A 113,741-nucleotide genomic window follows, 5' to 3' on the forward strand; every position below is an offset into this window, starting at 1 on the left:
ACGACGTGGATCGGCACGTCCGGCAGGTACTTGAGCACGACGGAGCAGTCGTCCGTGGCCTGGAAGTTGGGGTCACCGGAGGCGACCTCGTAGGCGCGGCGGATCGTGGACAGCTTGAAGGCCTGCGGGGTCTGGCCGCGGCGCAGCCGGGAGCGGTCCGGGATCTCGGTGATGAACTCGCCGTCCTCGCCGTGCGTGCGCGTGACGATGATGGTGTCCGCGGACGGAATGGCCACGTCCACGGCCTGGAAGCGCTCCAGCGCGGTCACGCAGTCGTCGATGACGCGCTGCGAGAGCAGGGGGCGCACGGCGTCGTGGAAGAGGACGTTGACGTCCTCTCCCTCGGCCAGGCCCTCACCGAGGGCGGAAATCGCGCGCTCGGTGGTCTCGTTCCGGGTCGAACCGCCCTCGATGACCTTCTTGACCTTGGTGAAGCCGGCCTTGGCGACGATCTTCTCGATGTCCGGCACATAACCGGGCGCCATCAGCACGATGATGTCGTCGATCGAGTCGGCGTTCTCGAAAGTGGTCAGCGTGTGCTCGATGACTGCCTTGCCGGCGATCTTCAGCAGCTGCTTGGGGATCGAAAGACCCACCCGCTGACCGGTGCCACCGGCCAGGACGACTGCGGTGGTTCGGGGCTTGGCTATGTGCTGTGACACAGGCTGACCTACCTTGGGGCGACAGGGAACGTTCGAAATGGTCCCACTTCGGGTAACCGCTGTGCAAGGTGAGTGACGTCCCATGCATATGTGCGCGCTACCTGTCATTCACCTTGCGCCCCAGGTGATTGAGCGAGGGCCGTCGTGAACCTCCGTGGAATTGCTGTGAGTAAGTCCACAGGTCCGTCACAGGCCCCGGCGGGAGGGGTGTTCAGCGGCTCCGCAGCCGTTTCGGGCAGCGGTGACCGAGGACCCGGACGAGCTCCTTCGACGGCGCCTGGTGGGCACCGCGCGCGAGGGCGGTGCCCACACTCCCGGAGGCGGCCGCCGCGAGGGCAACGTACAGCGCCCGAGCCGCCGCTTCCGGGCTCATCCGGGGCTCCGGCGACGACGGTACCGGCTGCTCGGGCACCGCGGACAGCGGGCCCGGATCGCCGAGGACCCGGACGCCGAGGGCACCGAGGGCGCCGATCCGCTCCGCCGCCGGGGCGGCGGACGCGGCCGCCGCCTCGGCCGCCCACCGGGGGCCGGCGCTCCTCAGGTCGGCGGGCCGCGGACTGCACATGTTCTTCATATGCCACGCTGCGCCGTTGCGCACCAGCCGGGAATACGGCCCGGCGGGCAGCCCATTGCCGCGGAATTCGACATCAAGATTCCGCAGCATTTCGGTCTCGGCCAGGGTAAGGGATCGATTCGCGGTGTCCGGAACCCGTCGCGGAAGATTCTCCGGCGGTCCGAGCAGGCCCCGCTCACCCAGGTTTCCGGTGCGCCCCAAGTGGGCCGCGTCACACCGGCCGGACGCCGGGCTCGTCCGCCTCCACCCGCAGCCGCGCCAGGGTGCTCGCGGCGGACTTCCGTGTCAGGACCGTGTCGACGACCCGCACCTGGGCGTCGAGACCGTCGCGGCTGATGTCGAAGAGGTGGTAGCCGCGGTGGGCGTCGATCACCTTCCAGTGCGGGTTGTCCGCCTTCAGCGGGTCCCACTGGGCGTGGAAGGCGGCCTGGTCCTGGTCGCCGTTGCTGGAGATCGAGGTGCCGACGAACTCGGCGCCGACGACGGCGGACGCGGGGTCGGCGAAGTCCTTCCTGAGGTCGCTGATCATCGTCAGGTGCCGGTCACCGCTGAGCACGACCGGGTTGCGGACGCCTGCGAACTCCTCCAGCAGGGCGTTGCGTTCGGCCTGGTAGCCGTCCCAGGCGTCGTAGTACCAGAGCTTGCCGTCGCCGGGCAGCAGGTCGGTCTCGGCCATCATGATCTGCGAGGCGACGAGGTTCCAGTGGGCCGGTGAGCCGTGCAGCCCGTCCAGCAGCCACCGCTTCTGCGCGGCGCCGAGCATGGTGAGCGACGGGTCCTCGGCACCTGCCTGGCTCGTGGCCTGGTCGCCGCGGAACTGCCGGGTGTCCAGCACGTTGAGCCGGGCCAGGCGGCCGAAGTCCAGACGGCGGTACATCTGGATGTGCGGGCCGTCCGGGACGGCGGTGGCGCGGACCGGCATGTGCTCGTAGTAGGCCTGGTACGCGGCGGTCAGCCGGGCCGTGAACGCGTCGTGCGACTGCTTGCCGGGATCCTGCGGGACCTCGCCGGCGTAGTCGTTGTCGACCTCGTGGTCGTCGAAGGTGACCACCCAGGGCGCGTTCGCGTGCATCGCGGCGAGGTCGGGGTCGGTGCGGTACTGGGCGTAGCGGTTGCGGTACTCGACGAGGGTGTACGGCTCCCCGGTGCCCTCGTGCCGCCGCACTGCCGTCGCCGACGGCGTGGACTCGTAGATGTAGTCGCCGACGAAGAGGACGATGTCCGGGTCCTGGGCGAGCATGTCGGCGTATGGCGTGAAGTAGCCGTGCTGCCAGTTCTGGCAGGAGGCGAGCGCGACGCGCAGGGAGCAGCCCCGCTGGTGCGGGTGGGGCGCGGTGCGGGTCCGGCCGGTGGGCGAGAGCTGCCCGCCCGCCCGGAACCGGTACCAGTACCGGCGGTCCGGGCGCAGCCCCCGTACGTCCACGTGCACGCTGTGCCCGAACTCGGGGCGGGCCTGGGCGGTGCCCCGGCGGACCTTCCGGCGGAACCTCTCGTCCTCGGCGAGTTCCCACTCCACCGGGACGATCGTGTCCGGCATCCCGCCGCCGTTCAGCGGGTCGGGGGCGAGCCGGGTCCACAGCACGATGCCGTCGGGCAGCGGGTCGCCGGAGGCCACGCCGAGGGTGAACAGGCCGTCGGGGAGCGGGTTGCCGGCGGCGCGGGCGGTGCCCGGCAGCCAGAGCTGCGCGGAGGCCGCGGCGCCGAGGACGGCGGCACCCGCGGTCAGAAAACGGCGTCGGTCGGCCTGCGGTACTGCTCCGGTCATTCGGCTGACTCCCTTGCCACACGGGCCTCCTGGGCTTCACTCGCGGACCCTCGGAAGCTCCCACGGCCGGACGGCCCGGCCGCCGAACGGCAGCATTCGCGTGCATGACAAGTAGGCGGACAACAGAAGACCCGCCGCGGCACCGGGACCACATCTGGAACGTGAGGGCGCCGCAACGGGTTACGGAGTGTCAGAAACCGTCTGTGTCCACGGAGTCCGGTGTCCGTGAGGCCGGGAGGTCGTGAGGCCGTGACGGGTCAGCGTGGGAACGCCCCGCCGGGCCGGGAGCCGGGGGGAGCCGCGAGGAGCAGGGCGCCGGCAGCGGGAAGTGTGCGACCCGGAAGGGAACGTCGTTCCCTTCCGGGTCGCACACTTCGAATCACCCGGGAGCGGTGGGGTCGCCCCGCCGGACGCCGGGACCTCTCCCGGCGATCACCACTCCGCGTCCGTCCGTCCTACTCGAACGGGTCGAACTCGTCGTACTCGCGCAGCGCCTCGTCCCGCTCGGCCTGCTTGTCGCGCCGCCGCTGGGCGGCGGGCCGGGCCGCGTCGAAGCGGTGGTCCTCACCGCGCCGGCCCAGCATCTCGGCGCCGGCCATGGCGGTCGGCTCCCAGTCGAAGACGACCGCGTTCTCCTCGGGACCGATGGCCACGCCGTCGCCGGTGCGGGCGCCCGCCTTCATCAACTGGTCCTCGACACCGAGGCGGTTCAGGCGGTCGGCGAGGTAGCCGACGGCCTCGTCGTTGTTGAAGTCGGTCTGCCGCACCCAGCGCTCCGGCTTCTCGCCGCGCACCCGGAACAGCGGCTCGCCGCCGATCTCCTCGCGGGTGACCGTGAAGCCCGCGTCGTCCACGGCCTTCGGCCGGATGACGATCCGCGTCGCCTCCTCCTTCGGCTTCGCCGCCCGCGCGCCGGCGACCAGCTCACCGAGCCCGTACGTCAGCTCCTTCAGGCCGATGTGGGCCACCGCCGACACCTCGAAGACGCGGTAACCGCGCTCCTCCAGGTCGGGGCGCACCATCTCGGCCAGGTCCCTGCCGTCGGGCACGTCGACCTTGTTCAGGACGACGATGCGGGGACGGTTGTCGAGGCCGCCGTACTGCTTCAGCTCCTCCTCGATGATGTCGAGGTCGGAGACCGGGTCGCGGTCGGACTCGAGGGTCGCGGTGTCCAGCACGTGCACCAGCACGCTGCACCGCTCCACGTGCCGGAGGAACTCCAGGCCCAGGCCCTTGCCCTGGCTGGCGCCCGGGATCAGGCCCGGCACGTCGGCGATGGTGTAGACGGTCGACCCGGCCGTGACGACACCCAGGTTGGGCACCAGGGTGGTGAACGGATAGTCGGCGATCTTCGGCTTGGCCGCGCTGAGCACCGAGATCAGCGAAGACTTGCCCGCGCTCGGGTAACCCACCAGGGCCACGTCCGCGACCGTCTTCAGCTCCAGGACGATGTCCTGCAGGTCCCCCGGTTCGCCGAGCAGCGCGAAACCGGGCGCCTTGCGGCGGGCGGAGGCCAGTGCCGCGTTACCGAGGCCGCCCCGGCCGCCCTGGGCGGCGATGAACGAGGTGCCGTGGCCGATCAGGTCGGCGAGCACGTTGCCCGCCTGGTCCAGGACGACGGTGCCGTCCGGGACGGGCAGGACCAGGTCCTGGCCGTCCTTGCCGGAGCGGTTGCCGCCCTCGCCGGGCTTGCCGTTGGTGGCCTTGCGGTGCGGGGAGTGGTGGTAGTCGAGCAGCGTGGTGACCGACTGGTCGACAGTCAGGATCACGTCGCCGCCACGGCCGCCGTTGCCGCCGTCCGGGCCGCCGAGCGGCTTGAACTTCTCACGGTGGACGGAGGCACAGCCGTGGCCTCCGTTACCCGCGGCGACATGCAGCTCGACGCGGTCCACGAAGGTGGTCATGGTTCATGCCTCCAGAACTACGGTGATGTCTCTTGCGTAACACGCGAAAGGCGGACCCGCCTTCCCGACCGGGAAGTGAGGTCCGCCTCGCGAAAGGTTCGAACGGAACGCTCGGGTCAGGCGACCGGAACGACGTTCACGACCTTGCGGCCACGGTGGGTACCGAACTCCACCGCACCCGGCTGCAGCGCGAACAGCGTGTCGTCGCCGCCACGGCCGACGCCGGCGCCCGGGTGGAAGTGGGTGCCGCGCTGGCGGACCAGGATCTCACCAGCATTGACGACCTGACCGCCGAAGCGCTTCACGCCGAGCCGCTGGGCATTGGAGTCGCGACCGTTCCGGGTGGACGATGCGCCCTTCTTGTGTGCCATTTCTCCTCAGTCCCTTACTTCGCAGCCGCGGGGATCTCAGTGACCTTGATCGCCGTGTACTGCTGGCGGTGGCCCTGGCGACGGCGGTAGCCCGTCTTGTTCTTGTAGCGCAGAATGTCGATCTTCTGGCCCTTGTGGTGGTCCACGACCTCGGCCTGGACCTTGATGCCGGCCAGCACCCACGGGTCGCTGGTCACAGCGTCGCCGTCGACAACGAGCAGGGTCGAGAGCTCGACCGTGTCGCCAACCTTGGCGGTGGAAATCTTGTCAACCTCAACGATGTCGCCGACAGCAACCTTGTGCTGGCGACCACCGCTGCGCACGATGGCGTACACGCGGATCTCACTCTCTCGCTCGGGAACGGCACCCCCGCAGTCCAGCCGCCCGGGCATGAACACGGACAGCCTCTCCCGGCCGCCGAGGCACCCGGGAGGAAGAGGTTTACGGGGATGTGGCGCGCCATTCGACACGCCGACGGTCAAGGTTACGGGGCCACGGCCGAAGGGGTCAAACCGGGCCCGGTGGGTGTGGGGCCGGTCACGTGGACCGGCCCCACACCCCAGGGCGTCAGCCCTCGTCGCCGGCGGGGACCGTGGTGGTCTTCTTCGCCGTCGTCTTGGCGGCGGCCGTCTTGGCGGTCTTGGCCGCCTTCTTGGCCGTCGTCTTCTTGGCGGCCGTCTTCTTGGCCGCGGTCTTCTTGGTGGCCGCCTTCTTCGCCGTGGCCTTCTTGGCGGTCTTGCGGGCCGTCTTCTTGGCCGGAGCCGTCTCCTCGACGGTCTCCTCGGCCGCCGGCGCCTCGGTCACCGCGGCCTCGGTCACCGTCTCGGCGGCGGCCGGGGTCTCCTCCGGCGCGGCCGACGGGACGACCGTCACGGCCGCCTCCTCGGACGCGGTCGGCGCGGTGGCCTTGCGCACGGCACGGCGGCGCGGGCGGGCCGGGGCGGCGCTCTCGGCCTCCGCGGCCGGAGCCGGGGCCTCGACCGCGGGCTGCTCCACCGGAGCGGCGGGCGCGGTCTCGGACACCGTCACCACGGCCGCCTCGGCTCCCGCGGGGGAACCGGCGGGCGCCGACACCTTCCGGGTCGCCCGGCGGCGCGTACGGCCCTTGGGCGCGGCCTCCTCGGCGGCGGGCTCGGCCTTCGGCTCCGGGACCATCTGGTCCTCGGCCGCCGTCGGCTCGGCCAGCGCCTCGGCGGCGGGCTCGGGCCGCACCGGGCGCGCCGCCGCCTCCTCGGCGGTGACGTCCTGGGCGGTCGGCGCGGCGGCGGCCACGGCCGCCTCCGTGCTCGGAGCCTTCTCGGCCTCCGGAGCCTGCGCGGCCCTCTCCGCCTTCGGGGCCTTCTCCGCCTTCGGCGCACCCGCCGGTGCCGAGGCCCGGCGGCTCGCGCGGCGACGGGAACGGCCGCGGCCGGCGGCCGCCTCCGCCTCGGCGACGCTGCTGTACAGCTCCTCGTCCGGCTCGAAGTCCGGCCCGGGCAGCGCGACGGGCTCGGCGAGTTCGGCGGCCACCTCGACGGCGGTCTCCACCTCGGGCTCGACGGCCTCGCCGGTCTCCACCGCCACGGCGGCGGTCTCGTGCACGTGCTCCTGCGCGTCTCCGCCCCGGCCACGCTTCTTGCGCTTGCCGCCACCGCCGCCACCGGCCGTGACCGGCTGCTCCATGTGGACGATGACACCGCGGCCGTTGCAGTGGACGCAGGTCTCGGAGAAGGACTCCAGCAGGCCCTGGCCGACCCGCTTGCGGGTCATCTGCACCAGGCCGAGCGAGGTCACCTCGGCCACCTGGTGCTTGGTCCGGTCCCGGCCCAGGCACTCCAGCAGGCGCCGCAGCACCAGGTCCCGGTTGGACTCGAGCACCATGTCGATGAAGTCGATGACGATGATGCCACCGAGGTCGCGCAGCCGGAGCTGGCGCACGATCTCCTCGGCCGCCTCCAGGTTGTTCCTGGTGACCGTCTCCTCGAGGTTGCCGCCCTGACCGGTGAACTTGCCGGTGTTGACGTCGACGACGACCATCGCCTCGGTCCGGTCGATCACCAGCGAACCGCCGCTCGGCAGCCAGACCTTGCGGTCCAGCGCCTTGGCGAGCTGCTCGTCGATCCGGTAGGTGGCGAAGACGTCGACCTCACTGGTCCACTTCGACAGCCGCTCGGCGAGGTCGGGCGCCACGTGCGAGACGTAGCCGTGGATGGTCTGCCAGGCCTCGTCGCCGCTGACGACGACCTTGGAGAAGTCCTCGTTGAAGATGTCGCGGACGACCCGGACGGTCATGTCCGGCTCGCCGTAGAGCAGCGTCGGGGCGTTGCCGCTCTTGGCCTTCTTCTGGATCTCCTCCCACTGCGCCTGGAGCCGCTCGACGTCACGGCGCAGCTCGTCCTCGCTCGCGCCCTCGGCGGCGGTGCGCACGATGACGCCCGCGTCCTCGGGGACGATCTTCTTGAGGATGGTCTTCAGCCTGGCCCGCTCGGTGTCGGGCAGCTTGCGGCTGATGCCGGTCATCGAGCCCTCGGGCACGTACACGAGGTAGCGGCCCGGGAGGGAGACCTGGCTGGTCAGACGGGCGCCCTTGTGGCCGATGGGGTCCTTCGTCACCTGGACGAGCACCGACTGGCCGGACTTGAGGGCGGCTTCGATGCGGCGCGGCCCGTTGGCCATGCCGAGCGCCCCGAAGTTGACCTCACCGGCGTAGAGGACGGCGTTGCGGCCCTTGCCGATGTCGATGAAGGCGGCCTCCATCGACGGCAGCACGTTCTGGACCTTGCCCAGGTAGACGTTGCCGACGTACGAGGTCGACTGCTCCTTGTTGACGTAGTGCTCGACCAGCACGTCGTCCTCGAGCACGCCGATCTGGGTGCGCTCGCCGTGCTGGCGCACGACCATCACGCGCTCGACGGCCTCGCGGCGGGCCAGGAACTCGGCCTCGGTGATGATCGGGACGCGGCGGCGGCCCTGCTCGCGGCCTTCGCGGCGGCGCTGCTTCTTGGCCTCCAGACGGGTCGAGCCCTTGATGGACTGCACCTCGTCGGACGGTTCGGCGGGCTTGCGGGGTTCACGGACCTTGACGACCGTGCGCTCGGGGTCGTCGGTGGTCGGCTCGGCCTCGCCTCCGCTCTCACCGGCGCGGCGACGGCGACGGCGACGGCGACGGCTGGAGCTGGAGCCCCCGGACTCCTCGTCCCGGGCCTCCTCGGCGTCCTCGTCCTCCTGCTCGGCGGTGTCCTCGGCGTCCTGTGCGGCCTGCTCGGCGGCCAGTTCGTCGGACTCGGCGTCCGCGCCCTCACCGGCCTCGCCCTCGGCGGCGTCACCGCGGCGACGGCGACGGCCGCCCCGGCGGCGACGGCGGCGCGAACCGGACTCCTCGGAGCCCTCGGCCTCGTCGCCCTCGTCGCCCTCGTCACCCTCGGCGAGGTCCTCGGCGGCCTCCTCGGCCTCCTCCGGCTCCTCGGCCCGGGCGGGCCGCGTCTCCTCGGCGGCACCCCGGCGGCGACGGCGACGGCGCGCGCCGGCCTCGGCGCGCTCCTCCGGGTACGCCTCGGTCTCCTCCTCGGGCTCCTCAGCCCCGGCGGCCTCGGCCGCGGCCTGGGCGGCGGCCCGCTGCGGGGTCTGGAACTGCGGCTCGGCGAACACCGGCGCCTGGAACACGGCCACGGCGGGCCGGGCCGGGCGGCGCGGTGCCCCGGCCTCGTCGGCCTCGGTCTGCGCGGGCGCGGCGAATCCGGTCGCGGCCTGCCGGACGACCCGGCGACGGCGACGGGGAGCGCCCTCCTCGGCGGGGATCTCGGCGGCGGGGGCGGCGGCAGGGGCCTTCGGCGCCTCGGGGGCCTTGGTCTCCTCGGCGGGGACCTCGGCGGCACCGCGGGTGGCGCGGCGGCGGGTACGGCGCGGGGCGGCCTCGTCGGCGGCCGGTGCGGCGGTGGGCTCCTCCGCCGCGGCCTCCGCCTCGGGGGCGGGCGCGGCGGCGGCCGGTACGACGGCCTCGGTGGTCTCGGCGGCGGCCGGGGTCCCGGCGGGCGCGGACGCACGGCGGGTCGCGCGGCGGCGGGTACGGCCGGCGGACGCGGCCTCCTCCGTCGCGGCGGGAGCCTCGGCGGCGGCCTCGGGGGCGGGGGCGGCCTCGGCGGCGGCCTCGGGAGCCTTCGGCTCACCGGCGGGCGCGGAGACGCGCCGGGTGGCACGGCGACGCGGGCGAGCCGGGGCGGCGGCCTCGGTCACGGCCTCGGGCTCGGGTTCCACGACTGCCTCCGTCTTCGCCTCGGTCTCGGCGGACTCGGTGCCGGCGGACCCGGTGCCGGCGGCGGGCACCACGGCCTCCGCCTCAGCCGGGGCTCCGGCGGGCGCGGACGCACGGCGGGTCGCCCGCCGGCGGGTACGGGGCGGTGCGGGTTCCTCGGCGGCCCCAGCGGTCTCGGCAGCCTCGACCGGCTCGGCGGACCCGGCGGCCTCAGCGGCGGGTACGACCGTCTCGGCGGCCTCGGCGGTGGCCGGCGACCCGGCCGGCGCGGCGGCGCGGCGGGTGGCCCGGCGGCGGGTACGGGCGGGAGGCGCGGCCTCCTCGGCCGCGGCGGGTGCCGCCACGGCCTCCGTCCCGGCCTGTGCCTCTTCCTCAGCCTCGGCGATCTCATCCACTTCCGCGGCCGGTATGGCCGGCACGGTGACCTCGGCGGGGGCCTCGGCCGCGCCCGGCGGGCCCGCCGGGCGGGAAGCGGCACGGCGACGCCTGCGCGGGGGCAGGGTGTCGCTCGGCGTGTTCAGTTCGGAACCCTCGTTGGGTTCGGTCGGTTCGAGCATGCGGGCGTTTCTCCCGTCAGGCTCCCGGGCGCCGCGCCTGGTCCGGCGCCGGTCCCGAGGGACCGTTCACCGTTGACGTCCGCGGTCCGCGCGATACGCGGTGACCGCCGTCCGGGGCGCGGGCGCCGCACGGGAGCACTCTGTGTCCTGTCTCGCCGGTTCCGTACGCCTTGTCGGTACGGCCTGGCGAAAGTCTTCTGGTCGGTGCGCTGCCCGACCCAGGTGGCTCCCGAGTACGAGGGCGGCGCTACGACGTGCGTCCCTACGCGGAGCCTTCCGGCGTCGGCGCCGTCGCGGCGGCGGCCGGTACGGCCGTCAGGGCCTCGGCTGCCTCGCGGTCGGGCGCGAGCGGGTCGGTCACCGTGCCGGTCTCTTCATCGAACAGCCCCTGCGCCAGCCTGGTCACCGCTGCGGGGACCGGCGGCGCCAGGTCGGCCACGGCGCGGAGACCGGACAGGACGTCGTCGGGTCGTACGGCAGGCGTCACGTGCCGAACAACCAGCCGCAGTATCGCACAGGGCTGGTCGGTCGGCCCATCAGCCCGCGAACTGTGCGTTTCCAGGTTCGCGACCGCCGGGCGGGCGTCGAAGGTACGGACGCCGTTCTTGGTCATGCGCTGCACCTCGACGGTGTCGGCCTCGATGAAGGCCTCCACCGCGCGCCGGGCGTCGAGCGGGTCGACGCCGTCCAGCCGCAGCTCCCATACGGAGGCCGTGAGCCGGTCGGCGAGCCCCGAGGTCCGTGCCTCGACCGCGTCGACGATGTCCAGCCCGGTGGGCAGCGACTCGTCGAGGAGGACGCGCAGGGTCTCGGGGTCCCGCGCCGCGGTCAGCGCGATCTCCAGGTACTCCGCTTCACTGCCCGTGCCGGTGGGTGCGGCATTGGCGTACGACACCTTCGGATGCGGTGTGAACCCCGCCGAGTACGCCATGGGCACCTCGGCGCGGCGCAGCGCACGCTCGAAGGCGCGCTGGAAGTCACGGTGGCTGGTGAACCGGAGGCGGCCGCGCTTGGTGTAGCGCAGTCGGATGCGCTGCACCGCGGGTGCGGGCGGCGGGCCTTCGGGCTGTCGCTTGCCCAGTGTCCTAGTCCTTCGTGAGTGCGGTGGTACTCCTACCAAGAGTACGTGCCCCGTGGCCTTGGGGTTCCCGCCGGTCCACAGCGGCCGGCGGCCGGGGCTCGCCGAACAGCGTCCGCCCGAGGTCCGCGCGGGCCTGCCGCACGGTGCCGCGGGCGGCGGCCAGCGCCTGCCGTACGCTCCGCCCCACCACGCGCGCCACCTCGGCGGCGGGCCGCAGCACATGGTCCCGGAGGGCGTGCCCGACGGGGGTGAGGACCGTCCGGTACACCCAGCGCACCGGCTCCACGAAGATCCACCGCAGGAGGGTCCCGAGCACCCGTCCGACGGCCCGGGAGATCCGCCCGGCGATCCGCCAGGCGTGCCCGAGGGCCTCCCCGGTCTCCCGCGCGACGACGGCCAGGACCCGGCCCACTGGCACGAGCACCCAGCGCCACAGGGCGAGGGCGGGCAGGACGAGCAGGACGCGGGCCGTCCAGTACAGGACGGCGCCGATCCCCGTGGCGACGGCGCCCGCCAGCCACGCCAGCGCCCGTCCCACGGGTGCGAGCACCCACGCGTACAGCCATCGCGCCGGGACGACCAGCAGGTGCCGCGCGAGCCAGGACGCGACGGCGAACGCCCCCGCCCCGGCAGCCGCCAGCAGCAGGCCGGCGCCCTTCAGCAGCCAGGCGATCCCCCGCCCGACGGGGGCCAGCACGCGCGCGTACAGCCACTCGAGAGTGGCCCCGATCGACCGCGCGACCCGGGCGAGGCCATGCCCCAGGGGGGTCAGCACATACCGGTACAGCCATCGCGCCGGTACGACGACGAGCGCGTGCCCGAGCCACCCCAGCGCCTTTCCGGCGGGCACCACGACCCACCGCCACAGCGCGACGAACGGCCATACGAACAGGGCCCGGCCGAGCCACCGCAGCGCGCGACCGAGCGGACGCAGCACCGTGCGGGCCAGGAACCGCCCGGCGACGGTCAGCGCGTCCCACACCAGCCGAACGGGCACCACCAGCACGAGCACGACGATCCGCACCGGAACACGGATCGCCACGGCCAGGCACCCTTCCGGGTACTGCTCCTGGGCGGGCGGCTTGTCGAGGTCCATACCGGGGTAGACGCAGCGAACGCCCCCGCGGATGCAAGAGGGTCCTTCGTTCCGGACGGGAGGCCCTAGGTCACGCGTGCCTTGTACGACTCCGGATAGCGCTCGGTGAACTTGATGACCCCGACCAGCAGGACGATCGGGACGACCCAGTTGAACCAGTCGTCCATGGACGGGTTCCGGATGGCCAGCCAGGTGGAGAGCGCCATGAGGGCGAAGACCACGCCCCAGGCCGCCGTCAGCACCCGGTTGATGTGCGCGAAGACGGGCGAGTCCCAGTACTCGCGGGGTGTCTGCTGCCGGGCGTACTGCGCCGTGAAGGGATCGGCGAACAGCGACCCCAGCGCGACGACGGCCACGACGCCGTTGGAGATGACCTGGGCGTAGGTCTCCAGCCAGATGAGCTGCGAGCGGTCCAGGGCGAGCGCCAGGACCGTGATGACCGCGAAGAACACGATGCCGACCATGTCCAGGAGGTAGAACCTGCCCCGGAGCATGTCCTTCCCCGACAGCACGATCGCGGCGATCAGCGCGGCGAGTGCCGCGTACTCCCAGGTGCTGGGACTGGCGACCACTCCGAAGATGATCCAGGGGGCGAACGAGAAGAACACGCCGCCCGTGCCCGCGGGCTTCTGGGTCGGCGCCTTCGTCGCCGTCTGCTGCGCCATGGAGTCCTCCCGTCGGATGTCGGGACCGGCCCCCTCCCCCATCGTCGCGTGGCCTGCCGCATGCCGCCCGTCGTGCGCGGCGGGCACCCGGCCCCTACCGTGAAAGACGCGGTCCGGACGTGCGAGGGGGTGCCGTCACGGCCTGTCCGGGAGCCGCCATGACCTACCGATTCAGCGAGAACGTCCAGTTCGACTACGAGATCCGGCTCGCCCTGGGCTCGGCCTGGCGGCAGGGCGCGGATCCCGGCGAGGTGCTGGCCACCGCCTCGGCCGTCGCGGACGCCGACGGGCAGAGGTGGTTCGACGCCTGGGTGGGCCTGGGCAGCGCGGTCCGGGAGCAGGCCGACCGCGCCGCGGCCGGGGGGCACACGGTGAGCGCGCGGGACGGGTGGCTGCGTGCCGCCGGCTACTTCGGGACGGCCCTGGTGGGCGCCGACGCGGTCACCGATCCCGGGAAACGGCTGGCCGAGGTGTTCCCGGAACACCGCGCGTGCTTCGACCGCTTCCTGCGGGCCTGGGACCCGCCGGCCGAACCGGTGGCCGTCCCCTATGAGGACACGTCGCTGCCCGGGTACCTCGTCGGCCCGCCCGGCGTCTCCGGCCCGCTGCCGACGCTGATCGCCAACAACGGCAGTGACGGTCCGGTCAGTTCCGCCTGGACGCTGCTGGGCGCGCCGGCGGTGGCCCGCGGATACCGGGTCCTGCTCTTCGACGGGCCGGGCCAGCAGTCGACGCTCTTCGAACGCGGGATGACCTTCCGGCCCGACTGGGAGCACGTCGTCACCCCGGTCGTGGACTTCCTCCGCTCCCGCCCCGACGTCGACTCCCGGCGGATCGTCCTGGCCGGCATCAGCCAGGCCGGGTACTGGGTGCCGCGCGCCCTCGCCTTCGAGCACCGGATCGCCGCCGCGGTCGCCGACCCGGGCGTGGTCCGGGTGGTGGACAGCTGGTGGCACAACCTCGGCCCGGAGCTACGGCAGTTGTGGGAGTCCGGCGACCGCGAGGCCTTCGACGGCTTCCTCCGGGAGGGCCTGAACCAGGACCCGGCGCTCGCCGCGATGTGGCGCTGGCGGGCCAAGCCGTACGGCATCGACTCGCCGTCCGCTCTGCTGACGGAGGTCTCCCGGTACGACGTCACCCCCGTCGCCGGCCGGATCACCACGCCGCTGCTGATCACCGACCCGGACGGTGAGCACTTCTGGCCCGGTGCCTCCAGGGAGCTGTACGACCTGCTGCCCGGCCCGAAACACCTGGTGCGCTTCACCGAGGAGGAGGGTGCGCACATGCACTGCGAGCCGCTGGGCCGGGCCCTGTTCGAGCAGCGTGTCTTCGACTGGCTGGACGCCCGCGTCGCCGCCGCCGGGACCCCCCTGTCACCGAACGACCACAGCCGGGTAACACATTGACCCGACCACGCCAAAGACATGGTTTCCGGTCACCGTGACTGGTTCGATGGGAGGCCAACTGAACTTGTTCACCTGGGGGGACAACCATGCACTGGTACATCGACGTCCTGAAGAAGTACGCCGTGTTCAGCGGCCGCGCGCGGCGGCAGGAATACTGGATGTTCTTCCTGTTCAACATCATCATCAGCATCGTGCTGGCGATCGTGGACCAGGCCATCGGCTCGAGCGTCCTGGGCATCATCTACTCGCTCGCCACCCTGCTGCCCGGCCTCGGCGTCGCCGTCCGCCGGCTGCACGACACCGGCCGCTCGGGCTGGTGGCTCCTGATCGCCCTCATCCCGCTGGTCGGTACGATCATCCTGATCGTCTTCCTCGCCACCGAGGGCAAGCCGGAGACCAACCAGTACGGCCCGAACCCGAAGTACGCCCAGGCCGCCTGAGCGGACACCAGCCGCGAAAGGCCCGCCGGAATCCTCCGGCGGGCCTTTCGCATGCCTTCACCGGCTGAGCCCGACCCGGCGAGGTGAGCGGCATTGCCCCATCGGACCGTAGGCGTTAGTCCAATCTACGGATAAAGGGCCGCGTTTCGACGTGACGCACGGGTTGACCGGTGCCGGAGGGTCCACCCTCGTGTGCGGATTCGGGACTGCACCCGGACCTTAGGCACAAGGAGCACGTCGATGAGTCCTGACTACAGGACATCCCTTTTCGGACCGCTGGCACGGCACCGGCTCAAGAAGGCGGGAACGGTCACCTCGCTCACGCTGGTCCTGGCGGCCGGTGTCGTGAGCCCCGCCGCCGCCGCGGCACACACCGTGACCGCGCACAAGGCCGCGAGCCGCGGCCACGGTGGCGACGACCACTGCAAGGACGACGATCACCCGACCCGTTCTCTCCTGAAGTCCTACTTCCGGGCGTACGGAGTCGGCGGGGACGGCAAGGACGAGTGCAAGGGCGCGACCGGTGCCACCGGCGCCACCGGCGCCACCGGCGCCACGGGCGCGACCGGCGCGGCGGGGCCCTGCTCCGACATCGACGCCAACCAGGACAGCGGCAACTTCGAGGTGCGGGCCACGCTGACCGGCGGCAGGACGTACGCGGGCATCCGTGACCTCACGGGGACCACCCCCGGTCCCTTCCTGTGGACGGACCTCACCACCCACCCCAACTACCCGGCGAACCCCTGTGGCGTCTCGGTCGCCCAGCACTCCCTGGGCGGCCAGGCGGAGGGGGACCTGAGGGTCGACGTCGTGACCACGGGTGGCGCGGTCTACGAGACCACCTGCCAGATCGTCCCCAGCGACCGCACTCTGAACTGCGACAACAACGCCTGGGTCCTCGTGAACAGGCAGCCGGCCCCCAACGCCGTCAACGGCGGGACCATCGTCATGTGACCGGTGCTCCACCCCGGCTCGCACGGCCTGAGTTCAGGCTGCCTGCGCACCGCATTCGGGGTGTCCGGCGGATGCGGACCGCCGGACACCCCGTGCCGCGTTTCGGGCCTAGCGGCCGGGCGCCCTCGCGGCTCCCAGTTCCAGCAGGCTGACCGTCATCCCCGTCACCGACCGGCTCCGGGTCAGCGTGTACCGGCTCTGCAGGGCATTCGCCTGCGGCGGGTCGATGGCGGCGAAGGGGAAGTCGCTCCCCTGGGTCAGCAGCCAGACGCGCCGCTCGTGCCCGAGGCACCGGGCGGGGACCGAACACTGCACGGGGTAGAGATCGTTGATCGCGGCGGGTGTCCTCGCGAGGAAGACGTCGCGCAGTCTCAACCCGCGGGGCAGGTAGTACTGGACCCCGCTGTCGAGCTTCCAGGAGTCCATACGGTCGTAGACGACGGCGTCTCCCGGCTGATGGAGCTTCCTGATCACCTCGGCCGCCGCCGCGTAGTCGACGGGCACCGGGGCGTTGTGCTCGAACGGCCCCCGCATCTGTCTCTGGTCGGGCAGCGTCAGGACGGACAGCAGCGCGACGAGAGCCAGGGCCGGCTTCCAGGAACGGCAGGTCGCGGCGAGGCCGGCCCCGGCGAGGAGTGCCCAGGCGGGCAGGGTGAACAGCACGTAGACGGACCGGAAGTAGGAGACCGCTCCGTGCGAGGCGCCCCAGACCAGGACGGGGGGCAACAGCGCCCAGGCGCCGCACAGGAGCAGCGGGGCCCGGCTCGGCGAGCGGGCCAGCAGAGCCAAGGTGACCATCGCCCCGGCACCCAGCGCGGAGGCGAAGACGTCGCGCGGCAGGGAGAGCGACGCCCATGCGTCGGGCTCGGGAACCCAGTACAGCTGGCGATGGGCCTGGGACCGGCCGAGCAGGGCGAGCGGGGTGACACAGCCGGCGACCGCCACCAGAGCGAGGGCGGACCTCCACCACAGCGAGCGGTCCTGCCTGGCACGGGCCGCGAGCGCACAGGCGTGGGCGAGCACGACGGACAGGGCGATCAGGTGCAGGAGCCCTACGACTGCCAGCGTGAGCACGTAGGCGGCCCACCGCCAGGGGCTGCCCGGCTTCTCCAGCAACCGGAGCAGGAGAAGGGTGGCCACGGCGACCGCGAGAACCACGAAAGCGTAGCTGCGGGCCTCCTGGCCGTAACGGCTCACCGCCGGGACGATGGCGAACAGAATTCCCGCGAGAATTCCGGCACGGTAGCCGAACAGCCGGTTACCGATGAGCCCCACGACGGCAGCCGAGCCGGCCATGGCCAATACCGTGGGGATTCGCAGGGAAACCACCGAGTCACCGAAAAGTCCGACCCACAGATGCATCAGCAGGTAATACGTGCCGTGCACGGCGTCGACGTTGTGCACGGTGGCGAGAATCCGGCCGCCGCTCCGGTTCACCATGTCCCAGGTGACCAGTTCGTCGCGGCCCAGCAGAGAGCCGGTCAGCCCGTAGCCGCCCAGGGCGAGCGTGATGGTGAACGGCCAGAGCCACAGCCGCACCCGTGCCTTTTCGGGCTCAGCCGCCCCGGGTCCCTCGATCTCCTCGCGTGGCTGGGGAAGCTGCGCGGTGATAACCATGAAAATCTCCCACGTCATGCACCATGAACGGCCCACTTATACACAGCCCTGGACACAGCGGGACGAGAAACGTCTCAGGCCTTCACCTGAATGGATGCCAAGCGCTGGCGGCGCTGCTTGTACGGACGTCCATGAGTCGGTAAATTCACCGCCGATCCTTTTCATCACAGAAAAGAAAAAGTCATGAAAACGGTCTGCCTCAACATGATTGTCAAGGACGAGGCTCATGTGATCCGACGCTGCCTCGAATCCGTGCGCCCGCTGATCGACACCTGGGTCATCCTGGACACGGGCTCGACCGACGGCACGCAGGACGTCGTCCGCGAAACCCTCGCAGGCCTGCCCGGGGCACTGCACGAAAGCCCTTGGCGGGGTTTCGACCTGAGTCGCACCGAGGCCATCGAGCTGGCGCGGGACCGTGCGGACTATCTGCTGTTCATCGACGCCGATGACGTGATGGAGACCGGCGGCCGCTTCACGATGCCGGAACTCGAATACGACTGCTACGACTTCGAGGTGCGTCACGGTCCTCTCGTCCACTGGCGCCCGACGATGGTGTCGACCCGGCTTCCCTGGCGGTACGTCGGGGTGCTGCACGAGTACCTGGACTGCGGCACGCACTTCAGCCGGGAGACCTTCAAGGGCGCGCGCATGGTCATCATGGGCGGCGGCGGACGCCTCAAGGGCGGCGAGCGCGAGAAGTACCTCCGTGACGCCGCGATCCTCAAGGACGGGCTCGCCAAGGAGCCGGACAACGCCCGGTACGCCTTCTACCTGGCACAGAGCTGGCGTGACGCCGGCGAACCCGCCAAGGCACTCGCCGCCTACGACCGGCGCGCGGACATGGACGGCTTCGCCGAGGAGACGTTCTGCGCGCGGCTCTACGCGGCCCGGCTCGCGATCACGCTCAAGCGCCGGGCACCCGAGGTCATGGCCCGTTTCCTGGACGCGCACGAGTACCGGCCCACCCGGGCCGAACCGCTCGGTGAGCTCGCGCACCTGTGCCGTGTCAACGGAGAGCGCTGGCCGCTCGCGTACCTCTTCGCGCGGCGGGCGGCGGAGCTCCCACGCCCGCGGGACATCCTCTTCGTGGAGCACGCCTGGTACGACTGGCGGGCACTGGACGAGCTGGCGGTGTCGGCGTACTGGATGGGCGAGTACCGCGAGTCGCTGGAGTGCTGCGAGAAGCTGCTGGACGGCGGGAAGGTGCCCGAGGAGGATCGCGGCCGGATCGCCCGTAACCGCGACTTCGCCCGGGCCGGGCTGGCCACGGGCACCGGCGCGAGACCCCTCGTCGGCGCATGACCCCTGTCCGGCGGAGAGGCAAGTCCGGTACGGCCGTCGGACGCACGGCACAGGACCATCGGATGGAGACCGGCCGGTAGCGGGCGAGCCTGCGGGGAGTGCTGTTCGACCCCCTGCCCGAGATGGTCCAGGGGTGAGCCTCAGCAGCCCGAACCCGGTCGCCGGCTGCTTCGACCGACCGGTACGAGGCGCCCTCCCCGGCCCGGAAGGCGGCTGGTGGGGGCGCCCGCGTCCGGTCAGTCCCCCCGGGCCCCGGGGGCACCGCCGTCCGGCGACGGCAGGTCCTGCTCGGTCCAGAGAGTCTTGCCGCCTGGGGTGTAGCGGGTGCCCCAGTTGTGGGTCATCTGGGCGATGATGAACAGACCCCGGCCCCCCTCGTCGTCGCTCGCGGCGTGGCGCAGATTGGGCGTGGTGTGGCCGGTGTCGGACACCTCGCAGATCAACGTCCGGTCGCGGATCAGGCGCACCTGGATCGGGCCCCCGACGTAGCGGATGGCGTTGGTGACCAGTTCGCTGACGATGAGCTCGCTGGTGAACGCCAGGTCCTCCAGCCCCCAGTCCCGTAGCTGCTTGCTGACGGCGGTACGGATGCCGGCCACTCCGGCCGGGTCCGGCGGCAGCTCCCACTGGGTGAACTGGCTCCGGTCGAGCAGCCGGGTGCGGGCCACGAGCAGTGTGGCGTCCACGTCCACCGGCCCGGGCAGCAGGGCGGTCACCGCGCGGTCGCAGAGCTGGTCCAGGGACGTCCGGTCACCGGCGAGGATCCCGGAGAGCTGGGCGAGCCCGGCGGCCCGGTCGGCGGTGGCCTGCAGCAGGCCGTCCGTGCACAGGGCGACGAGACTGCCCGGCGGCAGCCGCAGCTCCGCGCTCTGGTAGGGCACACCGCCGACGCCCAGCGGTGGTCCGGGGGGCAGCTCCGGGTACTCGACGACGCCCGTGTGCGGTTCGACGACCGCCAGCACCGGATTCCCGGCCCGCGCCAGGCTGCACTGCCCGGAGACCGGGTCGTACACCGCGTACAGGCAGGTCACGCCCCTGGCCTCGTCGGCCTGCGACCTCGGAGGGCTCGGGCCGCCGTGGCCGTCCCCGCGCTCGTGCGCGGTCTGCTCGACCAGGTCGTCCAGGCGGGACAGCAGCTCGTCCGGGGTCAGGTCGAGGCGGGCCAGGACGCGCACCCCGGTACGCAGGCGGCCCATCGTGGCGGCGGCGCGCAGGCCGTGACCGAGCACGTCCCCGACGACCAGGCCGACCCTGGTGCCCGACAGGGGGATCACGTCGTACCAGTCGCCGCCCACCCCGGACCCGTTGTCGGCGGGCAGGTAACGGCTCGCCGAGTCGAGGGCGGTGTGCGACGGCAGGCGGCGCGGCAGCAGGCTCCGCTGGAGCTTGAGGGCGACCCCGTGTCCGCGGGTGACCACCGGCATCAGCAGCAGACCGAGCAGCAGGGCGCCGAGACCGATGACGGTGACCCCGCCGGTCGGCCCGAAGAGCGGCAGGTCGACGCTGGTCGCGCCGTAGCCCGGGGCCGCGTAGACATACGTGGCGTAGAGGAACAGGGCGAGCATGATCAGCCCGCCCAGGCCCGGCAGCACTCCCTTGAAGACGAGGTCCTTGGTGCTGCGGTCGAGGATCTTGCGGTAGTACCAGAGGCAGGCGAAGCCGGTCAGGCCGTAGTGGAACGTGATCGCGAGGCCGACCGAGTCGACCGAGTCGGCCAGCACGTTCCCGCTGAAGGAGGTCAGCAGCACGAGGAAGGCGATCGAGACCACGCCCATCCCGACGGTCGACCAGGTCGGCGTCAGGAACCTGCGGTGCACCCGGGCGAACCGGGCGGGGACGGCCTTGTGGACCGCCATGGAGAAGACGGTCCGGGCCAGCGGCAGGATGGTGGTCTGGGTGGACGCCAGCGCCGAGGTCAGCACCATGAGGATCAGCAGCCGGGACAGCACCAGACCTGTCCCGTCGCTTCCGAAGACGGCTTCGCCGAGCCCGGAGAAGACGTCGTCCGAGTTACTGGTGTTCCCCAGCCCGACGCCCGAGCCACCGGTTCCCGCGAAGGCCTGCGCCGAGGTGGACACCAGCGCGTACATGATCAGCAGCAGTACGGTGGACATGACCGCCGCGCGGCCGGGGATGCGGGTGCTGTCGACCGTCTCCTCGTTGATCGAGACGGCGGTGTCCCAGCCCCAGTAGATGAAGACCCCGGCCAGGAGACCCGAGGTGAGGGCCTTCGTCGAGGAGATCTCGAGGGGGTTGAACCAGGACGCGGAGACGTGGATCGCGGTCGGCGGTACGTCGATGTAGGCCTTGACCAGCGCGGCGACGGCGAAGACGAGCAGCATCCCCACTTCCATGCAGAGCAGCCAGCGCTGCAGGGCGGCCGAGAACTCGATGCCGACGTAGCAGACCGTGGTCATCACGGCGATCCAGACGATGCCGGCGACGGTGGTCCACAATCGGTCCTCCGCCAGTCCGTCCAGGCCCACCAGCCGAAAGCTGTACGTGCCGGCGATCTCGGCGAGACTCGCCATGACGATGACGTTGGCGACGACGATGCCCCAGCCGCCCATCCAGCCGGTGCGGGGGCCGAAGGCACGGGTCGCCCAGGTGAAGGTCGTTCCGCAGTCGGCGTTGCTCGCGTTGAGTTCCCGGAAGGCGTACGCGATCAGCAGCATCGGGACGAACGACAGCATGATGACGATCGGGGCCTGCAGGCCGACCGCCGCGACGATCAGGCCCAGTGTGGCGGCGAGGCTGTAGGCGGGGGCGGTGGAGGCAAGCCCGATGACCACCGAGGAGAACATGCCCAGCGCGTCGTTCTTGAGTCCTTTGCGACCGGCCCCCGTCCCGGGAGCGGGGCGGTCGGCGGACCCTGCGCCGCCAAAATGCCACACACTCGATTCCAACGCCGGGCCACCGCCCCCGCAACAGCGCGGGGCGCCCGCGAATCGCTGACTCGCGGGCGCCCTCCGGCCGGCGTGGCCGGTCCGCCGCTGACCGGGGTCGGTCAGAACGCCTGGTTGTTGCAGCCCATGTCCGAGCCGAGGTGGCTCTGCTGCGCCCCGGGGTTGCCCTCCCCGTTCAGCAGGTTGCCCCCGAGGCCGGTGAGGGCGCCGACGCTGCCGAGCACCTCGATGTTCATGTCGTGCGAACGGCACTCGACGCCCTGCGTGACGTCGATGTCGTGGCCGGGCTCACCGTGTGCGAAGGCGGTGCCGGCGCCGAACGAGCCGACGGTGCCGAGCATGGCGCCCACGAGGACCGCCTTGTGGAACGTGCGCATGGTTTCTCCGTTGTCCGGGGTGGAATCTGCGAGGGGTACGGATCGGGTGGTGACGCGGGCGTCCGCGGCGGGGGCGGTCAGCCGAGTCGGGGAAGCCCGAGCTGACCGACCGGCGGTGCCGCGAGCTGACCGAGGCCGACCGGAGACAGTCCCGGGGCGCTCGGGGGAGCGATGATCGGGTTGACGAGCGGGTTCACCTGAGGGTTGACCTGCGGGTTCACCTGCGGGGCGACATGTGCCGGGGGCTCCTGGCTGACGGCCTGGGGCATGGCCACCTGCGGGGCGACCTGCGGCATGACCTGGGGCATGACCTGCGGGACGACCTGCGCCGGCTGCGCGGGAGCGGCCTGCTGGTACGGCGCCGGCTGCTGGTACGGCTGCTGCTGCGGGTACGGCGCCGGCTGCGCGTAGGGCGACGCGGTGGCCTGGGCCGAGCCGTGCGACACGGCCGACGCCGAGGCGTAACCGGTCTGCTGGGGCGCCTGCGGAGCCGGGGCCGGAGCGTAGACCTGGGGTGCCTGCTGCGGAGCGGGGGCCGGGGCGTAGGCCTGCGGAGCCGGGGCGGGGGCGTAGGCCTGTGGAGCCGGCTGTGGTGCCGGGGCCGGGGCGTAGGCCTGTGGAGCCGGCTGTGGTGCCGGGGCCGGGGCGTAGGCCTGCGGAGCCGGCTGATCGGGACTCGGCGCCGGAGCGGCGCTGCCCTGTCCGACTGGAGAATCGGCATGGCTGACGCCTACGCCGATGACGGACAGACCGCCGGCCGCCGCTACAACGAGCGCGGCCTTGTGAAGCTTGCGCATGAAACCCTCGGCCCTTCGATACCTGAAAAGGGAAAGCAATTGCGTTCGGCGCCGTCACGCGTGTAATCGGTGCGATATTCACACCGCACCGTCAGCAGCGCTGCTCCTGACCGGCACACGGACGTCACGTGAAGCGGGGCAGCGAAATTCCTCGCCCTCTTTTGAGTCCACGTCGCTGCCTTCTCCCCGTCGGAACGAGAATTCCCACGCCGTGGTCACGGCGCCCGAAGGCCTGTCACCCGTTTGCCGCATCTCCGGAAGACGCATCACGGCATATGCCGGCCCATGCCTTTGCGTCGAATGGGTGACCCCGGACCGGCGGCCGTATCCGCGGCCGTTCTCCTCTCGTTCCCCACGGGCCGGACTCGACGGTCCATCGCGCGCCGTCGGCCGCATCGGGCAGCGGGACAGCGAAGGCCGTGCCGCCCCGTCAACGTTTCACCAGGTTCCGCGCACAGGTCAACGAAGGGCCGAGGATTCCATGCGCAAGCTTCAGCACGTCGCGCTCGTCATCGCAGCTGCGGGCGGTCTGTCCGCCGTCGGCGCCGGCCCGAGCTCCGCCGCCCCAGTCGCCTACAACGGGACCGTTCCGCCACCCGTCTCACAGCCGGACGCCCAGGCCGCCTCGGCCACCTCCTCCCAGGCGACCGCGCAGACCTACGGCTCACCGGCCCCGCAGCAGGCCGCCCCGCAGCGAGGTACCGAGGTCGCCCCGCAGGTCAACCCCCAGCTGAACCCGCAGATCAGCCCCCAGATCTCGCCCCAGGCCCAGCAGGCCCCGCAGGGCGCCCCGCAGACGATCAACCAGGGCGGTGCGGTGAGCCAGAGCAACCTGTTCCGTCCGTACCAGGAGTGCAGCCCGCAGAACGTGCTCGACGCGAACGTGCCGGTCGCCCTGCTCGCCGCCGCCGAGACCCGGGGCGTCGACTGCACCCAGGCCAACAGCCAGTCGAACTCCCTGGCCAGCGCCCAGCAGTACTGACGGCCGTACGCCGGCGCCTCGTCCCGGTCCGCACGCCACACGATCCGACGGTTCGTCATATCCGCTACGGAGTACGGGTTTTTTGGGCGTGCGACCATGGAGGCGGCGCGCCGCCGCCCGTTTTGGGGTATTTCGCACTAATCTCCCGTAACTGTAAAACGTCGATCTGCCACAGATCACACCCTCACTCCACCGGAGATGACATGCGCAAGCTTCGCAACGTTGCCGTCCTGATCGCCGCCATCGGCAGCATCGGACTCGTGGGCGGCACGGCCCACGCCGCGGGCGGCAAGGGCGGCGACCACGGTGACAAGTTCAAGATCACGCAGAGCTCGAACTGCAAGTCGCACGACCTGAACCTCGACCTCCTCGGCGAGGTCGGCCTGCTCGACGGCCTGCTGGGCAACGGCCTGAACGGCGAGGGCAGCCCGGGCGCCCAGAACACCCACATCGGCTCGACCATGGGCTGCAACAACAGCGCCTTCTGAGCCCCGCTCCGGCGCACCGACGCCGGAGCGTGAATGGTCCCGGCACCGCGGCCCGCGCCCGGTGCCGGGACCACTGCCGTTCCCCACGAACCTCACCCGCCTCACTCATCGGGAGATCACATGCGCAAGCTCCGCACAACCGCCCTGCTCGTCGCCACCATCGCAAGCGCCGGGTTCTTCGGCGCCGGCGCCGCCCACGCCGGCGAGGGCTGGGGCAAGGGCGGCGACGAGTTCAACATCCAGCAGAGCAGCACCTGCACCTCGCACGACCTCAACGCCGACGTCCTCGGCGAGGTCGGCATCGCCAACGGCCTGGGCGGCAACCTGCTGAACGGCGAGGGCAACCCGGGTGCGCAGGCCACTGACATCGGCTCGACCATGGGCTGCAACAACAGCGCCTTCTGAGCCCCGCTCCGGCGCACCGACGCCGCAGAGCGAATGGTCCCGGCACCGCGGCCCACGCCCGACGCCGGGACCATCGACGTTTGCCCGGAGAACGGCCACCGAAAGCCCGAACGGCAAGCCCCGGTGCCCCGACCCGCGGTCGGCACACCGGGGCTTGCCGCTTCCCCAACGGACCGTCGGTACCGGCGGTGTTCAGAAGTCGACGTGCGGCTTCTTGAAGCCCTCGGGCAGCTTCGCCGTGTTGGAGCAGTCCACGACCTGCCCGGTGCTCGCGGACTCCTCGCCCGTGGCCTCGTCCGCCGAGAACACCACGCTCGGACGGTCGGCCGTCGAGCAGTCCTGCTTCTGCTGGATGATGCGCGTGCCGTCCTTGTCGACACGGGAATCGTTCTTCTGGACGCACACGGTGCCGCCCTGTGCGGTGCTCTGGCAGCCACCGGGGAGCCCGACGGCGTGCGCCTGGCCGGCGCCGAGGCAGAGCACGGCGAGACTTCCCACGAGCCCCGAGGCGGTGGCGATCTTCCTTGCGGTGGACATGCGCTGTGTTCCCCTTTCTCAAAACGGCAGGCCCGGACGCCTTCGCCTGTGACCGGCGTGCGCCCGGGCCGATGTACCTGAACCGCGCCCTCGACGGCCGGACTTGTCGTCCGGCGCACCCGAGGGCGGGATGGCCGCAGCCCGGGCGCGTGCCGTTACGGCCGGCGCGCGCCCGGGCTGTCTTCGCCACGGTGCCACGGGGACACCGCTCGACGGAGTACGTCGTTACTGGTCCTCGCCGTGCTCGCCGTAGCCCTGCTCGGGCCCGGAGTCCTTCTGCTCCTCCTGCGGCTGACCCTGCGGCTGCTCCTCCTGCGGCTCGGCCTGCGGCTGCTCCTCCGGCTGGCCCTGCGGCTGGACGTAGTAGCCACCACCGACGGCGACGGCGTTGGCCGAGGAGTTGGCCACGGCACTGATCGCCGGAGGCGCGTCGTTCTCGCCGGCGAAGCTGGCCCCGGCCCCGAGGACGGACAGTCCGGCCACCGCCGCCGCTACGATTGCAGCGCGCTGAAACTTACGCATGGATTGACCCTTTCTTACCCGGACGGAACGCCCGGATCGACTACGTGGTGTGAGGATATACACACTCTCCGTAGTTGCCGAGGATCTACACTCCCCATGTCGTGTCCGCAACTTGAGCGGCGGCGGCCTCAACGGCCCTCAGGGCGTCAGGCCGAACAAACCGTTCTCCCCGTCACCCTCGTCGGGCGCCACCCCCATCGTGGTGGGAGCACAGGTGATCTCGGGTCCGACCCGCATGACCCCGGTACCGAGGGCGGCGGGCAGCCTCACGGGCTGCACCGGCGCACAGGTCTCCTGGTGGGGCATGACGCCGTCCTCGGGCACCTCGCCCGTGATCCGCTGCGTACAGCTGATGTTGCCCTGGAGGTCGGGGGTGCACGGCGTCGGCCCCCCTGCGGCGAACGCCGGAGTGACGCCGGCGCAGGCCACGGTGAGGCCGCCGACGAGCCCCGAGACAGCCGCGATCTTCATCCTGCTGAACATGTGTTGCGTCTTTCTCTGCAGGGGCGCCCGAGAACCGGCCGCACCGGGCCGGACTCAGCCGTTGAAAGCGGTGTTGTACTGGCCGCAGGTGGTGTCCAGGGTGCCGGCGATCCCGAGCACGCCGACCGGGATGCTGTTCTCGGCCACCGTCTGCGGGCTGCACTCCTGGTAGGGGCGGTAGGAGTCGGACACCTTCGGCCCGTTGTCGGAGGTGTCGGCGACCGCCGTGCCGACGCCGATGGCGGAAAGGCCACCGGCCGCCACTGCTGCGATCACGACCTGCTGAAACTTGCGCATGGAACCCTCGGTCCTTTGCCTGAACAACGAAATTGATTGCCTAGCGTGACGGCCCAGACACTAGCAGTAGCGATGAGCGACATTCCACATCGCCGGTCCGGCCGGGCGCCGGACAACCCCGCAGTGGTCACCGCGGGGACGCCAATTGACCGCATACGGCGCCGCCTTACCGAACTCGGGTGCGGTCGGCGGAAGTTCGTCAGAGGAAGGCCGGCTCCGCGACCCGCAGACGACTGTGCGCGGGCACGGAGAGGATCAGGTCCCGCAGCGCCTCGACGTACAGCCGTACGTTCTTGTACGCGACCTCGGTGTCCGGGTAGCGGCAGGCGAACCACAGGCCCTCGTGCAGGCGGTTGACCCAGGCGCACACCTGGTCGCCGTACGACACCCGGATCAGCCCGTACGCGTTCTGCTCGGCCCAGCGCGCCGATCCGGGGGTGAGCCGGGCGTCCACGTACGAGATGATCGAGTACATGTCGGGCGAGGTCGGGCGGAAGTCCGCGCCCAGCAGGCGCAGTACGCGGGCCAGCGGGATGCGGGCCAGCGACCGGTTGGCCTTCAGCTCGGCGCGGACCGTGGCGAGCGCGCCGTCGAAGTCCCGCGCCGCGGGCACCTCGATCGGGGCGCCGCCGACGTACCAGCCGACGGAGTCCGACCACGCGGACTTCAGCCGGGTGTGGAACGGCACGACCGTGCGGTAGACCGGTTGCCCGCCCAGCTCGTGGACGATCAGGCTCGTCGCGGCCAGGACGCCCACCAGGCTGCCGCCGTAGGGCCTGCAGTACGCCTCGAACGCGGCGGCGGCGTCCGCGTCGACGAGGGGCTCGCACAGCAGCTTCTGGGTGGGCAGCGCGTCACCGGGCCGCAGCCCGAGGTCGACGGGGAACTCCGGGAGCCTCCCGTCGCACCGGCCGATGAACTCCCGCCAGCGGTCGACGATCGCGTGGGTGTCGTCGATCCCGTCCGCGCTCGTCCGCTCCTGCTCGCAGAAGTCCACGTAACTGCCCGGGGGCGTGCCGGCCGCGGGCAGACCGGTGACGTCCGCGGTGTACAACTCGCGGATCTCGTCGGGGATGCGCTGGAGCGAGTAGGCGTCGACGTTGGTGTGGTCGAAGGCCATGTACACGCTGGTGGAGTCCTCGCGGACGACCGCCGCGTAGATGAGGTTCGGCCAGCCGAGCGCGTCCGCCGCCACGTCGAATCGGTCCTGCAGATACCGGACCAGGGCGTTGGTGTCGGCGAAGTCGCCGACCACCTCGCGGTGCAGGGACACGTCGCCCTCGCCGAGGGTGAACCTGTGCATCTCCTCGTCGGCCCACCGGAATCCGCTGCGCAGCGTCTCGTGACGCAACGTCCAGCCGCGCAGCGCCCGTTCCAGCGCGTCGAGGTCGGCAGACCCCGGAAGGTCGAACGCGGTGCCCAGCCAGGTCGGTACGAACAGTCCGTCCTCCCGCACCGAACGGGCCGTCCGGATGTGCGACTCCTGGATGTACGCCGGCGGCCGCGGGTCCGGCGGCAGCACTGCCGCGGCCTGGACGGTCGCAGGGCTGAACGTCCACTCGACGAGTCGTCCGGGCCGGACCTCGCAGCGCTGGATGTCAGAAATTCGCACGGTGGCGTCTCCTTCGCAGAAGACACCAGCTTGGTGAAGGGGGCGCCGCGCGCGAGCGGCGGCCGCCGTGTCGCCGTCATTTCAGCGGGACGTGTGACGCGTCGAACGACGAAGCGATCACGCGGAGTTCACTCTCCGTCGAGGCCGGACAGCAGACGCGGGTTCACAGACTCAGCGTGATCGCGGCGCCGAGGCCGCCGAGGCCGAGGGCGAAGGCCGCCTCCATCCAGCCGCCGCCTCCCCAGGGGAAGAGGCGGTCGGCGGCCAGCCGGCCAGGACCGATGGCGGCCACGGCCAGGGCGACGACCGTGATGCAGACGCTGTATTCCACACCGCCGTCCGCTTCCCACAGGCCATGGGCACCGGTGACCGTAACCATCGCGTTGATCATGACGCCGATCAGGGCGGCGGCGGCCAGCGGCGTCAGCAGTCCGGCAGCCAGACCGAGGCCGCCGAGAAACTCGGACAGACCTCCGATCACGGCGTAGAGCCTTCCCGGGCGATAGCCCAGACCCGCGAAACCCTTGCCGGTCGCGGTCAGGCCCGGGCCCCCGAAGAGCCCGAAGAGTTTCTGCGCCCCATGGGCGGCCATCAGCAGGCCGAAGGCCAGCCTGATGAGCAGCAGGCCGAAGTCGGCGGCGGTGACGGCAGGCGCCACCGCTTCCTCGGAGCGAGCAGGGCGGTTCAGTATGCGGTTGGTCGGCATGGCGATACTCCGGTCGGAACGCTCCCCCATCCGATCCTTGCGCCGCGAGCGGCATCGGGCATCCGGGCGGCGGCCGTACCTGTCGGTGGGGAGCCGACACCCTCGCGTGACCCACCTGTCAGCGGCTGAAGGTGCCCAGCCCATTGGCGTCGAGATGCTCGATGGTGACGCTCGTGGCCCTGCCGGAACGGGGGTGGAACGTGACGCCGGACAGGCCGACGGCGTTCTCGCCCTGTGTCCCGTAGCTGAAGGTGTCACCGGAGTAGTGCCTCAGGGGGAACGACATCCTTCGCGGGCCCAGCGTCATGCTCAGCCTGCCGCTGTCGTCGCTGGTGACGGTGACGGGGCCGTAGTAGTCGTTGGCATAGGTGCCCGTGTAGACGTCGTCGGCCTCGGCCGGCTCGGCGTCGGCGGGCGGCTTGGCGTAGTTCGTCGGGGAGATGCCGGTGTAAGCGGCGGCCCGCACCACCTTCCCGTAGAAGGACAGCCAGTCGACCGTCTGCCTGCCGTTCTGGGCGATGTCGAAGAACGCGGCGGCCACCGCCTCGGGCACGCCGATGGGCTGTCCGTTCGTCAGCACCACGATGCCGAGCCGTTCGCCGGGCAGCAGCGTGACCTCGGTCGCGGCGCCCAGGTCGAAGGCGCCGGAATGGTTCAGGCGCAGCCGTCCGCGCTCGTCGTACCCGACGTTCCAGCCGAGCCCGTAGAAGCCCGGCTCACCGGCCGGCGCGAGGGGGTCCATCGCGACGGAGTGCGGGATGCGGGTCTGGTCCAGCGCTGTCGCGTCGACCTGCTGCCTCCCCCCGAACGCGCCGTTGTCCAGTTGCAGACGCATCCACTTGGTGAGGTCGTCGACGGTCGAACTCGCACCGCCCGCGGGCGCCTGACTGTCGGCGTTCTCGGTGGTGGAGGGCCTCCAGCGGCCGTCGACCTCGACATGGGCCGAAGCCCTGTCGGCGGCCTTGTCGTAGTCGGCACGCTCGTAGCTGGAGTGATCCATCCCCAGGGGCTCGAACAGTGTGTCCGCCGCCAGCCGCGGCCAGCTCGTCCTCGCCGCGTCGGCCACCGCGACCCCCGCCGCGGTGAAGCCGTAGTTCGTGTAGGCGTAGCTCGCGCGGAACGGGGCGAGCGGCTCCAGCCGCAGGTGCCGGAGGATGTAGTCGCGCTGGTAGCCCAGGTCCTCCAGCAGGTCACCGGCGTGGTCGGGCAGACCGCTGCGGTGCGAGAACAGGTCCGCGAGCGTCACGTTCGCCGTCACGTACGGGTTCTTGAGCGCGAAGCCCGGATCATGGACGATCATCCGGTCGTCCCAGCCGACGACCTTGTGTCCCACGGCCCCGGAGACGACGGTGGACGCCAGTGGCTTCGACAACGACGCGAGCTGGAAGACCGTCCCGGGATCGACCTTCTCGCTCTTGCCCAGCTCACGGACGCCGAAGCCCTTCGCGTACACGACCCTGCCGTGGTGGACGACGCCCACGGCGACCCCTGGCACCCCGGTCTTCCGCATCGCGTCGCGCACCAGGCCGTCGAGCCGGCCCACAGCCGTGTCCACCTGCGCCCGCGTCAACTGGGGCGGCGGCTGCTTCGGTGGCGTGGGGGCGAGCGACGCGCCGGCGGACGGACTGCTGGTCGCGGCGTCGACGCCGGTGCACCCCGGCAGGACGGCCGCGAACACTCCCAGGTACACCACAGCGGCGCCCACCCGGGCCCGGCGGCACAGCCTTCTTCCACGACTCCGATTCGCCATGATCCAGCTACCTCGCGCTCGCCTGCCCTCTGGGGCACGCCCGGCACCCTTTCCATATTCACCGCAGCGGCGAACCACGGCACCCGGGCGTCACCGAGCGGGTGAGAAGCGGGGAGAAGCGGGTACTGGCGGGCGGGCCGGCGCCACGACGTCGCCCGGGCGGCAGGGGCACGCGGCGCGCGGGTCTGCAGGCCCGACAGGACCTGCGTCAGTACCTCGGCGGCCTGCTGGAGCAGCGCCACGGCCGGCCGGGAGACGACCTGCTGGCACGGCTTGCGCGGCGACCCGGACCTGGGCGTACCGCTCGTCGAGGAACTGGTACGCCGCCTCGACCCGCCCCGTGGTCACCGTCCCTCCGCCGTACCGCCGCAGCCCCATCCTCCGCGGTCCGATCCACCTGCGCGTGGACGGCTGACCGGGAGAGCCATGTGCACACCGGCGAGCGACGAGCCCCCTTCCCGATCTCGGGAAGGGGGCTCGAACGGCTCGAAGGTCACGCCGTCCGCCGGAAGTCCGGAGCGGCACGGCCGGCGTCCTCGCTCAGTGCGCGTGACCGCTCGACGCCGGCGCCGGGCCCGCGTTCTTGACCGTCAGGGGCAGCAGCTTCTTGCCGGTGGGGCCGATCTGGATGGACGTGTCCATCTGCGGGCAGACGCCGCAGTCGAAGCAGGGTGTCCAGCGGCAGTCCTCGACCTCGGTCTCGTCGAGGGCGTCCTGCCAGTCCTCCCAGAGCCAGTCCTTGTCCAGGCCGGAGTCGAGGTGGTCCCAGGGGAGGACCTCCTCGTAGGTGCGCTCGCGGGTGGTGTACCAGTCGACGTCCACGCCGAAGGTGGCGAGGGCCTTGTCCGCGCACGCCATCCAGCGGTCGTAGGAGAAGTGCTCGCGCCAGCCGTCGAAGCGGCCGCCGTCCTCGTAGACCGCGCGGATGACGGCGCCGATGCGGCGGTCGCCGCGGGAGAGCAGGCCCTCCACGATGCCGGGCTTGCCGTCGTGGTAGCGGAAGCCGATCGACCGGCCGTACTTCTTGTCACCGCGGATCTTGTCGCGGAGCTTCTCGAGGCGGGCGTCGGTCTCCTCGGCGGAGAGCTGGGGCGCCCACTGGAAGGGGGTGTGGGGCTTCGGGACGAAGCCGCCGATCGAGACCGTGCAGCGGATGTCGTTCGACCGGGAGACCTCGCGGCCCTTCTGGATCACGTGGGTCGCCATGTCGGCGATCTGCAGGACGTCCTCGTCGGTCTCCGTCGGCAGTCCGCACATGAAGTACAGCTTCACCTGGCGCCAGCCGTTGCCGTACGCCGTGGAAACGGTCCTGATCAGGTCCTCTTCCGAGACCATCTTGTTGATGACCTTGCGGATGCGCTCCGAGCCGCCCTCGGGGGCGAAGGTGAGGCCGGAGCGGCGGCCGTTGCGGGTCAGCTCGTTCGCCAGGTCGATGTTGAAGGCGTCGACGCGGGTGGAGGGCAGCGACAGGCCGATCTTGTCCTCCTCGTACCGGTCGGCCAGGCCCTGGGCGATGTCACCGATCTCCGAGTGGTCCGCCGAGGACAGGGAGAGGAGGCCGACCTCCTCGAAGCCGGTCGCCTTGAGGCCCTTGTCGACCATGTCGCCGATGCCGGTGATCGAACGCTCGCGCACCGGGCGGGTGATCATGCCGGCCTGGCAGAAGCGGCAGCCGCGGGTGCAGCCGCGGAAGATCTCGACCGACATCCGCTCGTGCACCGTCTCGGCGAGCGGCACGAGGGGCTGCTTGGGGTAGGGCCACTCGTCCAGGTCCATGACCGTGTGCTTGGAGACACGCCACGGGACGCCGGACCTGTTGGGGACGACACGCCCGATACGGCCGTCGGGGAGGTACTCCACGTCGTAGAACGCGGGGATGTAGACGCCGCCCGTCTTCGCCAGGCGGAGGAGGACCTCCTCGCGGCCGCCGGGGCGGCCCTCCGCCTTCCACTCGCGGATGACGCGGGTCATGTCGAGGACGGCCTGCTCGCCGTCGCCGATGACCGCCGCGTCGATGAAGTCGGCGATCGGCTCCGGGTTGAAGGCCGCGTGGCCGCCGGCCAGGACGATCGGGTCGTCCAGGCCCCGGTCCTTCGACTCCAGGGGGATCCCGGCCAGGTCCAGCGCCGTCAGCATGTTCGTGTAGCCCAGCTCCGTGGAGAAGCTGAGACCGAACACGTCGAACGACTTCACCGGGCGGTGGGTGTCCACGGTGAACTGCGGGACGCCGTGCTCACGCATCAGCGCCTCGAGGTCCGGCCACACGCTGTAGGTGCGCTCGGCGAGGACGCCCTCCTGCTCGTTGAGTACCTCGTAGAGGATCATGACGCCCTGGTTGGGCAGTCCGACCTCATAGGCGTCCGGGTACATGAGCGCCCAGCGGACGTCGCACTCGTCCCAGTTCTTGACGGTGGAGTTGAGCTCTCCGCCGACGTACTGGATCGGCTTCTGCACGTGGGGGAGCAGAGCTTCGAGCTGCGGGAAAACCGACTCGACAGGCATCTCGCGAACCTTCATGAGCTGACAGGGGTGACCATTCAGCGTAACCCGCGCGGAGGGCTCCCCCGTACGCTCAGACGGACGCCCTCGACTTGATCTTCGCCCAGCGGCCGGGCAGCTCGGCCTCCGCCGCTGCCGCGCGCTGCTCCTCCCGGCCGTACAGCAGGCCGTAGGTGAAGGTGCTCTCCCCCGCCGCGTGGGCGACCGCGGCGAGCTCACGCAGGGTGTGCCGGGCCATGACGCTGTCCTGGTGGTCGCCCAGCAGGGAGGTGAGGGACTTCATGGACTTGGCCAGGGATGTGGCCGGGGCGCCGAGGGCCGGGATGGCGGCCTCCGCTGCGTAGCGGGTGCGTTTGGCCTTCTTGCGGGCCTCGTGCAGGGCGACGTCGCGTTCCTGGCCGGGTGGCAGGTCGAGCGCGTGGGTGATCAGGCGGGCGACCTTGGCGAGGTCCTTGCGTACGGCCTTGGCGAGCACCTTCGCGGGCTTTCCGGCGGCCTTCCCGCGCAGTGGCGGGTCGGCGAGGAGGGCGTCGAGGGTGTCGAGCAGGGCCTGCTGGCGGGCGGAGTCGAGGATGGCGATGAGATGGCCGCGGGCGCTGCCGTGCCGGGCGTCGGCCCAGGAGGAGAGCCGGCGGGACACGGGGCCGAGGACCAGGTCGGCCGGGAGGTCGTCCAGGGCGGTGGTGAGGCGCTCCGCCAGTACTTCCTGGTCGCGGTCGGCGCCCAACTCGCCGGCCAGCCATTTCAGCTCGGCGGCGACCGGGGTGGTGACGGCGGGGTCGAGGACCGTGCGGAAGGTGCGGAAGGTGCTGCGCATACGGCGGGTCGCGACCCGCATCCGGTGGACGGAGTCCGGGATGTCCCGGCGGACGGCGGGTTCGCGGTCGAGGATCTCGTCGCGCTGTGCACGCAGGTAGGCGAGAACGTGGTCGCCGGCGGTCACGGGCGGTGCGGGCTTGGCGGACCGGGTGCGGGTGCCGCCGGTCTGCTCCAGCGCCCGGGCCAGCTTGGAGGGTGAGGTGGACGGCCGGACGCCCGCCTTGCGCAGGCGTTTGTCGACCTTGTCGAGGAGGGCCGGGTCGGCGTCGTCGGCCAGTTCCACCTCGATCTCGGTCCACCGGGTGGTGCCGCCGGCCCGGTTGAGGCGTTCGGCGGTGACGGTGTCGACGCTGGCCTCGGCCAGCAGTGTGCCGTCGGCGTCGACCAGGTGGCGTACGTCCCGTGCGGAGCGTAGCCGGACGACGGGGACCAGTTCGGCGCCCCGGACGCGGGAGCGGACCAGGGCGGCCAGTTCGTCGGGGACGGTGTCGGACAGCGGTGCCCTGATCTCGTCGCGGACGCCGGGGGCGACCGGGAATTTCAGGTGCCAGCCGTCGTCCGAGCCGCCGGTGCGGCGGCGCAGGGTGAGGGAGGCGGCGGCCAGGCGTTCGTCGGCGGTGTCGTAATAGGTGGCGTCCAGCTCGACCAGGCCCTTGTCGAGGACGTCCGCCACCTTGCCGGCGCCTGTCAGGTCGGGCAGCCGGCCCTCATCGGATTCGTACTTGCGCTCGATCTCGCGTTTCGTATCCGCCATGAACAGAATCTAGCCGCGATGGGCCTGCTCAGTCCCCCTTTCGTGCGGTCGGTTCATGCGGACATCGGACGTTGCACCTTGATGGACTGCAGGAGGCCGATGGCGATCCATACCGCGAACATCGACGTGCCGCCGTAGGACACGAAGGGCAGGGGCAGGCCGGTGACGGGCATGATGCCGAGGGTCATGCCGATGTTCTCGAAGGCCTGGAAGGCGAACCAGGCGATGATGCCGGCGGCGACGATCGTGCCGTACAGCTCGGTGGAGTCGCGGGCGATGCGGCAGGCGCGCCACAGCAGGATGCCCATGAGGACGATTATCAGTCCGGCGCCGACGAAGCCCAGTTCCTCGCCCGCGACCGTGAAGACGAAGTCCGTCTGCTGTTCGGGGACGAACTGGCCGGTGGTCTGCGAGCCGTGGAAGAGGCCCGCGCCGGTGAGGCCGCCGGAGCCGATGGCGATGCGGGCCTGGTTGGTGTTGTAGCCGACGCCGGCCGGGTCGAGGTCCGGGTTGGCGAAGGCGGCGAAGCGGGCGATCTGGTATTCGTCCAGGACGTGCAGCTGCCAGACGGCGATCGCGCCGACGGTGCCGGCGGTGATCAGGCCGAAGACCCAGCGGTTGGAGGCGCCGGAGGCGAGCAGTACGCCGAGGATGATGACCACCATGACCATGACCGATCCGAGGTCGGGCATGAGCAGCACGATGAGGATGGGTACCGCGGCCAGGCCCAGGGACTGCAGGACCGTGCGGTGGTCGGGGTACTTCTTGTCGCCGGCGTCGACGCGGGTCGCGAGCAGCATGGCCATGCCCAGAATGATCGTGATCTTCACGAACTCCGAGGGCTGCAGTGAGAAGCCGCCGCCGAGCACGATCCAGGAGTGGGCGCCGTTGACGGTGGAGCCCAGCGGGGTCAGCACGGCGAGGATGCCGAAGACGGACAGGCCGTAGAGGATCGGCACCGCGTTGCGCAGGGCGCGGTGGCCCAGCCAGAGAGTGCCGATCATCAGGGCGAGCCCGATGCCGGTGTTCATCAGGTGCCGGAGCAGGAAGTAGTACGGGTCGCCCTGGTTGATCTCGGTGCGGTTGCGGGTGGCCGAGTAGACCAGCAGCGAGCCGATCCCCGAGAGGGCGAGTGCCGACAGCAGTATCGGCCAGTCGAGCCGGCGGGCCAGTGAGTCGCGGGCGAAGAGTCTGGTCCAGCCGGCCCGCTCGGGTCCGTAACCGGAGACGGAGAAGCTGTTGGCGCTGGTCATGTGGGCATCCTCCGGCTTCCCCTCCCGCGGTGGCGCCTGCGGGTGTCGCGGTTGCCCGTGGTGGGCGAGGGCGAGGTGGCCGGGGTCTGGCCGTCGTCGTTGCTGGGATTGTCCTTCTGGGAGGCCTCGACGTCCTTGGCCGGGTCGCCGGCGACCTTTGGGGAGGCGATGGTGCCGTCGGTGCGGACCTTGGGCAGGCTCTTCTGCGGTTCGGGCAGCAGTGCCTTCTTCTTGTCGATGGAGCCGTCGCCGCCGACGCCGTAGAGCGCGCTGTAGATGTTGCGCACGGCCTCACCGGAGGCTCCGGAACCCGTACCGGCCTGGGCGATCGTCATGATCACCGTGTAGTCCTTGGAGTAGGTGGCGAGCCAGGAGGTGGTCTGCTTGCCGTAGACCTCGGCGGTGCCCGTCTTGGCGTGCAGCGCGATCTTGTCCTGGGGCCAGCCGCCGAACTTCCAGGCGGCGGTACCGCGGGTGATGACGCCGGCGAAGGCGTCGTTCATGCCCGCGAGGGTGGCCTTCGAGACCGGCAGCCTGCCGTTCTTCTTCGGCTTGATCTCCGTGATCTTCTTGCCGTCCGCGCTGACGATCGCCTTGCCGATGGTGGGCTGGTACATGGTGCCGCCGTTGGCGACGGCGCCGTAGATCGCGGCCTCCTGGATGGGGGTGACCAGGGTGTCGCCCTGTCCGATGGAGTAGTTGATCGAGTCGCCCTCGCGCATCTTGTTGCCCTCGAGGCAGTTCTCGTACGCGATCTTCTCGACGTAGCTGCCGTCCTTCTTGCCGGACTTGCACCAGGCGTCCTTGTTCGCCTTCCAGTAGTCCAGCTTCCACTGGCGGTCCGGGACGCGTCCGGTGACCTCGTTGGGGAGGTCGACGCCGGTCTCCTTGCCCAGGCCGAACTGGTGGGCGGCCTTGTAGAAGTAGTCCTTCGGCTTGCCCTTCTTGGGGTTGATGCCGCCGTCGCGCTTCCACTCCCTGTCGGCGAGACCGTAGAAGACGGTGTCGCAGGAGACCTCGAGGGCGCGGCCGAGGGAGATGGGGCCGAAGTTCTCGCCCTCGAAGTTCTTGAAGACCTGGCTGCCGACGGAGTAGGAGCTGGTGCAGGGGTAGCGGCCGTCGAAGGGGTAACCGGCCTCGACCGCGGCGGCCGTGGAGACCACCTTGAAGGTCGAGCCGGGCGCGGCCTGGCCCTGGATGGCCCGGTTGAGCAGCGGGTAGTCGGAGTTCTTGCCGGTGAGGGCCTTGTAGTCCTTGGCGGAGATACCGCCGACCCAGACGTTCGGGTCGTAGGTCGGTGCGGAGGCCATGGCCACTATCCGTCCGGTCTTGGCCTCCATGACCACGACGGCACCGGAGTCCGCCTTGTAGTTCTCGCCGGTGATCTTGTCGTACTGCTGGCGGGCGACCTTCATCGCCTTGTCCAGCTCGTACTCGGCGACGCGCTGCACCCTGGAGTCGATGCTGGTGACCAGGCTGGAGCCGGACTCGGCCGCGTCGGACTGGGCCTTGCCGATGACCCGGCCGAGGTTGTCCACCTCGTAGCGGGTGACGCCGGCCTTGCCGCGCAGCACCTTGTCGTACTGGCGCTCGAGGCCGGAGCGGCCGACCATGTCGGAGCGCAGGTAGGGCGAGTCGGTGTCCTTGGCCTTCTGGATCTCCTCGTCCGTGACCGGTGAGAGGTAGCCGAGGACCTGGGAGGTGTTGGACTTGCCCGGGCCCGGGTAGCGGCGCACGGCCTCCGGCTCGGCGGTGATGCCGGGGAAGTCCTCGGCGCGCTCGCGGATCTGCAGGGCCTGCTTGGCGGTGGCCTCGTCCGTGATCGGGATCGGCTGGTAGGGCGAGCCGTTCCAGCAGGGCTGCGGGGTCTCCGCGTCGCACAGCCGGACCTTGCTCATGACGTCGGCGGGCTTCATGCCGAGGACGCCGGCCAGCTTGGTGAGGACGGCCTTGCCGTCGTCCGCCTGCTTGAGCAGGTCGGTGCGGGAGGCGGAGACGACCAGGCGGGTCTCGTTGTCGGCGAGCGGCACGCCCCGGGCGTCGAGGATGTCGCCGCGCACGGCGGGGTCGACGACCTGCTGGACGTGGTTGCCGGACGCCTCCTTCTGGTACGCGGCGCCCTCACGGATCTGCAGGTACCACAGGCGGCCGCCGAGGGTGCCGAGGAGGGAGAGGACGAGGATCTGGATGACGACGAGGCGGATCTGGACCCGTGGGGTCCGTCCGGTCTCGGGAATGTTGGTCACTGCGGCTGTCTCCCCCTCTCAGTGCGCTGACGTCTGGGCGCTGACGAATGATGAACGATCCGCCGGTGCGGCGCCGTTCCCCCGGGATCGCCCCGTTCGGGTGAACTCTGCTGCCTTCACAGCCGCTTGACCCCCTTGATGCGGCCGACCCTGGTGGAGCGGGTGCGGGCCTTGGCCTTCAGGGCGCCGAGTCCGCGCTGACCGCCGAGGCGCAGACCGGTGCCGGAGGAGAGCCAGCCGGAGGAGATGTCGCCGGCCTTGGCGGCGGGGCCGGTCTCGGCGAGCGGGTCGTTGTCGGCCCGGCGGGCCAGCCACATGATCGCGGGGACCACGAAGGGGGCCAGCAGAAGGTCGTACAGTGCGGCCGAGAACAGCAGCCCGGTCAGGCCGACATGGCGGGCGGCGGTGTCGCCGACCAGGGCGCCGACGCCCGCGTACAGCAGGGTGGAGCCGACGGCGGCGGCGACCACGACGGCCATCGGGCCGGTCGCGGACTTCAGCCGGCCGCTCTCCGGCTTGACGAGTCCGGCGAAGTAGCCGATGACGCACAGCACCAGGGCGTAGCGGCCGGCCGCGTGGTCGGCGGGCGGGGCGAGGTCGGCGAGCAGTCCGGCGCCGAAGCCGACGAGGGCGCCGCCGACGTGGCCGTACACCATGGCGAGGCCGAGGACGGTGAGCAGCAGCAGGTCGGGGACGGCGCCCGGCAGGTGCAGGCGGGCGAGAACGCTCACCTGGATCACCAGGGCGACGACGACCAGCGCGATCGAGAGCAGGATCCGGTTGAGGCGCATGGGGATTCAGCTCCTACTGCTGCTGCTCGTTGGTGTCGGGCGTACCGGCCGAGGGGCTGACCGTGACGGTCACGGTCGGCGTCGGTGTCGGCTTGGGCTTGGTCGGCAGGACCTCGTCGCGCGGGTCCCGCTTCGGGCCCTGGACGACCACGCCGACGACGTCGAGCTTGGTGAAGCCGACGTACGGGGTGACGTAGAGGGTGCGGGTGAGGCCGCTGCCGGAGGGGTCGATCCGGGAGACCACACCGATCGGGACGCCGGGCACGAAGGGCTTGTCGGCCTGGGAGCCGAAGGTGACGAGCCGGTCGCCCTTCTTCACCTCGGCCTTGCCGTTGAGGAGTTCCACCCGCAGCGGGCGGTCGCCCTGGCCGGAGGCGAAGCCGAGTTCGTCGCTGCTCTCCATGCGGGTGCCGACGGTGAAGTCGGGGTCGTTGGCGAGCAGGACGGTGGCGGTGTCCGGGCCGACGGTGGTGACCCGGCCGACGAGTCCGTCACCGTTCAGCACGGTCATGTCCCGCTCGATGCCGTCGTTGGCGCCGGCGTCGATGGTGATGGTCCAGGAGAAGCCCTGCGCCGACCCTATGGCGATGACCTGGGCGCCCTTGATGCCGTACTGGCCCTCGCCGGCGATCTTCAGCATCTTGTCGAGCTGGTTGAGGCGGCTGCGGTTGCGGTCGTCGCTGCCGAGCTTCGCCTTGAGGGCCGCGTTCTCCTTCTCCAATGTGGCCAGCCGGTCGTGGCGGGTGCCGGAGTCGCGGACGGCGGAGACGGCGTCGCCGACCGGGTCGACCGCTGAGGACAGCCCGTTCTCGATCGGGCCGAACGCCGCCGCGGCGGCCTGCCGGGCGCCGTCGACAGGGGAGTTCCGGCCCCCTCGGATGTCCACCGTGATCAGCGCGAACGCGATGGCGATCAGCAGGACCAGGAGCAGCCGGCTCTCTTTCGTGTCCCTCACGTGCGGCGGCCGTGCCCTTCCTCGAGTGGAATTCTGGGACCCCCGGTGGTGCGCCCGTGGAGAAGCGCAAATCCTGGGGGCCCAATTGCGGGAGCTTGTGCCTCTATGTCAACGACCCGCCGTACGAGAGGGATCGTCCCGTACGGCGGATTCGGGCAGTCCTGTCATCGCCGGGGCTGGGCGTCCAGAACCTGCTGGAGCGCCTCGAACTCCTCGACGCACTTGCCGGAGCCGAGCGCCACGCTGTCCAGCGGGTCCTCGGCGATGTGGATCGGCATTCCGGTCTCGCGCCGCAGCCGCTCGTCCAGGCCGCGCAGCAGGGCGCCGCCGCCGGTCAGCACGATGCCCCGGTCCATGATGTCGCCGGACAGCTCCGGCGGGCACTTGTCGAGGGTCGTCTTGACGGCGTCGACGATGGCGTTGACCGGTTCCTCGATGGCCTTGCGCACCTCGGCGGCGGAGATGACCACGGTCTTCGGCAGCCCGGAGACCAGGTCGCGGCCGCGCACCTCGGTGTGTTCGTCGGCGTCGAGCTCGTACGCGGAACCGATCGTGATCTTGATCTGCTCGGCCGTGCGCTCACCCAGAAGGAGGCTGTACTCCTTCTTGATGTACTGGATGATCGCGTTGTCCAGCTCGTCGCCCGCGACCCGGATGGACTGCGCGGTGACGATGCCGCCGAGCGAGATGACCGCGACCTCCGTGGTGCCGCCGCCGATGTCCACCACCATGTTGCCGGTGGCCTCGTGGACCGGCAGACCGGAGCCGATCGCGGCCGCCATGGGCTCCTCGATGATGTGCACCTGACGGGCGCCGGCCTGGGAGGACGCCTCGATGACGGCGCGGCGCTCGACGCCCGTGATGCCCGAGGGCACGCAGACCACGACCCGCGGCCGGGCGAGGTACCGCCGCTTGTGGATCTTCAGGATGAAGTAGCGCAGCATCCGCTCGGTGATCTCGAAGTCGGCGATCACACCGTCCTTCAGCGGACGCACGGCGACGATGTTGCCCGGCGTGCGGCCGATCATCTTCTTCGCTTCGGCACCGACCGCGAGGATGCCACCGGTGTTGGTGTTGATGGCGACGACGGACGGCTCGTTGAGCACGATGCCGCGACCCCTGACGTACACCAGCGTGTTGGCGGTCCCGAGGTCGACAGCCATGTCACGGCCGATGAACGACATTGAGTTCCCCATCCGGATTCATCTGGCCTTCCTGGGCTTTTGAGGGCATATCAGGTCGGCGAGGCGGGTGCTGTGACGTGAAGGCTTCCATCGTAAACGCGCCTGCACGAACACTGCGCGAGGGTCTCCGCCATTGTCATCAGATGGCGGGCCGCCCCGCTTCTGGAGACGGCCCATCGGGGGCACACGTTCCCCCGATCGGCAACGCATATGCCGAAGGACGGCCGAAAAGGTACGGCCGTCCCAGGTCAGGGCTCCGAGTGGAACTGACGCCCCCTCAGAAAAATTCGCGGAAATTCCGCCAGGTGGCGGCTCAGGCACGGCCCGGGAAGAAGATCTTCACCTCGCGCTCGGCGGACTCCTCCGAGTCGGACGCGTGGATCAGGTTCTCCCGGACGATCACGCCGTAGTCGCCCCGGATGGAGCCCGGCGCTGCGGCGATCGGGTCGGTCGGGCCGGCCAGCGCGCGCAGCCCCTCGATGACCCGCTCACCCTCGACGATCAGCGCCACGACCGGGCCGGAGGCCATGAACTCCACCAGCGGCTCGTAGAAGGGCTTGCCCTTGTGCTCGCCGTAGTGCTGCTCCAGCGTGTCCTGGTCCAGGGTGCGCAGCTCCAGCGCGGTGATCTGCCAGCCGGCCTTGCGCTCGATACGGCTGATGATCTCGCCGGTCAGGCCGCGACGGACGGCGTCGGGCTTGAGGAGGACGAGGGTGCGCTGGCTCACGAGGGGCTCCTTACGACTGACATGTGCGGTGGCACGAGGTTACAGGGCGTGTCCCCGCCGCCGTTACGCAGCGTCAGGTGTAGAGGGGCCCGGGTCCGCGGACTCCCCCTGGGCCGCGAACCTGGCCTTCGCCTCGTCGACCTTCCGCCCGTAGTGGACCGACGCCCACCACAGGGCGGCGAACACCGCGCCCATGAAGTACATCGTCGGGACGAAGACGCCGGAGGCGATCAGGGCGAGCTGCAGCGCCCAGCCGAGGGCGACGCCGCCCGGCCGGGTCACCATGCCGCACAGCAGCAGGCACAGGACCATGGCGATGCCGCTGACCAGCCACACCGTGGACGTGGACAGGTCCGGGTCCTTCATGGCCACGAGACCGGCGAACCCGATGACGAAGAACTCGCCGATCAGCGTCGATGAACAGAGCGTACGCACGACGGACTCCTCAGCCCTTTCCCAGGAGCAGGCGGGCCTCGCCCACCGTGATGACCGAGCCGGTGACCAGCACCCCGCCGCCCGCGAACTCGCCCTCCTCCTCGGCCAGCGTGATCGCGGCCTCCAGGGCCTCCGGCAGCCGCGGCTCGACCTGGACGCGGTCCTCGCCGAACACCTCGACGGCGATCGCGGCCAGCTCGTCCGCGTCCATGGCGCGGTGGCTGGAGTTCTGGGTGACGACGACCTCGGCGAAGATCGGCTCGAAGGCCTCCAGCAGCCCGCGCACGTTCTTGTCGCCGCTCGCCCCGACCACGCCGATCAGCCGGCTGAAGTCGAAGGCCTCCCGCACGGCCTCGGCGGCGGCCTCGGCGCCCGGCGGGTTGTGGGCGGCGTCCAGGACGACGGTGGGCGAGCGCCGTACGATCTCCAGGCGCCCCGGCGAGGAGACGGCCGCGAAGGCCTTGCGCACCGCGTCGATGTCCAGCCGCTCCGCGCGCTGCGCGCCGACCCCGAAGAACGCCTCCACGGCGGCGAGCGCCACGGCCGCGTTGTGCGCCTGGTGGGCGCCGTGCAGCGGGAGGTAGACCTCCTCGTACTCACCGCCCAGCCCGCGCAGGGTGAGGAGCTGACCGCCGACGGCGATCTGCCGGGCGGCCACGCCGAACTCCAGGCCCTCGCGGGCCACGGTGGCGTCGACCTCCACGGCCTTCTTCAGCAGCACCTGCGCCGCGTCCACCGGCTGCTGCGCCAGGATCACGGTCGCGCCCTGCTTGATGACGCCGCCCTTCTCCCCCGCGATCTCCCCCGGCGTGTTCCCGAGCCGGTCGGTGTGGTCGAGGCCGATGGGGGTGATCACGGCGACGTCGCCGTCGATCACGTTGGTGGCGTCCCAGGAGCCGCCCATGCCCACTTCCACGACGGCCACGTCGACCGGCGCGTCCGCGAAGGCGGCGTAGGCCATTCCGGTGAGCACCTCGAAGAAGGACAGCCGGTACTCCTGCGAGGCGTCGACCATCTCGATGTACGGCTTGATGTCCTGGTACGTCTCGATGAACCGCTCGGCGGAGATCGGCGCGCCGTCCAGGCTGATCCGCTCGGTGATCGACTGCACGTGCGGGCTGGTGTAGCGGCCGGTGCGCAGGTCGAAGGCGCCGAGCAGGGCCTCGATCATGCGCGCCGTGGAGGTCTTGCCGTTGGTCCCGGTGATGTGGATCGAGGGGTATGAGCGCTGCGGCTCGCCGAGGACGTCCATCAGCGCGGCGATCCGGTCGACGGAGGGCTCCAGCTTGGTCTCGCCCCAGCGGGTGGCCAGCTCCGTCTCGACCTCGCGCAGGGCCCTGTCGACCTCGGGGTCCTCCGGCCGGGCCGGTACGTCGGCCTCGGGCGGGCCCCCCTGGGTGCGCAGGGTGCGGCTGCCGGCCTCGATCACGGCGAGGTCGGGGTCGCGGGTGGTCTCGGCCTCGATGATCTCGTCGAAGCCGTCGAGGGGGTCGGGGGTGTCGCTGGTGCCGGGGTGGTCGCTCACGGTGCCAGTCTACGGAGGCGCGGTGACATGGGTGGGCGAAGGCCCCCGGAGCTGTGGAGTTCCGGGGGCCTTCGGCTGCCGTTCACGCCGGTCGCCGCACTGGCGCCGGGCGCGTCGCTACGCCTGCGGGAGCCTGTCCAGCTGGGCCTGGATTCGGGTGATGTCCTCATCGGCCTTGGCGAGGCGGGTGCGGATCTTGTCGACCACGTTCTCCGGGGCCTTCGCCAGGAACGCCTCGTTGCCGAGCTTGGCGGTGGACTGGGCCTTCTCCTTCTCGGCGGCGGCCAGGTCCTTCGCCAGACGCTTGCGCTCGGCGGCCACGTCGATGGTGCCGGAGAGGTCGAGGGCGACCTCGGCGCCGGCGACCGGCAGGGTGGCCGTGGCCGTGAAGGACTCGCCCTCCGGCTGCAGGCGCAGCAGCTGGCGGATGGCGGCCTCGTGCGGGGCCAGCGCCGTACCGTCCAGGGTCAGCCGGGCCGGGACCCGCTGCCCGGGCTGGAGGCCCTGGTCGGCGCGGAAGCGGCGGACCTCGGTGATGACGGACTGCAGGGTCTCGATCTCCTGCTCGGCCGCGCGGTCGCGGAAGCCGCTGTCGGCCGGCCACTCGGCGATGACGACCGACTCGCCACCCGTGAGGGTGGTCCACAGGGTCTCCGTGACGAACGGGACGACGGGGTGCAGCAGCCGGAGCGTGACGTCGAGGACCTCGCCCAGGACGCGCTTGGAGACCTCGGCCGCCTCGCCGCCCGCCTGGAAGGTCGTCTTGGACAGCTCGACGTACCAGTCGAAGACCTCGTCCCACGCGAAGTGGAAGAGGGCGTCGGACAGCTTGGCGAACTGGAAGTCGTCGTAGAACGCGTCGACCTCGGCGACGACCGAGTTGAGCCGGGAGAGGATCCAGCGGTCGGTGGCGGACATCTTCGCCGGGTCCGGCAGCGGGCCGTCCACCGTGGCGCCGTTCATCAGCGCGAAGCGGGTGGCGTTCCAGATCTTGTTGGCGAAGTTGCGGGAGCCCTGGACCCAGTCCTCGCCGATGGGCACGTCGACACCGGGGTTGGCACCGCGGGCGAGGGTGAACCGGAGGGCGTCGGAGCCGTACTTGTCCATCCAGTCCAGCGGGTTGACCGCGTTGCCGAAGGACTTCGACATCTTCTTGCCGAACTGGTCGCGGACCATGCCGTGCAGGGCGATGGTGTGGAACGGCGGGGTGCCGTCCATCGCGTAGAGCCCGAACATCATCATCCGGGCGACCCAGAAGAAGAGGATGTCGTAGCCGGTGACCAGGACGGAGTTCGGGTAGAACTTCGCGAGGCTCTCGGTCTGTTCGGGCCAGCCGAGCGTGGAGAACGGCCACAGGCCGGAGGAGAACCAGGTGTCGAGGACGTCGGTGTCCTGCTTCCAGCCCTCCGCCTCGGTGCCGGGCGGCTGCTCGTCGGGGCCGACGCAGACGACCTCGCCGTTCGGGCCGTACCAGACCGGGATGCGGTGGCCCCACCACAGCTGCCGCGAGATGCACCAGTCGTGGAGGTTGTCGACCCAGTCGAAGTACCGCTTCTCCATCTCCTGCGGATGGATCTTGACCTTGCCGTCGCGGACGGCGTCGCCGGCGGCCTTGGCCAGCGGGCCGACCTTGACCCACCACTGCATGGACAGGCGCGGCTCGATGGTGGTCTTGCAGCGCGAGCAGTGGCCGACGGAGTGGACGTAGGGGCGCTTCTCGGCGACGATCCGGCCCTCGGCGCGCAGCGCGGCGACGATCGCGGAGCGGGCCTCGAGGCGGTCCAGGCCCTGGAAGGGGCCGTGCGCGGTGATGACGGCGTGCTCGTCCATCACGGCGATGGCGGGCAGGTCGTGACGCCGGCCGATCTCGAAGTCGTTCGGGTCGTGGGCCGGGGTGACCTTGACGGCGCCGGTGCCGAACTCGGGGTCGACGTGCTCGTCCGCGACGACCGGGATGGAGCGGTCGGTCAGCGGGAGCCTGATGAGCTTGCCGACGAGGTGCTTGTAGCGCTCGTCCTCGGGGTGGACGGCGACGGCGGTGTCGCCGAGCATGGTCTCGGCACGGGTGGTGGCGACGACGATGGTGTCGTGCCCCTCCCCGTACTTCATGGAGACCAGCTCGCCGTCGTCGTCCTGGTACTCGACCTCGATGTCGGAGATGGCCGTCAGGCACCGCGGGCACCAGTTGATGATGCGCTCGGCGCGGTAGATCAGCTCGTCGTCGTAGAGCCGCTTGAAGATGGTCTGGACGGCCTGCGAGAGGCCCTCGTCCATGGTGAAGCGCTCACGCGACCAGGCGACGCCGTCACCGAGGCGGCGCATCTGGCCGGAGATCTGGCCCCCGGACTCGCCCTTCCACTGCCAGACGCGCTCGACGAAGGCCTCACGGCCGAGGTCGTGGCGGGACTTGCCCTCCTTGCCCAGCTCGCGCTCGACGACGTTCTGGGTGGCGATACCGGCGTGGTCCATTCCCGGCTGCCACAGCGTCTCGAAGCCCTGCATGCGCTTGCGGCGGGTCAGGGCGTCGATGAGCGTGTGCTCGAAGGCGTGGCCCAGGTGGAGGCTGCCGGTGACGTTAGGCGGCGGGATGACGACGGTGAACGGCGGCTTGTCGCTCTTCGCGTCCGCCTCGAAGTAACCGCGCTCCACCCAGCGCTCGTACAGCGGCCCCTCTACATCGGCCGGCGCGTACTGGGTCGGCAGTTCGGAGTCGGGCGCGGGTGGCTGCTGCTGAGCGTTCTCGGTCACGGGGGTCAGTTTAGGGGTGTCACGGGGTGGTCCCGAAACGCGTTTGTTCTGTAACGGTGCGGCCCCCGCTGCCGTGTGTCCCCGGAGCCTGCGCCAGGATGTCAGGAACACATAAGCATCTGAGGGGGAACCCAGAAATGAGCAACAACCAGCCGGGCCCGTACGGCCAGCAGCCGCCCTACGGCCAGCCGGGGCAGCCTGGTCCCTACGGCCAGCCTGGTCCCTACGGCCAGCAGCCGCAGGCACCCCAGCCCCAGCCCGGCTACGGCTACCCCCAGCAGACTCCCCCGGCCCCGCCGCAGCCCGGGTACGGCTACCCGCAGCAGGGCGGTGTGCCGCAGCAGCCGGGCCCGTACGGCCAGCAGCCGGGCGCCTACCCACAGCAGCCCTACGGCGTCCCGCAGCCGCCGGCTCCGGGCGGCGGCAAGAAGAAGACGGGCCTGATCATCGGCGCGGTGGCCGTCGTCGCGGCGATCGCGGTGGGCGCGTACTTCGTGCTGGGCGGCAGCAGCGGCTCGGACGTCGCGGACGACGGGCCGCACAAGCTGACGACGCCGGCGACGGTGCTGGGCGAGTACAAGAAGTCCGACGGCAAGAGCGGCACCATGTCGGACGACGACATGAAGGACGCCGAGAAGTGGGGTGTGCACAACCCCCAGGACGTCAGCGCCCAGTACCAGTCGGGTGACAAGGACAATCCGCTGAGCCAGAAGATGCTCCAGTTCGGCGGCGTCTACGGCTCCATCGACGACCCCGAGAAGACCGTCGACGCGATGTTCGCCCACCTGAAGAGCGAGTCCCAGAAGGACGGCGACAGCAAGGACGTCGCTCTCCAGGGTGAGCCGAAGACGTACGAGCCGGCCGGTCTCGACGGCGCGGTCCTCAAGTGCCAGCAGGCGAAGGCTCCCACCGACTCGACCAGTGGCGGGCCGAAGGACGTCACGATGACGTTCTGCGTCTGGGGTGACCACAGCACCATCGGATTCGTCATGCCGATGGACATCGCGAACCTCGCCGCGGGCCGCAGCAGCGACCCGGCGGACGACGCGGAGCTGACCGCCAAGTTCCGCAAGGAGGTCCGCGTCCCGGCGTGACGCGTGCCGCGGTGACGTACGAAGGGGCCCCGGTCATCCCGACCGGGGCCCCTTCGTATGTTCCGCCGTGGGCGGCTACGCCGTCTTCTGTTCGCCCGTTCCCCGGCCGCGGGCGTCGCGGGGGATCAGGGTCGGGTTGACGTTGGAGTGGACGACGTCGGCCGTGATGACCACGCGGGCGACGTCCTTGCGGGACGGGACCTCGTACATCACCGACATGAGGACCTCCTCCATGATGGCGCGCAGGCCGCGGGCGCCGGTCTGGCGGAGGATCGCCTGGTCGGCGATGGCCTCCAGGGCCTCGCGCTCGAAGTCCAGCTCCACGCCGTCGAGTTCGAAGAGGCGCTGGTACTGCTTGACCAGGGCGTTGCGGGGCTCGACCAGGATCTGGAGCAGGGCCTCGCGGTCCAGGTTGTGCACCGAGGTGATCACCGGCAGGCGGCCGATGAACTCGGGGATCATGCCGAACTTGACCAGGTCCTCGGGCATGATGTCCTCGAACTGGTCCTTGGCCTCCAGCTCGCGCTTGGAGTGGATCGTGGCGCCGAAGCCGATGCCCTTGGCGCCCGCCCGAGACTCGATGATCTTCTCCAGGCCGGCGAAGGCACCGCCCACGATGAACAGGACGTTCGTCGTGTCGATCTGGATGAACTCCTGGTGCGGGTGCTTGCGGCCGCCCTGCGGCGGGACCGAGGCCGTGGTGCCCTCGAGGATCTTCAGCAGGGCCTGCTGCACGCCCTCGCCGGAGACGTCACGGGTGATCGACGGGTTCTCGCTCTTGCGGGCCACCTTGTCGATCTCGTCGATGTAGATGATCCCGGTCTCGGCCTTCTTGACGTCGTAGTCTGCGGCCTGGATCAGCTTGAGGAGGATGTTCTCCACGTCCTCGCCGACGTAGCCCGCCTCGGTCAGCGCCGTGGCGTCGGCGATCGCGAACGGCACGTTCAGCATGCGGGCCAGGGTCTGCGCGAGGAGCGTCTTGCCCGAGCCCGTGGGGCCGAGCAGCAGGATGTTGGACTTCGCCAGCTCGATGGCGTCGTCACGGCCCTGGGCGCCGCCGTTCTCGCCCGCCTGGACCCGCTTGTAGTGGTTGTACACCGCGACGGAGAGGGCCTTCTTGGCGGCCTCCTGGCCGACCACGTAGCCCTCGAGGAACTCGTAGATCTCGCGGGGCTTGGGCAGCTCCTCCCAGCGCACCTCGCTGGTCTCCGCGAGCTCCTCCTCGATGATCTCGTTGCAGAGATCGATGCACTCGTCGCAGATGTACACACCGGGCCCTGCGATGAGCTTCTTGACCTGCTTCTGGCTCTTGCCGCAGAACGAGCACTTGAGCAGATCGCCGCCGTCACCGATGCGTGCCACGGTGTGCTTCCCCTTCGCCTGGGAGCCGACTGGACGCTTTCGAATCCAGCGGCTCCTGGTGCTGCCTTATGTCCGACGGTACCTTGCCGGGCCCCGTGTTCGGGTCCCCCTTGGCAGGGTTCACTTCGACGTGCTTCCTGCCAAGGGGGCCTGAGCGTACGCCGCCCAGGGTCAGCGGACCGCCTCGTTGTTCATCTTCCGGGTGGAGATGATCTGGTCGACGATGCCGTACTCGAGCGCTTCCTCGGCAGTGAGGATCTTGTCGCGCTCGATGTCCTCGCGGACCTGCTCGAGATCCCGGTTGGAGTGCTTGGCCAGCATGTTCTCCAGCTGCTCACGCATTCGGGTGAACTCGTTGGCGATGATCTCCAGGTCGGAGAGCTGACCTCGGCCGGTGGAGCCGGCCGGCTGGTGGATCAGCACGCGCGAGTTCGGCAGCGCCATGCGCTTGCCCGGGGTGCCGGCGGCGAGCAGGATGGCCGCGGCGGACGCCGCCTGGCCCATGCACACCGTCTGGATGTCCGGCTTCACGAACTGCATGGTGTCGTAGATGGCCGTGAGGGCCGTCATGTCGCCACCGGGGCTGTTGATGTAGATCGAGATGTCCCGGTCGGGGTCCATCGACTCCAGGCACAGGAGCTGCGCCATGACGTCGTTGGCGGAGGCGTCGTCGATCTGGACGCCCAGGAAGATCACACGCTCCTCGAAGAGCTTCGCGTACGGGTCGTACTCGCGGATGCCCTGGGAGGTGCGCTCGACGAAGCGCGGGATGACATAGCGGCTGTCGGGCCGGGGCCCTTCGTACATACCGCTGGCGGCGCCGGGGAAGTTGCTCATAAGGGGGTTCACCGTCCTGGTGGCGTTCGGGGGGCTGGTGTCTCGGCGGTGCGTGGCGTGGCCGGGCCGGTCAGGCACCGGTGCCGCCGCCTCCCGGAACACCCGAGGCGTTCCTGATGATCTCGTCGATGAGACCGTACTCCTTGGCCTCTTCCGGGGTGAACCAGCGGTCGCGGTCGGCGTCACGGAGGATCGTCTCGACCGACTGGCCGGAGTGGAGCGCGGTCAGCTCGGTCATGGTCTTCTTGGTGCGCAGCAGGTACTGGGCCTGGATCTTGATGTCCGAGACCGTACCGCCCAGGCCCGCGGAGCCCTGGTGCATCATGATGTCCGTGTGCGGCAGGGCGAAGCGCTTGCCGGCGGTGCCGCCGGTGAGCAGGAACTGGCCCATGGAGGCCGCCATGCCCATACCGATGGTGACCACGTCGTTCGGGATGAACTGCATGGTGTCGTAGATCGCCATGCCGGCCGTCACCGAGCCGCCCGGGCTGTTGATGTAGAGGTAGATGTCCTTGTCGGGGTCCGCGGCGAGGAGCAGCAGCTGTGCGGTGATCTTGTTGGCGATGTCGTCGTCGACCTGCTGACCGAGGAAGATGATCCGCTCGTTGAGCAGCCGGTTGTAGACCTGGTCGCCGAGGCCACCACCGATGGAAGGCTCGCCGGCGGCGGAGGGCATCAGATTCGTCACGTATCCACCTGCTCGTCTTACGACGGCGCCGGGCCGTCTCACGTCGTCCTGCCGGAGGCTTGGCTGGGGGTTTCAGGAGACTCCCCTGCCCCCGTATTCAAGGACCCTAACGCTCAGGTCCCCTCGGGGAATCCCGGAGATGACAGTGTTCGCCGGGGGCGTAGCGGCCGCGCCGCGGGGGGCGGGCACGGATCCTGGGGCAGAACGGCACGGGCCCCCGGGAAGCACACTCCCCGGGGGCCCGTCCTACGCGCTTCTGAGGCGCCGTGGGGGCACTCAGCCCTCGGCGTTCTCCTCGGAGGTCTCCGACGCCTCGGCGGCCTCGGTCTCCTCCTCCTCGTCGTCCAGGTCGACGAGCTCGCCGTTGGTGTCCTTCACCGTGGCGGCCTCGACCACGACGGCCAGGGCCTTGCCGCGGGCGACCTCGCCGACCAGGAGCGGAACCTGGCCGCCCTCGACGACGGCCTGGGCGAACTGGTCGGGGGACATGCCGGAGGAGGCCGCACGCCGCATGAGGTGCTCGGTGAGCTCCTCCTGGTTGACGTTGAGGTTCTCCTTCTTGACCAGCTCGTCGAGGACGAACTGGGTCTTGATGCCCTTGACCGCGGCCTCACGGGTCTCGGTCTCGAACTCCTCGGCGGTCTTGCCCTGGATCTCCAGGTACTTGTCGAGGTCGAGGCCCATCTGGCCGAGCTGGTGGTGCTCCAGGTTGTGCTTGCGGGTGTTGATCTCGTCCTCGAGCAGCTTCTCGGGGACCGGGACCTCGACCAGCTCGAGGAGCTTCTCCAGGACGCGCTCCTGGGCTTGGGTGGCCTGGTCGTACTGCTTCATGTTGGCCAGGCGCTTGCGGCTGTCGGCCTTCAGCTCGTCCAGGGTGTCGAACTCGGAGGCGAGCTGCGCGAACTCGTCGTCCAGCTCGGGCAGTTCGCGGGCGGCGACCTGGGTGACCTTGACGGTGACCTCGGCCTCCTTGCCCGCGGCGGAGCCGCCCTTCAGCTCGGAGGTGAAGGTGCCCTCCTCGCCGGCGGACAGGCCCTTGACGGCGTCGTCGATGCCGTCCAGCAGCTCGCCGGAGCCGATGGTGTAGGAGACGCCGTCGGCGACGCCGTCCTCGAGGACCTCGCCGTCGACCTTGGCCTGCAGGTCGATGGTGACGACGTCGCCGTCCTCGGCGGCGCGCTCCACCGGGGAGGTGGAGGCGAAGCGCTCACGGAGCTGCTCGACGGACTTCTCGATGTCCTCGTCGGTGACCTCGACGGCGTCGACCTCGACCTCGATGCCGGAGTAGTCCGGGATCTCGAGGGCCGGGCGGACGTCGACCTCGGCGGTGAAGTTCAGCGTCTCGCCGTCCTTCAGGTCCGTGATGTCGACCTCGGGCTGGCCCAGCGGGCTGAGCTCGGCCTCGTTGACCGCCTCGGTGTAGAACTTCGGGAGCGCGTCGTTGACGGCCTCCTCCAGCACCGCACCGCGGCCGAACCGCTGGTCGATGACGCGGGCCGGGATCTTGCCCTTGCGGAAGCCCTTCACCGTGACCTGCTGGTTGATCTTCTTGTACGCCGCGTCGAGGCTGTCCTTGAGCTCCTCGAAGGGCACCTCGACAGTGAGCCGAACCCGGGTCGGGTTCAGGGTCTCCACGGCGCTCTTCACGGTTCGGTCTCCTTGTGGCTGACTTCTTGGTTTCTGCCGGAGCCAGACTGGTCCGGCGGATTTCGCCGCCCGGAGGAGTTCGTAGGCCGAGTGGGCCGGGACACACGGGCGCGCAGCTTACATAGTAACCGCAGCCGGTCAGCGCCCCAAAAGGCGATCATCAGGATGCCGTGAGCCGGTGGTCGGGGTGGCGGGATTTGAACCCACGGCCTTCCGCTCCCAAAGCGGACGCGCTACCAAGCTGCGCCACACCCCGTCTGGTGCGACACGTAGGGTACATGTCCCGGCCGATTCCGTCGGCCGGTTTCACCGCCGCCGCGCACACGACATCGCCGCAGTCCAACACGTTGGCCTCCGCGGCGGGCGACCCGCTACGATGCTCTGCAGTGCCACGGTCGCAGACCGGCGGCGCGTTGTCGCGGGCGTAGCTCAATGGTAGAGCCCTAGTCTTCCAAACTAGCTACGCGGGTTCGATTCCCGTCGCCCGCTCCACACGGCTCAGGGCCGGGTGGAGGATCACTCCTCCACCCGGCCCTGGTCGTTTTCCGCAGAGCCCTCATCGTTACCCGCGGAGCCCTGATCGTTTTCCGCGAAGCGGTCGCCTCGCCTCCGCACCCGGTCCCCATGCCCCCCGGCCGCGCGGCGGGCGTGGGTGGGTGGGGCGCGGGGGGGGCGGGGCGTGGGTCAGAAGCTGATCTGGTTGATCGTCTCCGCTATCGAGTTCATGAAGCGGTTGATCGACGGCGCCATTCCGGTCGAGGCGAGGAAGAAGCCGAAGAGGACGGCGACGATGGCCGGGCCGGCCTTGATGCTCCCCCCTCGGATCAGCACCACAAGGATGATCGCCAACAGCAGCACCACGGACAGTGAAATGGCCACAACTGATCACACCTTCGGTCGGTCCGCTCTCCCGGCCCTGGGGCGCGGCCCCGCGCAACCCCAGCCAGAACCATCGTGCCACCAACCCGGCCCTTGTATGCGGGTCGTGACACAACGTCGGGTGCCGGCTCTGTCCCCACGAGACGCCGCACGATAATTCGACGGACACACCGGCACCTGCGGCACAGGAAATTACGCAGCTTGGTTTCCATGCCCACACATCATGTGCGCAGGTAATTCGAATTGATGACACAGAGGCGACGTATGCCCCAATTAGTCAGGATGAATCGGTACATCATGGGCGAACGAGGGGTACCGCCGTGCCCGCCATCACGTGGACAGGGTAGGCAAGTTATGTAAATCAGGGGGTACCCGAACGTGATAACCAGGAATACCAGTCGGGGTTTTACGGAATCCCACAGTCGACGCTAGGGTGCCTGAGATGTTTGAAGCCGCCTCGTCCCCCGGCCAGAACCGCAGACCACTCCCCCCGGCACAGCCGCCGGCCGACGGAGTGCCCGGTCCGCGTACCCCGATGACCGAACAGAAGGGGCGGACGGCGGTGGACAGACCGGGCAAACAGCGCGACTCGTTCTTCGACAACGCCAAGTACCTGGCCATCGCACTGGTCGCGATGGGCCACGCCTGGGAGCCGCTGAAGGGTGACAGCCGCATCCTGGAAGCCCTCTACACGGTCGTGTACACCTTCCACATGCCGGCGTTCATCATCATCTCCGGCTTCTTCTCCCGCAGTTTCGACATGCGCCCGGACCGGCTGAAGCGGCTGATCACCGGTGTGGCCGTGCCGTACGTCCTCTTCGAGACGGCGTACCCGCTCTTCAAGAACGTAGTCGACCACTCCGACGAGGAGATCAGCCTCCTCGATCCCTGGTACCTGACCTGGTTCCTGGTCGCCCTGTTCGTCTGGCGGCTCACCACGCCCGTGTGGAAGCTGGTGCGCTTGCCGCTGCCGGTGGCCATCGGCATCGCCATGCTGGCCAGCGTCACCCCGAACATCGGTGACGACCTCGACCTCCAGCGCGTGCTGCAGTTCCTGCCCTACTTCGTGCTCGGCCTGTGCATGAAGCCCGAGCACTTCCACCTGGTGCGGCGGCGCTGGGTGCGGATCGCCTCGGTGCCGGTGTTCGCGGCCGCGCTCGCGTTCGGCTGGTGGGCGGTGCCGCGCATGAACACGGCGTGGTTCTACCACCGTGACTCCGCGCAGGAGCTGGGCGCGCCGTGGTGGATCGGCCCGGTGATGGTGCTCGCGATGATGGGCTGTTCGCTGCTGCTGACGGCGTGCTTCTTCGCCTGGGTGCCGCGCCGCAGGATGTGGTTCACGGCTCTGGGCGCGGGCACCCTGTACGGCTACCTGCTGCACGGCTTCCTGGTGAAGTTCGCCGACTACCGGGGCTGGTTCGACCACCCCGCGCTGCACCGCCCGCTCGGCGAGATCCTGGTCACCCTCGTCGCGGCCGCCGTCGTCACGCTGCTGTGCACCTCTCCGGTGCGGCGGGTGTTCCGGTTCGCGATGGAGCCGAAGATGGCCTGGGCGTTCAGGCAGGACGCGGCCGAACTGGCCCGCGAACGCCAGCAGAAGGAACGCGAGCGCGAGAAGGTCAGCGCCTAGGCCTCCCCTCTCAGCACCTGGCCCCACCCTGGCCGAGACCGAGAAGTGCCCGCATCCGCGCGTACTTCTCGGTCAGTCGTTTCCGGGTCTGTTCGTCCAGGACCGCCAGCCGGGCCGGGTCGGCGTTGTGCGCCAGGTCGGCCTCCTTCACCAGCAGCGCGCCCGGGGTGGCGAGGATGCGCCGCGCGTACGCCCCGGGTTCCTCACCGGCCCGCTTGGTGACGGCGCGCACGACGGCCTTGGTGCGCTCCGTCAGGGCGGCGCCCTCGAGCCACTCCTCGCTCAGCGCGCCGTCCTCCACGGCGTCGTGCAGCCAGGCCGCCGCGATCTGCTCGGCGTCCCCGCCCCGGGCCCGTACTCCTTCGGCGACGGCCGCGAGGTGCTCGGCGTACGGCCGCCCGGCCTTGTCGGTCTGTCCTTCGTGCGCGGCCCGCGCGAGGTTCTCGACCTCGTCGGGGCCGAGTGGCGTCCCGTTCATCGCCCCAGTGTCCCCGGTGCGCGGGGCGTCCGGTACCCGGGTCAGCGGGGAGCCGACGTGGCCTCGCGGCAGATCAGCAGCAGGGCCCGGTCGTCGTTGACGTCCTTGGCGACCGCCTCGATGAGGTGCCAGGCGGCGCCGTGGAAGCCGCCGGCGACATAGCGGTCGGCCTCGCCGGTGAGCCGGTCGATGCCCTCGACGATGTCCCGGTCGGAGGTCTCCACCAGGCCGTCCGTGAAGAGCATGAGCACGTCACCGGGCCGCAGCGAGCCCTTCATGGAGTCGAACTGGGCGCCGTCGTACACCCCGAGCAGGGGGCCCTCGGCGGCCTTCTCCTCCCAGCGGCCGCTGCCCGCGCTGAGCTGGAGGCCCGGCGGGTGCCCCGCGGAGTACAGCTCGTAGTCGCCGGAGTCCAGGTCCAGGACCAGGTGGATGGAGGTGGCGAAACCCTCGTCCCAGTCCTGGCGGAGCAGGTAGCCGTTGGCCGCCGGGAGGAAGGCGTGCGGCGGCAGGGAGCCGAGCAGGCCGCCGAAGGCGCCGGACAGCAGCAGGGCGCGCGACGCGGCGTCCATGCCCTTGCCGGAGACGTCCGTGAGGACGACCTCGAGGGTGCGGCCCCCGTTGGTGCGGGCCGCGACCACGAAGTCGCCCGAGAACGACTGGCCGCCCGCCGGGCGCAGCGCCATCTCGTGGTGCCAGCCCTGCGGAAGCTTCGGCAGCGTGCTCTGCACCCGGATCCGCTCGCGCAGGTCGAACAGCATGGTGCCGCCGCGCCGCCAGGGCACGCCGACCCGGCTGCGGAACTGCGCGGTGAGCAGCCCGAAGAAGCCGCACGCTGCGACCACCAGGACCACGCCAGGGGTGACCCGCGAGGGTCCCTCGGTGTACGGGCCGAGCCGCACCGACTCCACGATCAGCGCGGTGGCCGCGGCGGCGTACAGGCCGAGCAGGCTGGCCGGGCGCAGCAGCAGGCCGCCCGCGACGATCGGCAGCACCAGCGCGCCCGGCGAGAACCACACCGAGTTGCCGAGTGTCAGGGCCGCGAGGACGGGAATGGTGAGCAACAGGCCGACGAGCGCGATCCAGTCCGAGCCGTCGCCGCGGAAGTAGTCCACGGCGCTTCTGCGCAGGCCGACGCGGACCCGGTGCCACTGCATCTTCCACCGGGCCGTGAACGTCTCGGCCTTCGAGCGCCGCGCTCGTCCTGCTGCCATCAGTTCGGGACCCTATCCATCGGACCAGCCACTTGGCACGGGAGGTCCCACTTGTCCCCCGTGCGAGGCTCCGCTTCGCGGTTCGACTTCACAGTGAACGGCACTCGGGGCCGTCGCGCCGCCGCCTGGGAGAAATTCGCTGGCTCGTCCCGGGACGCGCTGATAGGCATGGCTCATGGCGACCGAGCGTGTGACCGAGCTGACAGTGCTGCGCCCCGAGGAGTGGGACGGGTGGTTCGACCACCTGGTCCGTGCCTTCGGCGCCGGTGAGGCCTCCGCGGAGGAGCGCGAACTGGACCGGTCGGTCACCGAGTTCGACCGTTCCCTGGCCGCGCGGGACGGGGACACGCTCGTGGGGACGGCCGGGGCCTTCAGCTTCCGGATGACCGTGCCGGGCGGCTCCCAGGTGCCCACCGCGGGCGTCACCATGGTGAGCGTGGCCGCCACGCACCGGCGGCGCGGGGTGCTGACCTCGATGATGCGCCGCCAGCTCGACGACGTGCGCGCGCTCGGTGAGCCGCTGGCGGCGCTGACCGCCTCCGAGCCGGCGATCTACGGCCGCTTCGGGTACGGCGCGGCGACCTTCCAGCTGCACGCGGAGATCGACACGAGCCGGGTGGACCTGGCCCCGGTCGCCGGCACGGGGGAGGTTCGGCTGCGGTACGCGCAGCCCGCCGAGGTGCTGGCCGAGTGCGAGGCGGTGTACGCGGCGCTGGTGCCCCGCAGGCCCGGGATGCTGGCCCGGCAGCCGGGCTGGGATCAGGTGGGCCTCGTCGACCCGGCGAGCGACCGGGACGGCGCGTCGGCGCTGCAGTGCGTGGTGGCCGAGCGGGACGGCGCGGTCACCGGGTTCGCCCGGTTCCGCACCAAGCTCGGCTGGGGTCCGAGCGGGCACGACGGCACGGTGACGCTGGAGGACCTGGCCGCGCTGGACCCGGCGACCGACGCGGCGCTGTGGCGCTTCCTGTTCGACATCGACCTGATGACGACCCTGAACGTGCGCGGGCGGCCGGTGGACGACGCCTGGCAGTACCTGGCCTCCGACATCCGGCGCTGCCGGCCGCGCTTCCGGGACGCGTGCCATCTCCGCCTCGTCGAGGTCGGTGCGGCGCTGTCGGCCCGTACCTACCAGACGCCGGTGGACGTCGTGTTCGAGGTGGAGGACGCCTTCTGTCCCTGGAACGCGGGGCGTTGGCGGCTGACCGGCGACGCGAAGGGCGCGTCCTGCGAGCGCACCCGGGACGCCGCCGACCTGGAGCTGTCCGTACGGGAGTTGGGGACGGCGTACCTGGGCGGGGTGTCGCTGCTGTCGCTGGCGGCGGCCGGGCGGGTGCGGGAGCTGCGGCCGGGGGCGCTGGCGGAGGCGTCGGTGGCGTTCGGCTCGCCGGTGGCGCCGTGGCTGCCGCACGGCTTCTGACGCCGGCCGGCTGAGCCCCGCCCGTCCCCTCCGGTCAGGGTTTCTGGCAGGTGGGGCACCAGAAGAGGTTGCGGGCGGCCAGGCCGGCGGTGCGGATGCCGGTGCCGCAGATGTGGCAGGGCCGGGTGGCCCGACGGTAGACGTACACCTCGCCGCCGTGGTCGTCCACGCGGGGCGGGCGGCCCATGGCCTCGGGGGTGTGCTCGGGGCGGACGGTGTCGATGCGGTTGTTCCGCACGCCCTCGCGCATGAGCGCGACCAGGTCGGCCCAGATCGCCTCCCACTCGGCCGGGGTGAGGTCCCGGCCGACGCGGTAGGGGTCGATGCCGTGCCGGAAGAGGACCTCGGCCCGGTACACGTTGCCGACACCGGCGATGACCTTCTGGTCCATCAGCAGCGCGGCGACGGTCGTACGGCTGCGGGAGATCCTGCGGTACGCGGCGCCCGGGTCGGCGTCCGCGCGGAGCGGGTCGGGGCCGAGGCGGTCGTGCACCGCCCGCTTCTCGGCGTCGGTGATGAGCGCGCAGGTGGTGGGGCCGCGCAGGTCGACGTGGGCGGTGTCGTGGGCGAGCCGGAGCCGGACGGTGTCGGTGGGCGGGGGCGCGGGGGCCGGGCCGAAGGCGACCTTGCCGAAGAGGCCGAGGTGGATGTGGACCCAGTCGGCGTCCCGGAACCGGAGGAAGAGGTGCTTGCCGTGGGCCTCGGTGGCGGTCAGGAGGGCACCGTCCAGCAGGTCCGCCGCGTCGGAGAACTTGCCCTGGGGGCTGGTCACCCGGGGGGCGGTGCCCTGGAAGCGCTCGGCGTAGTCCTTGGCCAGCCGGTGGATGGTGTGCCCTTCTGGCACGGCTGAGGTGTCCTTTCCTGCCGCTTCCCGCCGGCCCGTCCCGGCCGGTGGAGAGGCTACGAGGGCCCGGTACCGGGCCGGGCCCTCGTGGGCGCTACTGCTGCGGGTGGTGGGCCGGGATCGGGGGCAGGTCGCCGGTCGTCTCGTAGGCGGCGAGCATGTCGATGCGGCGGATGTGACGCTCGTCACCGGAGAACGGGGTGTTGAGGAACACCTCGACGAACTTCGTCGCCTCCTCCGTGCTGTGCATGCGCGCGCCCACCGCGACGACGTTGGCGTCGTTGTGCTGGCGGCCGAGGCCGGCCGTCTCCTCGCTCCAGGCCAGCGCCGCGCGCACACCCTTCACCTTGTTCGCGGCGATCTGCTCCCCGTTGCCGGAGCCGCCGATCACGATGCCGAGCGCGTCGGGGTCGGCGGCGGTCCGCTCGGCCGCGCGCAGGCAGAAGGGCGGGTAGTCGTCCTGGGCGTCGTAGATGTGGGGCCCGCAGTCGACGGGCTCGTGCCCCGCCGCCTTGAGCCAGTCGACGAGGTGGTTCTTGAGTTCGTAGCCCGCATGGTCGGAGCCGAGATACACGCGCATGGGACGAGTGTGACACGCCCGTTTCAGGGCAGCAGCCGCGGGTGTGACATCGGCGGAATGTGAGTCCGGCCATAGATCCTCAAGAGAACCTCAAGTAACAATCCGGATTCAGAGGTTCCTGAATCCGTTCACCTCGGATTCACTGGACCGGCTCGTACACCGCTCGTGCGGGCAGCTCCACCTGGCGTAAAGGAAATCCGTCCATGACCCCTGGTTCGGGCCTTCAAGCAGGACTGAAAAACCGCCACCTGACGATGATCGCGATCGGTGGCGTCATCGGAGCCGGCCTCTTCGTCGGCTCCAGTACCGGTATCGCTACCGCGGGACCGGGCATCCTTCTGTCGTACGCGCTCGTCGGCACACTCGTGGTGCTGGTGATGCGCATGCTCGGCGAGATGTCCGCCGCCAACCCCACCTCCGGTTCGTTCTCCGCGCACGCCGACCGCGCGCTGGGACCGTGGGCCGGTTTCTCCATCGGCTGGCTCTACTGGTTCTTCTGGGTCGTCGTGCTGGCCGTGGAGGCCACCGCCGGCGCGAAGATCCTCGAGGGCTGGATCCCGGCCGTGCCGCAATGGGGCTGGGCGCTCATCGTGATGACCGTCCTGACCGCGACCAACCTGGTCTCGGTCGGCTCCTACGGCGAGTTCGAGTTCTGGTTCGCCGGCATCAAGGTCGTGGCGATCGGCGCGTTCATCGTGGTCGGCCTGCTGGCCGTGTTCGGCGTGCTGCCGGGCGCGCACACCGACAAGGCGAGTTTCGCCAACCTCACCTCGCACGGCGGCTTCCTGCCACACGGACCGGGAGCGATCCTCACGGGTGTGCTGCTGGTCGTCTTCTCCTTCATGGGCAGCGAGATCGCGACCCTGGCGGCCGGCGAGTCGGAGGACCCGCAGCGCGCCGTCACCAAGTCCACCAACAGCATCATCTGGCGTATCGGCGTCTTCTACCTGGGCTCGATCCTGATCGTCGTCACGCTGCTGCCGTGGAACGACCCGGCCATCGCGAAGGACGGCTCGTACGTCGCCGCCCTGGGCTCCCTGGGCATCCCGCACGCCGGCCAGGTCATGAACTTCATCGTGCTGACGTCGGTGCTGTCCTGCCTGAACTCCGGTCTGTACACGGCCTCCCGGATGGCCTTCTCGCTCGGCCAGCGCGGTGACGCCCCCAAGGCGTTCGCGCGGACCACGTCCCGCGGTGTGCCGCGGGCCGCGATCCTCGCGTCCGTGCTCTTCGGCTTCGCCGCCGTCTTCTTCAACTACAAGTTCCCGGACACGGTCTTCCTCTTCCTGCTGAACTCCAGCGGCGCGGTCGCCCTGTTCGTGTGGCTGGCGATCTGCTTCTCGCAGCTGCGCATGCGGCGGATCATCCAGCGGGAGGCGCCCGAGAAGCTCGTCGTGAAGATGTGGCTGTACCCGTACCTGACGTGGGCGACGGCCGTGCTGATCATCGGCATCTTCGGCTACATGCTGACCGACACCGAGGGTGAGAGCAGCGGGCGGACGACCGTGGAGCTGTCCCTGCTGGTGGCCGCCGTCGTGATCGCGGCCTCTCTGATCAAGCAGAAGATCGCGGGCCGCCGGCCGGCTCCGGCCGTGGAGGACACGGCGGAGAAGGTGTCCGTCGGCTGACCGCACCCGGCCCAGCGCCATGACGAAGGGGAGGGAGTCCCATCGGGACTCCCTCCCCTTCGTCGTTCGTACGCCCGGCCGGGGCGCGGCCCCCACAGGGGCGTGGCGTCAGCGCCGGCCGGTGAGCTTCCAGGCGGCGGGCAGCGCGCCCATGGCGAGGGCGGCCTTCAGGGCGTCGCCGATCAGGAACGGGGTGAGGCCGGCGGCGACGGCCTGGGAGAAGGACAGGTGGGCGGCCAGGGCCAGGTACGGCACACCGACCGCGTAGATGATCGCCTCACCGAGGACCATCGTGCCCGCCATGCGCAGCGGGGAGCGGTCGGCGCCGCGGCGGGCCAGGGCGCCGACGGCGGCGGAGGCGAGCAGCATGCCGAGGACGTAACCGAAGGAGACGGCGCCCGCGCCGGAGCCGCCGTCCGCGAACCACGGCAGGCCGGCCACGCCCGCGAGCGTGTACAGGGCGAGGGAGAGGAAGCCGCGGCGGGCGCCGAGGGCGGTGCCGACGAGCAGCGCGGCGAAGGTCTGGCCGGTCACCGGCACCGGGGAGCCGGGCACGGGCACCGAGAGCTGGGCCGCGAGGCCGGTGAGCACGGCGCCGCCGAGCACCAGCGCGATGTCGCGGGTCCGCGAAGCGGGCAGCAGGTCGGCGAGGACTTCACCGGGGCGGACGGTTGCGGTGGCGGTGCTCATGGGGACTCCGCGTGGGGCGAGGGCAGATGGGACACCGTGACGCTATCCCGGCGGCCTCGCGGTGATCACCGTCAGCGATCGACAAAGGGGGGAACGAGGGCTTGGTGGGCTCCCGACAAAGGGTGGCGGTTACACCCGGTACGGCGTGACAACGGTCACTGAGGTGGGGATGCGCAGCTCACTCGCAGGACCGCCGGCGGAACTGTGGAACCCCGCCAAGGAACCCTAGTGGACTGGTCGGATTCCCCCTACCTGCCCTACGCTTCCGGCATGGTTGCCCAGGCCCGGTACTTCACGTCGCGTCGCTATGTCGACCTGCGACGGCAGGGCACGGCCACCTGTCGCCGTCCGGGGTAGGGGCGCACCCCGGCGCGCCCTCGCCCTCCGAGACGTGTCGGCCCCGTTCCCGAGGACGGTCCCCCATGCCCCGTACCGCGGCATCCACCCTTGTCTCCCCCTTTCCCCGCGCCGCCGACAGCGACCGGCGGCGCACCAGTGCCAGCGGCGTGCTGCGGTCCGTGCTGGAGCACGGGCCGGTGGCGCGCAGCACCGTCGCCCGGCTGACCGGGCTGTCCCCCGCGGCCGTGACCGAGCACTGCGCCCGGCTTGCCGGGCTCGGGCTGCTCCGTGAGGAGGCGGAGCCGCGCCGCTCGAACGGCGTGGGCCGGCCGCACGTCCCCGTCGACCTCGACACCGGGCGGTTCGTGGTCGGCGGGGTGCACGTGGCCGTGCCGTACACCACGGTCGCGCTGCTCGACCTGCGCGGCCGGGTGGTCGCCCGGCGCGAGCTGAAGCACGAACGGCCGGACCCGGAACGAGTGCTGGCCCACGCCGCCGACGGGCTGGCGGCGCTGCTCGCGCGAGCGCCGGACCGCCGCCCGCTGGGCGTCGGTGTCGCCGTCGGCGGCTGGGTGGACCGGGAGTCCGGCACCGTCGTCGAGCACGAACTGCTGGGCTGGCGCGAGGTGCCGGTACGGGAGCTGCTCGAGGACCGCACCGGCCTGCCCGTCCATGTCGACGGACACGCGCGGGCACTGGTGAGCGGGGAGCGGCTGTTCGGGCGGGCCCGGGGCAGCCGGAGCGTGCTGCACCTGTTCGTCGGCAACATGGTCGACGCGGCGTTCGCCACCAACGACGAGGTGCACCACGGGCCGCGCTCGCAGGCCGGTGCGATCGCCCACTTCCCGGTGCCGGGCGGCACCGAGCCGTGCGTCTGCGGCCGAATCGGCTGCCTGCAGGCCGAGTTGAGCGAGCGGACGCTGTGCCGGCGGGCCCGGACGGCCGGGGTGACCGACTCGGCCAATCCGATGCACGTGGTGGCCGCGGCGGCGGCCGGTGACGCGGTGGCCCGGCGGCTGCTGGTGGAGCGGGCGCGGGCGACGGGGCGGGCGGCCGGGCTGCTGCTGGACGTGCTCAACCCGGAGACGGTCGTGGTGACCGAGGTGGGCACGATGCGCTTCGACGACTGCCTGACCGCGCTGCGCGAGGCGGCCGGGAAACGACGCGCGGCGGCCGTGGTGCCGACGAGCTTCCCTGATTCGGTGCTCGCGGTGGCGGGCGGCTCGGTGATGCTGGACGTGCTGTTCCGGGATCCGCTGGGCGCGTTCACCTGAGGCTATTTAATTCAGAAACTCGGAATGTTGACAGGGGGCGGCGATGGCGGCGAACATGCTGGTCATGAACCCGCTCACGAGCTGTCGCACCCTCTGTTGCTGACATGTTGCCGCGCATGAAGCGCGTGTTTCCGTCTGCGTGAGTTCTCTTTCCCCAAGCTCTCCGATGAGCTTTTCTTCCGGCTTTCCGCCGGGAATTCCGGCTGCCTTCCGGCTTGCCTTTCCGCTTTGCGTACCCAGGGAGTCCTCCCATGTCTGCTCCGCCTGTCACCGGTCTCGACCGCCGCCTGTTCCTGACCTCCCTGCTCGGCGCGTCCGCCGCCGTCGCGGGTCTCAGCGGCTGCGCGGGCGGCAGTGCCGCCGCCGACACCGAGGGCGCCCTCACCCGCCCCCTCGCCGCCAAGGTCCCGGCCGGCACCAGCCTGAAGATCTCCTCCTACCAGAACGTCCAGCAGCTCCAGTTCAAGCTGGCCAAGCTGCCCGCGCTGCCGTTCAAGGTGTCCGACTGGCTCAACATCGGGGCCGGCCCGGACGTCATCAACGCCTTCCGCGCCAAGTCCCTCGACCTCGCCAACAACGCGGGCATCCCGCCGATCCAGGCGCACTACCAGGGCTTCGACGCGCGGATCGTGGCGATCAACGTGACCCGCAAGCCCAACTACCTCTTCGCCACCAAGCCCGGCAGCGACATCCGCACGACCGAGGACTTCCGCGGCCGGAAGCTCGCCTTCTCGCAGGGCCAGGCCCAGGGCGTCGTGCTGCTGCGGGCGCTGAAGAAGGCGGGCCTGAAGTACGACCAGGTGACGCTGGTCCCGCTGACCAGCAACCAGTTCCTGACCGCCCTGCAGTCCGGCCAGGTCGACGTGGCCCCGCTCAGCAACAGCCAGGCGCCCGCCTATCTCAAGCAGTACGGGAGCAAGGGCGCCCGCGTCATCAAGACCGACGTCGTCGACCTGCTCAACCTGCTGTGGGCGCCGCGGTCCGTGCTCGCCGACCCGGCGAAGGCCGCCGCGGTCGCCGCGTACATCCCGCACTGGGCCCGGGGCCAGGTGTGGCAGTACGAGCACCCGGACGTGTGGAACGAGGAGTTCTACGTCAAGACGCAGAACCTGACCCTCGACCAGGCGAAGTCCATCACCGCGCTCGCCAACAAGCCGCTGTTCCCGCCGAGCTGGGACGAGGCGATCAGGTGGGAGCAGGAGACGGCCGATCTGCTCGCCGAGGGCGGGTTCGTGAAGAGGTTCGACGTCTCCTCGCTCTTCGACCACCGCTTCGAGGCCATCGCCGCCAGGGCCGTACCGGCGGAGTACCGGAGGTGAGCGCCGTGACCACGACCACGACCGCCGTGGCGGCACCGGCCGCCGCTGAGGAACTGCCCCAGGTCCGCCGGCGCCGGCGGCTCTCCCCCGGGCGCCGGCTGCCCGCCGCCCGGCTCGCCGGCCCGCTCGCCGTCGTCGCCCTGTGGGCCGTCGCCTCGGCGGCGGGCGCGCTCGACCCGGGCGCGATACCGGCGCCCTGGACGGTGCTGAGGACCGCCGGCCACCTGTGGACCGACGGCACGCTCCCCACGGACGTGCTCACCTCGCTCAGGCGGGCCGCCTACGGCTTCGCGATCGGGCTGACCGCGGGTGTGCTGCTCGCGCTGGTCTCCGGGCTCAGCCGGGCCGGGGAGGCGCTGATCGACGGGACGGTGCAGCTCAACCGGGCGATCCCGACCCTCGGTCTGATCCCGCTGTTCATCCTCTGGCTGGGCATCGGCGAGACCTTCAAGATCGCCATCATCGCGATCGTCGTCTACATCCCCATCTACCTGAACACGCACTCCGCGCTGTCCGGTATCGACACCCGGTTCGTCGAACTCGCGGAGGTGCAGGGCCTGTCCAGGTTCGCCTTCGTCCGGCGGGTGGTGATACCCGGGGCGCTGCCCGGATTCTTCGTGGGTCTCCGGCTCGGCGTCACCGGCTCCTGGCTGGGCCTGGTGGTCCTGGAGCAGATCAACGCCACCAGCGGCCTCGGCTACATGATGTTCCAGGCGCAGAACTACGGCCAGAGCGACGTCATCCTGGTCGGCCTGCTGATCTACGGCGTCTTCGGCCTGATCTCCGACAGCGTGGTCCGTCTCATCGAACGGAGGGTGCTGTCGTGGCGCCGCACACTGAGCAGCTGACCCGGCCCGCGGTACGACTGCGTGGCCTGACCCGGTCGTTCGGCGGCCGGACCGTCCTCGACGGCATCGATCTCGATCTGCCCGCCGGCCAGTTCACGGCCCTGCTCGGGCACAGCGGTTCGGGCAAGTCGACCCTGCTGCGGGCCGTCGCCGGACTCGATCACGGAGTGGCGGGCAGCGGACAGCTCAGCGCCCCGGAGCGGGTGTCGGTGGTCTTCCAGGACTCCCGGCTGCTGCCCTGGGCCCGGGTGCTGGACAACGTCCTGCTCGGCACCGAGGGCAAGGACGCGGAAGAGCGCGGCCGGGCCGCCCTTGAGGAGGTGGGCCTCGGCGGCCGTGAGCGGGCCTGGCCGGGCGAGCTGTCCGGTGGCGAGGCCCAGCGGGCCGCCCTCGCCCGCTCGCTGGTCCGCGAGCCGGAACTGCTGCTGGCGGACGAGCCGTTCGGGGCGCTGGACGCGCTGACCCGGATCCGGATGCACAACCTGCTGCGCGAACTGTGGAAGCGGCACCGGCCCTCGGTGCTGCTCGTCACCCACGACGTGGACGAGGCGATCGTGCTCGCCGACCGGGTCCTCGTCCTGGACCGGGGCCGGATCGGCCTCGACCTGACCATCGACCGTCCCCACCCGCGCTCCTACCGGGAGCCGGTGCTGGGCGAGTACCGCGAGCGGCTGCTGGCCGCGCTCGGTGTCACGGAGGACCACGAGTGACCACGAGACAGCTTCACCTCAACGCCTTCCTGATGAACACCGGCCACCACGAGGCGTCGTGGCGACTGCCGGAGAGCGACCCGTACGCGCACGTCGACCTCGCCCACTACGTGCGGCTGGCCCGGATCGCCGAGCGCGGCACCTTCGACTCGCTCTTCCTCGCCGACGGCCCGCAGCTGTGGAGCAACCTCGCCCAGCGCCCGGCCGGCGCCCTGGAACCGCTCACCCTGCTCACCGCGCTGGCGACGGCCACCGAGCACATCGGGCTGATCGCCACCGCCTCCACCTCCTACAACTCCCCCTACAACCTGGCCCGCAGGTTCGCCTCCCTGGACATCGTCAGCGGCGGCCGGGCCGGCTGGAACATCGTCACCACGGCGGGCCGGGAGGCCGCCCGCAACTTCGGTCTGGACGCCGAACCCGCGCACGCCGAGCGGTACGCCCGCGCGGCCGAGTTCCTCGACGTGTCCCTCAAGCTCTGGGACAGCTGGGAGGACGACGCGATCGTCGCCGACAAGACGGCCGGCGTCTGGGGCGACGACAGCAAGATCCACCCGCCCCGGCACAAGGGGACGTACTTCGGCGTCGAGGGCGCCCTCAACGTGCCGCGGTCCCCGCAGGGCTACCCGCTGCTGGTGCAGGCCGGCTCCTCCGAGGACGGCAAGGACTTCGCCGCCCGGTACGCGGAGGCGGTGTTCACCGCCCAGCAGACCCTCGCGGACGCCCAGGCCTTCTACGCCGACCTCAAGTCCCGTACGGCCGGGGCGGGCCGGGACCCCGGGCACATCAAGGTACTGCCCGGCATCGTCCCGGTGCTCGGCTCGACCGAGGCCGAGGCGCGGGCCGGCGAGCAGGTGCTCGAGGACCACATCGTCCCCGAGCACGGCCGGGCGAGGCTGGAGAACCTGCTGCACCTGGAGCCCGGCACCCTCGACCTGGACCGGCACCTGCCCGAGGACCTGCCGCCGGAGTCCGCCATCGAGGGCGCCAAGAGCCGCTACACCCTCGTGGTGGAGCTGGCCCGGCGCGAGCGGCTGACCGTACGCCAGCTCATCGGACGGCTCGGGGGCGGACGCGGGCACCTCACCTTCGCCGGGACGCCCGAGCAGGTCGCCGGCCAGATCGAGACCTGGTTCACCCAGGGCGCCGCCGACGGCTTCAACATCATGCCCGCCGTGCTGCCCTCCGGTCTGGAGGCCTTCGTCGAGCACGTCGTGCCGATCCTGCGCGAGCGCGGCCTGCTGCGCACCGACTACGGCTCCCGGCAAACCCTGCGGGAGCGCTACGGACTGCCCCGGCCCGCCAACCAGTACCTCACGCCCGCCCTCGTCTGAAAGGACCACCGCACATGTCCCTCGAGATCACCAAGGTCACCGCTCGCATCGGCGCCCGGGTCTCCGGCGTCGACATCTCCCGGCCGCTCGCCGCCGAGGAGGTCGCCGGCATCCGCGAGGCGCTGAACGCCCACAAGGCGCTCGTCTTCGACGACGTGCACCTGGACGACGCCGGCCAGCAGGCCTTCGTCCGCCACCTCGGCGACCTCACCACCGCCCATCCGACGGTGGGCGCCGTCGACGGCTCCCCGAACGTGCTGCCCGTGGACAGCGAGCGGGGCCGCGCCAACCACTGGCACACCGACGTCACCTTCGTCCTGAACCCGCCGCAGGCCAGCACCCTGCGCTCGATCACCGTCCCGCCGTACGGCGGCGAGACCCTGATCGCCAACACGGCGGGCGCGTACCGCGACCTGCCCGAGCCGCTGCGCCGGCTCGCCGACACCCTGTGGGCCGAGCACACCAACGACTACGACTACGCGGTGCCGGACGAGTCGATCGACGAGGACAAGGCCGCCCAGCGCGCCCAGTTCACCTCCATCAAGTACCGCACCGCCCACCCTGTGGTCCGCGTGCACCCGCTGACCGGTGAGCGTGGGCTGTTCATCGGCGGGTTCGCGCAGCGGATCGTGGGCCTCTCGGTGGGCGAGTCCCGCAAGATCCTCGACCTGCTGCAGGCGTACGTCACCCGCCCGGAGAACGTGCTGCGCCACCGCTGGTCGCCGAACCAGCTCGTGCTCTTCGACAACCGCATCACCCAGCACTACGCCATCGACAACTACGACGGGCAGCCGCGCCGGCTGCACCGGGTGACCGCCGCCGGTGACATCCCCGTCGGCATCGAGGGCAAGGAGAGCTACTCGATCGAGGGCGACGCCTCGCACTACACCCCCGTCGCCGCGTAACCGGAGTCTCACCCTTCGTGCAGCGCGTGTCCGGATGCTGGGCGGTCTCTTCGCGTGAGCGAACGGGCCGCCCAGACTGGCCGGGTTTTTGCCCGCCGATGACTGGACGAGCCGCGCCCATGCCCCACAGCACCCTCGAGACGCCACCGCGGCAGCGGTCCGGCGACTCCCTCTCCCACGGTCTCAAGCAGCGCCACCTGTCGATGATCGCCCTCGGCGGAGTGATCGGCGCCGGACTGTTCGTCGGCTCCGGCGCCGGTATCGCGGCCGCCGGACCCTCCATCGTCGTCGCGTACGCCGTCTCCGGCGTGCTGGTGATGCTGGTGATGCGGATGCTCGGCGAGATGTCGGCCGCCTACCCGTCCTCGGGATCGTTCTCCGCCCACGCCGAGCGGGCCATCGGCCCGTGGGCCGGGTTCGCCGCCGGCTGGTCCTTCTGGGTGCTGCTGTGCACCGCGGTGGGCCTGGAGGGCATCGGCGCCGCGAACATCGTGCAGGGCTGGCTGCCGCACACCCCGCAGTGGCCCTGGGTGGCCCTGTTCATGCTGGTGTTCTGCGGTGCGAACCTCGCGGCGGTGAAGAACTTCGGCGAGTTCGAGTTCTGGTTCGCGGCGCTGAAGGTCGGCGCGATCAGCCTGTTCCTGGTCCTCGGCGGGCTGGCCATCGCGGGCGTCCTGCCCGGCACCCACTCCCCCGGCACCTCCCACCTCGGCGACTTCCTGCCGAACGGCAGCGAGGGCCTGGTGGTCGGCCTGCTGGCCTCGGTCTTCGCCTACGGCGGCCTGGAGACGGTCACCATCGCGGCGGCCGAGTCGCAGGACCCGGTCAAGGGCGTGGCGAGCGCCGTGCGCACCGCGATGTGGCGGATCGCCCTGTTCTACATCGGCTCGATGGCGGTCATCGTCACCTTGGTCCCGTGGAACGCGAAGTCGGTCGTGACGGACGGCCCGTACGTCGCCGCCCTGCGGCAGATCGGCCTCCCCGGCGCCGACCAGGTGATGAACGTGGTCATCCTGGTGGCCCTGCTGTCGGCGATGAACGCCAACATCTACGGCTCCTCGCGCATCGCCTACTCGCTGGTCGAGCGCGGCCAGGGCCCGAAGGTGCTGGCGAAGGTCTCCGGCGGGGTGCCGCGGATCGCCGTCCTCGTATCGTCGGTCGTCGGCTTCGGGTGCGTGCTGCTCAGCTACTGGCGGCCGGACGACGTCTTCGCCTGGCTGCTGAACATGATCGGCGCGGTGATCCTGGTCGTCTGGATCTTCATCGCGGTCTCCCAGCTCCTGCTGCGCCGCCGTATCGAGCGGGAGGCGCCCGAGAAGCTCGTCGTGCGGATGTGGGCGTTCCCGTACCTCACCTGGATCGCCCTGGCCGGCATGGCGGCGATCTTCGTCCTCATGGCCCGGGAGCCGGACACCCGGCTGCAGCTGCTGTCGACCGGCGGCATGACGCTGTTCCTCGCGGCCGTGGGCTATGCCTGGCAGCGGGCCCGCGCCAGGAGCTGACCCGCCCCCGCCCCGCTTCCGACCCGAAGGCCCCCGCGTGCGACACGCGGGGGCCTTCGCGTTGCCCCGCGTTGTTATTGCTAACGTGTAGTTGCAAGAGACTTGCAATAAGGTTCGGAGGGGAACCCGCCCATGCCCGTGTACTCGCTGCCCGACCTGCCCTACGACTACTCGGCGCTCGCGCCCGTGATCAGCCCCGAGATCATCGAGCTGCACCACGACAAGCACCACGCGGCCTACGTGAAGGGCGCCAACGACACCCTGGAGCAGCTCGCCGAGGCGCGGGAGAAGGAGGCGTGGGGCGGCGTCAACGGCCTGGAGAAGAACCTGGCCTTCCACCTCTCCGGGCACATCCTGCACTCGATCTACTGGCAGAACATGACGGGCCCGAAGGACGGCGGCGGCGAACCGCTGGCGGCCGACGGCCTGGGCGAGCTTGCCGAGGCGATCAAGGAGTCGTTCGGCTCCTTCGCCGCCTTCCGGGCCCAGCTCTCCAAGGCAGCCGCCACCACCCAGGGTTCGGGCTGGGGCGTGCTGGCGTACGAGCCGCTGAGCGGCCGGCTGATCGTGGAGCAGGTCTACGACCACCAGGGCAACGTCGGCCAGGGATCGACCCCGATCCTCGTCTTCGACGCCTGGGAGCACGCCTTCTACCTGCAGTACCGCAACCAGAAGGTGGACTTCGTCGAGGCCATGTGGCAGGTGGTGAACTGGCAGGACGTGGCCCGGCGCCTGGAGGCCGCCAGGTCCCGCGCGGACGTGCTGCTGCTCACCCCCTGAGAACGTCCTGCCTCGTGATCGTCTTCTCACCCTTCACGGCGGCAGGCGGATGAGGGAGGGCCCCCGCGAGGACGTGACTCGCGGGGGCCCTCCTGCTGTGCGCGGGCTCTACAGGTTGCTGAAGTCCGGGCCCTTGGTGCGGGTCCGCTTGATCTCGTAGAAGCCGGGGACGGAGGCGACCGCGAGGGTGCCGTCCCACAGACGGGCCGCCTCCTCGCCCTTGGGGGCGGGGGTGACGACCGGGCCGAAGAAGGCGATCTGCTCGCCGTCGGGGCCCGGCACCGCGATGACCGGGGTGCCGACGTCCTGGCCGACCTTCTCGATGCCCTCCTTGTGGGAGGCGCGCAGCTCGGCGTCGAACTCGAAGTCCTGCTGCTCGGCGTACTCGATCAGGTCGGCCGGCAGGCCGACGTCCGCGAGCGCGCCCGCGACGGCCTCCACGGTGGGGCCCTCGCCGTTGTTGTGGATGCGGGTGCCGAGCGCCGTGTAGAGCGGGCCGAGGATGTCCGCACCGTGCTTCTGCCAGGCGGCGGTCACCACGCGCACCGGCTGCCAGGCCTTGGTGGCGAGCATGTCCCGGTATTCCTCGGGCAGCTCGTCCAGCCGGTTCTCGTTGAGGACGGCGAGGCTCATGATGTGCCACCTGACCTCGATGTCCCGGACCTTCTCGACCTCCAGCACCCAGCGGGAGGTCATCCAGGCCCAGGGGCACAGCGGGTCGAACCAGAAGTCCACGGGGGTCTTGCCGGAGGGGGTCGCGGTCTCGGACATGCTTCTCCTCAGCGAAGGTCTTTTGAAGCGGCAACAGCCCCGCCGCTCCCGCCATTCCCGCCCCGGGCCGCGTCGAGGGGTTTCCCTGATGTGCCGTGTCAGGTGCGCATGGCAGGATCGGTCCTGTTGTGAGGTGTCCAAGCGACCACAAGGGAGTGCCACGACGTGCCCGGTGAGAATCTGACCCGCGACGAGGCCCGGGAGCGGGCCGCCCTGCTGTCGGTGGACGGCTACGAGGTGGCGCTGGACCTGCGGTCCGCCGTCGGGGACGGGGGCGCCGAACCGCGCACCTTCCGCTCGGTGACGGTGATCAGGTTCCGCTGCAACGAGCCGGGCGCGTCGAGCTTCGCCGACCTGATCGCGCCGAGCGTGACCTCGGTCACACTCAACGGGAGGGACCTGGACCCCGGCGCGGTCTTCGACGGCTCCCGGATCCTGCTGGAGGACCTGGCCGCCGAGAACGAGCTGACGGTCGACGCCCAGTGCGCCTACTCCCGCACCGGTGAGGGCATGCACCGCTTCGTCGACCCCGAGGACGGCGAGGTCTACCTCTACACCCAGTACGAGCCGGCCGACGCCCGCCGGGTCTACGCCAACTTCGAGCAGCCGGACCTGAAGGCGCCGTACCGCTTCGAGGTGCGGGCGCCCGAGGGCTGGACGGTGTGGAGCAACGGCGCGGGTGAACTCGGCGACGGCGTCTGGCGGTTCGCGGAGACCAAGCCGATCTCGACGTACATCACCTGCGTGGTGGCGGGGCCGTACCACTATGTGACGGACCACTACGAGCGGGTCTTCGAGGACGGCACGAAGCTGGAGATCCCGCTGGGCGCGATGTGCCGCAAGGGGCTCGCACCGCACTTCGACGCCGAGGACGTCTTCCTGGTCACCAAGCAGGGCCTGGACTTCTTCCACGACCACTTCGACTACCCGTACCCGTTCGGGAAGTACGACCAGGCGTTCGTCCCCGAGTACAACCTCGGGGCGATGGAGAACCCGGGTCTGGTGACCTTCCGCGAGGAGTACATCTTCCGCGGCAAGGTGACGCAGGCGTCGTACGAGGCGCGGGCCAACGTGATCCTGCACGAGATGGCCCACATGTGGTTCGGCGACCTGGTCACCATGGAGTGGTGGGACGACCTGTGGCTGAAGGAGTCCTTCGCGGACTTCATGGGCACGTTCGTGAACGTCGGCGCGACCCGCTTCACCGACGCCTGGATCACCTTCGCCAACCGCCGCAAGGCCTGGGCCTACCGCGCGGACCAGCTGCCCTCCACGCACCCGATCACCGCGGACATCCGCGACCTGCAGGACGCCAAGCTCAACTTCGACGGCATCACGTACGCCAAGGGCGCCTCCGTGCTCAAGCAGCTCGTGGCGTACGTCGGCCAGGACGCCTTCCTCGAGGGCGCCCGCCGCTACTTCAAGCGCAACGCCTACGGCAACACCCGCCTGGGCGACCTGCTGTCGGTACTGGCGGAGACCAGCGGCCGCGACATGACGGTGTGGGCCCGTTCCTGGCTGCAGACGGCCGGCGTCAACTCGCTGACCCCGCAGGTGCTGCTGGACACCGAGGGCGGCCGGATCGCCGAGCTCGCCGTGGTCCAGGATGCGCCCGAGGCCCACCCCGAGCTGCGTCCCCACCGGGTCGCGGTGGGCCTGTACCGGCGTACGCCCGAGGGCGCGCTGGAGCGGTACGCGCGCGTGGAGACGGACGTCGAGGGCCCGCGTACGGTCGTGGCGGAGCTGGCCGGTGCCCAGGCGCCGGAGCTGGTGCTGGTCAACGACGACGACCTGACGTACTGCAAGGTCCGCTTCGACGAGACCTCGCTGGCCACCCTGCGCGAGCACCTGGGCTCGCTCACCGACCCGCTGGCCCGCGCCCTGTGCTGGTCGGCTCTGTGGAACCTCACCCGGGACGCCCTGCTGCCGGCCCGGGACTTCATCGGCCTGGTGCTGCGGTTCGCGGGCCGCGAGTCCGACATCGGCGTGCTGCAGATGCTGCACGCCTGGGCGAACTCGGCGCTGGTGCACTACGCGGCGCCGGACTGGCGGGCGACCGGGGAGCGGCTCGTGGCCGAGGGGGCGCTGCGCGAGCTGCGGGATGCCGGGCCGGGCAGTGAGCACCAGCTCGCCTGGGCTCGCTTCCTCGCCACGGTGGCCTCGGCGGAGGCGGACCTCGCCCTGCTGAAGGGCCTGCTGGACGGCACGGAGACGGTCGACGGTCTGGCGGTGGACCAGGAGCTGCGCTGGGCGTTCCTCGAGCCGCTCGCGGCGCACGGGGTGGCGGACGAGGCGGCGCTGGCGGCCGAACTGGCCCGCGACGACACGGCGTCCGGCAAGCGGCACCAGGTCCGCTGTCTGGCGGCCCGCCCGTCGGCGGCGGTGAAGGCGCAGGCCTGGGCGCAGGTGGTGGAGTCCGACGCGCTGTCCAACGCGCTCGTGGAGGCGACCATCGCGGGCTTCGGCCTGCCCTCGCAGCGGGAGCTCACCGCGCCGTACGCGGAGAGGTACTTCGCGGTGATCGACCGGGTGTGGCGGGAGCGGTCGATCCAGATCGGCATGGACGTCGTGCGCGGTCTGTACCCCTCCTACCAGGACCGGCCGGAGACGCTGGAGGCGACCGACGCCTGGCTCGAGGCGCACGTGGACGCGGCCCCGGCGCTGCGCCGGCTGGTGCTGGAGGCACGGGACGACCTGGCGCGGGCGCTGCGCGGACAGGAGTGCGACGCGGCGGCGGCCGGCCGATGAGCCTTGGCCAGGGATTCCGCTTCCGGTGACCGTTACGGAATTCAGTCAATAGCAGCCGTAACCCCTGATCCGCACCCGATCGGACCAGGGGTTTCCGGTCCCCAATCGGCATCCGAACACTCGCCCTTTAATGCCGTGTTGTCCGCATTCCTCAACGAGCATGTAACAGCGGTTACAGGGGGGACGAAGCGCGGGAACGTCGACGCCATGACGCACGACACCCCGCTCTCCCCCCGCACCCTGCGCTACCTCCCCGAGGTCCGCCGACGCCTCATGACGGCCGCTCAGCTCCGCTCCCACGGGGTCTCCACGGCCGAGCTGAACGAGCAGTGCCGCCCCGGCGGCACCTGGCAGCTGCTGCTGCCGAACGTGGTCCTGCTCCACACCGGCCCGCCCACCAGCGAGGAGCGGCTGCACGGCGCGCTGCTGTACGCGGCGCGGGAGTCGGTCCCCGGCGTCCCCACGCAGCCCACGGCCGGCGACCCGCACCGCCCGGTGTACCCGGAGACGATGATCACGGGCCTGGCGGCGCTCACCCTGCACGGCTTCTCCTCCACCCCGCCACTGCTGTCCCTGGACCGCGTCGACGTCCTGGTCCCGCGGCTGCGCCGGCTGCGCACCACGGGCTACGTCCACGTGCTGCGCGCCCCGGACCTGCCCACACCCGTGGCGGTGACGGGCCTGCCGGTGGCGCCGGTGCCCCGCGCGCTGGCGGACGCGGTGGCCGGGCTGACGGACGCGGGCGCGGTACGCCGGCTGCTGACCGAGGCGGTGCGCGAGGGTCACTGCGAACCCGCGGCGGTGGTGCGCGAGCTGACCCGGGCGAAGCTGCTGAACCGCCCGCACGTGGTGGGCGCGGTGGACTCACTGGTGGCCGAGGGCCGGGCGGTCGCGGAGGACCGGCTGTACCGGATGGTCGGCGAGCACGGACTGCCCGACCCGGTCTGGAACGTGGACCTGCGCCTGCCCGGCGGACCCCACCTCGGCGGCCTGGACGCCTACTGGCCCGAGCAGGCGGTCGCGGTGGAGCTCGACACCCGCGCGCCCCGGCAGGACGAGGACGCGATGTGGTCGGAGTACGCGCGCAAGCGGGAGCACCTGGAGCGGCTGGGGATCACGGTCGTCCACATCACACCCCGCAAGCTCAGGGAGTCCATGGAGCAGCAGGCGGCAGTGGTCCGGACGGCCCTCATGGCGTCCGGAGACCGCGATCCGGCCGCGTACGTCGTGGTGCTGCCCCGGGCGTAGGACCGGACCCTCACCGGCAGAACTCCTTCTCGGTCACGGCGCCGGTGCCGCCCACCCAGTCGCCGTTGAAGTTGAGGGCGAGGGAGTGCCGGCCGTCGGCCGTGGTCACCGCCGCGGTGGCGGAGCCGTGGATGCCGCCGTCGTGGCCCCAGACATGGACACCGCAGCTCAGCCTGGTGTCCATCAGGCCCAGTCCGTAACCGGTGCCGGGTGAGCCTTCGACCCGCACGGTGGTCTTCATCTCCTTGAGCTGCCGGGGCGGGAGCAGCTTGCCGCTCAGCAGGGCGGAGAGGAAGCGGCCGAGATCCGCCGAGTCGGAGATCATCTCGCCGGCCGCGGAGGCGATGGACGGGTTGAGCTCGGTGACGTCGTAGGTCGGGCCCGCCGAGGTCAGGGCGAGCTTGGAGTAGGCGCGGCCGCTGGGCCGGGGAACGGTGACCCGGGTGCCGGGCAGCGAGGTGGCGGTGAGCCGCAGCGGCCGGATGACGCGCCTTTCGATCTCGGTGGCGTACGAACGGCCCGTCACCTTCTCGATCACCATGCCGGCGACGACGTAGTTGGTGTTGGAGTACTTCCAGGACGTGCCCGGCGCGAAGTCCGGCTCGTGCCGCATGGCGGTCTCCACCAGGTCCCGCGGGGTGAGCGTGTCGTAGCGGTGCCGGAAGAAGCCGTCCCTGAGGAAGTAGGCGCGGACGAAGTCGGCGTCGGAGGTGTAGTCGTGGATGCCGCTGGTGTGGTTCAGCAGCTGCCGGACGGTGATCCGGCGGCCGTCGTGGCCGTGGCCCCGCAGCAGCCCGGGCAGCCAGGTGTCCACCGTGCCGTCCAGGGTGAGCCGGCCCTCCGCCTCCAGTTGCAGCAGGACGGTGGCGACGAAGACCTTGGTGATGCTGCCGACCCGGTAGCGGTCTGCGGCCGAGCGCGGCGCGCCCGTGACGATGTCGCCGACGCCCGCGGTCGCCGACCAGGTGCCCCGGGTGTCCTTGGCGGTGGCGGTCACCCCGGGCACACCCGCCGCGACCGCCGCCTCGATCGCCCGGCGGGTGGCCGGGTGGCCGCCGGCGTCGCGGCCGGCCGCTGTGGGGCCCGCCGCGACGGCCGGGCCCGCCAGGGCCGCCGACAGGATCAGGGCGGTGGTGCCCACCAGGGCGGTGCGGACGCGCATGCTGTCCCCCAACGTGTGGTGTCCGGTGCGGTCGGGGGGAGATACCCGGCAGCGCGCGATCGTGCCCGCCCGTTACCCGGGTGAGTGACTCTCAGCCCTTCTTCAGCACCAGTTCCGTGTTCCGGTCCGCCGCGTCGCCCGCGAGCGCCTTGTTCGCGCCCGGGGCGTTGTACGACAGCTCACGGTAGAGGGCGGCGAGGCCGGTCTGCGAGAGGTCGGCGTGGTCGGTGCGGTGCGGGGCGGCGGATTCGACCAGGGTGGTGAAGACGGAGAGCGTGCCGTCCTTGTTGTCGACGAGTTCGACGACCCGGGCGAGCTGGGGGAAGTCGACGTGCGAGGCGGTGGAGATCTCCCAGAAGGAGCGGCCGCCGGAGGCCTGGTGCGGGGTGATGTCGTTGCGGTGGATGTGGCCGTTCACCCAGGCGAGCACATTGCGGTGGGAGGAGAGCACCGAGACCACCTCGGCGCCGTTGTGGCGGCGCTCCCCCGGGCGGCCCGGGTCGGGGCGGGTGTTGGTCATGGTCTTGCTGGTGTGGTGGCTGAAGACGACGGCGTAGGAGTCCTTGTTGTCCTTGAGCGTCCTGTCGAGCCACTTGAGCTGGGCGGTGCCGACGGACCCCTCGTAGTGGCCGCCGGGGTCGGTGGTGTCGAGGCTGATGCCGATGACGTCCTCGGAGATGCGGAAGGCGTAGTACTGGGTGCCCGCGTCCAGGTTCGCCGAGGAGTAGCCGTGGCCGGCCGGGCCGAGGCCCTGGTGGGCGGGGTCCAGGTGGGCCTTCAGGTAGTCGGCCCGGGTGTACGGGGCCCGCTTCTCGTCCGGGGTGACCTGGCGCATGGAGCGGGCGTGGGCCTTGAGGAAGTCGCGGTAGCCGACGCCCTTGGGGTCGGTGGCCTTCTTGATGGTGTCCTGCAGCTTCTTCGCGTCGGCGGCGGAGACGCTCATCAGCTTCCGGCCGCCGATGGCCGCCTCGGTGAGGTACGGGTCGCCGTGGGAGCCGTAGCAGCCGAGCGGGAGGGCGTCGTGGTTGCCGACGGTGGAGTACCAGGGCAGGTTTAGGCCGGGACTGCGGACCTCGCGGGTCGCGGCGGCCAGGAAGCCCTTCAGGTAGGGGAAGCCGAGCGCCTTGTCGCCGTCGCGCGCCGTGGAGCCGGGCTGCCAGTACAGCTTCAGGCCGCTGTTCTGCACGCCCTCGTAGTGGCGCGGGTCCCCGGAGTCCGGGGTGATGCGGCCGCCGCTCATCACCTTCATGAACCACTCCAGTTCGGAGTGGGCGTTGTTGTCGGTGTTGTCGCCGGTGGTCATCACGAAGTGCAGCGGGGCTCCTGTGACGGGGGCGCCGCGCAGCGCGTTGACCCGCTCGACGAGCGAGACGGCGCCGGGCACGGTGAGCGCCTCGTGCGGGCGCCAGGCGTGCGGGTCGTGGGCGCGCAGGAACTCCAGACGCAGAGGGTGCTGCACGTCCATCAGGTGCAGGTCGGTGAACTGCACGAACGCCGCGAGGGTGGTACGGCGGCCCGCGCGTCCGGACCTGGGGGCGGCCAGCTCGTCCCGCACGACCCGCTTCCAGCCGGGGCCGTCGCCGAGCCGCCGGTAGCCGGAGCCGCTCAGGGGCGCGGCGACGGAGGCGAGGGTGGTGCCCTTGGTGTAGGGGGCGAGCGGAGCCGGGGCCGCCCTGCGGGAGGTGGCGACGGGCGCCTCGGCGGTGGTGGCGGCCTGGCTGTCGGTGGGGCGAAGGGCGTAGCCGACGCCCGCGGAGAGCGAGACCGCTCCGGCGGCGGCGAGCACGGTACGGCGGTGGACCCCCAGCGTGGAGGTGGCGACAGAGCGTATGCGCGACATGGCGCGATCTCCCCGGGTGCGAACGCGTCGGCGGTGGTCGCGGGCCGTCGCAGGCGCGAACGCCCCGCTCGCTCTGGATGGTTGGCACCGGGGATGACCTGTGCGTGAACGGGGCGGCAACGCGCGACACCGATCACCGTACGTGGATCACGGCACGCGGAGCGCGGTCACGGAGTGGAACGCGGGTGGCCGGGGGACGGTCATTCTTCGTTCATCTGCCGGGGTAGGGGATGGGCCCCGGGCCCGAGATGTCCGGTCTCCGGGCGCTCGCGCCACAGCCGCAGCGCCACGTCGACGAGGCGGATCCGGGTGAGGCCGGCCACCGCGTCCAGGTCCTGCCAGGCCGCGAAGTCGGTGGATCCGCCGATCTCGTGGCGGAGTTCGCCGCCGGTGATCTCGGCCTCGTAGACGATCCGCACCCCCTGGTGGTCGGTGCGGCGCGGGGGCCGGCCGCCGCGGAAGACGTGGCGGGAGGAGTCCACGCCGAGCAGCCGGGTCACCTCGACCCGGTAGCCGGTCTCCTCGGCGACCTCGCGCCGGACGGTGTCGTACGGGTCCTCGCCGTGCTCCATGCCACCGCCCGGCAGCACCCACTCGTGGGTGCCGCCGGGCGCCGGTGAACGGGCCAGCAGGATCTGTCCGTCACGGACGCACACGGCGTAGGCCGCCACCCTCAACTTCTCTCGCATGCAGGGACGTTAGCGCGGGTTGTCCGGATTGGCGGGTGAATACTCCGGCGCGGACCAGCGCAGCGGCAGGGCGGCCGGGATGTGTACGGCGCCGGTGACGGTGAAGCGGACGGTCCGCCCGCCGCCGGCGCCGAACCCGGTGCGGGCCGAGCCGGTGAGCTGGAGGGTGGTGCCGGTCGTCCAGTCCAGGAAGAGCAGTCCGGCGCGCGGGTCGGCGTGCAGGTTGCCGAGGCTGCGGAACATGGCGTTGCCGGGATAGTCCGGCCAGGCCAGTTCGCGCGGTGAGACGACCCGGACGAAGCCGGGGTCGCCGCCGCGGTGGCTGACGTCGGCGCCGTCGGTGTGCACGGTGGCCAGGAAGAAGGTGTCGGCCGCCGCGACGAGCCCGGCCTGCTCCTCGTCGAGCCGGTCCAGGGGGCGGGGTGTGCCCGGCTCGCGGTCCGGCACCCGCTCGAAGGTCTCCCTGCGCTGGATGTACTTGGGGCAGTTGGCGAACACCTGCTCCGCCCCGACGGCGAAGCCGCGAGGAGTGGGCCGGAGCCGGCCGTTGAGGCGCATCCGGCGCCGGGTGCGCGGGTCGAGGGCGATGGTGCCCACGGAGGTGCCCGGCGTGGTCAGGGCCGTCGCGAGCGGGTCGGCCGGGAGCACCCCGGCCGTGACGGACATCTGCCGGGGCCCGGTGGCCCGGACGAAGCCCGGGGTGCCGGTGACCGGCGAGGCCCACACCCGCCCGGTGGCGGGGTCGGCGGCGCCCACGACGAGCAGTGGCTGAAGCTCCAGGAAAACCGCCGCGACCTGTTTGATGTCCGCCCCGAGGGAGCGGCCGACGTGGTCGGCGCGGTCCCGTACGCCGACCAGGTCCTGCACGGCGCGGGAACCGGCGTGATAGACGCTCATGGCGCGAGCTCCTAGAAGAAACCGCAGGTCGGAGCAGTGGCGTGCGGGGCGGGCGCGCCCTCGGCGCCGTGCGGGACGGAGATCTCCAGGCGGGTGCCGTCCGGGTCGTGGAAGAAGATCCCGCCCGAGGCCGAGCCCTCCCGGTGGGCGACGACACCCTCGTGGGCGAACTCCACCCCGGCGGCCCTCAGCGCCGCCTCGTACTCCCGGACCCGGTCCACCGAGCCGGCCGTGAAGGCGAGGTGGTGCAGACCTGCCAGGCCGCCGTCGTAGGAGCCGCGGGCCTGCTGCCAGAGGGTGAGGACGGGCCCCTCTCCCCCGGCCTCGCCGAGGAACGCGTACCTGCGGTCGTCCTCCTTGCCCTCGGCGAGCAGCGCGAAGCCCAGGACGTCCCGGTAGAAGGCGAGGGAACGGTCGAGGTCGGTGACGTTCAGGCCGGTGTGGCCGGTGCGCAAGGTCATGGCTCTCCCCTTCGGACTGTCTAACCTTCTTAAGACACGTTAAGGGTTAGGATGAGCAGCGTCAACCGGTCACGTACGCTTGACCGGTTAGCAGTGAAGGAGCCCCTCATGTCCACCGCCCGTGACCCCCGCCCGCTCACCGGTGAGCCCCTCGCGCTCGACCTGCTCAACACCCGGTGGAACAAGGAGGGCGTGACCCAGGACCTGCTCGACGGCACCGAGGGCCTCGCGGTGTGGCTCGCGGACAACGGCCTGGACGGCGAGCACCCGGCCGACGCGGACGTACTGCGTCATCTGCGGCAGGCACGCGAGGCGCTCGGCGCCGCGGTGGACGGGTCACTGGAGGAAGGCGCGCCGCTCGTGGACGCCGTGCTGGCGCACGGGCGCATCAGGGCGCGGCTGACCGGCGCGGGGGCGCTCGAGGAGCCGGAGTTCACCGACGCCTCCTGGGCGCCGGCCTGGCTCGCCGCCCGCGACTACCTGGCCCTGCTCGACCGGGCCCCGGACCGGATCCGCCGCTGCGCCCACGAGGCGTGCGTCCTGCACTTCTTCGACACCTCCCGGAACGGCACCCGCCGCTGGTGCTCTATGGCGTCGTGCGGAAACCGCGCCAAGGCGTCCCGGCATTACGCCCGCTCGAAGGAGAGTTGAGGCAATCCGGGAGGCGACGGGATTCATCCTGCCAAATCCCACCGGGGGTTTTCCCCATACATTGATTACGTTCAGGTCAACGGTCCCCAAATTCCCTTGCCTTGGGTAAAGCTGTGCGCTCGTCCGGCACTGGTAACTCACCTGCAAGGGATGCCGATGACCCACACCCCCGAGCGCGACCCGATATCCGGCCCGAGACGCCTGGCCCGCATAGCCGTGGCCGTCGGCGTGGTGGCCGCCCTCTCCGCGGCCGGGCCGGTACCGCTGGCCCTCGGCGCGGACGCGCCGCCCGCCACGGCCGATCCCGCCGTCAAGTCCGCCCACGACAAGCTCGGTTCGGACGACGCCGACCGGCTCGCCGAGGCCAAGGCCGACGGCGACAAGAACGTCACGATGATGATCGCCACCGCGCCCGGGCAGACCGAGCAGGTCGCCTCGGAGCTGGACGGGGTCAAGGGCGGCTCGGTGGGCCGCACCTACGACAAGCTCGGCTACGTCCGCGCCACCGTCCCGACCGCGAAGGCGGACTCCGCGATCGCGGCCGCCGCGAAACTGTCCTCGGTGCACGCGATCGACCTGCGCCAGGAGATCGCGCTGGACGACCCGACGCCCGCCGCGGACACCGCCCAGGGGGCCAAGGGCAAGGGTTCGGCGGCCACTTACTCCGGACCGGGCAAGAGCACCCCGGCCGAGAACCCGTACAACCCGTCCTTCGAGACCGGTGCCGTCGACTTCGTCCAGGACCACCCGAAGGCGGACGGCCGGGGCATCACCATCGGCATCCTCGACTCCGGCGTGGACCTCGGCCACCCGGCGCTGCAGAAGACCACCACGGGCGAGCGGAAGATCACCGACTGGGTGACCGCCACCGACCCGATCATCGACGCCGACGGCACCTGGCGCCGGATGACCAACCCGGTCAGCGGCCCCTCGTTCGCTTACGGCGGCGCGACCTGGAAGGCGCCCGAGGGCAGCTACCAGGTCAACCTGTTCCGCGAGTCGTCGACGGCCGGCGGCGACGCCAAGGGCGACGCCAACCGGGACGGCGACACCACCGACGTCTGGGGCGTGCTCTACGACCCGGCCGCCGGAACCGTCCGCGTCGACCTGAACAACAACCTCGACTTCACCGACGACACCCCGATGAAGCCGTACAAGGACGGCTACCAGATCGGGTACTTCGGCACCGACGACCCGAAGACCGACGTGGTCGAGCGGCAGCCGTTCGTCGTCCAGATCCGCAAGGACGTGCCGACCGACCCGTACGGCGGCGACTGGGTCGGCAAGACGGCCGACTTCGTCAACATCGGCGTCATCGAGTCCGAGCACGGCACGCACGTCGCCGGCATCACCTCCGCCAACGGCCTGTTCGGCGGGCGGATGAACGGCGCGGCCCCGGGCGCGAAGCTCGTCTCCTCCCGTGCCTGCACCTGGAGCGGCGGCTGCACCAACGTCGCGCTCACCGAGGGCATGATCGACCTCGTCGCCAACCGCGGCGTGGACATCGTCAACATGTCCATCGGCGGTCTGCCGGCGCTGAACGACGGCAACAACGCGCGCGCCGAGCTGTACACGCGGCTCATCGACACCTACGGCGTCCAGCTCGTGATCTCCGCGGGCAACTCCGGGCCCGGCGCCAACACCATCGGCGACCCCGGTCTCGCGGACAAGGTGATCTCCGTCGGCGCGACCATCTCCAAGGAGACCTGGGCCGCCAACTACGGCTCGGCCGTGGAGGCCAGGTACGCGATGATGCCCTTCTCCTCGCGCGGCCCGCGTGAGGACGGCGGCTTCACCCCGACCCTGAGCGCCCCGGGCGCCGCGATCAACACCACCCAGACCTGGCTGCCGGGCTCCCCGGTCGCGGAGGCGGGCTACTCGCTGCCGGCCGGCTACTCGATGCTCCAGGGCACCTCGATGGCCTCCCCGCAGGCGGCGGGCGCGAGCGCGCTGCTGCTGAGCGCCGCCAAGCAGAAGGGCATCGACCTGACGCCCGCGAAGCTGCGCACGGCGCTGACCTCGACCGCCGACCACATCAGCGGCGTCCAGGCCTACGAGGAGGGCTCCGGTCTCATCGACATCGTGGACGCCTGGGACGCGATCCGCGACGGCGCCACCGCCCACGACTACACCGTGAAGGCCCCGGTCGACACCGCGATCGACTCCGCGCTGAAGACCCCGGGCTTCGGCACCGGTCTGTACGACCGCGAGGGCGGCCTGAAGGTCGGCCAGCGCAAGACGTACGACGTCACCATCACCCGTACCTCCGGCCCGGACCGTGCCCTGCGGCACGAGCTGAGCCTCGAGAACAACGCCGGCCGGACCTTCCGGATCGTCGGTGACGACGACGTGCGGCTGCCGCTGAACCAGCCGGTGACGGTCAAGGTCCAGGCGGCTCCGGGGTCGGCGGGCCTGAAGAGCGCGATCCTGGACGTCGACGACCCGCGCACGGAGGGGGTCGACAAGCAGATCCTCACCACCGTCGTGGTCGCCTCCCCGGTGAACTACACCTACTCCGCGTCCGGTTCGGTGCAGCGCAACAGCACCCGGTCGTACTTCGTGACCGTCCCCGAGGGCGCCAGCTCGCTGGAGGTCGCGATCGGCGGGCTGAAGGACAAGAGCCAGACCCGGTTCATCTCCATCCACCCGTACGGCACTCCGGTGGACAACACCAGCACTCCGTACTGCTACAACAACTACCTCGACGGCAACGGCTGCAAGCCGGACGTCCGCTCCTACGCCGACCCGCAGCCCGGCGTCTGGGAGATCGAGGTCGAGTCCCGCCGTACGTCCCCGCTGCTGGACAACCCGTACAAGCTGGACGTCACCGTGCTCGGCGCGGCCTTCGACCCGGAGACCGTGACCGTGCCCGAGGCGAAGGTCGGCACGCCGGCCGCCGTCTCCTGGAAGGTGACCAACAAGTTCGCGGCGCTGGACGGCAAGCTGGTCGGCGGCCCGCTGGGCTCCTCCAAGACGGCCCGCCCGTCCATCAAGGAGGGCGAGACGCAGACCACCACGGTGGACGTCCCGGCCGGCGCCAAGTCCCTTGACGTCGCGATCGGTGGCGTCTCCGACGCCGCCGCCGACCTGGACCTGACCGTGTACGACGCGAGCGGCACGCAGGTCGCGCAGTCCGCGGACGGCGACTCGGAGGAGGCGGTCTCCATCCCGTCCCCGGCCGCCGGCACGTACACCGTCAAGGTCGTCGGCTACTCGGTTCCCTCCGGCTCGACCGACTACGACTACCGGGACGTGTTCTTCGCCGGCACGCTCGGCAGCGTCACGGTCGACGGCTCGGCCGCGGTCAAGCTCGGCACGGGCGACTCGGCCACGGTGAGCGCTCAGGTCACGGCCGCCGCCGAGGCCCCCGCGGGCCGCGAGTTCTTCGGCCAGGTCCAGTTGGTGAACGGCCACGGCACGGCCGCCGGCACCGGCAGCGTGAAGATCGAGAAGGTCACGCCGTAACGGGGTGACCCCAGGTGAGGGGCGGGTGTCCGGACACGGGCACCCGCCCCTCGTGCTGTCGGCCGGGTCAGCGGTCCCCGGCGCAGTCCGCCCCCGGGCCCGGCCCGCAGACGCGGTCGACGTCGGCGTGGCCCCGCTCCGACAGGACGTGGACGACGACCGCCGACGCGAGGAGCAGCAGCAGCGCCCCCACGGCGACCGCCCACCGCCACGGCTTCACGGTGCCCCGCTCACGGCTCGTCGGTCGTCCCACCCGGGGCACCGGTCACCTCCTCGGACGGGCACGCCGTCGGCGGGGACGCGGGCGGGGTCCCTGTGAGCCGGTCGCGTTCGGTGGCCACCCGGCTGTCGCCGACGGCCCACAGGGTGGCCTCCTGCCGGTCCCGGCCCACCCCGACCAGGACGTGCTGCCCCGGACGCGGGGCCGGCTTCGCGGCGGCGCCGAGGAGGAAGGAGACCTCCGACGGGCCGTGGCCGGGCCGGTAGGAGCGGGTCACGGTGAGCACGACGTGGATCCGGGGGGCGTGCGTCCGCCGGTCCACCCGGGCGACGGTGCCCTCGGCGACCAGCCGGTAGCAGGCGAGCGCCGGCCCGGGGCCGGACGACTGCCCCTTCCCGCCCTCGGCTCGGGACGGGGAATCCGCCTGGCTCTTCGCGTCGGCGCTCTTGTCCGAGCTCATCGAGGCGGCCCCGCCCGGCCGCGCCACCAGCCAGCCGAGCCCCGCGACCATGCCGATGGCCGCCGCTCCGGCGAGCGTGCCCAGCGCGAGGCGCAGCGCCCGGCGCGGGCCGGACGGGCGGCCCGGGCGCGGGGGGCGCGCCGGACCCGCCGAACCGGCCGGACGCCGGGCGCTCCGGGCGCGCCTCGCGGCCGGAGCGCCGCTCGGGGCGGACGCGGCGGCGCCCGCAGGCCCGGCTTCCTCGGGCCCGGCCCCCGCAGGCTCAGGTTCCTCGGGGCCGGCCCCCTCCTCGGGCACCGGTGCGTCCGCCTTGCCCGCCGCCGGATCCGCCTCCTGTCGCTCCCCCGTCAGGGCCTCCGCGAGCCATGTCAGTTGTTCCCTCAGCGCCGCCACGTCCGCCTCGGCCGACCGGTGTTCCGCGAGGAGGGCCGGGTCGTCGTGGGCGTCCGGTGGCAGGGGGGTGCCCGTGATCGCGGCCATCAGGGCGTCCATGCCGCCGTGCTCCCCGGTGCCCTCGTGTCCGGCGGGCATCTCACACCACCTCGTCCTCGTGCAGTCGCCGGCGCAGGGCGCGGACCGCCGTGTGCAGCCGGCTCTTGACCGTGCCCTCGGGAACACCCAGCTCCTCGGCGATGCCGCGCACCGGCAGGTCGGCGAAGAAGCGCAGGATCAGGACCTGGCGCTGGGCGTCGGGCAGTCCGTCCAGGCCCCGGGCGACGGCGAGGGAGAGCACGCTGGTCTCCTCGCCCGACGGGTGCGCCGGCTCGCGCAGGGCCGCCAGCCGCTCCCCCAGCCGCTCCTGGCGCCGCTTGGCCCGGTGCCAGTCCATGGCGAGGTTGGAGGCGACCACCGCCGCCCACGCCGACACGTCCCGCGGCGCCTCGCGCCCGCTCGCGGCTCGCTCCAGCAGCCGCAGGCGGACCTGCTGCACCCCGTCCGGCAGGTCCGCCTGCGGCACCCCGCCGAGCGCGAGCACCGCCCGCACCCGGCGTTCCTGGGCCGTGTCCAGGGGGTCCCCGCCGGTACGGTCCGCACCGGCGTACGCCCCCTGGTCGCGGCGCGCCCTTCCGCGCAGCACTAGCCACCCCCTCACGCGTTTGCCCCTACGACGCACGAGGGGGCGGAAACGTTCGGCCGGGCGCCGCAGACCCGAGAGGCGTACGTCACACCGCCGTGTGGGCGGAGCCCCGGCGGGCAGGGGCGGCACAGCACAGCTTCCGGCGCGGGGCCGCCGCTGGGGAAACATCTGCAGCTCAGCGCGGTGCACGACGGAGGTCCGGAACCGGACGCCGGGCGATCGTGTCCCACTTTCCGGGCAGGCACCGCAAAGAATTGGACAGGTGGACCGGGACTGGCCGCATGATGGAAAAGCCCCGGTCATGCGAAGGCAAGCAGCAACAGACACACAGAGGGAGTCGCCGTGAGGGTCGGAATCGTCGGAGCCACCGGTCAGGTCGGCACGGTCATGCGCAGGATCCTCGCGGAGCGGAACTTCCCGGTCACCGAACTGCGCCTGTTCGCCTCGGCCCGCTCGGCCGGGACCGTGCTGGACGGAGTGACGGTGGAGGACGCGGCGGCCGCCGACTACTCCGGCCTGGACATCGTGCTCTTCTCCGCGGGCGGCGCGACCTCCAGGGCGCTGGCCGAGAAGGTCGCCTCCCAGGGCGCCGTGGTGATCGACAACTCCTCGGCCTGGCGCCGCGACCCCGAGGTGCCCCTGGTGGTCGCCGAGGTGAACCCGCACGCCGTGGCCGACCGGCCCAAGGGCATCATCGCCAACCCGAACTGCACCACGATGGCCGCGATGCCGGTCCTGAAGCCGCTGCACGAGGAGGCCGGCCTCGAGGCGCTGGTCGTCGCCACCTACCAGGCCGTCTCCGGCTCCGGCCTGGCGGGCGTGGCCGAGCTGCACGGCCAGGTGCAGAAGGTGGCCGCCGAGGCCGACAAGCTGACCCACGACGGCGCGGCGGTCGACTTCCCCGAGCCCCAGATCTACAAGCGCCCCATCGCCTTCAACGTGCTCCCGCTGGCCGGCTCCATCGTCGACGACGGTCTCAACGAGACCGACGAGGAGCAGAAGCTGCGCAACGAGTCCCGCAAGATCCTGGAGGTCCCGGATCTGAAGGTCTCCGGCACCTGCGTGCGCGTCCCGGTCTTCTCCGGCCACTCCCTCCAGGTCAACGCCCGTTTCGCCCGGCCGCTCAGCCCGGAGCGGGCGACCGAGCTGCTCGCGGGCGCCCCGGGCGTCGCCCTCTCCGACATCCCGACCCCGCTGCAGGCGGCCGGCCAGGACCCGTCGTACGTCGGCCGCATCCGCCGCGACGAGACCGCGGACAACGGCCTGGCGCTGTTCGTCTCCAACGACAACCTCCGCAAGGGCGCCGCGCTGAACGCGATCCAGATCGCGGAACTTGTGGCGGCCGAGCTGTCCGAGAAGTAGGCACCGGTGCCGGGGCCTGCCGCGAAAGCCCCGTCCTTCGCCCGAAGAGCGGGCGGGGACATTGGCAACAGGCCCTCGGGGCGGTCACGTGCGCGTGACCGCCCCTTTCGCATGCCCGGGCTCATCGCTTTCCCCGTGGCCGCCATGGAAGGATGGCGCAACCCACACATAACGAGGAGATGACCGCGTGCCTGGCACAAACCTGACTCGCGAAGAGGCGCGGCAGCGGGCGAAGCTGCTCACCGTTGACTCGTACGAGATCGATCTCGACCTCTCCGGCGCGCAGGAGGGCGGCACCTACCGGTCCGTGACCACGGTGCGCTTCGACGTGGCGACCAGGGGCGCCACGTCCTTCATCGACCTGGTGGCCCCGGCCGTCCACGAGGTGACGCTGAACGGGGACTCGCTCGACCCCGCCGAGGTGTTCGCCGACTCGCGCATCGCGCTGCCCGACCTGCTGGACGGGCGCAACATCCTGCGCGTCGTCGCCGACTGCGCCTACACCAACACCGGCGAGGGCCTGCACCGCTTCGTGGACCCGGTGGACGAGCAGGCGTACCTGTACACCCAGTTCGAGGTGCCGGACGCCCGCCGGGTCTTCGCCTCGTTCGAGCAGCCGGACCTGAAGGCGACCTTCCAGTTCACCGTGAAGGCGCCGGAGGGCTGGACGGTCATCTCCAACTCGCCGACGCCGGAGCCCGAGGAGAACGTCTGGGTCTTCGAGCCGACGCCGCGCATCTCGTCGTACATCACGGCGCTGATCGTCGGCCCGTACCACTCGGTGCACAGCGTGTACGAGCGCGACGGGCAGAGCGTGCCGCTCGGCATCTACTGCCGTCCCTCGCTGGCCGAGTTCCTGGACTCGGACGCCATCTTCGAGGTGACCCGGCAGGGCTTCGACTGGTTCCAGGAGAAGTTCGGGCTGGCCTACCCGTTCAAGAAGTACGACCAGCTCTTCGTGCCCGAGTTCAACGCCGGCGCGATGGAGAACGCGGGCGCGGTCACCATCCGCGACCAGTACGTCTTCCGGTCCAAGGTGACCGACGCGGCGTACGAGGTGCGCGCCGAGACGATCCTGCACGAGCTGGCCCACATGTGGTTCGGCGACCTGGTCACCATGGAGTGGTGGAACGACCTGTGGCTGAACGAGTCGTTCGCCACCTACACCTCCATCGCCTGCCAGGCCGCCGCGCCCGGCTCCCGCTGGCCGCACGCGTGGACGACGTTCGCGAACTCCATGAAGACCTGGGCGTACCGCCAGGACCAGCTCCCCTCCACGCACCCGATCATGGCCGACATCCGTGACCTGGACGACGTGCTCGTCAACTTCGACGGCATCACGTACGCCAAGGGCGCGAGCGTGCTCAAGCAGCTCGTCGCGTACGTCGGCGAGGACGAGTTCTTCAAGGGCGTGCAGGCCTACTTCAAGCGGCACGCGTACGGCAACACGCGCCTGTCCGACCTGCTGGGCGCCCTGGAGGAGACCTCCGGCCGCGATCTGAAGACCTGGTCGAAGCAGTGGCTGGAGACGGCCGGCATCAACGTGCTGCGCCCGGAGGTCGAGACGGACGCGGAGGGTGTCATCACCTCCTTCGCCGTCCGCCAGGAGGCCCCGGCGCTGCCCGCCGGCGCCCAGGGCGAACCGGTGCTGCGCCCGCACCGCATCGCCATCGGCCTGTACGACCTTGACGGCAGCGGCAAGCTCGTGCGCGCCGACCGGATCGAGCTGGACGTCGACGGCGAGCTGACGGCCGTGCCGCAGCTCTCCGGCAGGCGCCGGCCGGCCGTCGTGCTGCTCAACGACGACGACCTGTCGTACGCGAAGGTCCGGCTGGACGAGGATTCGCTGCGGACCGTCACCGAGCACCTCGGCGACTTCGAGGCCTCCCTGCCGCGCGCCCTGTGCTGGGCCTCGGCCTGGGACATGACCCGCGACGCCGAGCTGGCCACCCGGGACTACCTGTCGCTGGTGCTGTCCGGCATCGGCAAGGAGTCCGACATCGGTGTGGTGCAGTCGCTGCAGCGCCAGGTGAAGCTGGCGATCGACCTGTACGCCGACCCGGCCGCCCGTGAGGCGCTGCTGACCCGCTGGACCGACGCCACGCTGGCCCACCTGCGCTCGGCCGGGCCGGGCAGCGACCACCAGCTCGCCTGGGCGCGGGCGTTCGCGGCGACGGCCCGTACGCCGGAGCAGCTCGACCTGCTGGACGCTCTGCTGGACGGCTCGCAGACCATCGAGGGTCTGGTCGTCGACACGGAGCTGCGCTGGGCGTTCGTGGAGCGGCTCGCGGCGGTCGGCCGCTTCGACGAGGCGGAGATCGCGGCGGAGTACGAGCGGGACCGGACCGCGGCCGGTGAGCGGCACGCGGCCACCGCCCGGGCGGCCCGTCCGACGCCGGAGGCCAAGGCGGAGGCCTGGGCGTCGGTCGTCGACTCCGACAAGCTGCCGAACGCCGTACAGGAGGCCGTGATCGGCGGCTTCGTGCAGACCGACCAGCGGGAGCTGCTGGCGCCTTACGCGGAGCGGTACTTCGAGGTCCTCAAGGACGTCTGGGACGCCCGTTCGCACGAGATGGCCCAGCAGATCGCGGTCGGCCTGTACCCGGCGGTGCAGATCTCCGAGGACACGCTGGCCAAGACGGACGACTGGCTGTCTTCGGCCGAACCCGGCGCGGCCCTGCGCCGGCTGGTCTCGGAGTCCCGCTCGGGCGTCGAGCGCGCGCTGAGGGCCCAGGCGGCGGACGCGGCCACCGCGTAACCCCGGTACGGCTTCGGCTACCAGGGCGCCCGGTCTCGCACCGGGCGCCCTTTTCCGTGCGGCCGGTGCGGCCGGGGCGCCGTGTTCGACGTCCCGGCCGGGGCGCCGGGTTCGACGTCCGGATTCCGCCGGTGCGCGGCCCCTCCGCGGGCCACGCTGGCCGTATGACGACCTACACCGCATGCCCCCTGACGCCCCCGGCCCTCGCTGAGCTGCGCGTCTCGGACGACGCGGCCCGCCCCATGACCGCCTTCGAGGACACCGAGGGCGGCGCACCGCTGCGCTGCTGCCTGCGCCGCAGCACACCGGGCGAGCGCGTGGCCATGGTGTCGTACGCGCCCCTGCGCCGCTGGGCGGCCGCGACGGGCGCCGACCCGGGGGCCTACGACGAGCAGGGCCCCGTCTTCATCCACGCCGGGGAGTGCGCCGGACCGGGCGGCGACGCGCTCCCGTTCACGGGCGCCCATCGCACGCTGCGCCGTTACTCCGCCGACGGCCGCATCCTCGGGGGCCGTCTGGTCGAGGACCCGGACGGCTTCGAACCGGCGCTGGCCGAGGCCTTCGCCGACCCGGAGGTGGCGCTGGTGCACGTGCGGGCGGTGGAGTACGGGTGCTTCCTGTACGAGGTACGGCGCCCGTAGTCCGCCGCGCTCCCGAGCTGCCCGGCCGCCGTCGCCGCGAACGCCAGGGCCATGCCGAGCACCTGCACGGGGGTGAGCGCCTGCCCCAGGGCCGCCCAGCCGGTCACGGCGGCGGTCAGCGGGGAGAGCGGGCCGAGGAAGCCGGCCCGGGTGGCGCCGAGCCGGCCGATGCCGCGGAACCAGAGCCAGTAGGCGACCGCCGTGTTCGCCAGCGCGAGGTAGAGGTAGCCGCCGATCGCGCGGCCGTCGAGCGCCGGCGGGGCGCCCTCGGCCAGCAGGGCGACGGGGGCGACGAGCAGACCGCCGGCGGTGAGCTGCCAGCCGGTGAGGGCGAGCGGGCCCACGCCGTCCGGCCGGCCCCAGCGCCGGGTCAGCACCGTCCCCGCCGCCATCGAGGCCGTGGCGCCGACGGCCGCGAGCACCCCGGCCGCGTCGAGGGCGCCGGCCCCCTTGAGTACGACGAGGCTGACGCCGAGCGCGGCCACGGCCCCGGTGACCAGCGTGCGGACGCCCGGCCGCTCCCGCAGCAGCAGTGCCGAGAGGCCGACCACGAACAGCGGCCCGGCCGAGCCGACCACGGCGGCCATCCCGCCGGGCAGCCGGTACGCCGACACGAACAGCAGCGGAAAGAAGGCGCCGATGTTCAGCGCGCCCAGCACGGCCGCCTTCGCCCACCAGATGCCGCGCGGCAGCACCCGGGTGAGGGCGAGCAGCGACAGCCCGGCGGGCAGGGCGCGGACCAGGGCCGTGAACAGGGGGCGGTCCGGCGGCAGGAACTCGGTGGTGACGGCGTAGGTCGTGCCCCAGGAGACGGGGGCGAGGGCGGTGAGCAGGACGGTCGTGGGGCGCTTCATCACGGGCCTTTCACGGATTTCAGCAAGTGGTAAGTAGCTTAGTCGCAAGCAACTTATCGTCAAGCCACTTTCTTGCCGACGACCGTCCCGAATGGCGATACTCGGCACATGAACGCAGGCCGGCAGCAGCCCCACGATCCCGTCGACGCGATCATCGGTCAGTGGGCGGCCGTCCGCCCCGACCTCGACACCCGGGCGATGGAGGTCTTCGGGCGCATCCACCGCCTCTCCCGCGCCATGGGCGACCGCATGGAGAAGGCGTACGAGCCCTACGGCGTCTCCCGCGGCGAGTTCGACGTGCTGGCGACACTGCGCCGCTCCGGCGAGCCGTACACCCTGTCCCCGCGCCAGCTCTCGGCGACCCTGATGCTCACCACCGGCGGCATGACCGGCCGCCTCGACAAACTGGAGCGGGCCGGGCTGCTGCGCCGCTCCCCCGACCCCCACGACCGCCGCGGGCTCCAGGTGACCCTGACCGAGAAGGGGTTGGACGTCATCGACCGGGCGGTCGGCGCGGGTCTCGCCGTCCAGACGGAGGCCCTGTCCCACCTGGACGCCGAGCAGGCCGGCCAACTGGCCGGCCTGCTGAGGGAGTTGCTCTCCGGGACGCGCTAGGCGGGCAGTCAGCCGCCGACGCGTTCGGCCACGGCCGCCAGGATCTCCGCCGGACCGGCCGAGTCGGCCGCCCAGGCCACGTATCCGTCGGGGCGCACCAGCACGGCCGTCCGGCGGTCACCCGCCCAGCGCGCCACGGCCAGCCGGTCGCCGTGCCCACCCTCGTACGGCTCCGGGGTGATCAGCACGAACCGGCCCCCGCGCAGCGCCTCGTAGAGGCGGCCGCCGCCGGCCAGGGCGACGTCCGGGGCCCGGGTGCCGGCGAGGCGGTGGGCGCCGCTGGGCGCGGGGTAGCGGTAGCCGATGCCGGTGATCTGGCCGGCGACCTTGCGGCGGGCGGGGCCGACGGCGTCGAGGAACATGGTGAGCGCGGCCCGGGCCGCCAGCGTCCAGGGGCGCTTGGCCATGGCGAGGCGCACGATACCGCCGCTGCTGCGCAGCACCGCCCTGCCGACCGGGTGCCGCTCGGCCTGGTAGCTGTCGAGCAGTCCGGGGTCCGCGTGCCCGGTGACGACCGCGGCGAGCTTCCAGCTCAGGTTGGCCGCGTCCTGGAGCCCGGTGTTCATGCCCTGACCGCCGGCGGGGGTGTGCACGTGCGCGGCGTCGCCGGCGAGGAAGACCCGGCCGGACCGGTAGGCGGGCGCCTGGCGCTCGTCGCTGTGGAAGCGGGACAGCCAGCGGGCGTCGTGCATCCCGTAGTCCCGGCCGAGGGCGAGCCGGGTGATCTCCTTGACCTCGGCCAGGTCCAGCGGCTCCTTGTCGGGGACGTCGCGGCCCCGGTGCCAGCCGATCACCCGGTAGTAGCCGTCACCGAAGGGCGCGAGGAAGGCGAAGGCGTCACCGACGGCGTTGACGGTGAGCAGGGCCGGGGGCTTCTCGGCGAGCCGGACGTCGGCGAGGACGACGGACCGGATCACCGACCTGCCGGGGAACGGCAGCCCGATCGCGTTCCGTACGGCACTGCGCATGCCGTCGGCGCCGACGAGGTAGGCGGCCCGCAGGGTCTCCGCGCGCCCGCCGGGGCCGCCGACCTCGACGGTGACTCCGTCGGCGTCCTGGGTGAGGCCGGTCAGCTCGGTCCCGTACCGGAAGTCGGCGCCGGCCTCGACCGCCCGCCGCTCCAGCGCCTTCTCGACCTCGTACTGCGGGAGGATGAGGAGGTGGTTGAACCGGGAGGGCAGGGCGGCGAGGTCGACGGTGAGCCGGCCGAAGAGACGGAGCCGGTCCAGCGGCTGCCCGGCGGCCTCCAGGTCCTCGGCGAGGCCGCGGGCGTCGAGCTGTTCGAGGGTGCGGGCGTGCAGGACGAAGGCGCGGGAGAGGTTGCTGATCCCGTGGGGGCGCTTCTCCAGGACGGTGACCGGGACGCCCGCGGCGGCGAGGTCGCCGGCGAGGAGGAGTCCGGTGGGCCCGGAGCCGACGACGAGGACGCGCGGGCGGGTGGGGTCGGGGGCCGAGCCGGGGGTGACGGCGGGGCCGGAGTTTCCAGTGGTGCCGTTCATGAGGACCTCCTGGTGCCAACACTTGTTGGCCTACGCCTGCCGGCTGCTCGCACTCGCCGGTCAACAGCTGTTGGTCAACGCTTGTTGGCAAACTTACGGCGACCTCCCACACCTGTCAACGCTTGTTGGCCAACGCGTGTGGGCCTACGCTTGTAGGCATGACCGCCAGCACCAGCAGCAACAACGCCGACAGCGGCAGGAGCACCAGTCGGTCGCGCCGCTCGGACGCCACCCGCACCGCGATCCTCGCCGCCGCCCGCGAGCGCTTCGCCACTGACGGCTACGAGCGGGCCACCATCCGCGCCATCGCCAAGGACGCGCGCATCGACCCGTCGATGGTGATGCGGTACTTCGGCAGCAAGGAGGGCCTGTTCGCGGCGGCCGTCGCGCTCGATCTGCGGCTGCCCGACCTGGGGCCGGTGCCCCGGGACGAGGCCGGCCGGACGCTGGTCGCGCACTTCCTCGACCTGTGGGAGGAGAACGAGGAGCTGACGGCGGTGCTGCGAGTGGGTGCCACCAACCAGGCCGGGGCCGAGCGCATGCAGGGCATCTTCCGGGACCAGCTGCTGCCGGTGGCCCGGCAGGTGTGCCCCGACCCGGAGCAGGTTCCGGCCCGGGCCGCGCTGTGCGCGGCGCAGCTGCTCGGGCTGGCCCTCACCCGCTATGTGCTGCGGCTGCCGCCCGCGGTGGCGCTGACGCGCGAGGAGCTGGTGGCCTGGCTCGGGCCGACCGTGCAGCGCTACCTCACCGCGCCCAGCCCCTGAGCCCGCCGGGAAACACCGAGGGCGCCGGCCTCACCCGGGTACGGCGGCGTGCGCGTACCGGAGGGAGGACGGCGCCCTCGGCGGGACGGGACAGGCCGGTCAGGCCTTCGCCTCGCCCCTCACGTTGATGTTGGACGTCGTGGTGTCCTTCTTGGCGTGGGACTTGTCCAGCACCATCACCAGGCCCGCGATGATCACGAACAGGGCGATCGGTGCCACCACGTAGAGGCCCAGCGTCTGGATGACGCTCAGGCCGGGGCCGGGGTCGTCACCGTCGTCGCGGGTCAGCGCGAGCGCGGGGGACGACATGAGCAGCATCATCAGCGTCGTACCGGCGGCCAGGGCGCCGGCGCGCAGGGCGTTCTTCTTGTCCACTCTCTCAAGTTAGCGAACCACCCGAATGGACGCGCGCCCGGGGTCCCTTACGCGGCCCTCACCGCCCCGTCTCCGCTCTGAGCACGTCCAGCAGAGCCCGGAGCCGGGGCGAGGCCGCCAGCTCCTCCAGCGTCACCGGGCGGCCCTGCGAATCGGCGACGGGCAGCCGCCAGTTCGGGTACTCGTCCCAGGTGCCGGGCAGGTTCTGCGGGCGGCGGTCGCCGACGCCGTCCGGGAGCCAGACGCCGACCAGCCGGGCCGGGGTGCGCAGCAGGAAGCGGTGGACGCCCTGGATCTCGGCCTCCTCGTCGCTGCCGGGCGGCCCTGCCGCCGGGCTGTCCAGCAGGCCGAGGCTGCCCAGCAGCGCGAGCCATTCCGCCGTGTCCGCGGCCGCCTCGGCGCTCTCCTCGGCGACGGAGCGGGTGAGCAGGCCCAGGCGGTCGCGCAGACCGACGTGGTCGCCGGTGAGCCGGGCGGCGGTGGGCGGCAGGTCGTGCGTGGTGGCGGTGGCCAGGCAGTCGGCGCGCCAGTGTTCCGGGGGCAGCGGGCGGCCGTCGCCCTCCCAGTCCCGTTCGAACCAGAGCACGGACGTGCCGAGCACCCCGCGCCGCTGCAGCCTCTCGCGCACCCCGGGCTCCACGGTCCCCAGGTCCTCGCCGATCACCACCGCCCCGGCCCGGAAGGCCTCGAGGGCGAGCAGGGCGAGCATGGCCTCGGCGTCGTGGCGGACATAGGTGCCCTCGGTGGGCGGGCGGCCCTGGGGCACCCACCACAGCCGGAACAGGCCCATCACATGGTCGATGCGCAGGGCGCCGGTGTAGCGGAACAGGGCGCGCAGCAGGTGGCGGTAGGGGGCGTGGCCGGAGGCGGCCAGCCGGTCGGGGCGCCAGGGCGGCAGCCCCCAGTCCTGGCCGTGGGCGTTGAAGGCGTCGGGCGGGGCGCCGACCGACATCCCGGCGGCGAAGTGGTCCTGCTGCGCCCAGGCGTCCGCGCCCTGGGGGTGCACGCCGACGGCGAGGTCGTGCACGATCCCGACGGGCATGCCGGCCTCCTGCGCGGCGCGCTGGGCGGCGCGGAGCTGGCCGTCGGTGAGCCAGGCGAGGCGGGAGTGGAAGCCGACGCGGTCGGCGAGCGCGGCGCGGGCGCGGGCGGTCTCGGCGGAGCGCGGGTCGCGCAGGCCCGCGGGCCACTGGTGCCAGTCGGAGCCGTGGGTCTCGGCGAGCGCGTACCAGGTGGCGTGGTCCTCCAGGGCCTGCCCCTCCTCGGCGCGGAAGGCGTCGTAGGCGGCCTGCCGTCCCGGTCCGAGGGGGACGGCGAGGACCAGTTCCAGTGCCTCCCGCTTCAGCTCCCACACCGCGTCCCGGTCGATGAGGGCGCCCTTGTCGAGGACGTCGGCGCGCAGCCGCGCGGCGCGTTCCAGCAGGCCGCGGACCCGGTCCTGGTCCTCGACGTGGGCGAACTCGTCGATCAGCTCGACGCGCAGGTGCACCGGGTCGGGGAAGCGGCGGGAGGAGGGCCGGTACGGGGAGGGGTCGGTCGGGGCGCCGGGCACGGCCGCGTGCAGCGGGTTGACCTGGACGAATCCGGCGCCGGCGGTGCGTCCGGCCCAGCCGGCCAGCTCGGCGAGGTCACCGAGGTCGCCCATGCCCCAGGAGCGCCGGGAGAGCAGCGAGTAGAGCTGGACGAGCAGGCCGTAGGAGCGGGTGGCCGGGGTGGGCAGCCGGTCCGGGGCGACGACGAGATGGGCGTGCCCGGTGCGGCCGTCGGGCGCGACGGCGGTCACCCGGTGCGCTCCGAGGGGCAGCCCTTCTGCCGTGTCCCGTGACTCGCCCTGCTCGGTCTCGACGGTGAGGCGGGTGCCGGCGGGCAGTGCGGCGAGGGCGGCGGGGCCGTCCGGGTCGCCGGCCCAGTGCACGACCGTCGGCGGGAGCAGCCGTTCGCGCAGCTCGCGTTCCCGTTCGGCGAGCGCGGCGCGTACCGCGTCCGGGGTGCCCGCGTCGACGCCGAGGGCGGCCAGGGCGGCCACCACGGCGGAGGCGGGGACGTCGACCGTGCGGTCCGGGGCGGGGCGGTAGGAGGTGTCCACCCCGTGCAGTGCGGCGAGCCGGGCCAGCTCCTCGTCGGCGGCCGCGGCCATCTACACTCCCGCGCCGAAGAAGTCGGGGATCGGGTCGGACTCGCTGGTCAGCGGGGCGGCCTCGGCGAGTGGTGGCTCGCTGGTCAGGGGTTCGGCGTCGGGCAGGGGCGGCTCGCTGGTCAGCGGCGCCTCCACGCAGGCGCTCTCGGCGCTGAAGACGCACAGCCGCGCGTCGTCGGTCTCGGCGGACGGCTCCGCCAAGGGTTTCCACTGGGCCGGAATGGTGGGATGAGCCGGTGCGGCCACGGGGGCCTCCTTCTCTCTGGATCGCTTGCCGCGGCTAGCGGTGGTCAGGGCAGGCCTACCCCGCGACGCCGAAGCCACTCACCACACCGCCCGGGTACGCGTGTGCGCATCCCGTGAACCGATGCCGGCCGCGTGGTCGATAGAGGGAGTGTGAGACTGTTCCGCCCCGTGGGGGGCCAGCGGGAGAAGGACGGGGACGTGGCGCTGCTGCGGGCCGTCGCGGCGGGCGATCAGTCGGCCATGGCCGATCTGTACGACCGGCACGCCGGCTGGCTGCACGCGCGGCTGACCCGGCGCTGCGCCGATCCGGAGGTCGTCCGGGAGGTTCTGCAGGACACGTTCGTCACCGTGTGGCGGTCGGCGGCCGGGCACCGCGGTCAGGAGACCGGCGGCTGGCTGTGGACGATCGCGGCACGGCGGCTGGTCGACGCGCGGCGGGCGCTGGAGCGGGCCGCGCGGGTGGCGGGCGCGCCGCTGGAGTCGGCGGACGGCGCCCATGAGCCGGCCGCCGCGCCCTCCGCCGAGGACAGGGTGCTGGCGGGCCTGGAGTACGGGGACGTCGGCGCCGCGCTGGACCGGATCTCCCCCGAGCTGCGCGAGGTGCTGCGCGCGACCGTCGTCGACGGGCTGAGCACCCGGGAGGCGGCCCGGCTGCTCGGCATACCCGAGGGCACCGTCAAGTCCCGCGCCCGGCGCGCCCGTACGGAGCTGCGGTCCGCGCTGGCCCATCTGAACCCGCCCCCGCTGGGAGGTACGGCATGACCCACGGCAACGCACACGTCTGGCACGCCTCCGCAGGCCTCGTCGCCCGTTACGCCGACGGCTCCCTGGCGGAGCCGGACGCGTGGTCCCTGGAGAAGCACCTGGAGAGCTGCCCGGGATGCGCGGCGCTGGTGTCGCGGGCGGTGCGCGGCACGGCGGCGGTGGCGGTGCTGGACGAGGTGCGGGAGGCGGTGCTGGGAGCGGCGCCCGCGGGGGCGGCGCGCTCCGTGGCGGCCCCGGTCCCCGCCGTGTCCCGGTTCGCCCGGCTGCTCTGGGCCGCCGGGCCCGCCGTGCGGGGGGCGTGGCTGCCGGCCGTGCTGCTCGTCGCGGTGGGGGCGATGGCCCTGGGATACGGGGGCGGCGTGCCCGGCGCGCGGACACTGCTGCTGGCGATCGCGCCCGTGGTGCCCGTGGCCGGGGTCGCGCTGTCCTACGGGCCGCACGCCGACCCGCTGTACGAGGTGGCGGCGGCCAGCCCGGCCGGCGGGCTGCGCCTGGCGCTGACCCGGACGGCCGCGGTGCTCGCGGTGAGTCTGCCGCTGCTGACCCTGAGCGGGCTGCTGCTGCCCGCCTCCGGCGCCCCGGCCGCCGCGGCCTGGCTGCTGCCGGGGCTGGCCCTGACGCTGGGCACGCTGGCCCTGGCCTCCTTCGCCGGCTGCCGTACGGCGGCCGTGGTCACGGCCGGGGGCTGGCTGTGCGCCGTCGGCGCGCCCGTGCCCGGCGCACCGGGCGGCGAGATCACCGCACGCCTGGCCGAGCAGCTGTCCCGCTGCTTCGGCGGCGCGGAGGCGCAGGGCGCGTGGGCGGCGGCGGCCGTGCTGAGCGCCGCCGTCCTCACGGCCCGCCGCCCGGCCTACGACCACCTGCTGCGCCGGTGACTGCGGGCCCCGCAGCACCGCCCGGCCCCTGACGGCACCACTCGAGACACCCCGATCAGTCCGACCATCCCGGCGGACACCGCCCGGCCCGGGGCCCCACGGCCCTGGTGTCCCGATGCGACCGCCCCGGGGCCCCGGCCATCCCGGCGGCCCCGCCCCCGGCAAGCCATCTCTGGAGACCCCTTGAGTTCCATACTCGTGTCCGGCCTGCGGGTCCGGCACCGGAAACACCTCGCCCTGGACGGCGTCGATCTGGACCTCGGCACCGGTGTGCACGGGCTGCTCGGGCCCAACGGTGCCGGGAAGACCTCACTGATCCGGGTCCTGGCCACCGTGGCCCGGCCGTCCGCCGGGCGGGTGGAGATCCTCGGCCAGGACACCGCCGGGCACCGCGGGCGCTCCGCGGTCCGGCGCCGGCTGGGCTATCTGCCGCAGGAGTTCGGCTACTACCCGGGCTTCACGGTGCGGGAGTTCGTGGCGTACGTGGCCTGGCTGAAGGAGATGCCCGCCGCCCGCGTCCCGGCCGCCGTGGCGGACGCCGTGGCCCGGGTCGGCCTCGCGGACCGCGCCGACGCGAAGATCCGCACCCTGTCCGGGGGCATGGTCCGCCGGGTCGGCATCGCCCAGGCCATCGTCAACGAGCCGAGCGTGCTGCTGCTGGACGAGCCCACCGCCGGTCTCGACCCGGAGCAGCGGGTGGAGTTCCGCGAGCTGCTGCGCGAACTCGGCGCCTCGGCCACGGTGGTGGTCTCCACCCACCTGGTGGAGGACGTGGCCGCCGCCTGCACGGAGGTCACCCTCCTCGACGGGGGCCGGATCGCCTACCGCGGCACCCCGCACTCGCTCACGCTGATGGGCGAGACCTCGGGCGGTCCGGGCGACCACCCGATCGAGCGCGGCTACACGGCCGCGCTGCGGGCCCACCGCGGCGGCGCGGGGACGCGGGAGTCGGTGCGATGAGCCTCGTGACCGGCCGGAAGGCGCCCGCCGCACGGGCGCCCCATCCGCTGCGCGCGGAGGTCCTGCGCGGATTCGCGCCCTTCGCCGGGGCCGCCGTACTGCTCACCCTCGGCGTCCTGCTGGCCGGTTCCGCCGACCGCTGGCAGGGCGGCTGGGCGGAGACCGCCGCCCAGACGCACACCACCGTGCTGATCGCCGGACCGCTGGCCGCCGCGGCGGGCTGCTGGCAGGGCGGCCGGGAGCGGCGGCGGCGTACCGAGCAGCTGTGGGGGACGGTCGTCCGGGCGCCGCTCGCCCGGTTCCTGGCCTCGGCCCTGCCCGTCGCGCTCTGGACGGCCGCCGGCTACCTGGCCGCGGCGGGCCTGGCGATGCTCGCGACCTGGCCCTACGCGCAGGGCGACCGGCCCCACCCCGAGCTGCTGCCCGGGGACACCGTGGCGGTGGCGGCGGCCACGCTGCTCGGGCACGTGGTGGGCCGGGCCGTGCCCACCCGGCTGGCCGCGCCGCTGCTGGCGATCGCCGGGTGCGCGGGGCTCGGCGTGGTGTCGACGAGCCGTTCGGGTTCCGGCCGCCATCTCGATCCGGCGTTCCAGATCATGGACACCGACGTCCCGGTGTGGTGGCAGCCCGTCTCGATGGCCGTGTGGACGGCGGGTCTGGCGTTCGCCGCCGTGCTGGCGTACGCCGCGCGGCGCCGGGTGACGGCCCTGCTGCCGCTGGCCGCCGCCGTGGCCGCGGGGGCGGTCCTGACCCAGACCGGGGACGGTCTGTGGCACGAGGAGCCGCTCGCGCGCCGGCAGGTGTGCGACACCTCCACCACCCCGGCGGTCTGCGTGAACGCCCGGTACGCGGGGATGCTGCCGCAGGTCGCCGACGCCCTGTCGGGCGTCACGGGCAAGCTCGAGGGGGTGCGGCACCTGCCGGTGCGGTGGGAGGAACGCGACCACGAGTCGCACGACACCGAGGCCCAGTTGCCCAGCCTGACGCCGCTGGGCTGGTCGGTCGTACGAGGCCGGCTGACGGATCCGCGGCAGTTCGCCTGGGAGGCGACGGCGGCGCTGGAACGGCGCCCCGACTGTCTGCACTCCACGGAGCGGATGCGCCGGGCCGACGACGCCGTGGAGGCGTACCTCGGCCCCAGCCCGGCGCAGGAGAGGTTCGACGACATCGACGCCCATGGCGACGCGGCTCACCGCGCCGACCTGCGCGAGCGCCTCGCCGCCCGGGCCAGGCTGGCCGAAATGGGCGAGGAGGAGCGCCGGGACTGGCTGTCGGCGTACTTCGCGACGGCCGGCACCTGTGACGTGAAGGGGGTGCCCGCCCTGTGACCGGCCCCCTCCTCTACGCCCGCTCCCGTGCCCTCCCTCTCACCCTGCTCGCGCTGGCCGGCACCACGGCCTTCGCGGTGTGGGCCGCCGGCCGCCTGGACGCCTATCTCGACCCCTACCGCCGGGTGCCGGTCGTCGCCCTGGCCCCGCTGCTGGCTGCCGCCGTGATCGGCACGAGCCTGTACTCGGCGTCGGACGAGCTGGACCGGACGGCCGTGCGGCCCTGGTGGCCGCGGCGGCTGGCGCAGCTCGGGGCGCTGACCGCCCTGGCGGCTCTGGTGCTGCCGCTGGCGGTGCTGGGGCACGCGGAGACCTTCGGGCCGCCCGCGGTCGTCCGCAACACGCTCGGCTGCACCGGTGTCACGGCCGCGGCGGCCGTCCTGCTGGGCGCGCGGCTGAGCTGGCTGCCCGCCTTCGGCTATGTGACGGCCGTCTATCTGGCCTCTTCGGGGGCGCGCGGGCGCGCGGTCACGGTGTGGGCGTGGCCGATGCAGCCGGGCGCGCAACCGGGCGCCTGGGCCGCGGCGCTGACCGCGTTCGTGGTGGGCGCCGCGCTGTACGCGGTGCGCGGGGCGCGTGCCGAAGGACCCCGCGGCTAGCACCTCTCGTTCGGATCATGCCGGGCTCGCGGGCCCGGCACCGCGCCCTGATCCGGCATGATCCGAACGAAGGACCCTGGGTCCTGTCCGGCCACGGGGTGCGTGAAGGCCCGGAATCCTCAGGCTGAGATGCCGTCGATCCGGGCCATGGCGTCGTCCGCGCCGTACGGCTGCAAGTAGGGCAGCCAGCGCGGGTCCCTGTGGCCGGTCCCGATGATGCGCCAGGCCAGACCGGTGGGTGGGGCGGGTTTGTGACGCAGCCGCCAGCCGATCTCGACCAGGTGGCGGTCGGCCTTCACGTGGTTGCAGCGGCGGCACGAGGCCACCACGTTGTCCCAGACGTGCTTGCCCCCGCGGCTGCGCGGGATGACGTGGTCGACGCTGGTTGCGACGCCACCGCAGTACATGCACCGGCCCCCGTCGCGCGCGAACAGCGCCCGGCGGGTGAGAGGAACGGGCCCCCGGTAGGGAACCCGCACGAAACGCTTCAGCCGGACCACGCTGGGTGCGGAGACTGTGACGGTCGCGCTGTGCATAAAGGCGCCGGATTCCTCGAGGGAGACGGCCTTGTTCTCCAGGACGAGGACGAGCGCGCGGCGGAGCGGTACGACGCCGAGCGGCTCGTACGACGCGTTGAGGACCAGGACGTGCGGCACGGGTGCCTCCTTGGGCGTCGGCGGCGCGTGGCTCGCGCCGGGACGATCTGCAGTCAGTCTCCCCTCATGCCTGGTGAACGCGCCACCATGTCCCGGTAACGGGCTGGGAGTGTTTTCGACCACACCTCATAGGTCCCCCGGATCATGGCGTCTTCAAGCCCAGGTGAGACCCGTCTCCCTTGGGCGGAACGGCGTGGGGCACACACGATGCCCCGTTAGTGTGTTGGTTCTGTCCGTCCGGTGACCTTTTCGTGATCTCGAAGACCTTGACCGCCCCACCGGAGCGGACCGCGCAGCACCATGGAGGTACCCCCGTGTCCTTGCCCGTCGTCCTTCTGGCCGCCGGCACGTCCCCCTCGCCGTCCCCGTCGGATTCGACGGGGTCGCCCGTGCCCACCCTGCAGGACGCCCAGGACCACGCGACGAACGCCGCGAGCTGGGTGGAGCAGAACTGGTCGACCTGGCTGGCGATGGGCCTGCAGATCGTGCTGGTCGTGGTCGTGGCCGTGGCGCTCAGGGCAGTGGTGCGGCGGGCGATCACCAAGCTGATCGACCGCATGACCCGGACGGCACAGGCCTCCGAGGGCAGCCCGCTGGGCGGGTTGCTGGTCAACGTGGAGCGGCGCCGGCAGCGGGCGGCGGCGATCGGCTCCGTGCTGCGTTCGGTGGCCAGCTTCGTGATCCTCGGCACGGCCGCGCTGATGGTGCTCTCCACCTTCAAGATCAACCTGGCGCCGCTGCTGGCCTCGGCCGGTGTGGCGGGCGTGGCGATCGGTTTCGGCGCCCGGAACCTGGTCACGGACTTCCTCTCCGGCGTCTTCATGATCCTAGAGGACCAGTACGGCGTCGGCGACACCATCGACGCCGGTGTGGCCTCCGGCGAGGTGATCGAGGTCGGGCTGCGGGTGACCAAGCTGCGCGGTGACGGCGGTGAGATCTGGTACGTCCGCAACGGCGAGGTCAAACGGATCGGCAACCTCTCGCAGGGCTGGGCGACCGCCGGGGTCGACGTGACCGTCCGGGCGAGCGAGGACCTGGACCGGGTGAAGGCCACCCTGGACGAGGTCGCCGAGAAGCTGAGCAAGGAAGAGCCCTGGAACGAGCTGCTGTGGGGCCAGGTCGAGGTGCTGGGCCTGGACAGCGTGCTGATCGACTCGATGGTGGTGCGGCTCACGGCGCGGACCATGCCCGGCAAGTCGGTGGCCGTGGAACGCGAGCTGCGCTGGCGGATCAAGCGGGCCTTCGACGCGGCGAGCATCCGCATCGTGGGCGGCGCCACGGCCGTGGAGGACGTCGAGGACGCCCCGGACCCGGCCGCGGCGGTGGCGGCGCCGTCGGTGTACGCCAACGCGGAGTCCCCGCAGTCCGTGGCCGCGACCCCGATCGCCTCCCAGCGCCCGGCCTCTCCGGGCAAGTAGCGAAGCGGTCACGCGCGGCGCCGCCGGCGCCCGGGCCCACGCCCCCGAGGTAACGACTCCGTTGCCTCGGGGGCGTTGTCTATTGACGCCCTCTTCGTCCTGGGCTTACGTTCCTCCCACGCGAATAGGAAAGTTTCCTAACAGTGATCTTCCGGGCGCCCGTTGATCAAGGCTGGACGTCATGCACAGGTCGCTGAAAAGCTGGGGAGCTGGAAAGGCAGGTGTCGACCGCATGGCAGGAACCGCCGGTACGCCGGGCACTCCGCGCGTCCTGCGCGCCATGAACGACCGCGCCGCGCTGGACCTCCTCCTGGAGCACGGGCCGCTGTCCCGCACCCGCATCGGCAAGCTCACCGGCCTGTCCAAGCCGACCGCGTCCCAGCTCCTGGCCCGCCTGGAGGCGGCCGGGCTGGTCCGGGTCACCGGCATCAGCGAGGGCCGGCCGGGACCCAACGCCCAGCTCTACGCCGTGAACCCGGGCGCCGCCCACGCGGCCGGGCTCGACGTGAGCCCGCACCGCATCCGCGCCGCCGTCGCCGACGTCACCGGCCGCACGGTCGGCGAGTACGAGCTGCCCACCCCCGGCCGGCGTCCGGCCCGACCCGTCGTGCAGCAGGTCACCGAGGCCCTGGACGGCGCCGTGAAGGCCGCGGGCCTCGCCCGGGCCGATGTGCACCGGCTGGTCATCGGCACCCCGGGCGCCTTCGACCCGGGCACCGGCCGGCTGCGCTACGCCTCGCACCTGCCCGGCTGGCACTCCCCCAGCCTGCTCGACGAACTCGCCGCCGCGCTGCCGATGCCGGTCGAGTACGAGAACGACGTCAACCTCGTCGCCATCGCCGAACAGCGGCTCGGCGCGGCCCGCGGCCACGCGGACTTCGTCCTGCTGTGGAACCAGGAGGGCATGGGCGCCGCCCTGGTGCTCGGCGGACGGCTGCACCGCGGCTGGACCGGCGGCGCCGGCGAGGTGGGCTTCCTGCCGGTGCCCGGCACCCCGCTGGTGCGCCAGGTGACCAAGGCCAACAGCGGCGGCTACCAGGAGCTGGCCGGCTCCCAGGCGGTACCGGAACTGGCCCGCGAACTCGGCGTCTCCGATGTGCCGGCGGGCCCGTACACCGAAGTGGCCGCGACCCTCCTGGCGCGGGCGGCCGACCACGCCGGCGGACCGCACCGGGAACTGCTGCGGACCTACGCGACCCGGCTGGCCACCGGTCTCGCCTCGCTGGTCTCCGTCCTCGACCCCGAACTCGTCGTCCTCAGCGGCTCGTCCCTGACGGCCGGCGGCGAGGTGCTGCGCGCCCTCGTCCAGGCCGAGCTGGAGGAACTCGCCGCGGCCCGCCCCCGGCTGGTCGTCGGCGACGTGACGGAACACCCCGTGCTGCGCGGCGCGCTGGAGTCCGCGCTCGCGGCCACTCGCGACGAGGTCTTCGACACCTCGCGCTGAGCGCCGAGTCCCACCGAAGCACTCCCTCCTCACCCACCCCGTCCCAGGGAGACCTCGCCATGCCCACAGCCGTACCCGAAACCGCCCGGAAAGCGGCCTTCGCCCTGACCGCCGCCCTCGCCCTGCTCGCCACCGCCTGCACCGGCCAGTCCGGCTCCGGCGCCACCGACGACGCCTCCAAGGAGACGACGATCAACTTCTGGCACGCCTGGAGCGCGCCGAACGAGGTCAAGGCGGTGAAGTCGCTGGTCGCCGGCTTCGAGAAGGCGCACCCCAACATCCATGTGAACGTCGTCGGCAACATGACCGACGACAAGATCAACCAGGCGCTGCGCACCGGCGGCGAGCGGGCCCCCGACGTCATCTCCTCCTTCACCACCAACAACGTCGGCAAGTTCTGCTCGTCGGGCGCGCTGGTGGATCTCAACCCCTTCTTCGAGAAGTCGGGCATCGACCCGCAGACGACCTTCCCGAAGGCGATGAACGAGTACACCCGGTTCGACGGCAATCGCTGCTCGGTGCCGCTGCTGGGCGACGCGTACGGCCTCTACTACAACAAGACGGCGTTCGAGAAGGCGGGCATCACGGCCCCGCCGAAGACCTGGTCGGAGTTCGAGACCGACGCCAGGAAGCTGACCATCACGCAGGGCGACGGCTACAAGCAGCTCGGCTTCATGCCGGACTACCACGGCTGGGAGTCCACGACCGAGCACTACTTCGGGCAGTTCTCGCCGACGTACTTCGACAAGGCCGGCAAGTCCAGCGTGGCGAAGGACCCGGCGTTCGAGAAGGGCTTCACCCTGCAGAAGAAGCTCGTCGACGAACTCGGGGGCTTCCAGAAGCTGGAGAGGTTCCGGGCCACCCTCGGCGACGAGTGGGGTCCTAAGCACCCCTTCCACACCGGCCAGGTGGCCATGCAGATGGACGGCGAGTGGCGGCTCGGGATGGCGCTCGACGCCAAACCGAAGTTCGACATCGGCGTCGCCCCACTGCCCGTACCGGACGACCGGGCCGACCAGTACGGCAAGGGTTACATCACCGGCACCATCGCCGGCATCGCGGCCACCAGCCACAAGCAGAACGCGGCCTGGGAGCTGGTGAAGTACATGACCACGGACACGGACGCGGTGGTCGGCTTCGCCAACGACATCCACAACGTGCCCTCCACGCTCGCCGCGCTGAAGTCCCCGAAGCTGAAGTACGACCCGCGGTTCAAGACCTTCCTGGACATCGCCGCGAACCCGGACTCGACCACGAGTCCCGCCTCGGTCAACGGCGGTGTGTACCTGGTGACGATCCAGCAGTTCGGGTACGACTACGAGAGCGGCAAGGTCACCGATCTGAAGGCAGGCCTGAGGAAGACGGCCGCGCAGATCGACACGGACATCGCGCAGGCGAAGTAGCCATGGCGGCCACCACGTTGGGCTCCAGGCGCCGCAGGGCGGCGCTGCGCACGGCGGCCTTCATGTCGCCCTGGCTGATCGGCTTCGCGGTCTTCTTCGCGTACCCGCTGATCTCGACGGTCTACTTCTCCTTCATGCACTACGACGGCTTCCGGCCGCCGACGTGGAGCGGCACGAAGAACTGGGCCTACGTCCTCGAGCACTACCCGCTGTTCTGGCCCGCGCTGCGCAACACCCTGTGGCTGGTGCTGGTGATGGTGACCCTCCGGGTCGTCTTCGGACTCGGTGTGGGCCTGCTCATCACGAAGATCAAGACCGGCGCGGGCGTCTTCCGCACCCTCTTCTACCTGCCCTACCTCGCCCCGCCGGTGGCCGCGACCATGGCCTTCGCCTTCCTCCTCAACCCCGGCACGGGCCCGGTCGACTCCATCCTGGAGAGGATCGGCGTCCCGGCGCCGGGCTGGTTCAACGACCCCACCTGGTCCAAGCCGGGCCTGACCCTGCTGGCGTTGTGGGGCATCGGCGACCTGATGGTCATCTTCATGGCCGCGCTGCTCGACGTACCGGCGGAGCAGTACGAGGCGGCCGAGCTGGACGGGGCGTCGGCGTGGCAGCGCTTCCGCTTCGTCACGCTGCCGAACATCTCCCCGATCGTGATGTTCGCCGTGGTCACCGGCGTGATCCAGACGATGCAGTACTACACGCAGCCGCTGATCGCGGGAAAGGTCGCCTCGGGCGTGATCCAGGGCGCGGGCACCCAGTTCGAGCCCGGCTACCCGGACAAGTCCACGCTCACCCTCCCCCAGCTCGTCTACAACCTCGGCTTCCAGCGCTTCGACTACGGCTCGGCCTGTGTGGTGGCTCTCGTGCTGTTCGCCCTGTCGATGGTGTTCACCGCGTTCCTGATGCGGCGCCGGGGCGGTCTCGTCCAGGCAGGTGACTGACCATGACCCGAGTACTGGACCGGCCCGTGAAGCCGGCGCCGCAGGTGTCCGGGGCGGAGCGGACCGCCCGCCGCAGGGCGCTGCTCGAGTGGATCGCGATCCACTCCCTGGGGATCGCCGCCGCGCTGTTCTTCACACTCCCCTTCGTGTTCGTGTTCCTGACCTCGCTGATGAGCGACACCCAGGCGCTCAGCCGGGACCTGATCCCGCACACCTGGGAGTGGGGCAACTACAAGAAGGTCTTCGACACGCCCGGCTTTCTGACCTGGTGGAAGAACACCCTGATCTACGCCGGGCTCGGCACCGTGCTCACCGTGGCGTCCTCCATACCCGTGGCGTACGCGCTGGCCAAGTTCCGCTTCCGGGGCCGGAATCTGTCCCTCATGCTGGTGATCTCGATGATGATGCTGCCCCCGCAGGTGGTCGTCATCCCGATGTACCTGTTCTGGGCGAAGCAGCTCGACCTCTCGGGCACCCTGTGGCCGCTGATCGTCCCGATGGCGTTCGGGGACGCGTTCTCCATCTTCCTGCTGCGCCAGTTCCTGATGACGATCCCGAACGAGTACGTGGACGCCGCGAAGGTGGACGGCTGCGGCGACCTCAGGACCCTGGTGCGGGTGGTGCTGCCCATGGCGCGACCCGGCATCGCCGCGGTGGCCCTCTTCCAGTTCTTCTACGCCTGGAACGACTACTTCGGCCCGCAGATCTACGCCTCGGAGAACCCCGGCGCCTGGACGCTGAGTTACGGCCTGGAGTCCTTCAAGGGCGCGCATCACACCGACTGGAACCTCACCATGGCCGCCACCGTGCTGGTCATGGCCCCTGTGATCCTCGTGTTCTTCTTCGCCCAGAAAGCGTTCGTCGAGGGCGTCACCCTCACCGGAGTCAAGGGTTAACCGCATATGAAACTCACCGTGGTCGGCGGCGGCTCGACCTACACCCCCGAACTCGTCGACGGCTTCGCCCGGCTCAGGGACGCCCTGCCCGTCAAGGAACTCGTCCTCGTGGACCCGGACGCCGAACGCCTGGAGCTGGTGGGCGGCCTGGCCCGCCGGATCTTCGCCAAGCAGGGCCACGGCGGCCGCATCGTCACCACGTCCGACCTGGACGTGGGCGTGGACGGCGCCGACGCCGTACTGCTCCAGCTCCGTGTCGGCGGCCAGGCCGCCCGGCAGCAGGACGAGACCTGGCCGCTGGAGTGCGGCTGCATCGGCCAGGAGACGACCGGCGCGGGCGGCCTCGCCAAGGCGCTGCGCACGGTCCCGGTCGTGCTGGACATCGCCGAGCGCGTGCGCCGCGCCAACCCGCGTGCCTGGATCATCGACTTCACCAATCCGGTCGGCATCGTCACCCGCGCCCTGCTGGAGGCCGGGCACCGGGCGGTCGGCCTGTGCAACGTGGCGATCGGTCTGCAGCGCAAGTTCGCGGCCCTGCTGGGCACCGACCCGAAGGACGTGCACCTGGACCACGTGGGCCTGAACCACCTGACGTGGGAGACGGGGGTGCGGCTCGGCGGCCCCGAGGGCGCGGACGTCCTGCCCGAACTGCTCGCCCGGCACGGCGACGCCATCGCCGGTGACCTGCGCCTGCCCCGCCCCCTGCTGGACCGCCTGGGTGTCATCCCCTCCTACTACCTGCGTTACTACTACGCCCACGACGAGGTCGTGCGGGACCTGCGCACCAAGCCCTCCCGGGCGGCGGAAGTCGCCGCCATGGAGCGCGAGCTGCTGGCGATGTACGGCGACCCGGCACTGGACGAGAAGCCGGCGCTGCTCGCCAGGCGGGGCGGTGCCTTCTACTCGGAGGCGGCCGTGGACCTCGCGGCGGCCCTGCTGGGCGGGGGCACGGGAAGCCCGTACCAGGTGGTCAACACCCTCAACCGGGGCACGCTGCCGTTCCTCCCGGACGAGGCGGTGATCGAGGTGCAGGCGGCGGTGGGCCCGTCCGGTGCCGCGCCCCTGGCCGTGCCGGACCTCGACCCGCTGTACGCGGGCCTGGTGGCGAACGTGACGGCGTACGAGGAACTGGCGCTGGAGGCGGCGCTGCGGGGCGGCCGGGACCGGGTCTTCCGCGCCCTGCTGGCCCATCCGCTCGTCGGCCAGTACGAGTACGCCGAGGCCCTCACCGACCGGCTGGTCGCGCACAACCGGGAGCACCTCGCGTGGGCCTGATCCCGACCGTCCTCGCCATCGACGCGGGCAACAGCAAGACCGACGTGGCCGTGGTCACCGCCGGGGGCGAGGTGCTGGCCACGGCCCGCGGCGGCGGTTTCCGCCCGCCGGCGGTGGGTGTCGGGGCAGCCGTGGACGCCCTCGCCGAACCGGTCGCGCGGGCGTTCGCGGACGCGGGCGTGACCTCCGCCTCGCACGTCTCAGCCTGCCTCGCCAATGCCGATCTTCCGGTGGAGGAGCAGCAGTTGGCGGCCGCGCTGCACGGGCGCGCGTGGGGCGCCTCGGTGGAGGTCCGCAACGACACCTTCGCGATCCTGCGGGCGGGTGTGCCCGAGCCGCGGGGCGTGGCCGTGGTGTGCGGTGCGGGCATCAACTGCGTCGGGATGCGCCCCGACGGCCGCACCGCCCGCTTCCCGGCCATCGGGCGGATCTCCGGCGACTGGGGCGGCGGCTGGGGCCTGGCCGAGGAGGCCCTGTGGTACGCGGCCCGCGCGGAGGACGGCCGGGGCGAGGCGACCGAGCTGGCCCGCGCCCTGCCCGCGCACTTCGGCCTGCGGTCCATGTACGCGCTGATCGAGGCCCTGCACCTGGGGCAGGTCGAGCACGGCCGCCGGCACGAGCTGACGCCGGTGCTGTTCCGCACCGCCGCGCACGGGGACCGGATTGCCCGCTCCCTCGTGGACCGCCTCGCCGAGGAGGTCGCGACGATGGCCACGGTGGCCCTGACCCGGCTCGATCTCCTGGGCGAACAGACCCCGGTGCTGCTGGGCGGCAGCGTCCTGAGCGCCGGTCACGCCCGGCTCGACGACGGCGTACGCGACCTGCTGGCGTCCCGCGCCCCCAAGGCGGACGTCCGCGTGGTCACGGCCGCCCCGGTGCTGGGCGCGGCCCTCCTGGGCCTGGACCACCTCGGCGCGCAGGAGGCGGCCCTGGAACGGGCCCGGGTCCACTGGGACACCGGCCGGCGCTGACGCCGGCCGGGGCGCTCCGGGGCAGGTGGCCGAGGGAACCGAACAGATGCCCACGGCGTATTCATGGGCAGGGGACGCTGCGATCCGATCAAGATCCAGCGAAGGCCGGTGCGGATGTCGGTCCGGGCCGCAATACTTGGCGGCGAACGGATGACCATGGGGGAGGTCAGGTGACACACCCGCCGAAGAGCAGCACGGCACCGCCGTCGGCGGGCGCCGCCATGCCCGCGATCCCCCCGCAGCCCGGGTCGCCGTTGCCGCCCGCCCGGCCGGTCCCGCCCCCGGCGCCCCGCCGTACCGCCTTCGCCGAGGGCGTCGACCGGCTGCGGTCCGCCGCCACCACCGAGCCGGGGCGGCTGCGCGTCATCGGTGCCGTCCTCGCCGTGCTGGTCGTCGCGTTCGGCGCGGTCACCGCCTGGCAGACCGCCGAGCGCGCGGCCGCCGCCGACGACGTGCTGCACAGCAGCCAGCCGCTCAGCTCGGGCGCCGCCGACATCTACCGCTCGCTGGCCGACGCCAACACGGCGGCCTCCAGCGGCTTCCTGGCGGGCGGTCAGGAGACGGCGCAGTCACGGGATCGGTACGAGAAGGACATCCGCACCGCCGCCGCGGGCCTCGTCACCGCCGCCGCCAACTCCGAGCCGGGGTCGCCGTCGGAGGCGGCCGTCGCCAAACTGAACAAGCTGCTGCCCGAGTACAAGGGGCTCGTGGAGCGCGCCCGGACCTACAACCGGCAGGGCTATCCGGTCGGCGGCGCCTATCTGCGGTACGCGAACGAGAAGATGCAGAAGGAGATGCTCCCGGCGGCGGAGGACCTCTACAAGAAGGAGAACCAGCGGCTGAACGCCGACTACGGGGACGCGACGCCCTACCCGTGGGCGGCGATCGCGCTCGGCGTGCTCGCCCTGGCCGCGCTCGGCTGGGCCCAGCACCGCACCTACCGGCGCACCAACCGCGTCCTCAACCACGGCCTGGTGGCCGCCTCCGCCGCCACCGCGGTGGCCCTGCTGTGGCTGGTGGTGGGGCACACGCTCGCCAGGTCGGGCCTGAACGGCTCCTACGACAACGGCGTCCGCTCGCTGAACGTCCTGCACGACGCCCGCATCGCCTCCCTCAAGGCGCGCGGCAACGAGAACCTGAGCCTGGTGGCGCGCGGCGCCGAGACCATCACGGTGGACGGGCAGACGTACGACGCCTACTACTACGACTTCGACCGGGACATGGGCGTGCTCGCCAAGGGCCTCACCGACGCCCGCCGGCTCGCCGACGACGACGCGGGCACCGGGCCGGTCAAGGCGGCCGAGGGCAACATGGCGGTGTGGAAGCAGCGCCACGCCTCGGCCCGTACCGAGGACGAGAACGGCAACTACCAGCAGGCGCTGGACAAGGTGATCGGCGGCGCGGACGCCACCGGCGCGTGCTTCGACAGCGTGGACCGCAATCTCGCCCTGGCCATCGGCCACGAGCAGACCGAGTTCCAGCGGGCCGCCGGTGACGGGCGGGACGCGATGGCCGGGCTGCCCGTCGGCGCCGCCGTGCTGGGCGTGCTCGGCGCGGCGGGCGCGGTGGCCGGCGTCGGGCGCAGGCTTTCGGAGTACCGGTGACAGGGGGCGTGACGATGTACGCGAGCCGTGTACGGGCCTCCCTGCGGGGCTGGGGCGGGGTCGGCGCGATGGCGGTGCTGTGCGTGCTGGCCCTGGCCTTCGCGCTGCTGCTGCCGTGCACGCAGCCGCGTCAGGACGACGCCGGCGCGCGGACCGCCGGCCCGGGCGTCGCCAGCGGCAGCCAGGCGCGCGCCGGCGACTGCGAGGACTCCGAGGCGCAGAAGCAGACGCTGTCCCCGTCCGGCGCCGGCGGCCCGACCATCGACGCCATCAAGTCCCGTACGGGCGCCAAGCGCAAGCTGGTCGTCGGCGTCGACCAGAACAGCTACCACTGGGGCTACCGCAACCCGAACACCGAGACCGCCCAGCTCGAGGGCTTCGACATCGACCTCGTCCACCGGATCGCCGAGGACATCCTCGGTGACCCGGACGCGGTGCAGTTCAAGGCCATCCCGACCAGCCAGCGCATACCCGCGATCAAGGACGGCAGGGTCGACATGGTGGTCCGCACGATGACCATCACCTGCGAGCGCCTGGACGACGTCGCGTTCTCCGCGCCCTACTTCAAGACCGGGCAGCAGGTGCTGGCCCCCAAGTCCTCCTCCGTCAAGGGCTACGACGGCACGCTCGCGCACAAGCGGATCTGCACGGCGTCCGGTTCCACCGCATACGGCAAGCTGAAGGCCGACCGGGACGCGGGCGACCTGCCCGCGTCCACCGACATCTCCACCACCGTCCCCAGCCAACTCGACTGTCTGGTGCGGCTGCAGCTCGGCGAGGTCGACGCGGTGGTCACCGACGGGGCCCTCGCCGCCAGCCAGGCCGCCCAGGATCCGACGGTCGCCCTGAAGGGTGACGCGTTCACCACCGAGTACTACGGCGTGGCGATGAAGAAAGACGCCACCGACCTGGTACGCCGGGTCAACCGCATCCTGGTCGACTACCGCGCGGACGGCTGGCAGGCGTCGTACGACAGGTGGCTCTCGGCCACACTGGGGAAGGACTCGGGACCGTCCGAGCCGCCCGCCCCGCAGTACCTGCGCAAGAGCTGAACCCGACCCGACCCAGGCCAACCACACAGCAGCGAGAGGTGATCGATGGGCGTCACGGACCCCGCCGGGCCGGTGATGGACCGGGACGAGGTGGACCGTGCGCTGGCGCGGCTCGGCGCGGAGCACGAGGCGATCGAGACCTCGCTGCTCGCCCTCCAGGACCACGCGGGCCGCAGACTCCTCGA

At 71.7% G+C, this 113,741-nt stretch carries 99 protein-coding genes, 2 tRNA genes and 1 pseudogene (2 of these 102 cut by a window edge); 44 read left to right on the forward strand and 58 right to left on the reverse strand.

Annotated elements, in window-relative coordinates; genetic code table 11:
* From ACZ6B1_RS05960 to ACZ6B1_RS06005, 10 genes are all read right to left on the reverse strand, one after another.
* Positions 1 to 662 carry the start of a D-ribitol-5-phosphate cytidylyltransferase gene (locus tag ACZ6B1_RS05960; RefSeq protein ID WP_468775340.1) on the reverse strand. Its footprint begins 835 nt before the window's first position, so 662 of the gene's 1,497 nt are visible here — the first part of the coding sequence; its start codon is at positions 660 to 662; its stop codon lies off the left edge, out of view.
* Between the two features lie 211 nt (positions 663 to 873).
* Positions 874 to 1,227, reverse strand: coding sequence for a hypothetical protein (locus tag ACZ6B1_RS05965; protein ID WP_468775342.1), 354 nt, complete (start codon positions 1,225 to 1,227; stop codon positions 874 to 876).
* A 220-nt stretch (positions 1,228 to 1,447) separates the two neighbouring features.
* A complete protein-coding gene (locus ACZ6B1_RS05970; RefSeq protein ID WP_468775344.1) occupies positions 1,448 to 3,001 on the reverse strand; it encodes an alkaline phosphatase D family protein in 1,554 nt (517 codons plus the stop codon).
* A gap of 455 nt (positions 3,002 to 3,456) precedes the next feature.
* Positions 3,457 to 4,905, reverse strand: coding sequence for a GTPase ObgE (gene obgE, locus ACZ6B1_RS05975; RefSeq protein ID WP_468775346.1), 1,449 nt, complete (start codon positions 4,903 to 4,905; stop codon positions 3,457 to 3,459).
* A 116-nt stretch (positions 4,906 to 5,021) separates the two neighbouring features.
* Positions 5,022 to 5,276: a 50S ribosomal protein L27 gene (rpmA, locus tag ACZ6B1_RS05980; RefSeq protein ID WP_018846648.1), complete on the reverse strand. Its 255-nt coding sequence runs from the start codon at positions 5,274 to 5,276 to the stop codon at positions 5,022 to 5,024.
* A 14-nt stretch (positions 5,277 to 5,290) separates the two neighbouring features.
* Entirely contained in the window at positions 5,291 to 5,611 is a 321-nt protein-coding gene (gene rplU / locus ACZ6B1_RS05985) for a 50S ribosomal protein L21 (protein WP_004931419.1), read from the reverse strand.
* 232 nt (positions 5,612 to 5,843) lie between these two features.
* Complete coding sequence (locus tag ACZ6B1_RS05990; RefSeq protein ID WP_468775348.1) at positions 5,844 to 10,064, reverse strand: Rne/Rng family ribonuclease; 4,221 nt, start codon at positions 10,062 to 10,064, stop codon at positions 5,844 to 5,846.
* A gap of 262 nt (positions 10,065 to 10,326) precedes the next feature.
* On the reverse strand, positions 10,327 to 11,103 hold the full coding sequence (locus ACZ6B1_RS05995) for a TIGR03936 family radical SAM-associated protein (protein WP_468775350.1): 777 nt from the start codon (positions 11,101 to 11,103) through the stop codon (positions 10,327 to 10,329).
* Between the two features lie 46 nt (positions 11,104 to 11,149).
* The gene (locus tag ACZ6B1_RS06000; RefSeq protein ID WP_468775352.1) at positions 11,150 to 12,241 is read right to left on the reverse strand and encodes a hypothetical protein; all 1,092 of its coding nucleotides are present in this window, start codon (positions 12,239 to 12,241) and stop codon (positions 11,150 to 11,152) included.
* A gap of 65 nt (positions 12,242 to 12,306) precedes the next feature.
* Positions 12,307 to 12,906: a DUF3159 domain-containing protein gene (locus ACZ6B1_RS06005; RefSeq protein WP_468620024.1), complete on the reverse strand. Its 600-nt coding sequence runs from the start codon at positions 12,904 to 12,906 to the stop codon at positions 12,307 to 12,309.
* Between the two features lie 158 nt (positions 12,907 to 13,064).
* On the opposite strand from ACZ6B1_RS06005, the gene ACZ6B1_RS06010 reads away from it, so the two are divergent.
* The 3 genes from ACZ6B1_RS06010 to ACZ6B1_RS06020 all read left to right on the forward strand — a co-directional run bounded on the left by ACZ6B1_RS06010 (position 13,065) and on the right by ACZ6B1_RS06020 (position 15,706).
* The gene (locus tag ACZ6B1_RS06010; RefSeq protein WP_468775354.1) at positions 13,065 to 14,312 is read left to right on the forward strand and encodes an alpha/beta hydrolase family protein; all 1,248 of its coding nucleotides are present in this window, start codon (positions 13,065 to 13,067) and stop codon (positions 14,310 to 14,312) included.
* Positions 14,313 to 14,398: 86 nt separating this feature from the next.
* Entirely contained in the window at positions 14,399 to 14,752 is a 354-nt protein-coding gene (locus ACZ6B1_RS06015; RefSeq protein WP_468620022.1) for a DUF805 domain-containing protein, read from the forward strand.
* Between the two features lie 240 nt (positions 14,753 to 14,992).
* A complete protein-coding gene (locus tag ACZ6B1_RS06020; protein WP_468775356.1) occupies positions 14,993 to 15,706 on the forward strand; it encodes a hypothetical protein in 714 nt (237 codons plus the stop codon).
* Between the two features lie 108 nt (positions 15,707 to 15,814).
* Here the strand turns inward: ACZ6B1_RS06020 and ACZ6B1_RS06025 are convergent, their stop codons facing one another.
* A complete protein-coding gene (locus ACZ6B1_RS06025) occupies positions 15,815 to 17,323 on the reverse strand; it encodes a glycosyltransferase family 39 protein (RefSeq protein ID WP_468775358.1) in 1,509 nt (502 codons plus the stop codon).
* A gap of 183 nt (positions 17,324 to 17,506) precedes the next feature.
* Between ACZ6B1_RS06025 and ACZ6B1_RS06030 the strand changes: the two genes are divergently transcribed.
* Positions 17,507 to 18,628, forward strand: coding sequence for a tetratricopeptide repeat-containing glycosyltransferase (locus tag ACZ6B1_RS06030; RefSeq protein ID WP_468775360.1), 1,122 nt, complete (start codon positions 17,507 to 17,509; stop codon positions 18,626 to 18,628).
* 236 nt (positions 18,629 to 18,864) lie between these two features.
* On the opposite strand, the gene ACZ6B1_RS06035 is transcribed toward ACZ6B1_RS06030, so the two are convergent.
* The 3 genes from ACZ6B1_RS06035 to ACZ6B1_RS06045 all read right to left on the reverse strand — a co-directional run bounded on the left by ACZ6B1_RS06035 (position 18,865) and on the right by ACZ6B1_RS06045 (position 22,708).
* On the reverse strand, positions 18,865 to 21,432 hold the full coding sequence (locus ACZ6B1_RS06035; protein WP_468775362.1) for an amino acid permease: 2,568 nt from the start codon (positions 21,430 to 21,432) through the stop codon (positions 18,865 to 18,867).
* 203 nt (positions 21,433 to 21,635) lie between these two features.
* Positions 21,636 to 21,911: a hypothetical protein gene (locus ACZ6B1_RS06040; RefSeq protein WP_468775364.1), complete on the reverse strand. Its 276-nt coding sequence runs from the start codon at positions 21,909 to 21,911 to the stop codon at positions 21,636 to 21,638.
* A 77-nt stretch (positions 21,912 to 21,988) separates the two neighbouring features.
* Entirely contained in the window at positions 21,989 to 22,708 is a 720-nt protein-coding gene (locus ACZ6B1_RS06045) for a hypothetical protein (RefSeq protein WP_468775366.1), read from the reverse strand.
* Positions 22,709 to 23,189: 481 nt separating this feature from the next.
* Between ACZ6B1_RS06045 and ACZ6B1_RS06050 the strand changes: the two genes are divergently transcribed.
* The 3 genes from ACZ6B1_RS06050 to ACZ6B1_RS06060 all read left to right on the forward strand — a co-directional run bounded on the left by ACZ6B1_RS06050 (position 23,190) and on the right by ACZ6B1_RS06060 (position 24,583).
* Positions 23,190 to 23,690, forward strand: coding sequence for a hypothetical protein (locus ACZ6B1_RS06050; RefSeq protein WP_468775368.1), 501 nt, complete (start codon positions 23,190 to 23,192; stop codon positions 23,688 to 23,690).
* A 203-nt stretch (positions 23,691 to 23,893) separates the two neighbouring features.
* On the forward strand, positions 23,894 to 24,178 hold the full coding sequence (locus tag ACZ6B1_RS06055; protein ID WP_468775369.1) for a hypothetical protein: 285 nt from the start codon (positions 23,894 to 23,896) through the stop codon (positions 24,176 to 24,178).
* Between the two features lie 120 nt (positions 24,179 to 24,298).
* Positions 24,299 to 24,583: a hypothetical protein gene (locus ACZ6B1_RS06060; protein ID WP_468775371.1), complete on the forward strand. Its 285-nt coding sequence runs from the start codon at positions 24,299 to 24,301 to the stop codon at positions 24,581 to 24,583.
* Positions 24,584 to 24,775: 192 nt separating this feature from the next.
* Here the strand turns inward: ACZ6B1_RS06060 and ACZ6B1_RS06065 are convergent, their stop codons facing one another.
* From ACZ6B1_RS06065 to ACZ6B1_RS06150, 18 genes are all read right to left on the reverse strand, one after another.
* Positions 24,776 to 25,120: a hypothetical protein gene (locus ACZ6B1_RS06065; RefSeq protein WP_468775373.1), complete on the reverse strand. Its 345-nt coding sequence runs from the start codon at positions 25,118 to 25,120 to the stop codon at positions 24,776 to 24,778.
* Positions 25,121 to 25,345: 225 nt separating this feature from the next.
* Positions 25,346 to 25,642, reverse strand: coding sequence for a hypothetical protein (locus ACZ6B1_RS06070; RefSeq protein ID WP_468775375.1), 297 nt, complete (start codon positions 25,640 to 25,642; stop codon positions 25,346 to 25,348).
* A gap of 138 nt (positions 25,643 to 25,780) precedes the next feature.
* A complete protein-coding gene (locus tag ACZ6B1_RS06075) occupies positions 25,781 to 26,113 on the reverse strand; it encodes a hypothetical protein (RefSeq protein WP_468775377.1) in 333 nt (110 codons plus the stop codon).
* Between the two features lie 66 nt (positions 26,114 to 26,179).
* On the reverse strand, positions 26,180 to 26,422 hold the full coding sequence (locus tag ACZ6B1_RS06080; RefSeq protein WP_199210523.1) for a hypothetical protein: 243 nt from the start codon (positions 26,420 to 26,422) through the stop codon (positions 26,180 to 26,182).
* 199 nt (positions 26,423 to 26,621) lie between these two features.
* Positions 26,622 to 28,034, reverse strand: coding sequence for a condensation domain-containing protein (locus ACZ6B1_RS06085; protein WP_468775378.1), 1,413 nt, complete (start codon positions 28,032 to 28,034; stop codon positions 26,622 to 26,624).
* A 163-nt stretch (positions 28,035 to 28,197) separates the two neighbouring features.
* On the reverse strand, positions 28,198 to 28,740 hold the full coding sequence (locus ACZ6B1_RS06090; protein ID WP_468775380.1) for a DoxX family protein: 543 nt from the start codon (positions 28,738 to 28,740) through the stop codon (positions 28,198 to 28,200).
* 118 nt (positions 28,741 to 28,858) lie between these two features.
* On the reverse strand, positions 28,859 to 30,433 hold the full coding sequence (locus ACZ6B1_RS06095; RefSeq protein ID WP_468775382.1) for a serine hydrolase: 1,575 nt from the start codon (positions 30,431 to 30,433) through the stop codon (positions 28,859 to 28,861).
* A gap of 597 nt (positions 30,434 to 31,030) precedes the next feature.
* Complete coding sequence (locus ACZ6B1_RS06100; protein ID WP_468775384.1) at positions 31,031 to 32,992, reverse strand: TIGR03960 family B12-binding radical SAM protein; 1,962 nt, start codon at positions 32,990 to 32,992, stop codon at positions 31,031 to 31,033.
* Between the two features lie 70 nt (positions 32,993 to 33,062).
* Positions 33,063 to 34,562 carry a CYTH and CHAD domain-containing protein gene (locus ACZ6B1_RS06105; protein ID WP_468775386.1) on the reverse strand — a complete coding sequence of 500 codons (1,500 nt, stop codon included), beginning with the start codon at positions 34,560 to 34,562 and terminating at the stop codon, positions 33,063 to 33,065.
* A 53-nt stretch (positions 34,563 to 34,615) separates the two neighbouring features.
* Entirely contained in the window at positions 34,616 to 35,815 is a 1,200-nt protein-coding gene (rodA, locus tag ACZ6B1_RS06110; protein WP_468775388.1) for a rod shape-determining protein RodA, read from the reverse strand.
* Positions 35,812 to 38,061, reverse strand: a complete 2,250-nt coding sequence (mrdA, locus tag ACZ6B1_RS06115; protein ID WP_468775390.1) for a penicillin-binding protein 2 — start codon at positions 38,059 to 38,061, stop codon at positions 35,812 to 35,814. Before mrdA ends, rodA begins: the two co-directional genes overlap by 4 nt.
* Positions 38,062 to 38,177: 116 nt before the next feature.
* Complete coding sequence (mreD, locus tag ACZ6B1_RS06120) at positions 38,178 to 38,852, reverse strand: rod shape-determining protein MreD (protein ID WP_468775392.1); 675 nt, start codon at positions 38,850 to 38,852, stop codon at positions 38,178 to 38,180.
* Positions 38,853 to 38,865: 13 nt separating this feature from the next.
* On the reverse strand, positions 38,866 to 39,807 hold the full coding sequence (mreC, locus tag ACZ6B1_RS06125) for a rod shape-determining protein MreC (protein ID WP_468775394.1): 942 nt from the start codon (positions 39,805 to 39,807) through the stop codon (positions 38,866 to 38,868).
* Between the two features lie 164 nt (positions 39,808 to 39,971).
* Positions 39,972 to 40,991: a rod shape-determining protein gene (locus ACZ6B1_RS06130; RefSeq protein WP_116151120.1), complete on the reverse strand. Its 1,020-nt coding sequence runs from the start codon at positions 40,989 to 40,991 to the stop codon at positions 39,972 to 39,974.
* 313 nt (positions 40,992 to 41,304) lie between these two features.
* Positions 41,305 to 41,718, reverse strand: coding sequence for a nucleoside-diphosphate kinase (ndk, locus tag ACZ6B1_RS06135; RefSeq protein WP_104780585.1), 414 nt, complete (start codon positions 41,716 to 41,718; stop codon positions 41,305 to 41,307).
* Between the two features lie 63 nt (positions 41,719 to 41,781).
* Positions 41,782 to 42,153 (reverse strand): DUF4233 domain-containing protein, encoded by a 372-nt coding sequence (locus ACZ6B1_RS06140; RefSeq protein WP_468775396.1) that lies wholly within the window; start codon positions 42,151 to 42,153, stop codon positions 41,782 to 41,784.
* 10 nt (positions 42,154 to 42,163) lie between these two features.
* Positions 42,164 to 43,678 (reverse strand): bifunctional tetrahydrofolate synthase/dihydrofolate synthase, encoded by a 1,515-nt coding sequence (gene folC, locus ACZ6B1_RS06145; RefSeq protein ID WP_468775398.1) that lies wholly within the window; start codon positions 43,676 to 43,678, stop codon positions 42,164 to 42,166.
* A 117-nt stretch (positions 43,679 to 43,795) separates the two neighbouring features.
* The gene (locus ACZ6B1_RS06150) at positions 43,796 to 46,426 is read right to left on the reverse strand and encodes a valine--tRNA ligase (protein WP_468775400.1); all 2,631 of its coding nucleotides are present in this window, start codon (positions 46,424 to 46,426) and stop codon (positions 43,796 to 43,798) included.
* A gap of 137 nt (positions 46,427 to 46,563) precedes the next feature.
* On the opposite strand from ACZ6B1_RS06150, the gene ACZ6B1_RS06155 reads away from it, so the two are divergent.
* Entirely contained in the window at positions 46,564 to 47,520 is a 957-nt protein-coding gene (locus ACZ6B1_RS06155) for a hypothetical protein (RefSeq protein WP_468775402.1), read from the forward strand.
* Positions 47,521 to 47,595: 75 nt separating this feature from the next.
* On the opposite strand, the gene clpX is transcribed toward ACZ6B1_RS06155, so the two are convergent.
* From clpX to ACZ6B1_RS06180, 5 genes are all read right to left on the reverse strand, one after another.
* The gene (gene clpX, locus ACZ6B1_RS06160; protein ID WP_468775403.1) at positions 47,596 to 48,882 is read right to left on the reverse strand and encodes an ATP-dependent Clp protease ATP-binding subunit ClpX; all 1,287 of its coding nucleotides are present in this window, start codon (positions 48,880 to 48,882) and stop codon (positions 47,596 to 47,598) included.
* A 171-nt stretch (positions 48,883 to 49,053) separates the two neighbouring features.
* Complete coding sequence (locus ACZ6B1_RS06165; RefSeq protein ID WP_468775404.1) at positions 49,054 to 49,719, reverse strand: ATP-dependent Clp protease proteolytic subunit; 666 nt, start codon at positions 49,717 to 49,719, stop codon at positions 49,054 to 49,056.
* A gap of 70 nt (positions 49,720 to 49,789) precedes the next feature.
* Positions 49,790 to 50,395, reverse strand: a complete 606-nt coding sequence (locus ACZ6B1_RS06170) for an ATP-dependent Clp protease proteolytic subunit (RefSeq protein ID WP_199213517.1) — start codon at positions 50,393 to 50,395, stop codon at positions 49,790 to 49,792.
* 288 nt (positions 50,396 to 50,683) lie between these two features.
* Complete coding sequence (gene tig, locus ACZ6B1_RS06175; protein ID WP_468775405.1) at positions 50,684 to 52,054, reverse strand: trigger factor; 1,371 nt, start codon at positions 52,052 to 52,054, stop codon at positions 50,684 to 50,686.
* Between the two features lie 179 nt (positions 52,055 to 52,233).
* Positions 52,234 to 52,310, reverse strand: a tRNA-Pro gene (locus tag ACZ6B1_RS06180).
* A 162-nt stretch (positions 52,311 to 52,472) separates the two neighbouring features.
* Here ACZ6B1_RS06180 and ACZ6B1_RS06185 point away from each other — a divergent pair.
* Positions 52,473 to 52,546 (forward strand) — tRNA-Gly (locus tag ACZ6B1_RS06185).
* Between the two features lie 192 nt (positions 52,547 to 52,738).
* Here the strand turns inward: ACZ6B1_RS06185 and ACZ6B1_RS06190 are convergent.
* Positions 52,739 to 52,933, reverse strand: coding sequence for a hypothetical protein (locus ACZ6B1_RS06190; RefSeq protein ID WP_136325240.1), 195 nt, complete (start codon positions 52,931 to 52,933; stop codon positions 52,739 to 52,741).
* A gap of 535 nt (positions 52,934 to 53,468) precedes the next feature.
* Between ACZ6B1_RS06190 and ACZ6B1_RS06195 the strand changes: the two genes are divergently transcribed.
* A complete protein-coding gene (locus tag ACZ6B1_RS06195; RefSeq protein ID WP_468775408.1) occupies positions 53,469 to 54,563 on the forward strand; it encodes an acyltransferase family protein in 1,095 nt (364 codons plus the stop codon).
* A gap of 10 nt (positions 54,564 to 54,573) precedes the next feature.
* Here ACZ6B1_RS06195 and ACZ6B1_RS06200 read toward each other — a convergent pair whose 3' ends face one another.
* Both ACZ6B1_RS06200 and ACZ6B1_RS06205 read right to left on the reverse strand, forming a co-directional pair.
* Positions 54,574 to 55,041, reverse strand: a complete 468-nt coding sequence (locus tag ACZ6B1_RS06200) for an HD domain-containing protein (protein ID WP_468775410.1) — start codon at positions 55,039 to 55,041, stop codon at positions 54,574 to 54,576.
* Between the two features lie 41 nt (positions 55,042 to 55,082).
* Positions 55,083 to 56,255, reverse strand: a complete 1,173-nt coding sequence (locus tag ACZ6B1_RS06205; RefSeq protein ID WP_468775412.1) for a SpoIIE family protein phosphatase — start codon at positions 56,253 to 56,255, stop codon at positions 55,083 to 55,085.
* Between the two features lie 175 nt (positions 56,256 to 56,430).
* On the opposite strand from ACZ6B1_RS06205, the gene ACZ6B1_RS06210 reads away from it, so the two are divergent.
* On the forward strand, positions 56,431 to 57,672 hold the full coding sequence (locus ACZ6B1_RS06210; RefSeq protein ID WP_468775414.1) for a GNAT family N-acetyltransferase: 1,242 nt from the start codon (positions 56,431 to 56,433) through the stop codon (positions 57,670 to 57,672).
* 34 nt (positions 57,673 to 57,706) lie between these two features.
* Here ACZ6B1_RS06210 and ACZ6B1_RS06215 read toward each other — a convergent pair whose 3' ends face one another.
* Both ACZ6B1_RS06215 and ACZ6B1_RS06220 read right to left on the reverse strand, forming a co-directional pair.
* Positions 57,707 to 58,516, reverse strand: coding sequence for an Fpg/Nei family DNA glycosylase (locus tag ACZ6B1_RS06215; RefSeq protein WP_468775416.1), 810 nt, complete (start codon positions 58,514 to 58,516; stop codon positions 57,707 to 57,709).
* Between the two features lie 94 nt (positions 58,517 to 58,610).
* Positions 58,611 to 59,096, reverse strand: a complete 486-nt coding sequence (locus ACZ6B1_RS06220; RefSeq protein ID WP_359544545.1) for a ribose-5-phosphate isomerase — start codon at positions 59,094 to 59,096, stop codon at positions 58,611 to 58,613.
* 203 nt (positions 59,097 to 59,299) lie between these two features.
* Here ACZ6B1_RS06220 and ACZ6B1_RS06225 point away from each other — a divergent pair, with 203 nt between their 5' ends.
* A complete protein-coding gene (locus tag ACZ6B1_RS06225; RefSeq protein ID WP_468775418.1) occupies positions 59,300 to 60,724 on the forward strand; it encodes an amino acid permease in 1,425 nt (474 codons plus the stop codon).
* A gap of 108 nt (positions 60,725 to 60,832) precedes the next feature.
* Here the strand turns inward: ACZ6B1_RS06225 and ACZ6B1_RS06230 are convergent, their stop codons facing one another.
* Positions 60,833 to 61,414, reverse strand: coding sequence for a biotin transporter BioY (locus ACZ6B1_RS06230; RefSeq protein WP_468775420.1), 582 nt, complete (start codon positions 61,412 to 61,414; stop codon positions 60,833 to 60,835).
* Positions 61,415 to 61,836: 422 nt separating this feature from the next.
* On the opposite strand from ACZ6B1_RS06230, the gene ACZ6B1_RS06235 reads away from it, so the two are divergent.
* The 8 genes from ACZ6B1_RS06235 (at position 61,837) to ACZ6B1_RS06270 (ending at position 70,425) form a co-directional block, all read left to right on the forward strand.
* Complete coding sequence (locus ACZ6B1_RS06235) at positions 61,837 to 63,027, forward strand: ROK family protein (RefSeq protein ID WP_468775422.1); 1,191 nt, start codon at positions 61,837 to 61,839, stop codon at positions 63,025 to 63,027.
* A gap of 251 nt (positions 63,028 to 63,278) precedes the next feature.
* Positions 63,279 to 64,346: an ABC transporter substrate-binding protein gene (locus ACZ6B1_RS06240; protein ID WP_468775424.1), complete on the forward strand. Its 1,068-nt coding sequence runs from the start codon at positions 63,279 to 63,281 to the stop codon at positions 64,344 to 64,346.
* Positions 64,343 to 65,194, forward strand: a complete 852-nt coding sequence (locus tag ACZ6B1_RS06245) for an ABC transporter permease (protein ID WP_468775426.1) — start codon at positions 64,343 to 64,345, stop codon at positions 65,192 to 65,194. The genes ACZ6B1_RS06240 and ACZ6B1_RS06245 overlap by 4 nt, the downstream gene beginning before the upstream one ends.
* Positions 65,170 to 65,904, forward strand: a complete 735-nt coding sequence (locus ACZ6B1_RS06250) for an ABC transporter ATP-binding protein (RefSeq protein ID WP_468775428.1) — start codon at positions 65,170 to 65,172, stop codon at positions 65,902 to 65,904. The genes ACZ6B1_RS06245 and ACZ6B1_RS06250 overlap by 25 nt, the downstream gene beginning before the upstream one ends.
* Entirely contained in the window at positions 65,901 to 67,238 is a 1,338-nt protein-coding gene (locus ACZ6B1_RS06255) for an LLM class flavin-dependent oxidoreductase (protein WP_468775430.1), read from the forward strand. The genes ACZ6B1_RS06250 and ACZ6B1_RS06255 overlap by 4 nt, the downstream gene beginning before the upstream one ends.
* A gap of 14 nt (positions 67,239 to 67,252) precedes the next feature.
* Positions 67,253 to 68,143 (forward strand): TauD/TfdA dioxygenase family protein, encoded by an 891-nt coding sequence (locus tag ACZ6B1_RS06260; RefSeq protein ID WP_468775431.1) that lies wholly within the window; start codon positions 67,253 to 67,255, stop codon positions 68,141 to 68,143.
* 119 nt (positions 68,144 to 68,262) lie between these two features.
* On the forward strand, positions 68,263 to 69,645 hold the full coding sequence (locus tag ACZ6B1_RS06265; RefSeq protein ID WP_468775433.1) for an amino acid permease: 1,383 nt from the start codon (positions 68,263 to 68,265) through the stop codon (positions 69,643 to 69,645).
* 132 nt (positions 69,646 to 69,777) lie between these two features.
* Positions 69,778 to 70,425: a superoxide dismutase gene (locus ACZ6B1_RS06270; protein WP_468775435.1), complete on the forward strand. Its 648-nt coding sequence runs from the start codon at positions 69,778 to 69,780 to the stop codon at positions 70,423 to 70,425.
* 108 nt (positions 70,426 to 70,533) lie between these two features.
* Here ACZ6B1_RS06270 and ACZ6B1_RS06275 read toward each other — a convergent pair whose 3' ends face one another.
* On the reverse strand, positions 70,534 to 71,196 hold the full coding sequence (locus ACZ6B1_RS06275; protein WP_468775437.1) for a mycothiol-dependent nitroreductase Rv2466c family protein: 663 nt from the start codon (positions 71,194 to 71,196) through the stop codon (positions 70,534 to 70,536).
* A gap of 165 nt (positions 71,197 to 71,361) precedes the next feature.
* Here ACZ6B1_RS06275 and pepN (ACZ6B1_RS06280) point away from each other — a divergent pair, with 165 nt between their 5' ends.
* Positions 71,362 to 73,944 (forward strand): aminopeptidase N, encoded by a 2,583-nt coding sequence (pepN, locus tag ACZ6B1_RS06280; RefSeq protein ID WP_468775439.1) that lies wholly within the window; start codon positions 71,362 to 71,364, stop codon positions 73,942 to 73,944.
* Positions 73,945 to 74,151: 207 nt separating this feature from the next.
* Positions 74,152 to 75,192, forward strand: a complete 1,041-nt coding sequence (locus ACZ6B1_RS06285; RefSeq protein WP_468775441.1) for a hypothetical protein — start codon at positions 74,152 to 74,154, stop codon at positions 75,190 to 75,192.
* Between the two features lie 10 nt (positions 75,193 to 75,202).
* Here the strand turns inward: ACZ6B1_RS06285 and ACZ6B1_RS06290 are convergent, their stop codons facing one another.
* From ACZ6B1_RS06290 to ACZ6B1_RS06310, 5 genes are all read right to left on the reverse strand, one after another.
* Positions 75,203 to 76,354, reverse strand: a complete 1,152-nt coding sequence (locus ACZ6B1_RS06290; protein WP_468775443.1) for a serine hydrolase domain-containing protein — start codon at positions 76,352 to 76,354, stop codon at positions 75,203 to 75,205.
* 91 nt (positions 76,355 to 76,445) lie between these two features.
* Positions 76,446 to 78,194 (reverse strand): TIGR03767 family metallophosphoesterase, encoded by a 1,749-nt coding sequence (locus tag ACZ6B1_RS06295; RefSeq protein WP_468775445.1) that lies wholly within the window; start codon positions 78,192 to 78,194, stop codon positions 76,446 to 76,448.
* A gap of 200 nt (positions 78,195 to 78,394) precedes the next feature.
* Positions 78,395 to 78,883 (reverse strand): NUDIX hydrolase, encoded by a 489-nt coding sequence (locus ACZ6B1_RS06300; RefSeq protein ID WP_468775447.1) that lies wholly within the window; start codon positions 78,881 to 78,883, stop codon positions 78,395 to 78,397.
* 9 nt (positions 78,884 to 78,892) lie between these two features.
* Positions 78,893 to 79,780 (reverse strand): pyridoxamine 5'-phosphate oxidase family protein, encoded by an 888-nt coding sequence (locus tag ACZ6B1_RS06305; protein ID WP_468775449.1) that lies wholly within the window; start codon positions 79,778 to 79,780, stop codon positions 78,893 to 78,895.
* Between the two features lie 11 nt (positions 79,781 to 79,791).
* Positions 79,792 to 80,241, reverse strand: coding sequence for a VOC family protein (locus ACZ6B1_RS06310; protein WP_468775451.1), 450 nt, complete (start codon positions 80,239 to 80,241; stop codon positions 79,792 to 79,794).
* Between the two features lie 108 nt (positions 80,242 to 80,349).
* Here ACZ6B1_RS06310 and ACZ6B1_RS06315 point away from each other — a divergent pair, with 108 nt between their 5' ends.
* Both ACZ6B1_RS06315 and ACZ6B1_RS06320 read left to right on the forward strand, forming a co-directional pair.
* Positions 80,350 to 80,892 (forward strand): CGNR zinc finger domain-containing protein, encoded by a 543-nt coding sequence (locus tag ACZ6B1_RS06315; protein WP_468775453.1) that lies wholly within the window; start codon positions 80,350 to 80,352, stop codon positions 80,890 to 80,892.
* 156 nt (positions 80,893 to 81,048) lie between these two features.
* On the forward strand, positions 81,049 to 84,357 hold the full coding sequence (locus tag ACZ6B1_RS06320; RefSeq protein WP_468775455.1) for a S8 family serine peptidase: 3,309 nt from the start codon (positions 81,049 to 81,051) through the stop codon (positions 84,355 to 84,357).
* A gap of 67 nt (positions 84,358 to 84,424) precedes the next feature.
* Here ACZ6B1_RS06320 and ACZ6B1_RS06325 read toward each other — a convergent pair whose 3' ends face one another.
* From ACZ6B1_RS06325 to ACZ6B1_RS06335, 3 genes are read right to left on the reverse strand one after another with little or no spacing between them, the layout of a single operon-like run.
* Positions 84,425 to 84,610: a hypothetical protein gene (locus ACZ6B1_RS06325; RefSeq protein WP_468775457.1), complete on the reverse strand. Its 186-nt coding sequence runs from the start codon at positions 84,608 to 84,610 to the stop codon at positions 84,425 to 84,427.
* A complete protein-coding gene (locus ACZ6B1_RS06330; protein ID WP_468775459.1) occupies positions 84,588 to 85,568 on the reverse strand; it encodes a hypothetical protein in 981 nt (326 codons plus the stop codon). Before ACZ6B1_RS06330 ends, ACZ6B1_RS06325 begins: the two co-directional genes overlap by 23 nt.
* Before the next feature lies 1 nt (position 85,569).
* The gene (locus tag ACZ6B1_RS06335) at positions 85,570 to 86,115 is read right to left on the reverse strand and encodes a sigma-70 family RNA polymerase sigma factor (RefSeq protein ID WP_468775461.1); all 546 of its coding nucleotides are present in this window, start codon (positions 86,113 to 86,115) and stop codon (positions 85,570 to 85,572) included.
* Positions 86,116 to 86,457: 342 nt separating this feature from the next.
* On the opposite strand from ACZ6B1_RS06335, the gene ACZ6B1_RS06340 reads away from it, so the two are divergent.
* The 3 genes and pseudogenes from ACZ6B1_RS06340 to ACZ6B1_RS06350 form a co-directional block, all read left to right on the forward strand.
* A complete protein-coding gene (locus tag ACZ6B1_RS06340; RefSeq protein WP_468775463.1) occupies positions 86,458 to 87,477 on the forward strand; it encodes an aspartate-semialdehyde dehydrogenase in 1,020 nt (339 codons plus the stop codon).
* 187 nt (positions 87,478 to 87,664) lie between these two features.
* Entirely contained in the window at positions 87,665 to 90,235 is a 2,571-nt protein-coding gene (gene pepN / locus ACZ6B1_RS06345; protein ID WP_468775465.1) for an aminopeptidase N, read from the forward strand.
* Positions 90,236 to 90,558: 323 nt separating this feature from the next.
* Positions 90,559 to 90,810 (forward strand): annotated as a pseudogene (locus ACZ6B1_RS06350) (DUF1203 domain-containing protein); the annotation flags it as partial.
* Here the strand turns inward: ACZ6B1_RS06350 and ACZ6B1_RS06355 are convergent.
* Positions 90,717 to 91,730 (reverse strand): EamA family transporter, encoded by a 1,014-nt coding sequence (locus tag ACZ6B1_RS06355; RefSeq protein ID WP_468775467.1) that lies wholly within the window; start codon positions 91,728 to 91,730, stop codon positions 90,717 to 90,719. The pseudogene ACZ6B1_RS06350 and the gene ACZ6B1_RS06355 overlap by 94 nt on opposite strands.
* A gap of 108 nt (positions 91,731 to 91,838) precedes the next feature.
* Here ACZ6B1_RS06355 and ACZ6B1_RS06360 point away from each other — a divergent pair, with 108 nt between their 5' ends.
* Positions 91,839 to 92,345, forward strand: coding sequence for a MarR family winged helix-turn-helix transcriptional regulator (locus ACZ6B1_RS06360; protein WP_468775469.1), 507 nt, complete (start codon positions 91,839 to 91,841; stop codon positions 92,343 to 92,345).
* Between the two features lie 8 nt (positions 92,346 to 92,353).
* Here the strand turns inward: ACZ6B1_RS06360 and ACZ6B1_RS06365 are convergent, their stop codons facing one another.
* The gene (locus ACZ6B1_RS06365; RefSeq protein ID WP_468775471.1) at positions 92,354 to 93,844 is read right to left on the reverse strand and encodes an FAD-dependent monooxygenase; all 1,491 of its coding nucleotides are present in this window, start codon (positions 93,842 to 93,844) and stop codon (positions 92,354 to 92,356) included.
* 158 nt (positions 93,845 to 94,002) lie between these two features.
* Here ACZ6B1_RS06365 and ACZ6B1_RS06370 point away from each other — a divergent pair, with 158 nt between their 5' ends.
* Positions 94,003 to 94,608, forward strand: a complete 606-nt coding sequence (locus tag ACZ6B1_RS06370; protein ID WP_468775473.1) for a TetR/AcrR family transcriptional regulator — start codon at positions 94,003 to 94,005, stop codon at positions 94,606 to 94,608.
* 99 nt (positions 94,609 to 94,707) lie between these two features.
* Here ACZ6B1_RS06370 and ACZ6B1_RS06375 read toward each other — a convergent pair whose 3' ends face one another.
* The 3 genes from ACZ6B1_RS06375 to ACZ6B1_RS06385 are packed head-to-tail and all read right to left on the reverse strand — an operon-like array spanning position 94,708 to position 97,366.
* Positions 94,708 to 94,983 (reverse strand): hypothetical protein, encoded by a 276-nt coding sequence (locus ACZ6B1_RS06375; protein WP_468775475.1) that lies wholly within the window; start codon positions 94,981 to 94,983, stop codon positions 94,708 to 94,710.
* A 58-nt stretch (positions 94,984 to 95,041) separates the two neighbouring features.
* On the reverse strand, positions 95,042 to 97,120 hold the full coding sequence (gene malQ, locus ACZ6B1_RS06380) for a 4-alpha-glucanotransferase (protein WP_468775477.1): 2,079 nt from the start codon (positions 97,118 to 97,120) through the stop codon (positions 95,042 to 95,044).
* Positions 97,121 to 97,366, reverse strand: a complete 246-nt coding sequence (locus ACZ6B1_RS06385) for a hypothetical protein (RefSeq protein WP_468775479.1) — start codon at positions 97,364 to 97,366, stop codon at positions 97,121 to 97,123.
* 150 nt (positions 97,367 to 97,516) lie between these two features.
* Between ACZ6B1_RS06385 and ACZ6B1_RS06390 the strand changes: the two genes are divergently transcribed.
* The 5 genes from ACZ6B1_RS06390 (at position 97,517) to ACZ6B1_RS06410 (ending at position 101,893) form a co-directional block, all read left to right on the forward strand.
* Positions 97,517 to 98,128, forward strand: a complete 612-nt coding sequence (locus tag ACZ6B1_RS06390) for an RNA polymerase sigma factor (protein WP_468775481.1) — start codon at positions 97,517 to 97,519, stop codon at positions 98,126 to 98,128.
* Positions 98,125 to 99,006, forward strand: a complete 882-nt coding sequence (locus tag ACZ6B1_RS06395) for an anti-sigma factor family protein (RefSeq protein WP_468775483.1) — start codon at positions 98,125 to 98,127, stop codon at positions 99,004 to 99,006. Before ACZ6B1_RS06390 ends, ACZ6B1_RS06395 begins: the two co-directional genes overlap by 4 nt.
* A 198-nt stretch (positions 99,007 to 99,204) precedes the next feature.
* Positions 99,205 to 99,966, forward strand: a complete 762-nt coding sequence (locus ACZ6B1_RS06400; protein ID WP_468776046.1) for an ATP-binding cassette domain-containing protein — start codon at positions 99,205 to 99,207, stop codon at positions 99,964 to 99,966.
* Positions 99,963 to 101,294, forward strand: coding sequence for a hypothetical protein (locus ACZ6B1_RS06405; RefSeq protein ID WP_468775484.1), 1,332 nt, complete (start codon positions 99,963 to 99,965; stop codon positions 101,292 to 101,294). Before ACZ6B1_RS06400 ends, ACZ6B1_RS06405 begins: the two co-directional genes overlap by 4 nt.
* Positions 101,291 to 101,893: a hypothetical protein gene (locus tag ACZ6B1_RS06410; RefSeq protein WP_468775486.1), complete on the forward strand. Its 603-nt coding sequence runs from the start codon at positions 101,291 to 101,293 to the stop codon at positions 101,891 to 101,893. Before ACZ6B1_RS06405 ends, ACZ6B1_RS06410 begins: the two co-directional genes overlap by 4 nt.
* 119 nt (positions 101,894 to 102,012) lie before the next feature.
* Here ACZ6B1_RS06410 and ACZ6B1_RS06415 read toward each other — a convergent pair whose 3' ends face one another.
* Positions 102,013 to 102,549, reverse strand: coding sequence for an HNH endonuclease (locus ACZ6B1_RS06415; protein WP_199210575.1), 537 nt, complete (start codon positions 102,547 to 102,549; stop codon positions 102,013 to 102,015).
* 314 nt (positions 102,550 to 102,863) lie between these two features.
* Between ACZ6B1_RS06415 and ACZ6B1_RS06420 the strand changes: the two genes are divergently transcribed.
* The 10 genes from ACZ6B1_RS06420 to ACZ6B1_RS06465 all read left to right on the forward strand — a co-directional run.
* Positions 102,864 to 103,967: a mechanosensitive ion channel family protein gene (locus ACZ6B1_RS06420; RefSeq protein WP_468775488.1), complete on the forward strand. Its 1,104-nt coding sequence runs from the start codon at positions 102,864 to 102,866 to the stop codon at positions 103,965 to 103,967.
* Positions 103,968 to 104,199: 232 nt separating this feature from the next.
* Positions 104,200 to 105,411, forward strand: coding sequence for an ROK family transcriptional regulator (locus ACZ6B1_RS06425; RefSeq protein ID WP_468775490.1), 1,212 nt, complete (start codon positions 104,200 to 104,202; stop codon positions 105,409 to 105,411).
* Positions 105,412 to 105,470: 59 nt separating this feature from the next.
* Complete coding sequence (locus ACZ6B1_RS06430; protein ID WP_468775492.1) at positions 105,471 to 106,814, forward strand: ABC transporter substrate-binding protein; 1,344 nt, start codon at positions 105,471 to 105,473, stop codon at positions 106,812 to 106,814.
* Between the two features lie 2 nt (positions 106,815 to 106,816).
* The gene (locus ACZ6B1_RS06435) at positions 106,817 to 107,758 is read left to right on the forward strand and encodes a carbohydrate ABC transporter permease (protein WP_468775494.1); all 942 of its coding nucleotides are present in this window, start codon (positions 106,817 to 106,819) and stop codon (positions 107,756 to 107,758) included.
* Positions 107,759 to 107,760: 2 nt separating this feature from the next.
* The gene (locus ACZ6B1_RS06440) at positions 107,761 to 108,654 is read left to right on the forward strand and encodes a carbohydrate ABC transporter permease (protein ID WP_468775496.1); all 894 of its coding nucleotides are present in this window, start codon (positions 107,761 to 107,763) and stop codon (positions 108,652 to 108,654) included.
* Between the two features lie 6 nt (positions 108,655 to 108,660).
* Complete coding sequence (locus ACZ6B1_RS06445) at positions 108,661 to 109,929, forward strand: 6-phospho-beta-glucosidase (protein WP_468775498.1); 1,269 nt, start codon at positions 108,661 to 108,663, stop codon at positions 109,927 to 109,929.
* On the forward strand, positions 109,920 to 110,900 hold the full coding sequence (locus tag ACZ6B1_RS06450; RefSeq protein WP_468775500.1) for an N-acetylglucosamine kinase: 981 nt from the start codon (positions 109,920 to 109,922) through the stop codon (positions 110,898 to 110,900). Before ACZ6B1_RS06445 ends, ACZ6B1_RS06450 begins: the two co-directional genes overlap by 10 nt.
* 221 nt (positions 110,901 to 111,121) lie before the next feature.
* Positions 111,122 to 112,504: a hypothetical protein gene (locus tag ACZ6B1_RS06455; protein WP_468776047.1), complete on the forward strand. Its 1,383-nt coding sequence runs from the start codon at positions 111,122 to 111,124 to the stop codon at positions 112,502 to 112,504.
* 14 nt (positions 112,505 to 112,518) lie between these two features.
* Positions 112,519 to 113,556 carry a glutamate ABC transporter substrate-binding protein gene (locus tag ACZ6B1_RS06460; protein ID WP_468775502.1) on the forward strand — a complete coding sequence of 346 codons (1,038 nt, stop codon included), beginning with the start codon at positions 112,519 to 112,521 and terminating at the stop codon, positions 113,554 to 113,556.
* Between the two features lie 45 nt (positions 113,557 to 113,601).
* Positions 113,602 to 113,741, forward strand: partial view of a coiled-coil domain-containing protein gene (locus ACZ6B1_RS06465; protein ID WP_468775504.1) — the beginning only. It continues 1,168 nt past the right edge of the window; the window shows 140 of its 1,308 coding nt (coding positions 1-140); it begins with the start codon at positions 113,602 to 113,604; its stop codon lies beyond the right edge, outside the window.

Source organism: Streptomyces sp. NPDC041129 (genome assembly GCF_055592265.1).

Coding starts and splice junctions, on each gene's coding strand:
- ACZ6B1_RS05965 (WP_468775342.1), bottom strand. CDS start 1,227: ATGTGCAGTCCGCGGCCCGCCGACCTGAGGAGCGCCGGCCCCCGGTGG.
- ACZ6B1_RS05970 (WP_468775344.1), bottom strand. CDS start 3,001: ATGACCGGAGCAGTACCGCAGGCCGACCGACGCCGTTTTCTGACCGCG.
- obgE (WP_468775346.1), bottom strand. CDS start 4,905: ATGACCACCTTCGTGGACCGCGTCGAGCTGCATGTCGCCGCGGGTAAC.
- rpmA (WP_018846648.1), bottom strand. CDS start 5,276: ATGGCACACAAGAAGGGCGCATCGTCCACCCGGAACGGTCGCGACTCC.
- ACZ6B1_RS05990 (WP_468775348.1), bottom strand. CDS start 10,064: ATGCTCGAACCGACCGAACCCAACGAGGGTTCCGAACTGAACACGCCG.
- ACZ6B1_RS06000 (WP_468775352.1), bottom strand. CDS start 12,241: ATGGACCTCGACAAGCCGCCCGCCCAGGAGCAGTACCCGGAAGGGTGC.
- ACZ6B1_RS06005 (WP_468620024.1), bottom strand. CDS start 12,906: ATGGCGCAGCAGACGGCGACGAAGGCGCCGACCCAGAAGCCCGCGGGC.
- ACZ6B1_RS06010 (WP_468775354.1), top strand. CDS start 13,065: ATGACCTACCGATTCAGCGAGAACGTCCAGTTCGACTACGAGATCCGG.
- ACZ6B1_RS06015 (WP_468620022.1), top strand. CDS start 14,399: ATGCACTGGTACATCGACGTCCTGAAGAAGTACGCCGTGTTCAGCGGC.
- ACZ6B1_RS06020 (WP_468775356.1), top strand. CDS start 14,993: ATGAGTCCTGACTACAGGACATCCCTTTTCGGACCGCTGGCACGGCAC.
- ACZ6B1_RS06025 (WP_468775358.1), bottom strand. CDS start 17,323: ATGGTTATCACCGCGCAGCTTCCCCAGCCACGCGAGGAGATCGAGGGA.
- ACZ6B1_RS06030 (WP_468775360.1), top strand. CDS start 17,507: ATGAAAACGGTCTGCCTCAACATGATTGTCAAGGACGAGGCTCATGTG.
- ACZ6B1_RS06035 (WP_468775362.1), bottom strand. CDS start 21,432: ATGTTCTCCTCGGTGGTCATCGGGCTTGCCTCCACCGCCCCCGCCTAC.
- ACZ6B1_RS06040 (WP_468775364.1), bottom strand. CDS start 21,911: ATGCGCACGTTCCACAAGGCGGTCCTCGTGGGCGCCATGCTCGGCACC.
- ACZ6B1_RS06045 (WP_468775366.1), bottom strand. CDS start 22,708: ATGCGCAAGCTTCACAAGGCCGCGCTCGTTGTAGCGGCGGCCGGCGGT.
- ACZ6B1_RS06050 (WP_468775368.1), top strand. CDS start 23,190: ATGCGCAAGCTTCAGCACGTCGCGCTCGTCATCGCAGCTGCGGGCGGT.
- ACZ6B1_RS06055 (WP_468775369.1), top strand. CDS start 23,894: ATGCGCAAGCTTCGCAACGTTGCCGTCCTGATCGCCGCCATCGGCAGC.
- ACZ6B1_RS06060 (WP_468775371.1), top strand. CDS start 24,299: ATGCGCAAGCTCCGCACAACCGCCCTGCTCGTCGCCACCATCGCAAGC.
- ACZ6B1_RS06065 (WP_468775373.1), bottom strand. CDS start 25,120: ATGTCCACCGCAAGGAAGATCGCCACCGCCTCGGGGCTCGTGGGAAGT.
- ACZ6B1_RS06070 (WP_468775375.1), bottom strand. CDS start 25,642: ATGCGTAAGTTTCAGCGCGCTGCAATCGTAGCGGCGGCGGTGGCCGGA.
- ACZ6B1_RS06075 (WP_468775377.1), bottom strand. CDS start 26,113: ATGAAGATCGCGGCTGTCTCGGGGCTCGTCGGCGGCCTCACCGTGGCC.
- ACZ6B1_RS06080 (WP_199210523.1), bottom strand. CDS start 26,422: ATGCGCAAGTTTCAGCAGGTCGTGATCGCAGCAGTGGCGGCCGGTGGC.
- ACZ6B1_RS06090 (WP_468775380.1), bottom strand. CDS start 28,740: ATGCCGACCAACCGCATACTGAACCGCCCTGCTCGCTCCGAGGAAGCG.
- ACZ6B1_RS06100 (WP_468775384.1), bottom strand. CDS start 32,992: ATGCCTGTCGAGTCGGTTTTCCCGCAGCTCGAAGCTCTGCTCCCCCAC.
- ACZ6B1_RS06105 (WP_468775386.1), bottom strand. CDS start 34,562: ATGGCGGATACGAAACGCGAGATCGAGCGCAAGTACGAATCCGATGAG.
- rodA (WP_468775388.1), bottom strand. CDS start 35,815: ATGACCAGCGCCAACAGCTTCTCCGTCTCCGGTTACGGACCCGAGCGG.
- mreD (WP_468775392.1), bottom strand. CDS start 38,852: ATGCGCCTCAACCGGATCCTGCTCTCGATCGCGCTGGTCGTCGTCGCC.
- ACZ6B1_RS06130 (WP_116151120.1), bottom strand. CDS start 40,991: ATGTCGTTCATCGGCCGTGACATGGCTGTCGACCTCGGGACCGCCAAC.
- ACZ6B1_RS06155 (WP_468775402.1), top strand. CDS start 46,564: ATGAGCAACAACCAGCCGGGCCCGTACGGCCAGCAGCCGCCCTACGGC.
- ACZ6B1_RS06165 (WP_468775404.1), bottom strand. CDS start 49,719: ATGAGCAACTTCCCCGGCGCCGCCAGCGGTATGTACGAAGGGCCCCGG.
- ACZ6B1_RS06170 (WP_199213517.1), bottom strand. CDS start 50,395: ATGCCCTCCGCCGCCGGCGAGCCTTCCATCGGTGGTGGCCTCGGCGAC.
- ACZ6B1_RS06195 (WP_468775408.1), top strand. CDS start 53,469: ATGACCGAACAGAAGGGGCGGACGGCGGTGGACAGACCGGGCAAACAG.
- ACZ6B1_RS06200 (WP_468775410.1), bottom strand. CDS start 55,041: ATGAACGGGACGCCACTCGGCCCCGACGAGGTCGAGAACCTCGCGCGG.
- ACZ6B1_RS06205 (WP_468775412.1), bottom strand. CDS start 56,255: ATGGCAGCAGGACGAGCGCGGCGCTCGAAGGCCGAGACGTTCACGGCC.
- ACZ6B1_RS06210 (WP_468775414.1), top strand. CDS start 56,431: ATGGCGACCGAGCGTGTGACCGAGCTGACAGTGCTGCGCCCCGAGGAG.
- ACZ6B1_RS06220 (WP_359544545.1), bottom strand. CDS start 59,096: ATGCGCGTGTATCTCGGCTCCGACCATGCGGGCTACGAACTCAAGAAC.
- ACZ6B1_RS06225 (WP_468775418.1), top strand. CDS start 59,300: ATGACCCCTGGTTCGGGCCTTCAAGCAGGACTGAAAAACCGCCACCTG.
- ACZ6B1_RS06230 (WP_468775420.1), bottom strand. CDS start 61,414: ATGAGCACCGCCACCGCAACCGTCCGCCCCGGTGAAGTCCTCGCCGAC.
- ACZ6B1_RS06235 (WP_468775422.1), top strand. CDS start 61,837: ATGCCCCGTACCGCGGCATCCACCCTTGTCTCCCCCTTTCCCCGCGCC.
- ACZ6B1_RS06240 (WP_468775424.1), top strand. CDS start 63,279: ATGTCTGCTCCGCCTGTCACCGGTCTCGACCGCCGCCTGTTCCTGACC.
- ACZ6B1_RS06260 (WP_468775431.1), top strand. CDS start 67,253: ATGTCCCTCGAGATCACCAAGGTCACCGCTCGCATCGGCGCCCGGGTC.
- ACZ6B1_RS06265 (WP_468775433.1), top strand. CDS start 68,263: ATGCCCCACAGCACCCTCGAGACGCCACCGCGGCAGCGGTCCGGCGAC.
- ACZ6B1_RS06270 (WP_468775435.1), top strand. CDS start 69,778: ATGCCCGTGTACTCGCTGCCCGACCTGCCCTACGACTACTCGGCGCTC.
- ACZ6B1_RS06275 (WP_468775437.1), bottom strand. CDS start 71,196: ATGTCCGAGACCGCGACCCCCTCCGGCAAGACCCCCGTGGACTTCTGG.
- ACZ6B1_RS06285 (WP_468775441.1), top strand. CDS start 74,152: ATGACGCACGACACCCCGCTCTCCCCCCGCACCCTGCGCTACCTCCCC.
- ACZ6B1_RS06290 (WP_468775443.1), bottom strand. CDS start 76,354: ATGCGCGTCCGCACCGCCCTGGTGGGCACCACCGCCCTGATCCTGTCG.
- ACZ6B1_RS06295 (WP_468775445.1), bottom strand. CDS start 78,194: ATGTCGCGCATACGCTCTGTCGCCACCTCCACGCTGGGGGTCCACCGC.
- ACZ6B1_RS06300 (WP_468775447.1), bottom strand. CDS start 78,883: ATGCGAGAGAAGTTGAGGGTGGCGGCCTACGCCGTGTGCGTCCGTGAC.
- ACZ6B1_RS06305 (WP_468775449.1), bottom strand. CDS start 79,780: ATGAGCGTCTATCACGCCGGTTCCCGCGCCGTGCAGGACCTGGTCGGC.
- ACZ6B1_RS06310 (WP_468775451.1), bottom strand. CDS start 80,241: ATGACCTTGCGCACCGGCCACACCGGCCTGAACGTCACCGACCTCGAC.
- ACZ6B1_RS06315 (WP_468775453.1), top strand. CDS start 80,350: ATGTCCACCGCCCGTGACCCCCGCCCGCTCACCGGTGAGCCCCTCGCG.
- ACZ6B1_RS06320 (WP_468775455.1), top strand. CDS start 81,049: ATGACCCACACCCCCGAGCGCGACCCGATATCCGGCCCGAGACGCCTG.
- ACZ6B1_RS06330 (WP_468775459.1), bottom strand. CDS start 85,568: ATGCCCGCCGGACACGAGGGCACCGGGGAGCACGGCGGCATGGACGCC.
- ACZ6B1_RS06355 (WP_468775467.1), bottom strand. CDS start 91,730: ATGAAGCGCCCCACGACCGTCCTGCTCACCGCCCTCGCCCCCGTCTCC.
- ACZ6B1_RS06360 (WP_468775469.1), top strand. CDS start 91,839: ATGAACGCAGGCCGGCAGCAGCCCCACGATCCCGTCGACGCGATCATC.
- ACZ6B1_RS06365 (WP_468775471.1), bottom strand. CDS start 93,844: ATGAACGGCACCACTGGAAACTCCGGCCCCGCCGTCACCCCCGGCTCG.
- ACZ6B1_RS06370 (WP_468775473.1), top strand. CDS start 94,003: ATGACCGCCAGCACCAGCAGCAACAACGCCGACAGCGGCAGGAGCACC.
- malQ (WP_468775477.1), bottom strand. CDS start 97,120: ATGGCCGCGGCCGCCGACGAGGAGCTGGCCCGGCTCGCCGCACTGCAC.
- ACZ6B1_RS06395 (WP_468775483.1), top strand. CDS start 98,125: ATGACCCACGGCAACGCACACGTCTGGCACGCCTCCGCAGGCCTCGTC.
- ACZ6B1_RS06405 (WP_468775484.1), top strand. CDS start 99,963: ATGAGCCTCGTGACCGGCCGGAAGGCGCCCGCCGCACGGGCGCCCCAT.
- ACZ6B1_RS06425 (WP_468775490.1), top strand. CDS start 104,200: ATGGCAGGAACCGCCGGTACGCCGGGCACTCCGCGCGTCCTGCGCGCC.
- ACZ6B1_RS06430 (WP_468775492.1), top strand. CDS start 105,471: ATGCCCACAGCCGTACCCGAAACCGCCCGGAAAGCGGCCTTCGCCCTG.
- ACZ6B1_RS06435 (WP_468775494.1), top strand. CDS start 106,817: ATGGCGGCCACCACGTTGGGCTCCAGGCGCCGCAGGGCGGCGCTGCGC.
- ACZ6B1_RS06440 (WP_468775496.1), top strand. CDS start 107,761: ATGACCCGAGTACTGGACCGGCCCGTGAAGCCGGCGCCGCAGGTGTCC.
- ACZ6B1_RS06445 (WP_468775498.1), top strand. CDS start 108,661: ATGAAACTCACCGTGGTCGGCGGCGGCTCGACCTACACCCCCGAACTC.
- ACZ6B1_RS06455 (WP_468776047.1), top strand. CDS start 111,122: ATGCCCGCGATCCCCCCGCAGCCCGGGTCGCCGTTGCCGCCCGCCCGG.
- ACZ6B1_RS06460 (WP_468775502.1), top strand. CDS start 112,519: ATGTACGCGAGCCGTGTACGGGCCTCCCTGCGGGGCTGGGGCGGGGTC.